Source organism: Methylobacterium sp. Leaf108, assembly GCF_001423265.1.
In the GTDB taxonomy this organism is placed as follows: domain Bacteria; phylum Pseudomonadota; class Alphaproteobacteria; order Rhizobiales; family Beijerinckiaceae; genus Methylobacterium.
Window position 1 is genome coordinate 449,358 of the sequence record NZ_LMND01000001.1, and the last position, 110,819, is coordinate 560,176.

At 70.7% G+C, this 110,819-nt stretch carries 112 protein-coding genes (2 of these 112 cut by a window edge); 55 read left to right on the forward strand and 57 right to left on the reverse strand.

Going from position 1 to position 110,819, the window contains the following annotated elements:
- Both ASF39_RS02090 and ASF39_RS22495 read right to left on the reverse strand, forming a co-directional pair.
- A protein-coding gene (locus tag ASF39_RS02090; RefSeq protein WP_056281119.1) for an ABC transporter ATP-binding protein crosses the window boundary here: on the reverse strand, nt 1-144 show its start. The gene continues 714 nt to the left of window position 1, outside the view; only the first 144 of its 858 coding nucleotides appear in the window; it begins with the start codon at nt 142-144; the stop codon falls past the left edge of the window.
- Nucleotides 145-170: 26 nt separating this feature from the next.
- The gene (locus ASF39_RS22495; RefSeq protein WP_274533812.1) at nt 171-302 is read right to left on the reverse strand and encodes a hypothetical protein; all 132 of its coding nucleotides are present in this window, start codon (nt 300-302) and stop codon (nt 171-173) included.
- A 210-nt stretch (nt 303-512) separates the two neighbouring features.
- On the opposite strand from ASF39_RS22495, the gene ASF39_RS02095 reads away from it, so the two are divergent.
- The 5 genes from ASF39_RS02095 to hslU all read left to right on the forward strand — a co-directional run bounded on the left by ASF39_RS02095 (nt 513) and on the right by hslU (nt 6,053).
- A complete protein-coding gene (locus ASF39_RS02095) occupies nt 513-1,007 on the forward strand; it encodes a Fur family transcriptional regulator (protein ID WP_082494293.1) in 495 nt (164 codons plus the stop codon).
- A 155-nt stretch (nt 1,008-1,162) separates the two neighbouring features.
- Nucleotides 1,163-1,699 (forward strand): ATP-dependent protease subunit HslV, encoded by a 537-nt coding sequence (hslV, locus tag ASF39_RS02100; protein ID WP_055879714.1) that lies wholly within the window; start codon nt 1,163-1,165, stop codon nt 1,697-1,699.
- Between the two features lie 130 nt (nt 1,700-1,829).
- Entirely contained in the window at nt 1,830-3,452 is a 1,623-nt protein-coding gene (locus ASF39_RS02105) for a HAMP domain-containing methyl-accepting chemotaxis protein (protein WP_348271504.1), read from the forward strand.
- Nucleotides 3,453-3,645: 193 nt separating this feature from the next.
- Nucleotides 3,646-4,743 (forward strand): hypothetical protein, encoded by a 1,098-nt coding sequence (locus tag ASF39_RS02110; RefSeq protein WP_056280733.1) that lies wholly within the window; start codon nt 3,646-3,648, stop codon nt 4,741-4,743.
- Nucleotides 4,740-6,053: an ATP-dependent protease ATPase subunit HslU gene (gene hslU, locus ASF39_RS02115; RefSeq protein ID WP_056280736.1), complete on the forward strand. Its 1,314-nt coding sequence runs from the start codon at nt 4,740-4,742 to the stop codon at nt 6,051-6,053. The genes ASF39_RS02110 and hslU overlap by 4 nt, the downstream gene beginning before the upstream one ends.
- A gap of 21 nt (nt 6,054-6,074) precedes the next feature.
- Here the strand turns inward: hslU and ASF39_RS02120 are convergent, their stop codons facing one another.
- From ASF39_RS02120 to ASF39_RS02130, 3 genes are read right to left on the reverse strand one after another with little or no spacing between them, the layout of a single operon-like run.
- On the reverse strand, nt 6,075-7,520 hold the full coding sequence (locus tag ASF39_RS02120) for a pilus assembly protein TadG-related protein (protein WP_056280738.1): 1,446 nt from the start codon (nt 7,518-7,520) through the stop codon (nt 6,075-6,077).
- A complete protein-coding gene (locus tag ASF39_RS02125; RefSeq protein ID WP_244472233.1) occupies nt 7,514-8,164 on the reverse strand; it encodes a TadE family protein in 651 nt (216 codons plus the stop codon). The genes ASF39_RS02120 and ASF39_RS02125 overlap by 7 nt, the downstream gene beginning before the upstream one ends.
- A gap of 50 nt (nt 8,165-8,214) precedes the next feature.
- Nucleotides 8,215-8,757, reverse strand: coding sequence for a TadE/TadG family type IV pilus assembly protein (locus ASF39_RS02130; RefSeq protein ID WP_056280740.1), 543 nt, complete (start codon nt 8,755-8,757; stop codon nt 8,215-8,217).
- A 427-nt stretch (nt 8,758-9,184) separates the two neighbouring features.
- On the opposite strand from ASF39_RS02130, the gene ASF39_RS02135 reads away from it, so the two are divergent.
- A complete protein-coding gene (locus ASF39_RS02135; RefSeq protein ID WP_056280743.1) occupies nt 9,185-10,615 on the forward strand; it encodes an NAD-dependent succinate-semialdehyde dehydrogenase in 1,431 nt (476 codons plus the stop codon).
- Nucleotides 10,616-10,670: 55 nt separating this feature from the next.
- Here the strand turns inward: ASF39_RS02135 and ASF39_RS02140 are convergent, their stop codons facing one another.
- Together ASF39_RS02140 and ASF39_RS02145 are read right to left on the reverse strand one after the other, a co-directional pair.
- Nucleotides 10,671-10,874: a SlyX family protein gene (locus ASF39_RS02140; RefSeq protein WP_082494328.1), complete on the reverse strand. Its 204-nt coding sequence runs from the start codon at nt 10,872-10,874 to the stop codon at nt 10,671-10,673.
- A gap of 20 nt (nt 10,875-10,894) precedes the next feature.
- Entirely contained in the window at nt 10,895-11,647 is a 753-nt protein-coding gene (locus ASF39_RS02145; RefSeq protein ID WP_056280745.1) for a rhodanese-like domain-containing protein, read from the reverse strand.
- A gap of 159 nt (nt 11,648-11,806) precedes the next feature.
- Between ASF39_RS02145 and ASF39_RS02150 the strand changes: the two genes are divergently transcribed.
- Nucleotides 11,807-14,215, forward strand: a complete 2,409-nt coding sequence (locus ASF39_RS02150) for an EAL domain-containing protein (protein WP_348271505.1) — start codon at nt 11,807-11,809, stop codon at nt 14,213-14,215.
- A 69-nt stretch (nt 14,216-14,284) separates the two neighbouring features.
- Here ASF39_RS02150 and ASF39_RS02155 read toward each other — a convergent pair whose 3' ends face one another.
- Entirely contained in the window at nt 14,285-14,995 is a 711-nt protein-coding gene (locus ASF39_RS02155; RefSeq protein ID WP_056280748.1) for a DUF4142 domain-containing protein, read from the reverse strand.
- Between the two features lie 264 nt (nt 14,996-15,259).
- Between ASF39_RS02155 and ASF39_RS02160 the strand changes: the two genes are divergently transcribed.
- Both ASF39_RS02160 and ASF39_RS02165 read left to right on the forward strand, forming a co-directional pair.
- Nucleotides 15,260-16,039, forward strand: coding sequence for an ABC transporter ATP-binding protein (locus tag ASF39_RS02160; RefSeq protein WP_055879747.1), 780 nt, complete (start codon nt 15,260-15,262; stop codon nt 16,037-16,039).
- An 87-nt stretch (nt 16,040-16,126) separates the two neighbouring features.
- On the forward strand, nt 16,127-16,636 hold the full coding sequence (locus ASF39_RS02165; protein WP_056280750.1) for an OsmC family protein: 510 nt from the start codon (nt 16,127-16,129) through the stop codon (nt 16,634-16,636).
- Nucleotides 16,637-16,809: 173 nt separating this feature from the next.
- Here the strand turns inward: ASF39_RS02165 and ASF39_RS02170 are convergent, their stop codons facing one another.
- The 3 genes from ASF39_RS02170 to ASF39_RS02180 all read right to left on the reverse strand — a co-directional run bounded on the left by ASF39_RS02170 (nt 16,810) and on the right by ASF39_RS02180 (nt 19,804).
- Complete coding sequence (locus ASF39_RS02170) at nt 16,810-18,288, reverse strand: hypothetical protein (protein WP_056281125.1); 1,479 nt, start codon at nt 18,286-18,288, stop codon at nt 16,810-16,812.
- Between the two features lie 139 nt (nt 18,289-18,427).
- On the reverse strand, nt 18,428-19,378 hold the full coding sequence (gene gshB / locus ASF39_RS02175; protein ID WP_055879752.1) for a glutathione synthase: 951 nt from the start codon (nt 19,376-19,378) through the stop codon (nt 18,428-18,430).
- 105 nt (nt 19,379-19,483) lie between these two features.
- On the reverse strand, nt 19,484-19,804 hold the full coding sequence (locus ASF39_RS02180; RefSeq protein ID WP_055879755.1) for a hypothetical protein: 321 nt from the start codon (nt 19,802-19,804) through the stop codon (nt 19,484-19,486).
- Nucleotides 19,805-20,362: 558 nt separating this feature from the next.
- Here ASF39_RS02180 and ASF39_RS20900 point away from each other — a divergent pair.
- Entirely contained in the window at nt 20,363-20,602 is a 240-nt protein-coding gene (locus ASF39_RS20900) for a hypothetical protein (RefSeq protein ID WP_156399206.1), read from the forward strand.
- Nucleotides 20,603-20,754: 152 nt separating this feature from the next.
- Nucleotides 20,755-21,528, forward strand: a complete 774-nt coding sequence (locus tag ASF39_RS02185) for a hypothetical protein (RefSeq protein WP_156648302.1) — start codon at nt 20,755-20,757, stop codon at nt 21,526-21,528.
- A 220-nt stretch (nt 21,529-21,748) separates the two neighbouring features.
- On the opposite strand, the gene secB is transcribed toward ASF39_RS02185, so the two are convergent.
- Both secB and ASF39_RS02195 read right to left on the reverse strand, forming a co-directional pair.
- A complete protein-coding gene (gene secB, locus ASF39_RS02190; RefSeq protein ID WP_055879758.1) occupies nt 21,749-22,261 on the reverse strand; it encodes a protein-export chaperone SecB in 513 nt (170 codons plus the stop codon).
- Nucleotides 22,262-22,564: 303 nt separating this feature from the next.
- Nucleotides 22,565-23,500: a ring-cleaving dioxygenase gene (locus ASF39_RS02195; protein ID WP_055879761.1), complete on the reverse strand. Its 936-nt coding sequence runs from the start codon at nt 23,498-23,500 to the stop codon at nt 22,565-22,567.
- Between the two features lie 326 nt (nt 23,501-23,826).
- Here ASF39_RS02195 and ASF39_RS02200 point away from each other — a divergent pair, with 326 nt between their 5' ends.
- On the forward strand, nt 23,827-24,450 hold the full coding sequence (locus ASF39_RS02200; protein WP_056280751.1) for an NAD(P)H-dependent oxidoreductase: 624 nt from the start codon (nt 23,827-23,829) through the stop codon (nt 24,448-24,450).
- 114 nt (nt 24,451-24,564) lie between these two features.
- Here ASF39_RS02200 and ASF39_RS02205 read toward each other — a convergent pair whose 3' ends face one another.
- From ASF39_RS02205 to ileS, 8 genes are all read right to left on the reverse strand, one after another.
- On the reverse strand, nt 24,565-25,155 hold the full coding sequence (locus ASF39_RS02205; RefSeq protein ID WP_056280753.1) for a HupE/UreJ family protein: 591 nt from the start codon (nt 25,153-25,155) through the stop codon (nt 24,565-24,567).
- Nucleotides 25,156-25,256: 101 nt separating this feature from the next.
- A complete protein-coding gene (locus ASF39_RS02210) occupies nt 25,257-26,549 on the reverse strand; it encodes a pitrilysin family protein (RefSeq protein ID WP_056280755.1) in 1,293 nt (430 codons plus the stop codon).
- A gap of 75 nt (nt 26,550-26,624) precedes the next feature.
- The gene (locus tag ASF39_RS02215; protein WP_055879773.1) at nt 26,625-28,001 is read right to left on the reverse strand and encodes a pitrilysin family protein; all 1,377 of its coding nucleotides are present in this window, start codon (nt 27,999-28,001) and stop codon (nt 26,625-26,627) included.
- A 129-nt stretch (nt 28,002-28,130) separates the two neighbouring features.
- Nucleotides 28,131-28,799 carry a hypothetical protein gene (locus ASF39_RS02220; RefSeq protein ID WP_056280757.1) on the reverse strand — a complete coding sequence of 223 codons (669 nt, stop codon included), beginning with the start codon at nt 28,797-28,799 and terminating at the stop codon, nt 28,131-28,133.
- Nucleotides 28,800-28,954: 155 nt separating this feature from the next.
- Complete coding sequence (gene lspA / locus ASF39_RS02225) at nt 28,955-29,446, reverse strand: signal peptidase II (RefSeq protein ID WP_056280759.1); 492 nt, start codon at nt 29,444-29,446, stop codon at nt 28,955-28,957.
- Between the two features lie 81 nt (nt 29,447-29,527).
- Nucleotides 29,528-29,821, reverse strand: coding sequence for a type II toxin-antitoxin system RelE/ParE family toxin (locus ASF39_RS02230; RefSeq protein WP_055879783.1), 294 nt, complete (start codon nt 29,819-29,821; stop codon nt 29,528-29,530).
- Nucleotides 29,818-30,069 carry a type II toxin-antitoxin system ParD family antitoxin gene (locus ASF39_RS02235; protein WP_056280761.1) on the reverse strand — a complete coding sequence of 84 codons (252 nt, stop codon included), beginning with the start codon at nt 30,067-30,069 and terminating at the stop codon, nt 29,818-29,820. Before ASF39_RS02235 ends, ASF39_RS02230 begins: the two co-directional genes overlap by 4 nt.
- A gap of 188 nt (nt 30,070-30,257) precedes the next feature.
- A complete protein-coding gene (gene ileS / locus ASF39_RS02240) occupies nt 30,258-33,218 on the reverse strand; it encodes an isoleucine--tRNA ligase (protein WP_056280763.1) in 2,961 nt (986 codons plus the stop codon).
- 318 nt (nt 33,219-33,536) lie between these two features.
- Here ileS and ASF39_RS02245 point away from each other — a divergent pair, with 318 nt between their 5' ends.
- On the forward strand, nt 33,537-33,806 hold the full coding sequence (locus ASF39_RS02245; protein ID WP_056280765.1) for a hypothetical protein: 270 nt from the start codon (nt 33,537-33,539) through the stop codon (nt 33,804-33,806).
- Nucleotides 33,807-33,831: 25 nt separating this feature from the next.
- Here ASF39_RS02245 and ASF39_RS02250 read toward each other — a convergent pair whose 3' ends face one another.
- The 3 genes from ASF39_RS02250 to ASF39_RS02260 form a co-directional block, all read right to left on the reverse strand.
- The gene (locus ASF39_RS02250) at nt 33,832-34,737 is read right to left on the reverse strand and encodes a DMT family transporter (protein WP_056280767.1); all 906 of its coding nucleotides are present in this window, start codon (nt 34,735-34,737) and stop codon (nt 33,832-33,834) included.
- 215 nt (nt 34,738-34,952) lie between these two features.
- On the reverse strand, nt 34,953-35,471 hold the full coding sequence (locus tag ASF39_RS02255) for a MarR family winged helix-turn-helix transcriptional regulator (RefSeq protein ID WP_244472253.1): 519 nt from the start codon (nt 35,469-35,471) through the stop codon (nt 34,953-34,955).
- Between the two features lie 373 nt (nt 35,472-35,844).
- Nucleotides 35,845-36,849, reverse strand: a complete 1,005-nt coding sequence (locus ASF39_RS02260; RefSeq protein ID WP_055879803.1) for a D-glycerate dehydrogenase — start codon at nt 36,847-36,849, stop codon at nt 35,845-35,847.
- 247 nt (nt 36,850-37,096) lie between these two features.
- Here ASF39_RS02260 and ASF39_RS02265 point away from each other — a divergent pair, with 247 nt between their 5' ends.
- Nucleotides 37,097-37,657, forward strand: a complete 561-nt coding sequence (locus ASF39_RS02265; RefSeq protein ID WP_056280768.1) for an SH3 domain-containing protein — start codon at nt 37,097-37,099, stop codon at nt 37,655-37,657.
- Nucleotides 37,658-37,850: 193 nt separating this feature from the next.
- Here the strand turns inward: ASF39_RS02265 and irr are convergent, their stop codons facing one another.
- Nucleotides 37,851-38,363, reverse strand: a complete 513-nt coding sequence (irr, locus tag ASF39_RS02270; protein WP_055879809.1) for a Fur family transcriptional regulator Irr — start codon at nt 38,361-38,363, stop codon at nt 37,851-37,853.
- A gap of 230 nt (nt 38,364-38,593) precedes the next feature.
- Between irr and fabA the strand changes: the two genes are divergently transcribed.
- The 4 genes from fabA (at nt 38,594) to ASF39_RS02290 (ending at nt 41,826) form a co-directional block, all read left to right on the forward strand.
- Nucleotides 38,594-39,166 (forward strand): 3-hydroxyacyl-[acyl-carrier-protein] dehydratase FabA, encoded by a 573-nt coding sequence (gene fabA, locus ASF39_RS02275; protein ID WP_055879812.1) that lies wholly within the window; start codon nt 38,594-38,596, stop codon nt 39,164-39,166.
- Between the two features lie 132 nt (nt 39,167-39,298).
- Nucleotides 39,299-40,525 (forward strand): beta-ketoacyl-ACP synthase I, encoded by a 1,227-nt coding sequence (gene fabB, locus ASF39_RS02280; RefSeq protein WP_055879815.1) that lies wholly within the window; start codon nt 39,299-39,301, stop codon nt 40,523-40,525.
- A 368-nt stretch (nt 40,526-40,893) separates the two neighbouring features.
- Entirely contained in the window at nt 40,894-41,304 is a 411-nt protein-coding gene (locus ASF39_RS02285; RefSeq protein WP_056280770.1) for a DUF1236 domain-containing protein, read from the forward strand.
- Nucleotides 41,305-41,526: 222 nt separating this feature from the next.
- Nucleotides 41,527-41,826, forward strand: coding sequence for a hypothetical protein (locus tag ASF39_RS02290; RefSeq protein WP_056280773.1), 300 nt, complete (start codon nt 41,527-41,529; stop codon nt 41,824-41,826).
- 47 nt (nt 41,827-41,873) lie between these two features.
- On the opposite strand, the gene mscL is transcribed toward ASF39_RS02290, so the two are convergent.
- The 3 genes from mscL to ASF39_RS02305 form a co-directional block, all read right to left on the reverse strand.
- Nucleotides 41,874-42,302, reverse strand: a complete 429-nt coding sequence (gene mscL, locus ASF39_RS02295; RefSeq protein ID WP_055879824.1) for a large conductance mechanosensitive channel protein MscL — start codon at nt 42,300-42,302, stop codon at nt 41,874-41,876.
- 82 nt (nt 42,303-42,384) lie between these two features.
- Nucleotides 42,385-43,257, reverse strand: a complete 873-nt coding sequence (locus ASF39_RS02300) for a phosphatidylcholine/phosphatidylserine synthase (RefSeq protein WP_055879826.1) — start codon at nt 43,255-43,257, stop codon at nt 42,385-42,387.
- Nucleotides 43,258-43,270: 13 nt separating this feature from the next.
- Nucleotides 43,271-43,981 carry a phosphatidylserine decarboxylase gene (locus ASF39_RS02305; protein WP_055879829.1) on the reverse strand — a complete coding sequence of 237 codons (711 nt, stop codon included), beginning with the start codon at nt 43,979-43,981 and terminating at the stop codon, nt 43,271-43,273.
- 239 nt (nt 43,982-44,220) lie between these two features.
- Here ASF39_RS02305 and ASF39_RS02310 point away from each other — a divergent pair, with 239 nt between their 5' ends.
- Nucleotides 44,221-44,502 (forward strand): type II toxin-antitoxin system RelE/ParE family toxin, encoded by a 282-nt coding sequence (locus tag ASF39_RS02310; protein WP_056280775.1) that lies wholly within the window; start codon nt 44,221-44,223, stop codon nt 44,500-44,502.
- 30 nt (nt 44,503-44,532) lie between these two features.
- Nucleotides 44,533-44,856: a HigA family addiction module antitoxin gene (locus ASF39_RS02315; RefSeq protein ID WP_056280776.1), complete on the forward strand. Its 324-nt coding sequence runs from the start codon at nt 44,533-44,535 to the stop codon at nt 44,854-44,856.
- A gap of 13 nt (nt 44,857-44,869) precedes the next feature.
- Here ASF39_RS02315 and ASF39_RS02320 read toward each other — a convergent pair whose 3' ends face one another.
- Both ASF39_RS02320 and ASF39_RS02325 read right to left on the reverse strand, forming a co-directional pair.
- Entirely contained in the window at nt 44,870-46,801 is a 1,932-nt protein-coding gene (locus tag ASF39_RS02320; RefSeq protein ID WP_082494294.1) for an ABC transporter ATP-binding protein/permease, read from the reverse strand.
- A gap of 147 nt (nt 46,802-46,948) precedes the next feature.
- Nucleotides 46,949-48,766 carry a LysM peptidoglycan-binding domain-containing protein gene (locus ASF39_RS02325; protein ID WP_056280781.1) on the reverse strand — a complete coding sequence of 606 codons (1,818 nt, stop codon included), beginning with the start codon at nt 48,764-48,766 and terminating at the stop codon, nt 46,949-46,951.
- A gap of 234 nt (nt 48,767-49,000) precedes the next feature.
- Here ASF39_RS02325 and ASF39_RS02330 point away from each other — a divergent pair, with 234 nt between their 5' ends.
- Entirely contained in the window at nt 49,001-49,612 is a 612-nt protein-coding gene (locus tag ASF39_RS02330; RefSeq protein WP_055879846.1) for a TIGR00730 family Rossman fold protein, read from the forward strand.
- Between the two features lie 12 nt (nt 49,613-49,624).
- On the opposite strand, the gene ASF39_RS02335 is transcribed toward ASF39_RS02330, so the two are convergent.
- Together ASF39_RS02335 and cysS are read right to left on the reverse strand one after the other, a co-directional pair.
- Complete coding sequence (locus ASF39_RS02335; protein ID WP_056280783.1) at nt 49,625-50,242, reverse strand: hypothetical protein; 618 nt, start codon at nt 50,240-50,242, stop codon at nt 49,625-49,627.
- Nucleotides 50,239-51,621, reverse strand: coding sequence for a cysteine--tRNA ligase (gene cysS / locus ASF39_RS02340; protein WP_055879850.1), 1,383 nt, complete (start codon nt 51,619-51,621; stop codon nt 50,239-50,241). The genes ASF39_RS02335 and cysS overlap by 4 nt, the downstream gene beginning before the upstream one ends.
- A 378-nt stretch (nt 51,622-51,999) precedes the next feature.
- Between cysS and ASF39_RS02345 the strand changes: the two genes are divergently transcribed.
- Nucleotides 52,000-52,326 carry a hypothetical protein gene (locus ASF39_RS02345; RefSeq protein WP_055879854.1) on the forward strand — a complete coding sequence of 109 codons (327 nt, stop codon included), beginning with the start codon at nt 52,000-52,002 and terminating at the stop codon, nt 52,324-52,326.
- 18 nt (nt 52,327-52,344) lie between these two features.
- On the opposite strand, the gene ASF39_RS02350 is transcribed toward ASF39_RS02345, so the two are convergent.
- On the reverse strand, nt 52,345-52,887 hold the full coding sequence (locus tag ASF39_RS02350) for a CreA family protein (protein ID WP_055879856.1): 543 nt from the start codon (nt 52,885-52,887) through the stop codon (nt 52,345-52,347).
- A gap of 162 nt (nt 52,888-53,049) precedes the next feature.
- Here ASF39_RS02350 and ASF39_RS02355 point away from each other — a divergent pair, with 162 nt between their 5' ends.
- From ASF39_RS02355 to ASF39_RS02370, 4 genes are all read left to right on the forward strand, one after another.
- Entirely contained in the window at nt 53,050-54,078 is a 1,029-nt protein-coding gene (locus ASF39_RS02355; protein WP_055879858.1) for a DUF2865 domain-containing protein, read from the forward strand.
- 108 nt (nt 54,079-54,186) lie between these two features.
- On the forward strand, nt 54,187-56,436 hold the full coding sequence (locus ASF39_RS02360) for an OmpA family protein (protein WP_056280786.1): 2,250 nt from the start codon (nt 54,187-54,189) through the stop codon (nt 56,434-56,436).
- A gap of 455 nt (nt 56,437-56,891) precedes the next feature.
- Nucleotides 56,892-57,074, forward strand: a complete 183-nt coding sequence (locus tag ASF39_RS02365) for a hypothetical protein (RefSeq protein ID WP_156648275.1) — start codon at nt 56,892-56,894, stop codon at nt 57,072-57,074.
- A gap of 239 nt (nt 57,075-57,313) precedes the next feature.
- Nucleotides 57,314-57,703, forward strand: a complete 390-nt coding sequence (locus ASF39_RS02370) for a hypothetical protein (RefSeq protein ID WP_056280791.1) — start codon at nt 57,314-57,316, stop codon at nt 57,701-57,703.
- A gap of 7 nt (nt 57,704-57,710) precedes the next feature.
- Here the strand turns inward: ASF39_RS02370 and ASF39_RS02375 are convergent, their stop codons facing one another.
- Both ASF39_RS02375 and ASF39_RS02380 read right to left on the reverse strand, forming a co-directional pair.
- A complete protein-coding gene (locus ASF39_RS02375) occupies nt 57,711-59,189 on the reverse strand; it encodes a protein adenylyltransferase SelO (protein ID WP_056280793.1) in 1,479 nt (492 codons plus the stop codon).
- Nucleotides 59,190-59,430: 241 nt separating this feature from the next.
- Nucleotides 59,431-59,727, reverse strand: coding sequence for a hypothetical protein (locus tag ASF39_RS02380; protein ID WP_244472254.1), 297 nt, complete (start codon nt 59,725-59,727; stop codon nt 59,431-59,433).
- A 204-nt stretch (nt 59,728-59,931) separates the two neighbouring features.
- On the opposite strand from ASF39_RS02380, the gene ASF39_RS02385 reads away from it, so the two are divergent.
- Nucleotides 59,932-61,098 (forward strand): YncE family protein, encoded by a 1,167-nt coding sequence (locus tag ASF39_RS02385; RefSeq protein ID WP_056280796.1) that lies wholly within the window; start codon nt 59,932-59,934, stop codon nt 61,096-61,098.
- Nucleotides 61,099-61,221: 123 nt separating this feature from the next.
- Here the strand turns inward: ASF39_RS02385 and ASF39_RS02390 are convergent, their stop codons facing one another.
- Nucleotides 61,222-62,616, reverse strand: coding sequence for a PLP-dependent aminotransferase family protein (locus tag ASF39_RS02390; RefSeq protein WP_055879883.1), 1,395 nt, complete (start codon nt 62,614-62,616; stop codon nt 61,222-61,224).
- A gap of 115 nt (nt 62,617-62,731) precedes the next feature.
- Here ASF39_RS02390 and ASF39_RS02395 point away from each other — a divergent pair, with 115 nt between their 5' ends.
- The 7 genes from ASF39_RS02395 (at nt 62,732) to ASF39_RS02415 (ending at nt 68,418) form a co-directional block, all read left to right on the forward strand.
- The gene (locus ASF39_RS02395) at nt 62,732-63,019 is read left to right on the forward strand and encodes a DUF1127 domain-containing protein (RefSeq protein WP_056280798.1); all 288 of its coding nucleotides are present in this window, start codon (nt 62,732-62,734) and stop codon (nt 63,017-63,019) included.
- Nucleotides 63,020-63,181: 162 nt separating this feature from the next.
- A complete protein-coding gene (locus tag ASF39_RS20905) occupies nt 63,182-63,511 on the forward strand; it encodes a hypothetical protein (RefSeq protein WP_156648277.1) in 330 nt (109 codons plus the stop codon).
- 179 nt (nt 63,512-63,690) lie between these two features.
- On the forward strand, nt 63,691-63,879 hold the full coding sequence (locus ASF39_RS02400; RefSeq protein ID WP_056280799.1) for a hypothetical protein: 189 nt from the start codon (nt 63,691-63,693) through the stop codon (nt 63,877-63,879).
- 4 nt (nt 63,880-63,883) lie between these two features.
- Entirely contained in the window at nt 63,884-64,030 is a 147-nt protein-coding gene (locus ASF39_RS20910) for a hypothetical protein (RefSeq protein ID WP_156387513.1), read from the forward strand.
- Between the two features lie 183 nt (nt 64,031-64,213).
- Entirely contained in the window at nt 64,214-66,115 is a 1,902-nt protein-coding gene (locus ASF39_RS02405) for a monovalent cation:proton antiporter-2 (CPA2) family protein (RefSeq protein WP_056280801.1), read from the forward strand.
- Nucleotides 66,108-67,541, forward strand: coding sequence for an MATE family efflux transporter (locus ASF39_RS02410; RefSeq protein WP_055879897.1), 1,434 nt, complete (start codon nt 66,108-66,110; stop codon nt 67,539-67,541). The genes ASF39_RS02405 and ASF39_RS02410 overlap by 8 nt, the downstream gene beginning before the upstream one ends.
- 145 nt (nt 67,542-67,686) lie before the next feature.
- A complete protein-coding gene (locus tag ASF39_RS02415) occupies nt 67,687-68,418 on the forward strand; it encodes a DUF937 domain-containing protein (protein ID WP_056280803.1) in 732 nt (243 codons plus the stop codon).
- 65 nt (nt 68,419-68,483) lie between these two features.
- Here ASF39_RS02415 and ASF39_RS02420 read toward each other — a convergent pair whose 3' ends face one another.
- From ASF39_RS02420 to ASF39_RS02430, 3 genes are all read right to left on the reverse strand, one after another.
- Complete coding sequence (locus ASF39_RS02420) at nt 68,484-68,666, reverse strand: Flp family type IVb pilin (RefSeq protein WP_244472234.1); 183 nt, start codon at nt 68,664-68,666, stop codon at nt 68,484-68,486.
- 162 nt (nt 68,667-68,828) lie between these two features.
- Nucleotides 68,829-69,140: a DUF3072 domain-containing protein gene (locus tag ASF39_RS02425; protein ID WP_244472235.1), complete on the reverse strand. Its 312-nt coding sequence runs from the start codon at nt 69,138-69,140 to the stop codon at nt 68,829-68,831.
- Between the two features lie 83 nt (nt 69,141-69,223).
- Nucleotides 69,224-70,111: a branched-chain amino acid aminotransferase gene (locus ASF39_RS02430; RefSeq protein WP_056280805.1), complete on the reverse strand. Its 888-nt coding sequence runs from the start codon at nt 70,109-70,111 to the stop codon at nt 69,224-69,226.
- A gap of 337 nt (nt 70,112-70,448) precedes the next feature.
- Here ASF39_RS02430 and ASF39_RS02435 point away from each other — a divergent pair, with 337 nt between their 5' ends.
- From ASF39_RS02435 to ASF39_RS20915, 8 genes are all read left to right on the forward strand, one after another.
- Complete coding sequence (locus ASF39_RS02435) at nt 70,449-71,024, forward strand: MarR family transcriptional regulator (RefSeq protein WP_056281129.1); 576 nt, start codon at nt 70,449-70,451, stop codon at nt 71,022-71,024.
- Entirely contained in the window at nt 71,024-71,746 is a 723-nt protein-coding gene (locus tag ASF39_RS02440; protein ID WP_056280807.1) for a response regulator, read from the forward strand. Before ASF39_RS02435 ends, ASF39_RS02440 begins: the two co-directional genes overlap by 1 nt.
- A gap of 13 nt (nt 71,747-71,759) precedes the next feature.
- A complete protein-coding gene (locus tag ASF39_RS02445) occupies nt 71,760-73,157 on the forward strand; it encodes an ATP-binding protein (RefSeq protein WP_056280809.1) in 1,398 nt (465 codons plus the stop codon).
- A 243-nt stretch (nt 73,158-73,400) separates the two neighbouring features.
- On the forward strand, nt 73,401-73,592 hold the full coding sequence (locus ASF39_RS02450) for a hypothetical protein (protein ID WP_055879917.1): 192 nt from the start codon (nt 73,401-73,403) through the stop codon (nt 73,590-73,592).
- A gap of 121 nt (nt 73,593-73,713) precedes the next feature.
- Nucleotides 73,714-75,792 carry an ATP-binding protein gene (locus ASF39_RS02455; RefSeq protein ID WP_055879920.1) on the forward strand — a complete coding sequence of 693 codons (2,079 nt, stop codon included), beginning with the start codon at nt 73,714-73,716 and terminating at the stop codon, nt 75,790-75,792.
- A 168-nt stretch (nt 75,793-75,960) separates the two neighbouring features.
- The gene (locus ASF39_RS02460; protein WP_156387514.1) at nt 75,961-76,464 is read left to right on the forward strand and encodes an HAD domain-containing protein; all 504 of its coding nucleotides are present in this window, start codon (nt 75,961-75,963) and stop codon (nt 76,462-76,464) included.
- Between the two features lie 341 nt (nt 76,465-76,805).
- Nucleotides 76,806-77,552, forward strand: coding sequence for a hypothetical protein (locus tag ASF39_RS02465; protein WP_156387515.1), 747 nt, complete (start codon nt 76,806-76,808; stop codon nt 77,550-77,552).
- Nucleotides 77,553-77,693: 141 nt separating this feature from the next.
- The gene (locus tag ASF39_RS20915) at nt 77,694-78,827 is read left to right on the forward strand and encodes a hypothetical protein (protein ID WP_156648279.1); all 1,134 of its coding nucleotides are present in this window, start codon (nt 77,694-77,696) and stop codon (nt 78,825-78,827) included.
- 153 nt (nt 78,828-78,980) lie between these two features.
- Here ASF39_RS20915 and ASF39_RS02475 read toward each other — a convergent pair whose 3' ends face one another.
- Nucleotides 78,981-82,118, reverse strand: coding sequence for an efflux RND transporter permease subunit (locus ASF39_RS02475; protein WP_056280815.1), 3,138 nt, complete (start codon nt 82,116-82,118; stop codon nt 78,981-78,983).
- Between the two features lie 15 nt (nt 82,119-82,133).
- The gene (locus ASF39_RS02480; protein WP_055879932.1) at nt 82,134-83,348 is read right to left on the reverse strand and encodes an efflux RND transporter periplasmic adaptor subunit; all 1,215 of its coding nucleotides are present in this window, start codon (nt 83,346-83,348) and stop codon (nt 82,134-82,136) included.
- Between the two features lie 232 nt (nt 83,349-83,580).
- Between ASF39_RS02480 and ASF39_RS02485 the strand changes: the two genes are divergently transcribed.
- The 3 genes from ASF39_RS02485 to ASF39_RS02495 all read left to right on the forward strand — a co-directional run bounded on the left by ASF39_RS02485 (nt 83,581) and on the right by ASF39_RS02495 (nt 85,612).
- On the forward strand, nt 83,581-83,763 hold the full coding sequence (locus ASF39_RS02485) for a hypothetical protein (protein WP_055879936.1): 183 nt from the start codon (nt 83,581-83,583) through the stop codon (nt 83,761-83,763).
- Between the two features lie 100 nt (nt 83,764-83,863).
- Nucleotides 83,864-85,132 carry an adenosylmethionine--8-amino-7-oxononanoate transaminase gene (locus tag ASF39_RS02490; RefSeq protein ID WP_056280817.1) on the forward strand — a complete coding sequence of 423 codons (1,269 nt, stop codon included), beginning with the start codon at nt 83,864-83,866 and terminating at the stop codon, nt 85,130-85,132.
- Nucleotides 85,133-85,222: 90 nt separating this feature from the next.
- Nucleotides 85,223-85,612 (forward strand): response regulator, encoded by a 390-nt coding sequence (locus ASF39_RS02495; RefSeq protein ID WP_156387516.1) that lies wholly within the window; start codon nt 85,223-85,225, stop codon nt 85,610-85,612.
- Here the strand turns inward: ASF39_RS02495 and ASF39_RS02500 are convergent.
- On the reverse strand, nt 85,590-86,357 hold the full coding sequence (locus tag ASF39_RS02500; RefSeq protein WP_082494299.1) for an HAD family hydrolase: 768 nt from the start codon (nt 86,355-86,357) through the stop codon (nt 85,590-85,592). The genes ASF39_RS02495 and ASF39_RS02500 overlap by 23 nt on opposite strands.
- Nucleotides 86,358-86,455: 98 nt before the next feature.
- On the opposite strand from ASF39_RS02500, the gene ASF39_RS02505 reads away from it, so the two are divergent.
- Together ASF39_RS02505 and ASF39_RS02510 are read left to right on the forward strand one after the other, a co-directional pair.
- Complete coding sequence (locus ASF39_RS02505) at nt 86,456-86,809, forward strand: hypothetical protein (RefSeq protein ID WP_056280819.1); 354 nt, start codon at nt 86,456-86,458, stop codon at nt 86,807-86,809.
- Nucleotides 86,810-86,948: 139 nt separating this feature from the next.
- A complete protein-coding gene (locus tag ASF39_RS02510) occupies nt 86,949-87,506 on the forward strand; it encodes a DUF4337 domain-containing protein (RefSeq protein ID WP_056280821.1) in 558 nt (185 codons plus the stop codon).
- A gap of 41 nt (nt 87,507-87,547) precedes the next feature.
- Here ASF39_RS02510 and ASF39_RS02515 read toward each other — a convergent pair whose 3' ends face one another.
- Nucleotides 87,548-90,985: an acyl-[ACP]--phospholipid O-acyltransferase gene (locus tag ASF39_RS02515; protein ID WP_056281132.1), complete on the reverse strand. Its 3,438-nt coding sequence runs from the start codon at nt 90,983-90,985 to the stop codon at nt 87,548-87,550.
- A 362-nt stretch (nt 90,986-91,347) separates the two neighbouring features.
- Between ASF39_RS02515 and ASF39_RS02520 the strand changes: the two genes are divergently transcribed.
- A complete protein-coding gene (locus ASF39_RS02520) occupies nt 91,348-91,833 on the forward strand; it encodes a TetR-like C-terminal domain-containing protein (protein ID WP_244472255.1) in 486 nt (161 codons plus the stop codon).
- Here the strand turns inward: ASF39_RS02520 and ASF39_RS02525 are convergent.
- Both ASF39_RS02525 and ASF39_RS02530 read right to left on the reverse strand, forming a co-directional pair.
- The gene (locus tag ASF39_RS02525) at nt 91,830-92,777 is read right to left on the reverse strand and encodes an ABC transporter ATP-binding protein (RefSeq protein WP_055879960.1); all 948 of its coding nucleotides are present in this window, start codon (nt 92,775-92,777) and stop codon (nt 91,830-91,832) included. The genes ASF39_RS02520 and ASF39_RS02525 overlap by 4 nt on opposite strands.
- A gap of 31 nt (nt 92,778-92,808) precedes the next feature.
- Nucleotides 92,809-93,105 (reverse strand): hypothetical protein, encoded by a 297-nt coding sequence (locus ASF39_RS02530; RefSeq protein ID WP_055879962.1) that lies wholly within the window; start codon nt 93,103-93,105, stop codon nt 92,809-92,811.
- A gap of 268 nt (nt 93,106-93,373) precedes the next feature.
- Here ASF39_RS02530 and ASF39_RS02535 point away from each other — a divergent pair, with 268 nt between their 5' ends.
- The 4 genes from ASF39_RS02535 (at nt 93,374) to mepA (ending at nt 95,511) form a co-directional block, all read left to right on the forward strand.
- Complete coding sequence (locus tag ASF39_RS02535) at nt 93,374-93,712, forward strand: DUF2293 domain-containing protein (protein ID WP_056280823.1); 339 nt, start codon at nt 93,374-93,376, stop codon at nt 93,710-93,712.
- Nucleotides 93,713-93,802: 90 nt separating this feature from the next.
- Nucleotides 93,803-94,012 carry a TOBE domain-containing protein gene (locus ASF39_RS02540; RefSeq protein ID WP_055879968.1) on the forward strand — a complete coding sequence of 70 codons (210 nt, stop codon included), beginning with the start codon at nt 93,803-93,805 and terminating at the stop codon, nt 94,010-94,012.
- A 5-nt stretch (nt 94,013-94,017) separates the two neighbouring features.
- Complete coding sequence (locus ASF39_RS02545; RefSeq protein WP_056280825.1) at nt 94,018-94,533, forward strand: hypothetical protein; 516 nt, start codon at nt 94,018-94,020, stop codon at nt 94,531-94,533.
- Between the two features lie 48 nt (nt 94,534-94,581).
- The gene (mepA, locus tag ASF39_RS02550) at nt 94,582-95,511 is read left to right on the forward strand and encodes a penicillin-insensitive murein endopeptidase (protein ID WP_056280827.1); all 930 of its coding nucleotides are present in this window, start codon (nt 94,582-94,584) and stop codon (nt 95,509-95,511) included.
- 15 nt (nt 95,512-95,526) lie between these two features.
- On the opposite strand, the gene ASF39_RS02555 is transcribed toward mepA, so the two are convergent.
- From ASF39_RS02555 to ASF39_RS02590, 8 genes are all read right to left on the reverse strand, one after another.
- Nucleotides 95,527-97,032 (reverse strand): hypothetical protein, encoded by a 1,506-nt coding sequence (locus ASF39_RS02555; RefSeq protein WP_156648280.1) that lies wholly within the window; start codon nt 97,030-97,032, stop codon nt 95,527-95,529.
- A gap of 75 nt (nt 97,033-97,107) precedes the next feature.
- Nucleotides 97,108-97,554: a hypothetical protein gene (locus ASF39_RS21815; RefSeq protein WP_056280831.1), complete on the reverse strand. Its 447-nt coding sequence runs from the start codon at nt 97,552-97,554 to the stop codon at nt 97,108-97,110.
- Nucleotides 97,555-97,682: 128 nt separating this feature from the next.
- Nucleotides 97,683-98,186 carry a TIGR00645 family protein gene (locus ASF39_RS02565; RefSeq protein WP_056280833.1) on the reverse strand — a complete coding sequence of 168 codons (504 nt, stop codon included), beginning with the start codon at nt 98,184-98,186 and terminating at the stop codon, nt 97,683-97,685.
- Between the two features lie 90 nt (nt 98,187-98,276).
- Entirely contained in the window at nt 98,277-98,936 is a 660-nt protein-coding gene (gene msrA / locus ASF39_RS02570; RefSeq protein ID WP_055879988.1) for a peptide-methionine (S)-S-oxide reductase MsrA, read from the reverse strand.
- 101 nt (nt 98,937-99,037) lie between these two features.
- Nucleotides 99,038-100,087, reverse strand: a complete 1,050-nt coding sequence (locus ASF39_RS02575) for a sulfate/molybdate ABC transporter ATP-binding protein (RefSeq protein ID WP_056281133.1) — start codon at nt 100,085-100,087, stop codon at nt 99,038-99,040.
- A 4-nt stretch (nt 100,088-100,091) separates the two neighbouring features.
- A complete protein-coding gene (gene cysW / locus ASF39_RS02580; protein ID WP_055879991.1) occupies nt 100,092-100,997 on the reverse strand; it encodes a sulfate ABC transporter permease subunit CysW in 906 nt (301 codons plus the stop codon).
- Nucleotides 100,990-101,847 carry a sulfate ABC transporter permease subunit CysT gene (gene cysT, locus ASF39_RS02585; RefSeq protein ID WP_055879994.1) on the reverse strand — a complete coding sequence of 286 codons (858 nt, stop codon included), beginning with the start codon at nt 101,845-101,847 and terminating at the stop codon, nt 100,990-100,992. Before cysT ends, cysW begins: the two co-directional genes overlap by 8 nt.
- Before the next feature lie 70 nt (nt 101,848-101,917).
- Nucleotides 101,918-102,919, reverse strand: coding sequence for a sulfate ABC transporter substrate-binding protein (locus ASF39_RS02590; RefSeq protein WP_244472256.1), 1,002 nt, complete (start codon nt 102,917-102,919; stop codon nt 101,918-101,920).
- Nucleotides 102,920-103,693: 774 nt separating this feature from the next.
- On the opposite strand from ASF39_RS02590, the gene ASF39_RS02595 reads away from it, so the two are divergent.
- Nucleotides 103,694-103,915: a hypothetical protein gene (locus ASF39_RS02595; RefSeq protein WP_055881177.1), complete on the forward strand. Its 222-nt coding sequence runs from the start codon at nt 103,694-103,696 to the stop codon at nt 103,913-103,915.
- Between the two features lie 127 nt (nt 103,916-104,042).
- On the opposite strand, the gene ASF39_RS02600 is transcribed toward ASF39_RS02595, so the two are convergent.
- The 4 genes from ASF39_RS02600 to ASF39_RS02615 form a co-directional block, all read right to left on the reverse strand.
- Nucleotides 104,043-104,429, reverse strand: coding sequence for a hypothetical protein (locus ASF39_RS02600; RefSeq protein ID WP_056280835.1), 387 nt, complete (start codon nt 104,427-104,429; stop codon nt 104,043-104,045).
- A gap of 134 nt (nt 104,430-104,563) precedes the next feature.
- Complete coding sequence (locus ASF39_RS02605) at nt 104,564-106,930, reverse strand: xanthine dehydrogenase family protein molybdopterin-binding subunit (RefSeq protein ID WP_056280837.1); 2,367 nt, start codon at nt 106,928-106,930, stop codon at nt 104,564-104,566.
- Nucleotides 106,927-107,421, reverse strand: a complete 495-nt coding sequence (locus tag ASF39_RS02610) for a (2Fe-2S)-binding protein (protein WP_055880003.1) — start codon at nt 107,419-107,421, stop codon at nt 106,927-106,929. The genes ASF39_RS02605 and ASF39_RS02610 overlap by 4 nt, the downstream gene beginning before the upstream one ends.
- Before the next feature lie 388 nt (nt 107,422-107,809).
- Entirely contained in the window at nt 107,810-108,409 is a 600-nt protein-coding gene (locus ASF39_RS02615) for a superoxide dismutase (protein ID WP_056280839.1), read from the reverse strand.
- Nucleotides 108,410-108,634: 225 nt separating this feature from the next.
- On the opposite strand from ASF39_RS02615, the gene ASF39_RS02620 reads away from it, so the two are divergent.
- Both ASF39_RS02620 and ASF39_RS02625 read left to right on the forward strand, forming a co-directional pair.
- Entirely contained in the window at nt 108,635-109,633 is a 999-nt protein-coding gene (locus ASF39_RS02620; protein ID WP_056280841.1) for a hypothetical protein, read from the forward strand.
- 834 nt (nt 109,634-110,467) lie between these two features.
- Nucleotides 110,468-110,819: the 5' end (the start) of a chromosome partitioning protein ParA gene (locus tag ASF39_RS02625; protein ID WP_244472236.1), read on the forward strand. The gene runs 1,076 nt beyond the window's last position; only the first 352 of its 1,428 coding nucleotides appear in the window; the start codon lies at nt 110,468-110,470; the stop codon falls past the right edge of the window.

Sequence of the window (110,819 nt, forward strand, 5' to 3'; positions counted from 1 at the left end):
CGACTTGCCGGCCCCGTTGGGGCCGACGAGGGCGAGCAGGGCGCCGCCCGGAACCGTCCCGTCGAGGTGATGCACCGCCGGGTGCCGGTCGTAGCCGAGCGTGACGCCCCGCAGCACGATGTCGCCGGGGGGCGGACGCGACATCGGCGCGCCGCTCGTCACCGTCCGCGTCATTGCCAGGCCCAGACGATCGCGACCCAGAGCAGGCCGCTCAACAGGCCCGCGGCGGAAAACCGCGCGAGGGCGCTGGCCTGGAACAGGGAACGGCGCGGAACGGTCATGCGGTCACGGGTTCGGATCATGAGGTCGGGTCTTGGGGTCGGGTCGCCGGTTTGGGTCTTGGGAGGTCGTTTGCCCGAACGGGAGCGTCGGATTATGGTTCAGGGCTGATACACTGTAACACCCGCCGGGTTCAATCGGCCCGGGGCCGCGCTCCCGGCCGGTCGGGGATGGGGTGCTCTGGCGGGACGGGTCCGAGGACGACGGCGAGAACAGAGGCTAGGGACAACGGGATGCACGACCACGCCACCGGATCATCGGACGGTGCCGGGCATGGCGCCTGCGGCGCGAACGTGGTGGCGCGGGCCGAGCGCCTGTGCCGGGACCGCGACCTGCAGTTCACCCGCCTGCGCCGCGACGTCCTCGAGACCGTCGCCGCCCAGACGCGGCCGATGGGTGCCTACGACATCGCCGAGCGGCTGAGCGCCCAGGGCCGCCGGGTCGCGGCGGTGTCGGTCTACCGCGCCCTCGACTTCCTGGGCGAGCACGGCCTCGTCCACCGGATCGCCAGCCGCAACGCCTTCGTCTCCTGCGGCCACGAGCACGGCGAGTCGGCCAAGCTCGTCTTCCTGATCTGCCGCACCTGCGGAGCCATCGACGAGACCACGGCCCCGGCCGTCGAGACCGCCCTCGACCGCACCCTGGTGCAGGCCGGCTTCAAGCCCTTCGGTCGCATCCTCGAAGTCGAGGGCGAGTGCGGCGCCTGTCAGGAGCGGACCGCGGCCTGAAGCGGCCGCGATCGAGTCCGGAGGCGCTGGGGGCGTGGTGCCCGCGAACTGGACGAACGGCCCGCGCACGCCCACCTACCGCCGATCTCTTCCCGCCAGCCCTTCGATCCGCCACGGAGCGATCCTTGCCCCATTCCGAATCCGGCCCGCCGCAGATGCACGCCACCACCATCCTCATGGTCCGCAAGGGCGGGCGCGTGGTCATCGGCGGCGACGGCCAGGTCAGCCTCGGGCAGACCATCGTCAAGGGCAACGCCCGCAAGGTCCGGCGGCTGGCCAAGGGATCGGTGATCGGGGGATTCGCCGGGGCGACGGCGGACGCCTTCACGCTGTTCGAGCGGCTGGAGGCCAAGCTCGACCAATACCCGGGCCAGCTCACCCGCGCCTGCGTCGAGCTGACCAAGGACTGGCGCACCGACCGCTACCTGCGCCGGCTCGAGGCGATGATGCTGGTGGCCGACAAGGACGTGAGCCTGCTGCTCTCGGGGGCCGGCGACGTCCTCGAGCCGGAGCGCGGCGTCATGGCGATCGGCTCGGGCGGAAACTACGCCCTGGCCGCGGCGCGGGCCCTGGAGGACGGCGAGCACGACGCCGAAGCCATCGTGCGCAGGGCGATGGGTATCGCAGCCGAAATTTGCGTTTACACAAATGAGAATCTCGTGATCGAATCCCTGAGTAGCGAATCCGTTTGAGCGATCTCTGTCTTCGTTAACCCTGTCGCAAAGCCTCTACCTTTATGTCGGTCCATCGAATGGTGCCCGATGGAGAGCGGCGATGCGGATCCGGTCTAAAATCTTGGTGTTCGTCGCTGCTTGCAGCTTGATGACGGTGGTGATCGCCGCGATCAGCTTGTCGACCCTGAGCACCTTCAACACCGCGATCACCGAGGCCAAGCAGGCCTCGCAGCGCGCCCTCAACGCGGCCAACCTCAACCGCCTCGTCACCGGCGTGGTGGTGGAAGCCCGCGGCATCTACGCGGCCAAGGACACCGCCGACGCGAAGAAGTACGCCGAGCGCCTGCTCAAGAACCTCTCGGCCATGAACGCCCTGCTCACCGAATGGGCGCCCACCGTGCCCGACAGCGAGCGCGTCCTGTTCGACCGCGTCGTCACGGGTGCGGCCGACTTCACCGTCCTGCGCAAGGAGACGGCGCGCCTGGGCACCGAGGTCGCACCGGCGGCGGCGGCGGCACAGGGCTTCAACGAACTCAACCGCGCCAACCGGCAGGCCTTCCAGGACAGCATCGACGCCCTGGTCACGAGCGGCCGGGCAACGGTGGACGCGATCGACCGCCAGACCGACGTGCTCTACGACCAGCGCTTCATGCTGCTGGTGGGGATCACGATCGCCGGCGGCCTCGGCAGCCTTCTCATCGGCGGCATCGTCGGCAACCGCATGATCGCCCGGCCCCTCACCCAGGTCTCCCAGGCGATCGGGCGCCTGTCGGCGGGCGACCACGACCTGCCGCCGGTCAAGGCCGGCAAGGACGAGATCGGGGCGATCTGGGCGAGCATGGCGGTCTTTGCGGCGACGATGCGCGAGAGCACCACCCTGCGCGCGCACCAGGACCAGGTCACGGCCTCCGCCCAGGACCGCCGCCGCACCGAGATGTCGTCCCTGGCCGACGGCTTCCAGGGCAGCGTCGGGGAGCTGGTGCGGACGCTGGCCACCGCCGCCACCGAAATGGAACGCACCGCCCAGGCCATGGCCGCCGATGCCGACCAGACCAACCGCCAGTCGAACGCCGTGATGTCGGCGGCCAACGAGACCGCCATGAACGTCCAGTCGGTGGCCGCCGCCACCGAGGAGCTGGCCGCCACCGCCAACGAGATCGGCATGCAGGTCGCCCAGACCTCCGCCGCCGCCGCCGGTGCCGTGGAAAGCGCCAAGCGGACCAACGCCCGCGTCCAGGCCCTGGCCGACAGCGCCTCCCGGATCGGCGACGTGGTCGCCCTCATCTCCAACATCGCCGGCCAGACCAACCTGCTCGCCCTGAACGCCACCATCGAGGCGGCCCGGGCCGGCGAGGCCGGGCGCGGCTTCGCGGTGGTGGCCGCCGAGGTGAAGGAACTCGCCTCGCAGACCGCCAAGGCCACCGACGAGATCGGCACCCAGATCGCCGCCATCCAGGAGGCCACCCGCGAGACCGTGAACGCCATCGCCGAGATCGGCTCCACCATCGGCACCGTCCACGGCATCGCCATCGGCGTCGCCGCGGCGGTGGAGGAGCAGCAGGTCGCCACCCAGGAGATCGCCCGCAGCGTCAGCGACGCGGCCCGCGGCACCCAGGCCGTCACCGAGACGATGAACCAGGTGCAGGAGGCCGCGGTCCAGGCCGGCGCCCGCGCCTCCCAGGTCCTCGACGCGGCCGGAGGCCTCGTGCGGCAGTCGAAGGCGGTGGCCGGCGAGGTCGACCACTTCGTGGGCGGCGTGCGCGCGGCCTGAGAGCGGCCGGTTCGACGGGCCGGATCGAGCGCAGCCTAACGAGCAGAGCCTGGCGAGCAGAGCCTGGCGAGCAGAGCCTGGAAAGCCGGCGCCGTCGGGCTTAAGTCCCGGTGGTGCGACGCCAACCAGCCCCGTTTCCGTTCGTCCCCCACGCCGCCGTCACGGCTCGGCCGTCCCTGCCCGGGGGCGGCCGATGATCGAGACGGCGCTCCTCGACCGGGCGGTGGCCCGCGGAATCATCACCCAAGCCCAGGCGCACGACCTCGCCGGCCTGTCGCGGGAGACCGTCGACGAGCCGGTGCCCTCCGCCGAGGCGGCGCGGGACGACGAGCAGCTGCGGCTCGTCACCGGCTTTGCCGACATCTTCGTCACCATCGGCCTCGTCCTGTTCCTCGGCACCGCCGCCTACATCGGCACCGAGGTCGCCGGGGCGCTGGTCGGCCATGTCCTCGTCGCCGCGATGGCCTGGGGCCTCGCCGAGTTCTTCACCCGCCGCCGGCGGATGGCGCTGCCCAGCATCGTCCTGCTGCTGGCCTTTGCCGGCGCCAGCTTCTCGGCGCTGGCCTTCGCCTTCGGCGACGGGAGCGGGCTCGGCGGCTGGGTTCCGGCCCTCGACCTCTTCGGCTCCGGCGCCGCGAGCCCGGGCGGACTGGCCATCGCCGGGCTCGGGACGCTGGCTCTCTGCGCCCTGCACTACCGGCGCTTCGCCGTCCCCGTCACCATCGCGGCGGGAACGGCCGCCCTCGCCGCCACCCTGCTCGGGCTGGCCTTCGCCGCGGCGCCGGAGGCTGCGGCGCGCCACAGCGACGCGCTGTTCGTCGTCACGGGCCTGGCGGTCTTCGCCCTGGCGATGCGCTACGACCTCGCCGATCCGCACAGGTCCGGCCGCAAGACCGACATCGCGTTCTGGCTGCATCTGCTGGCCGCGCCGCTGATCGTCCATCCGGTGCTCTCGAACCTCGTCACGGTCACGCAAGGGGCGACGAGTTCCACGGCGGCGCTGACGGTCCTCGCCATCGTGCTGGTCCTGGCCCTCGTGGCGCTGATCACCGACCGGCGGGCGATCCTGGTGGCGGCGATGGTCTACACCGCGGTCGCCTTCGGCACCCTGATCCGCGACGCGGGCCTCGCCAGCCGCTCCCTCCCCTTGAGCCTCATGGCGCTGGGCGCCTTCGTGCTCCTCCTGAGCGCGGGCTGGCATCCCTTGCGCGGGCTCGTCCTGCGCCTCCTTCCGCGCGGCCTCTCCGCCCGGCTGCCCCATCCTCTCGCCCACCCTCCCGGAACCCGATGACCACCTTCTCTCCCCGCGAGATCGTCTCCGAACTCGACCGCTACATCGTGGGCCAGCACGACGCCAAGCGGGCCGTCGCCATCGCGCTGCGCAACCGCTGGCGCCGCCAGCAGCTCACCGGGCCGCTGCGCGAGGAGGTCGCCCCGAAGAACATCCTGATGATCGGGCCGACCGGCTGCGGCAAGACCGAGATCGCGCGGCGCCTCGCCCGGCTGGCGGGCGCGCCCTTCCTCAAGATCGAGGCGACCAAGTTCACGGAGGTCGGCTACGTCGGGCGCGACGTCGAGCAGATCGTGCGCGACCTCGTCGAGATCGGCATCGGCCTCAAGCGCGAGGATCGCCGCCGCGGCGTCCAGGCCAAGGCGGAGGCGGCCGCCGAGGCCCGCATCCTCGACGCCCTGGTCGGCCCCACCGCCAGCCAGGCGACGCGCGACAGCTTTCGCAAGAAACTGCGCGCCAGCGAGCTCGACGACAAGGAGGTCGAGATCGAGCTGTCGGGCGGGGCGGGCTCGGGCATGCCGATGTTCGAGATCCCGGGGATGCCCGGCGCCGCCATGGGCGCGGTCAACCTCGGCGACATGCTCGGCAAGGCTTTCGGCGGCGCCAAGGGCAAGACGCGCCGGATGACCGTGCGCGAGGCCTATGCGCCGCTGCTGGCCGAGGAATCCGACAAGCTGGTCGACGCCGAATCCCTGACCCAGGACGCGATCCGCGAGGTCGAGGAGAACGGCATCGTCTTCCTCGACGAGATCGACAAGATCTGCGCCGGCGAGGGCCGTTCCTCGGCCGACGTCTCGCGCGAGGGCGTGCAGCGCGACCTGCTGCCGCTCATCGAGGGGACCACGGTGGCGACCAAGCACGGGCCGGTGAAGACCGACCACATCCTGTTCATCGCCTCGGGCGCCTTCCACGTCTCGAAGCCCTCCGACCTGCTGCCCGAACTGCAGGGCCGGCTCCCGATCCGCGTCGAACTGCAGCCGCTGACGGTGGAGGACTTCAAGCAGATCCTCACCACCACCGAGGCGAGCCTGATCAAGCAGACCGTCGCGCTGATGGCCACCGAGGGCGTCACCCTGGAGTTCTCCGACGACGCCGTCGACGCGCTGGCCCGCGTCGCCGTGGACGTCAACAACTCGGTCGAGAACATCGGCGCCCGCCGGCTGCAGACGGTGCTGGAGCGGGTGATCGACGAGATCTCGTTCACGGCCACCGACCGGTCCGGGGAGACCGTCCCGATCGATGCGGACTACGTGCGCGAGCGCGTCGCGAGCCTGGCCGCCGACACGGACCTCAGCCGCTTCATCCTGTGACGCGGCCGAGGGGCGTCGGCGCTACTGCGTGATGTGGGCGACCTGGACGGCCTGGTCGAACATGGCGTTCAGCGCGGCGGTGATGTCGGCCGGCGTGTTGGCCGTCCGGAAGAAGCCGGGCGAGGCGCAGGCCTTCAACGGCACGTCGAGGGTCGGGCTGAACCCGTTCACGATCCCGTTCTCCCAAGCCACTCCACCGCCGCGATCGACGTAAGCGATCTGGTTGTAGGGAATATGCAGGATCGAGATCGTGGCACCGTCGTCCTTCAACGCCTGGCATTCCTTCGGGTCCATCTTAGACGGCTTGGAGCCGTCCCACCAGGCATCGCCGTGACCAGGGAAAGTGGAAGGCCTGCCGGGGTAAGAATAAGGGCTGCTGCTGTTTTTCTTCACAAAATAGTGCTGATCGTTCTGCATCCCGTCCGTGATCACGAAGATAAATGACTTCGGCACCGACGCGGTCGAGCCGTCGCCGAACTTCGAGACCGTCGTGCGCATCTTCTTGAACGCATCGTCGAAGTGGGTTCCTCCACTTCCCGTCCCGGTGGTCGGATCCCCCGCCGTGAAGAGTTGCGTGGTTCCGGTGTCGAGCAGGTTCGTGAACGCGAGCGGCCATGACGAACCACATTGGGCTGCCGTATTCAGGGAGGAGATGTTGCTCGTCAGCGGCGACAGCGTCGCAAGCTGATTGATGAACGGATAAATCCCGACGCGATATTGATCGGTGACGCTGGAAGTGGCTGCGCGGGCGAGGAGAGAGCAGACCGCCGAGTTCACGGCGTCGGATCGCAGCTGGATCTTGCCGGCCGCCAGGGTCCAACCCTTCCTGTCCGGAAAGTGACAGGCGAACTGGCAGCCCTGCTTGTAGTCGTCGTACATATCGTCGTTCTTGCTGGCCAGGGTCGTCATGCCGGCGGCCGTCGTCGGCAACCCCATCGAGCCGGACACGTCGACCATCAGATAGAAGTCCAGGTAGCTCGACACGTCGGCGGCGGCGGACGTCGTGTTCTGGAGGTTCACGGTCGGGACGTTGAAGATCCGCCCGAAGCTGTTCTGCACGACGGCCGTGTAGGTGACCGTCGATCGGAACGTCTGCCCCGTGCGCGTCAATTGAGGCGTCTGCAGCTGGTACGTGCCGAGCGAGATGTTGCCGGCGTTGACCTTGAAGACACTGGTGGCCTGGGCGATCCCGGCGGCGATCGCCTTGGTCGTCACGCCGGTTTGGGTGGGATTGTTGGCGAGATACGTCTTCGCCGTCACGACCGCGGCCACCGCCGCGGCATCGGCCGCACGATCCAGTTTCGCCTTGTTGCTGGTCGCGACGCCGTAATCGATGCCGAGCCCGACGATGCCGATCACGGGGATCAGGGTGAACGCGAAGATGATTCCGACACTACCCTCGATCCTGCTCCGGATCGACGACGAGCGAGATCTGGCGGATGCGGTCCGACCCGGAAGTTTCAGCATTTCGAACCGATCCCGTCGCTGTTCGTCGTGTCGTAATTGATGAGCGTCGCATAGCGCGGCTGCATGTAGGCCGTGCGAGCGATCTTGATCGCAGGCACGAAGTTCTCGCCGAACGTCGGCTTGAAGGTGAACACGACATCGACCACGACGATGGAGGCGGCCCCGAAGATCGACCGCGGCAGGGTCGTCGCCGAGGGAGGATTCGTGTCGTCGACCGGCGTCTGCTTGGGCGTGCAGGTCCGAAAGCCCCCTCCATGGACACCGGTACTGGTCCAGACCACGGAGGCTTCCCGGCAGGAGCTCGGATCGGCCGACGCCTGGCAGTTTCCCGAGACCGGGGTGAAGCGGATGCTGGCGAAGTTGATGGCGATGTTCTGCCACCACTGGACGCCCTTTTGCTTGGCGTCGGCCATCACGTAGGGAAACGTCACCAGGGCCGCGTCGTAGGCGAAGTGCAGGTCGAGGGCATTGACGGTGGCCTCCGACGCCCCGGCCGGGGGAACGGCCTGGGAGATCATCTCGCCGATGGATCGGGCGAGGAGATCCACCCGCCGCGCCGCGTTGGTGTAGGAGACGACCTGGATCCCCCCCAGCATGATCGCGAAGAGGATCGGCATGATGAGCGCGAACTCGATCGCGGCCATAGCCTTGCGATCGCGGAGGAAGGCTCCGATCGGTATCGCCCGGCCGGCCATCAGTATTTTTCGTTTCTGAAAACGGCGGTCGACACGGCGAGATAGGCGGGCGATCCCTTGTACTGCGTACTTCCGAGCATGGTCGTCATGAAGGACGGCAGCACCCGGATCGGATAGATGACCTGCAGATACTGGTAGTCGCCCTGTACGCCCATGTTGAATGTCCCCGCGCCGGGGGTCAGGTCCGGGATCTTGAGACCGCTCACATCGTCTTTCACGAAGGTGTAGTATCCGCCGGGCCCTCCCGACTTGGGAACGATGTAGAGGTTGACGATCAGGTCGGCGCAATCCATCGCGCTGGGAAGCCGGCCGCAGATGTTGCTGGTCAACGTGCTCTGGGTCATGGACGATGCCTGGGCCGAACCGGTCATGATCGACCGCGACGCCTGCGCCGTGGCGTTGTCGAGTTCCTGGTTGAGGTACAGCCCCGTTCCCACCACCATGACGAAGACGATCGTCAGGAGCAGCATCGGAGCCACGAGCGCGAACTCGACGGCGGTGCTTCCGCGGTTGCAGGCGATCCGTCTTGCGATTCGATCCATCGGTGTCGGCGGCGATCTGGCGTTGGTTGTCGGCCGGGCTCGTGCCTCGCGCGGACCCGCCGAGAGCCGACACCGGAGGGACGCTCGCCGGCAGGCAAGCTTGGACTGCGCAGTCCGATCACTAGCGATCAAACCTTAACTTACGATAAAAAACTCGCCGATATCCCGCGATGCTGTCGAATGAGTCGTGCACCAAGTCATTCCCGCAGGTCGAACAAGGATAGTCTGTCGGGTCCGTGTCAAAAAGCGCCCGTGATCGGACCCATCGTGGTTTCGACGCGATGCCGAAGCCCGCTCCGGCCTTGCCGTGGGCACCGGTGTGCGGCACGGGCGACCACGGGCGACATCCGGCTTGCCGCCCGGCGCCTCGGGGATCACATGGGGCGGGTCGGCGCGCTGGCCGGCGCAGCGAGGGTCACCGCTCATCATGTATCCGGACATCGATCTGCATATCGCGGGCGCCTGGACGCCGGGCTCGGGCGGCCAGACCCTGCCCGTCCTCAACCCGGCCACCGGCGACGCGCTCGGTCGGCTGGCCGTGGCGACGACGGACGACCTCGACAGGGCGCTGGCCGCGGCCGAGCGCGGCTTTGCCGCCTGGCGGACGGTCAGCGCGTTCGACCGCGCCAAGATCATGAGGCGCGCGGCCGAGACCCTGCGCGAGGGCGTCGAGGACATCGCCCGGATCATGACGCTGGAGCAGGGCAAGCCCCTGGCCGAGGCGCGCATCGAGACCCTGGCCGCCGCCGACGTGATCGACTGGTTCGCGGAAGAAGGAAAGCGGGCCTACGGGCGGGTGATCCCCTCGCGCCTGCCGCAGGTGCAGCAGGTGGTGCTGCGCCAGCCCGTGGGCGTGGTGGCGGCCTTCACGCCCTGGAACTTTCCGATCAACCAGGCGGTCCGCAAGATCTCCGCGGCCCTCTGCACCGGCTGTTCCGTCATCCTCAAGGGACCCGAGGACACGCCGGCGAGCTGCGCCGCCCTGGTGCGCGCCTTCCTGGACGCGGGCGTGCCGGGGGACGTGCTGTCCCTGGTGTTCGGCGATCCGGCCGCGATCTCGTCCTACCTGATCCCGCATCCGGTGGTGGCCAAGATTTCGTTCACGGGTTCCACGGCGGTGGGCAAGGAACTGGCCGCCCTGGCCGGCCGCCACATGAAGCGGGTGACGATGGAACTCGGCGGGCACGCCCCGGCCCTGGTGTTCGACGACGCCGACGTCGAGCGCGCGGTGGAGGTGCTGGCCGCCAACAAGTTCCGCAACGCCGGGCAGGTCTGCGTGGCCCCGACGCGCTTCCTCGTCCAGGATCGCGTGTTCGCGGCGTTCCGCGACCGCTTCGTCGAGCGGGCCCGCGGCCTCGTCGTCGGCGACGGCCTGGCGCCCGAGACCACGATGGGACCGCTGATCCACGGCCGGCGCCTGGAGGCGATGGAGGCCCTGTGCGCCGATGCCGTGGCGCTGGGCGCCGGCGTGGCGACGGGGGGTGGCCGCATCGGCAACCGCGGCCATTTCTTCGCCCCCACCGTCCTCACCGAGGTTCCCCGCGAGGCCAGGATCATGAACGAGGAGCCGTTCGGGCCGGTGGCCCTCATCCAGCGGTTCTCCGACGACGAGGAGGCCTTCGCCGAGGCCAACCGTCTCCCCTACGGCCTGGCGGCCTATGCCTACACGCGCTCGGCCGCGCGGGCCGCGCAGGTGGCGGCGCGGGTCGAGAGCGGCATGATCGGCATCAACCACCACGGCATCTCCCTGCCGGAGACGCCGTTCGGCGGCATGAAGGATTCGGGCTACGGCAGCGAGGGCGGGTCCGAAGCCCTCGACGGCTACCTCGCCACGAAGTTCGTGACGCAATCGTCCTGAAGCTACCGGCGAAACCGTGAACCGTCCGCAGCCCGCCCCGGGGGCGCCCTCGACGTCAGTAATGCGGCGGCGGCGGCTCGGGCGCGCTGCCGGAGGCCCGGCTGCCGGCTTCCTCGACCCGCTCGGTGAGGGCGGCGACCTGGCGCGTCAGGCGGTCGATCAGTCGCCACTGCTCCGTGATGGTGCGGTTGAGGTCGTCGAGCATGCGGTCCTGCTCGGTCAGGCGCATCTCCAGGGTGTCGATCCGGGCCGGGTCGATGGCGTTCACCGCGACAGCACTCACCGCAACGTCTCCGGGGCGTGGTCGGGCCGCTCGACGAGGCCGGGCCCCAGGGCGATCCGGTCGTCGAACACGAAGCAGTCGCCCCTCCAGCGGCTGTGCGCATCTGGCACCGTCTCGAGGTAGCGCAGGATGCCGCCGGCCAGGCTGTAGACCTCGCCGAACCCGCGCGCGCGCAGGTAGGCGCCCGCCTTCTCGCAGCGGATGCCGCCGGTGCAGAACATCGCCACCGCCGGATGGCGCGCGGGATCGAGGGCGTCGGCATAGGCGCGAAACCCGGAGAACCGGGTCATGCCGGGGTCGATCGCGCCGGGAAAGCTCCCCAGCGCGACCTCAAACCGGTTGCGGGTATCGATGAGGAGGAGGTCCGGCCGGTCGAGGAGCGCATTCCAATCGCTCGCCGCCACGGGCCGGGCGCCCCCGGCGGCGGGGTCGGTGCGGCCGCCGTCGAAGGCCACGATCTCGCGCTTCACCCGCACCTTGAGCCGGCCGAACGGCGTCGCGCGTGCACCCGACAGCTTGCAGTCCATCTCTTGGAGCCGCCCCCCGAACAGCGGGCCGTGGCGCAGGGCGCCGAGGAAGGCGGCCATGTCGTCGCCCGCGCCGGCCACCGTGCCGTTGATGCCCTCCTGCGCCAGGAGGATCGTGCCCGAGATGCCATGGGCGAGGCAGAGCGCCTCGAGGCCGGGCCGGAGGTCCACGGCATCCGGCAGCGGGACGAACCGATAGAGGGCGGCCACGGCGAGGGTCATCGCGGCATCCCTACCAAACACCTGCGGGCCCACCAAACCGGCGCGCGCGTCGCGGCCGCACGATCCCCGGCGAAACGGACGTCCGGGGCGCCAGGAGCGAATAATGCATACATAAGTTGTTGACGGCCGCCTTTAACGCTTTTTTGGGGTGCCGTTACCATGGTGCGTCCAGTGGTGGTGCGGACGTTCGACATGCTCTCGGTCCTCGGCTGTCTAGCCGACCAACACGATCCTTTGCTGGTCGCCGTCGCCTCCGTGATCTGCGCCCTGTCGGCCGTCACCGTGATCGGACTGCTGCGCCACGCCCAGGCCTCCGACGATCGCGGACGAAGCTTCTGGCTGGCCGTCGCGGCGCTCGCGGGCGGCTCGGGCATCTGGGCGACGCATTTCGTCGCGCTGATGGCCAATGCGTCGGCGCTGTCGAGCACCTACGCCATCGTTCCCACCGCGGCCTCCCTCGTCTTCGCGGTGGCACTCACCTGGGCGGGGCTGACGATCGCCCTGATCTCGGACCTGCGCGGCAGGGCCTGGATCGGCGGAACGATCCTGGGCGCCGGCATCGCGGCCATGCATTTCGCCGGCATGGTCGCCTTCGAGATCGGCGGTCGGTTCTCCTGGTCCGCCGACCTCGTCGCGGTCTCCATCGCCGCCGGCATGGTGTTCAGCAGTCTGTCCCTGTCGCTGGCCCTGCGGCGCGGCGCGGTCACGTTCCAGCTCGCGAGCGCCGGGCTTCTCGTGTGCGCCATCTGCGGCCACCATGTCACCGCGATGACCGCGCTCGCGATCGTACCCGTCGCGGATCTCGCCGGGCCGACGGCCGCGATCCAGCCGGAGTGGATGGCGGCGGCCGTGGCCGTCATCAGCGCCATGGTCCTCGCCATGGCCTGCGCCGCCCTCACCCTCGACATCCGGGACCGGCGCCAGGCCGGCCTCCAGGGCGAGCGCCTGCGCAGCCTCGCCAACGCGGCGGTGGAATCCCTGGTGATCTGCCGGGGCGACGTGATCGTGAGCGCCAACGACAGCTTCGTCGCCATCGCGGGCGTGGACGCCGACCGGCTGGTGGGATCGCACCTGTCGGAGCTTCTGCCGTCCGACGCGATCCACCTCGCCCTCGACCGGTCCGGGGGCACCCCCGTCGAAGCGCGGATGCGCGGTGCCGACGGCCACGACATCCCGGTCGCCCTGGTCGGGCGCGGCCTCGACTACGCCGGCGAACCGCACGTCGCCTTTTCCATCGGCGACCTGCGCGCCCGGCATCGGGCGGAACGCCGGATCGAGTTCCTGGCGCATCACGACGCCCTGACCGGGCTGCCCAACCGCACGCGCTTCCACGCCCGCCTCGACCAGGACATGCGGGTCGCCGATGCGCTGTGCGGACGGCTGGCGGTCCTCTCCCTCGACCTCGACGGCTTCAAGGAGATCAACGACCTCTTCGGCCAGGCCGGCGGCGATGCGGTCCTCCGGCGTGTCGCCACCGTGGTGTCGGGCCTGCTCGACGGTGCGATGACCATGGGTCGCCTCGGGGGCGACGAGTTCGGCATCATCTGTCCCTGCCACCAGGCGGTGGCGGCCGGGCGGCTCGCCGAGCGCATCATGGCGGCGCTGCGCCAGACCAAGTGCACCGGCGCCAACGCCAGCATCGGCATCGCCCTCTTTCCCGACGACGCCACCGGGCGGGAGGACCTGATGAACGCCGCCGCGACGGCGCTGAGCCGCGCCAAGGCGCAGGCGCGCGGCGGCTACCGCTTCTTCGAGGCGCAGATGGGCTCCGAGGTCCGCGAGCGGCGCTCGATCGAGCACGACCTGCGCCACGCCATCGCCCGGGGCGAACTGCGGGTGGTCTACCAGCCCCAGACCGACGTTCAGACCGGCGTCACCACGGGCTTCGAGGCGCTGCTGCGCTGGGTCCATCCCGAGCGCGGGACGGTCTCGCCGGGGATCTTCATCCCCATCGCCGAGGAATGCGCCATCATCCTCGAGATCGGCGACTGGGTCCTGCGCGAGGCCTGCCGCGAGGCGGCGCGCTGGACCAACCCGCTGGGAATCGCCGTCAACGTCTCCGGCGTGCAGATCCATACGCCGGGCTTCGTCGGGAGCGTCCGCGAGATCCTGGCCGAGGCCGGCCTCGATCCGGCCCGCCTGGAGATCGAGATCACCGAGACGGCGCTGATCCGCGATCCGGCCCATGCGCTCTCGGCGCTCCTCGAACTCAAGGCGCTCGGCATCGGCATCGCCATGGACGATTTCGGCACCGGCTATTCGTCGCTGTCGAACCTGCGCAGCTTCCCCTTCGGCAAGATCAAGATCGACCGCTCGTTCATCCACGGGGTCGACCTCAACCGGCAGGCCGCGGCCATCGTCCGGTCGGTGCTCGGCCTCGGGCGCGGGCTCGGCCTGCCGGTGCTGGCCGAGGGCGTCGAGACGGCGGGGGAGTTGCGGTTCCTCCAGGCGGAGAACTGCGATTCCGCGCAGGGCTACCTGATGGGCCGCCCCGGCGAGATCGCGCTGTTCTCGGATGCCACCCACGGCACGCCGGAACGGACGGAGATCCCGGCGAAGGCGGCCTGAGGATTCCGAACGAAAAGGGCCGCCCCGGATGGAGCGGCCCATTTCGCATGGTCGGAGGGTCGGCGGGGTTCAGCCGCCGATGCGGCCGGCGAGCCGGGCCGAATGGCCGTGCTCGTTGGCGATGTAGGGCAATGCCTGACGGGCGAACGCGCGGCCCTGGCTGTCGTCGCCGTTGCGGGCGTAGGCATCGTAGAGGCCGAGCGTCCGGGCGTCCGAGCGCGCCTGCTGGCTCACGTAGGTCCGGTCGAAGTCGCGTCCGCCGCGGGCGGTCTTGAGGCGGTCGATGCGGGCCTGGCCCTCGGCGCCGATGGCGACGCGACGGCCGGGCTCGGCCGGGCTGTTGTCGATGATGCCGACGCCGCCGAGCACGCCGCCGACGATCGTCTGCGCGATGGTCACCGGCGCCAGCACCACGCCGATCGGGTTGTCGAGGCGGGTCTCGAAGGGCTGCACGTCGGACACCACGGTGCCGCCGGCGGTGAGCGAGGTGCCGGCCGGCAGCAGCGCATCGGTGGTGGCCTTGCGCTCCACGAGGACGTTCTTGGCGTAGGCGCGGACGTTCGGGTTGCGCGAGCGCTCGAGGGCGATGCGGCTCGACTCGATGCTCACGGCGTCCGAGCGCAGGGCGGCGCCGCGGAAGGCCTCGGTGTTTCTGGCCTCGGGCGCATCGGCGTCGAACTGCGGCGCCACGCGCACGGACAGCGCATCCTGGGCGAAGGCCGGCGTGGCCAGGGCGGCCACGGACAGGCCGAGGGCGGCGATGAGGCGAAGGTTGGACATGGGGGAGTTGTTCCTCGTGCGCCTTTGCGGCGCTTGGTTGAACGTGTCGTGCTGCATGAACGGTCGGTTAACGGGCCCGTTCCTGCGCTCACGGCATGGCTGGGGTGCGAGCCGCCGCCCGCAACCGCGGTGACCGGCGAGGCTGGCCGCCATTCCCTCTCGCATGCGGACCAGCGCCACGGGGGCTTCTCCCGACCGGCACACCGCCGCCGGTCCATCCCCGCTTCACAAGTCCCGTCTTTCCTGGCACGTCCAAAAACGACCATGCTGATCCTCGATGCCCTCTCCAAAACCTACGCCGACGGGACCCGGGCCCTGTCCGGCATCACGCTCTCGGTGGAGAAGAGCGAGATCGTCGCGCTGATCGGCGGATCGGGCTGCGGCAAGACCACCCTGCTGCGCCTCGTGGCCGGGCTCGACCGGGCCAGCGAGGGCACGATCAGCCTCGACGGCGAGGCCATCGCCGGGCCGCACCCCGGCGTCGGCCTCGTGTTCCAGGAGCCACGCCTGCTGCCCTGGCTCGACGTGGCCGACAACGTCGGCTTCGGTCTTTCCGAGGTCCCCAAGGCCGAGCGCCGCGAGCGGGTCGCCCATGCCCTCGACCGGGTCGGCCTCGCCGAACACGCCGCCCGCTGGCCACGGGAACTCTCGGGCGGACAGCAGCAGCGGGTCGCCATCGCCCGCGCCTTCGTGGCCAATCCGCGGGTGCTGCTCCTCGACGAGCCGTTCTCGGCGCTCGACGCCTTCACCCGCAAGGACCTGCACGGCCACCTCCTCGCCCTGTGGGAGGAGGTGCGCCCCACCGTGCTGATCGTCACCCACGACGTGGCGGAGGCCGTGGCCCTGGCCGACCGGGCGGTGGTGATGCGGCCCAAGCCCGGGCGCCTCGACGACACCATCGCCCTGCCGCTCGCCCGCCCGCGCAACCCGACCTCCACCCGCAGCGAGGCGGCCACCCGCCAGATCCTCACCGCCCTCGACCGCTCCCTGCGCCCGCGCCAGGACAAGGACGACACCCCCAACGACGCCGCGCTGTGGTGGTAGCGTGCCGGCGGTAGCCTCGGGCCGCCGCCCGGGTTAGACGCGGGACCGCTCCTCACGTCCGCATCAGACACGGGAAAACCGACGCCCATGGACGCCACCACGCTCCGCTCGCTCCAGGCCCCGCTCAAGGACCAGTACCGCAGCGCGCCCGATTCCGCCGTCATCACCCTGAAGGCCAGGGGCACCCTCGACGACTCCTCCATCGCCTGCAAGGTCGAGACCGGGCGGGCTCTCGCCATCGCCGGCCTGCACCCGGCCACGGGCGGCTCGGGCGCCGAACTGTGCTCGGGCGACATGCTGCTCGAGGCCCTGGTGGCCTGCGCCGGCGTCACCCTCAAGGCCGTGGCCACCGCCCTCGAAATCGAGCTGCGCGCCGGTACCGTGAGCGCGGAGGGCGACCTCGATTTCCGCGGGACGCTGGGCGTCGACAAGGAGGCGCCGGTGGGCTTCCGGGCGATCCGCCTCGCCTTCGCCCTCGACACCGACGCGCCCCAGGAGAAGCTCGACCAGCTGCTCAAGCTCACCGAGCGCTACTGCGTCGTGTTCCAGACCCTCAACCACAAGCCCGAACTCGCGGTGACCGCCAACCGGGGCTGATGCCGAGGGAGATCGCCGGCCGCCATACGCATCCCCTCCCCCCTTGCGGGGAGGGGTTCGGGGTGGGGGTGGCCGGGCGACCCGCAGCAGAGGCAGGCCTATCCACCCCCGTCCAACCCCGTCCCGTCGAGGAAGAGGGTCGCCTTCCGCGCGCGGGCGGCGAAGCGAACGGCCTAGCGATCCCGCATGTAGACCGCCGCGACGGGGTCGCGGTGCAGCAGGGTCCAGCCGTCGAGGGCGCTCAGATGCCCGGCCTCGGCGCCCTGCGCCCGCACCAGGGCCCAGGTGACGCCGTGGCGTCGCAGCAGGGCGTCGAAGGGGGCATGGTCGGCGCCGTCCACGGCGCGGTGGAGGTCGTTCATGAAACCGCCGAGGAAGATCTGGTCGGCGCGCCCGTCGATGAAGGTCGGGACTCCGGCGCCGATCAGGAAGCCGCCGAAGTCGTAGTCGTTGTAGACCGGCCCGGTGAGGCCCTTCGCGCGCGCCGCCTCCAGGGCGGCCACCGGCGTCATGGTCGGGGCGGGCTGGGGTGCCGCCGTGGCGGCCAGGACGAGGACGACGGCGGCGAGCGCGATCACCGCGCCCCAGGCGCGTCCCGTCGTCGGCGCGAGGGACGTCGCTGCGGTCCTCAGGGCGGAGAACCGCCGCGCGGCCGGCCCGGCCACGAGGAAGGGCGCCACCAGGACGAAGAGATCCATGAACCGGCTGTGCCGGACCATCATGGCGGCGAGGATCAGGACCAGACCGATCCGGAAGGCGTTGGCGCGGGGCTCGGCGGCGAGCACCCACAGCGCGACCGCGCAGGCGCCGAGGGCGGCGAGGCCCGGCCCGTCGAACCGGATCGGCTGCCATTCGGCGATGAAGCGCAGGGATTCGCCCCCGCCTCCGAACAGCGTGAGGTTCACGAGCAGCGGCCGGATGCCATAGGGCGTCGCCAGGGCGGCGGCGGCCGAGGCGGCGAGGAACAGGCCCCAGGCCGCGGCCCGGCCCCGCCAGAGCGCGCGCGGACCGTCGACCACGCCCTCGCAGGCGATGAGGCCGGCCAGGACGAGGCCGATGGGATAGCTGCCGTGGAGGTTGGCCCAGGCCGTCATCGCCAGCGCCAGCCACAGCGGCGGCGCGAGCCCGCGCTCGCGGGCGCCGACGAGACCGATCGTCCAGGCGACGATCACCGGCAGGGTGAAGATGTGCGGCCGTGCCAGCAGGTGGGGCGCCAGCACGACGAAGGCGAGCACGACGCCGACGAGGGCCGCCATCGGCCCGACGCGGGCCCGCAGCCAGCCGTGCATCACGGCGAGCGCCACACCGGTCGACACGATCGCCACCACGGCGACCCCCCACCATCCCGCCCCGCCGTGGGCGCCCGCGAAGATCACCTGCGAGGCCCATTCCTTGGCGATCCAGGGCCGGCCGGCGAAGGTGTGCGAGAACAGGTCGGTCCAGGGCAGGGTGCGGTGGTCGACGATCCAGCGCCCCACCGCCACGTGCCACTGCGAATCGGGATCGTTGAGGAGGGGATCGGCCGCCGCGAGCAGGGTCGCCGCCAGGGCCAGGAACACGACGAGGGACGAGACCGGGACCGCCCGCGACCCCGCCCGCGGCGCCGGCCGGACGGAGGCCGCAGGGTCGGTCATGACTGGTGCGAGGGTCATCGGCGACTCGGTCACGATCCATCGGCCGCCTGCGGCCGCATGGGGATCATGACCACGCTGCGCTTAAGGCGCTCTTACGGCCTCGGGGCGCGAAAGGGCGAACGATCCCGACCGAGAGGTCGTCGCACGCTTGCGCGGATCACGCTCGGGCGGCTCGACGGGCCTCGATCGCGTCCCAGGTGGCGGCGGCGAGATCGGGGCCGCCGAGGCGGCGGATCGCGCGGATGCCGGTGGGCGAGGTGACGTTGATCTCGGTGAGGTGGCCGTCGATGACGTCGATGCCCACCAGGATGAGGCCGCGCCGCTTCAGCTCGGGGCCGATGGCGGCGCAGATCTCGCGCTCGCGCTCGGTGAGCTCGGAGGCGTTGGCCGCCCCGCCGCGCACGAGGTTGGAGCGGATGTCGTTGGCCGCCGGCACCCGGTTGACCGCGCCCATGGCGACGCCGTCCACCAGGATGATGCGCTTGTCGCCCTCGGTGATCCGCGGCAGGAACTTCTGGATCACCCAAGCCTCGCGGAAGGTCACCGCGAACAGGTCGAACATCGAGCCGAAGTTGGCGTCCTCGGGGGCGACGCGGAACACCGCCGCGCCGCCGTGGCCGTGCAGCGGCTTCATCACCACGGTGCCGTGCTCGGCGCGAAACGCCTCGATCTCGGCCTTGTCGCGGCTGATCAGGGTCGGCGGCATCAGGTCGGGATATTGCAGGACGTAGAGCTTTTCGGGCGCGTTGCGGACCTCGACCGGGTCGTTGACCACCAGCGTGCGGGGGTGGATCCGCTCCAGCATGTGGGTGGCGGTGATATAGGCCATGTCGAAGGGCGGGTCCTGGCGCATCAGCACCACGTCGACCTGCGACAGGTCCATGCGCGCGGCGGCGCCGAGCGTCGCATGCGCGCCCTCCACGTCCTGGACGGTGAGGGGCTGCACGCTCGCCGTCACCCGCCCGCCCTGGAGGGAGAGCCGGTCGGGCGTGTAGTACAGGAGGCTGTGCCCGCGGGCCTGCGCTTCGAGCAGGAGGGCGAAGGTGGTGTCCCCCGCGATCCGGATCGCCTGGATCGGGTCCATCTGCACCGCGACGGTCAGGGCCATGGCTCTTGGCAACTCCGGTGCTTTGCCGCTGGTGCGGACCCGCGCTGGTGCGACGGGCCGCCCCCGACGCGACCGCGTCGAGGGTTCGGGGACGATGGCCGACGATCAGTCGTCGGCGCCACGCTTGGAGGACTTGCCGCCGGTGCGGCGGTCGTAGTCGCCGATGGCGTTGCGGCACTCCGGCGAGAGCCGGCTGCGGTTGCGGTCCATGCACTTCTCGGCATCGGAACTGTTGGGATCGACGCCGGCGCAGAGCCGGAAATAGTCGTTGGCGCAACCGAGCTGCAGCCCCTGGTCCTCCCGCTGGGCCAGAGCCGGCGATGCGGTGAGGACGAGGAAGGCGAGGGGTGCCAGCGCCAGGAGCGCGGGACGGCGCCGTCCCGGGATGGAGGCCGGGCTCGAGGATCGTGCGGTAACCACGCGCATTCTGCGGTGTCCTTCGCTTGTGTACATGACGGGTCGAGGGCGGGTGGTCGGGTGCTCGAAGGTCGGGATATCGGGCAGCCGCACCGGGTTAGCAAGCGCCCTCGTTGCGGGCGGGAGCCGGATGCAGGCAGGGCGCGCTCACGGGGCCACACCTGGCGACCGCCGATCCGAAGCTCCCCCGCCCCAAAGCCCCGGCGCACCCGAAGTTCCCGGCTCCGGCATGGAAGAAGCCCCGTTCGCCGGGCGAACGGGGCTCAAGTGCAAGGGAGGAAACGCCCGCCATGGGCGACCAACTGAAATGCAATATACAAGCCAGACGGGCCGACGACGGCCGGAGTCCGCGGGCCGCGGGCGCCTCCTCCCTGTGACCGGGAGGGCGATATCCCCCGGCAATCCGCACGATCTCCCTCGGGCGGCGGCGCCCGAAACGATCCGTTAACCACCCCGTGATGATCTGGCCCCCGCCGCCGACGGTCGGAGGGTCCACCGCGACAACGTCCCTGCACCGGGGCGGCGCAGCGACACGGACGAGGTGAACGATTGACGGGATCGCCAGCGATGAATGCTGACCCTAGGCCAACCCAGGACAGTCCCGAGCGGCCATCGCCGCGCTTCGGGGCGATGATCCTGCCGTTTTCGGTGCGGCCGAGCCGGCGCCTCCGGCGCGAGGACGAGGACACCGCGCCGCGGGGCGACATCCTCCTGTTCACCGGGGTCCGCTACGAGCGGATGGCGCCGGACCTCGGCGCCGCGGACGAGACGCCCGCCGCCGACGAACGGCGACGCCAGCCGTCCTGACCCCGCGGACGGATCGGGTCCGCATCGACGTCCGGGGCGTCGACCCGCCGGACGACGCGTGAATCGCACTCGTGACTTCAAAAGCGGTGCCCGAGGGCGCCACGGGGATCGCCATGCCGCCCGCCCGCTCGCAAGGACGCCGCCGCCGGACGATGGCCGTGATCGTGGCCGTGGCGGCGCCGCCGGCCGTGCTCACGGCCTGTGTCCAGGAAGGCGACTTCGGCCGCCGTGCGCCCAGCGCCTGGAACGGCCTCGTGGACAGCACCGGGTCCCTGGCGGCCGAGATGCGCGGCGAAGCCGCCCCGTTCCCCTACACCGACGACGAGCGCACCCTGCGCGATCGGGCCTGGCGCTACCTGATGCCGGCGGCCGGACGCGATGCCTTCACCGACGTGCTCGCCAACCTGACCCGCAGCCGCGTGCTGCCGCCGAATTGGCGGGCGGACGACGACACGGCCTATCACGAGACGCTGGTGGCCGAATCGTTCCGCTCGCCGGTCTCGCGCTATCGCCGGCTCGGCGAGGATGCCAGCGCCGACGCGCGGCTGATGCCGGCCTTCGCGGCCACCGCCGCGCGGGTGCGGGACGCGGATTCACTGCGCCTGCGCGGGCTCCCCTCGCTGCGCACGCTCAACGATACGGTGGTGCGCGACGCCGCCCTGCGGGTGGCCGAGAACCGCTGCCTCGTCGCCTGGGTGCGGCTGGAGACGGCGGCCCGGGTCACGCGCTATCGCTACGCCCTGTCCCATCTCCTGGTGGAGATCCCCGACGCCGCCGAGGCGGTGTCGGCCGAACGCAGCATCGTCTTCCTCGACGGGCGCCGGTCCCTCCTCGACCCGCTGCTCGCCCGCGACGCCGAGGCGCGGTGCGGACTGCTGACCCCCGAGGGCGCGCCCATGGCGGGGCCGCTGGTGCGCAAGGGCTGATACGGTTTTCGCTCGAATCAAGCGGGACGCGTATCGGCGAGCCCGCGCGGCGCCTGAGCGAAGCCCATGTTCGCGCCACGACGTGATCGACCGGATATGGGATGACGCCACGATCCCCTGGATTTGTCGCGCACGAACGACGACGCCGGAGCGGGCGGCCGTTTCCCGTGAAACAGCTGCCCGCTCCGGCGTGGAGCCGACCTCGACGATGGGCCCGGGATCAGGACGCCAGCGGCGCGCCCTCGGTCTGGCCCTGCGCCTCGAAGGCCTTCTGGCGGTAGAGGCCGACGAAGTCGATCGGGTCGATGTAGAGCGGCGGGAAGCCGCCGTTGCGCACCGATTCGGCAATGATCTGGCGGGCGAAGGGGAAGAGCAGGCGCGGGCACTCGATCATCACGGCCGGGTGGAGCTGGTCCTGCGGGATGTTGCGCATGCGGAACACGCCGGCATAGGTCAGCTCGAACGCGAACAGCACTTCGCCGTTGATCTTGGCGTCGCCCTCGAGGGTCAGTTCGACCTCGAAATCGGCCTCGGCGATCTGCTTGGCGTTGACGTTGACCTGGATGTTGATCTGCGGCCCGCCGCCTTCCTGGGGCTGGAGCGAGCGCGGGGCGTTCGGATTCTCGAAGGAGAGGTCCTTGGCGTATTGCGCCAGCGCGTTGATCGCCGGGGTGAGGTCATCGGCCTGCGCCGTGGCGCCACCGTTGCCGTTCGGTGCCGGAGTGTCGGCCATGGCGTGTCGTCCTCTTTCGGGAAGGGTCTGTTCTGGCACGGCCCGCGAAAAGCCGCCCGTCCGGACGGCCGAACCGGCGACCGTCGTGACATCCGTCTGTCGTGCGAGAGCGCGCTATCACGGCGGGTCGGCCCGAACAAGCAGATGTGCCCGATCCCCCGATCACGCGCCCGTGGAGGGGCAAGGCCCGCACTCGTACCGCCCGCCTTCGCACCGCCCGCACTCGCACCGCCCGTGATCGAGACGGCCCGGCGCTCGGCACGCGAAACGATGCCGCCCGCTCCGGGCCGGTGCGCCGCCACGCTACAGCGGCTTCAGTCCCGCCTCGATCTGCGCCCGGCGCGGCTCCAGGAACGGCGGCAGCGCGAGGCGTTCGCCCAGGGTGTCCAGGGGCTCGTCGGCGGTGAAGCCGGGACCGTCGGTGGCGATCTCGAACAGGACGCCGCCCGGCTCGCGGAAGTACAGGCTGCGGAAGTAATAGCGGTCGATCGGCCCGCTCGAGGGCATCCGCCGCTGCTGGAGGCGGTCCGCCCAGGCGCCATAGTCGGCATCGGGGATGCGGAAGGCGACGTGGTGGACGCCGCCCGCCCCCTGCCGGGCCGGCGCCCGGCCGGGCTCTGACAGGAGATGGAGTTCGGCGGCGGGCCCGCCCTCGCCCATCGCGTAGACCGAGACCTCGCCCTCGGGCAGGTCGTAGGAGCGCTCCCGGCGCATCCCCAGCACCTCGACGAGCACCGCCCCGGTGCGGGCCACGTCGGCCAGGCTCAGGGTTACGGGGCCGAGACCGCGGATCTGGTGCTCGGCCGGCACGGGGCTCCGCGACCAGGGGTGGGCCTCGCCCGCACCGCCGTCGTCGACCAGGGCGAGGCGCTGGCCCTCCGGGTCCTCGAACGCGAGGGTGAGGCGCCCGTCGACCTCCCGCGGCGCGCCGACCGTGCCCCCGTTCCGAGAGAGGCGGTCATGCCACCAGGCGATGGCGCCGGGGCCGGCGACCCGCAGGCCGGTGCGCGCGATGCTGCCGGTCCCCCGCGTCTCCCGGGGGGCGGGCCAGTCGAAGAAGGTCACGTCGCTGCCGGGCGAGGCGAGACCGTCGGCGTAGAACAGGTGGTAGGCGGAGACGTCGTCCTGGTTCACCGTCTTCTTGACGAGCCTCAGGCCCAGCACCCGCGTGTAGAAGGCGTGGTTGGCGCTCGCCTGGGCGGTGATCGCGGTAAGGTGGTGGAGACCGGTGAGTTGCATGGGGTATGTCCGGCGGCGGGCAAGATCGCTGTCGGCTCAAATGGGGCCTCGGCGGGCCGTTGGCAAAGCGCCTCCTGCGCGCGGTTCGTGACGCGTGATACGGCTTCCGCTTAAATCAAGCGGGAAGCGTATCACCAAGCCCGCGCGGCGCCTGAGCGAAGCCCGTTTCCGCATCACGAAGTGATCAACCGGATATGGCATGAAACGTCCGGACGGGGCATCACCCGCTTGGCCGGCCAAGTCCATCGCCATAGGCCAGGTCCATCGCCATAGCATGTCCACCGCCATAGGTTGAGGGGCGACCCTCACCCTCGGAGCCCTGACGGATGCCGCACCTGCTCTACGTCGAATCCTCGCCGCGCAAGGAACGCTCTGCCTCGATCGAGGTGGCGGGGGCCTTCCTCGACGCCTGGCGTGCCCGCCACCCGGACGGCAGCGTCGATACCCTCGACGTCTGGAACACCGATCTGCCCGCGTTCGACGGCGACGCGCTCGACGGCAAATACGCGGCCCTCGCCGGCGAGCCCTCGAGTCCGGCGCAGGACGAGGCATGGCGCACGATCCGCGTGCTCGCCGACCGGTTTCGCGCGGCGGACCTGATCCTGTTCGGCGTGCCGATGTGGAACTACGGCATCCCCTACAGGCTCAAGCACCTGTTCGACCTGGTGTCGCAGAAGGACCTGTTGTTCACCTTCGACGAGCGCGGCCAGAACGGGCTGCTCGACGCCAGGGCCGTGGTGGTCAATGCCCGCGGCGTCGCCATCGGCGCGGATTTCCCGGCCGCGATCTACGACCATCAGGCGACCTACATGGCGACGTGGCTTCGCATGGTCGGGATCACCGACGTCCACCAGATCCTGGTCGAACGGGGCCTGATGGGCGCCGATCTCGATGCGGCCGCCCGCGCCGAGGGACGGGCACAGGCCGCGTCGCTGGCGGCGACGATGTAGGGCGAGGGGCGGGACCGGGGATCGCCCCGCCACCGTCACGCGGGACCAGGAACGCCAGGGCGGGTTCGCGGTTTCACGTGAAAACGCAAGGCCGGCTCCACCCGGTCCGTCCCTTCAGAACGCCCCGGCCAGGAGACCGAGGCCGGCCACGGCAAGCCCGGCGCCCGCGTAGCGCAGGCGGTTCGCGCCGCCGGCGGCGAAGCCGAGACCCAGGCCCGTGGCATGAAGAAGGGCCGTGGCTGCGAGGAAGCCGAGCCCGTAGACGATGCCGCCGGCGGCATCGGGCATCTCGGCGCCGTGGGCATGGCCGTGGAACAGCGCGAAGCCTCCCACCACCGCCATCGCCACCGCGACCGGCAGGGCGGACCGCAGCATCAGAATCGCCCCCAGCACGGCCACCGAGACGGCGATGGCGATCTCCACCATGGGCATGACGAACCCGGCGGCACCCATCGCTCCCCCGAGGGCCATCATCGCCAGGAAGGCCGCCGGCACCAGCACGACGGCACGCCCCCCGATCCGCGCCGCCAGGAGGCCGACGCCGACCATGGCGAGGAGATGGTCGAGCCCCATCAGCGGATGGAGGAACCCCTGCGCCAGGCCGTGAGCCTCGCCCTGCCCGGTGTGCGCCAGGGCCGGGCTCGCGCCGAGGGCGAGGACGATGGCAAGGACGAGGGCGGTCGGCAGGCGCGGGGCGAGGGTCATGCGGCGGTGGCTTCCAGGCTTAGGGGGGCCGGACTGGCGTGCAGGCAGCCCGGCCTCGATCTGTCACGTCCGCCGCCATAGGCAAGGACGCGGCCAGCCGATCAGAAATCCGTCGGGCGGCCGGCGGCGACCACCAGCATCCGGCCGTCGGCCACGGTGCGGGCGGCGGCGCGGCGGATGTCGGCCTGGGTCACGTCGGCCACCAGCGTGTTGCGGCGGGCGATGTAGTCCATGCCGAGCCCCTCGAAGGCGATCTGCACGAGCTGGTGGGCGATCTTGGTGGAGGTGTCGAAGCCGAGCGCATAGGAGCCGGTGAGGTAGTCCTTGGCCTTCTGCAGCTCCTCGTCGGACGGGCCTTCGGCGATGAGGCGGTTGAGCTCCTCGGAGATCACGGTCATCGCCTCGCCAACCCGCTCGTTCTTGGTGGCGGTGTAGCCCCAGGTGATGGCGCTGGCGCGGTGGCTGACGAGCGAGGTGCCCACCGAATAGGCGAGCCCGCGCTTCTCGCGCACCTCCTGGAACAGGCGCGAGGTGAAGGAGCCGCCGCCGAAGATGTGGTTGAAGACGTAGGCCGGGATGAAGTCGGGGTCGCGCCAGGCGACGCCGCCCATGCCGAACCGGATCACCGACTGCGGCACGTCGAGGTCGACCACCACCCGGCGGCCGAGGTCCTGCACCACGGTCTGCGGCACGGCCTCCAGCGGCGCGGTCTCGTCGAGGACGCCGAAGGCGCGGTTGAGGGCATCGGCCAGGCGCGCGGCGTCGATGGCGCCGACGGCGGCCACCTTGATGCCACCGCGCCCGATCAGGTGGCGGTGCATCGCCACGAGGTCGTCACGGGTGATGGCGGCCACGCTCTCGGGCGTGCCCGAGGACGGCCGGGAATAGGGATGGCCGGCAAAGCCCTCGCGGAAGAACCGGCGCGAGGCCATCACGCCCGGATCGTTCTGCTGGTAGCGCAGGCCGGCGAGCGTCTGCCCGCGCACCCGCTCGACGGCGTCGGGGTCGAAGCGGGGCTTGGCCAGGGCGAGCGCCAGGAGGTCGATGGCCTCGTCGGCATGCTTGACCAGCATCTTGAGCGAGCCGCCGATGGAATCGTGCCCGGCGTGGAAGCTGAGTTCGATCGCGCGCGCCGCCAGCCGCTCCTGGAAGGCGTCGGATACGAGGTCGCCCGCCCCCTCGTCGAGGAGGCGGGCCAGCATCTGCGCCACGCCGGCCTTGCCCTCGGGGTCCTGCGCCGCACCGCCCTCGAAGGCGAACGAGAGGGCGATCAGCGGCACCACCGGCGATTCCACGTGCCAGGCCTCGATGCCCGAGGCGGCCGGCACCGGCAGGGCCAGGGTCTGGGACGCGGAACTGCGGGTGTCGGCCAGATCGACCTGGACTGCGTTCATGGGAGCCTCGTTGTTCGGGGGCGGTGGCGCGGCCTCGGCCGCTGCCGGAATGCGATGGTCGCTGATGCTGCGGCCTCAGGCGTCGGGATCGCGGGACTTGGTGAGATGGCCGGTGACCGAGCGGGCCGGGACGAGGTAGCGCTCGGCCGCGGCAGCCAGCCGCTCGCGGGTGACGCCCTCGATGTCGGAGGGCCAGCGGCGGACCTCCTCGATGGTCTCGCCGATGGCCAGCGCCGAGCCGTAGATGCGGGCGAGCGACGACTGGCTGTCGGAGGAATACACCGTCTCGGCCACGAGCCGGGTCTTGGCCCGCTCGATCGCCTCGGCGTCCAGGGCCTCGGCCGGCGCCCGGCGCAGGGTGCGGTCGACGGCGTCCTCGAGCTGCTCCAGGCTGACGCCCTCGGCGGGGATCGCGTAGACCGAGAACCGGGTGTCGTCGATGGCCGAGCCCATGTACCAGGCGCCGGCGTTCACCGCGATGCCCTGCTCCATGACGAGCTTGCGGTAGAGGTATGAGGTCGAGCCGCCGCCCAGCACCTCGGCGAGCAGTTCCAGGGCATGGCACTCGCCGTCGCGGGCCGTGACGCAGGAGGGGGTGAGGTAGAGCCGCTGCAGCGTCGGCTGCTCGACCTTGGGATCGGCCACCGCGACGCGGCGCAGCGCCTTGGGCTCGGGCTCGCGGGCCCGCAGCCGCACCGGCCGGGCGCCCTGGGGGGTGACGCGGCCGTAGGTGGAATCGGCGAGCTTGCGCACGACGTCCGGCGTCACGTCGCCGGCCACCACCAGGATCGCGTTCTCGGGCGTGTAGAACCGCTTGTAGTAGTCGAGGGCGTGGGCGCGGTTCAGCTCCTCGATCTCGTGCATCCAGCCGATGATCGGGATGCCGTAGGGGTGGTGCACGAACAGCGAGGCGGCCATGGCCTCGGAGAGCTGGGCCGAGGGGTCGGTCTCGACCCGCATGCGACGCTCCTCCAGCACCACGTCGCGCTCGGGGCCGACCACGGCATCCTCCAGCACCAGGCCGGTCATGCGGTCGGCCTCGAACTCCATCATGGTGCCGAGGTGGTCGCGGGCGACCCGCTGGAAATAGGCGGTGTAGTCGTAGCTGGTGAAGGCGTTCTCCTGGCCGCCCAGGCCCGAGACGGCCTTCGAGAAGGCGCCGACGGGATGGCGCTCGGTGCCCTTGAACATCAGGTGCTCGAGGAAGTGGGCGATGCCCGACTGTCCGAGCGGATCGTCGGCCGACCCGTTGCGGTACCAGATCATGTGGGTGACGACGGGGGCGCGGTGATCGGGCACCACCACGACGTCGAGCCCGTTGTCCAGGGTGAAGGACGACACCTCCGGCCCGCCGGCTTCGGAGCGGCCGAACGGTGCCGCCTCGACCCGTCCCGCGATGGGATGCGCGGCGGTCGACAGCAGGGCCGACGTATCCTTCCTGAACAGATGCATGGATGATCCTTCGGATGTCGGCGCGTGACGGGCCGACATCGTGGCCGACACCCCTCGGCACCACCCGGAGGGCGCCTCGTCGGGGCAAATTTCGTACCGGCGCCCGGTGGCCGCCGGCCGAAGCGGATGTCAGTAGCGGCTCTGGCCGCGCACGTAGAGGCCCGGGTCCGCTTCCTCGCGTTCGCGGCTCGGGTTGTTGATGGGATCGCCATTGGTCCTGGCGACCTTGGTGGGGGCGCGGCGGTAGTCGGTCGGCGGCTGGGTGAGGACCTCGCGGGTCGGCGCGGCCTCCACCGGCTCGGTCTTCTCACCCCCGGTGAGGCCGAAGGGATTGCTCCAGAACGAATCGCCGCGGCTGCCGTCCTCGGGCTTGCGCTGGCCCTCGGTGGGGATCTGCGCCCCGGCGCGGCGGCCGGCCTGCATCTCGTCGATGGACAGGGTCATGTTGTTGTCGTCCATGCGCCCCTGGGCGCCACGGACGATCGGCTTGCGCGCCTCGACGACGGCCCGCTCGCGCCGGGCCACCTCCGGGTCCTTGGGCCATTGCGGCGTGGCCTCCAAGGCCCGCGGCTGCGGCAGCGACCGGGTGTCGATGGCCTTGGCGCCGAGCTTGGGCGGCATCACCAGCGGCGCGCGCTCGCGGTAGGTGATCGGCGGACGCTCCGCCTCGACGAGGCCGAGGTTGCTGAGGGCGTCGCGCAGGAACTCGCCCTGCTCGGCCCTGGCGGCCCCTGTCAGAACCGAGGCCGCGAAGGCGGCGGCGCCCAATGGGACGAGGACCTTGCGATAGCCGACCATGTCACCCCCACTCCGTTGCCCGAGCCCGGTCGCGTTCTCGCGCATTCCCGGTCCGGCATGCCTCGTGCCTGATCCGGGTTTCGGGCGAAGGTATGGCGCCTTGACCGCACCGCACCAGCCCGGCGCGGACATGCCGCGCCGGTGTGGCCTGCGTGTCACAGCGACCGGGGTTCTCGCGCCGCGGGGGCCGGGCGCACGCTGTCGATGACGAGGCCGGCGACGCCGGCGACGATCGCGGCATCGGCGACGTTGAACACGTACCAGGACCAGTCGCCCGCGTGCAGGTGGACGAAGTCGAACACCGCCCCGTAGGCGGCCCGGTCGATGGCGTTGCCGATCGCCCCGCCGGCGACGAGGCCGAGCGACAGGGCGAGGAGGCGGCTGCCGGCCCGGCGCATCCACACCACCAGGGCCACCGTCGCCACGACCGAGATCGCCACCAGGATCCAGCGGCCGAGCGCGCCCTCCTGCTGGAACAGGCCGTAGGACACGCCCCGGTTCCAGACCACGACGAGGTCGGCATAGGGCCCCAGCCGCCAGGGCTGGGTGAGCACGAGGTCGGTGCCGAAGTAGAGCCCGAGCTTGGTCGCCTGATCGAGGGCCAAGGTGACGAGGAGGGCGACGAGTCCGATGCGGAAGGGGGTCATGGGTGCTCGTCTAAGCAGACCTACGCCCCCGGGCCAACGGCTGTGTCCCACGCTCACGACGGAAAGTCGCGCCGCGCGAGTTCACGATAGCCACCGCTCCCAATCCTGCCGCCCATGCAACACGCGCACGATCAGGATGCCGGTATCCCGGACGGCATAGACAATGACATGGACGCCGTGGGGATGGATGCGGACCGGCGGAGTGATCTCCTGGCGTTCATGGGCGAGGTGCGGGTTCCGCGCCAGCACGTCGAAGGCGTCGAACAGGCCGGCCTGATAGCGTTCGGCCTGCTCGATGCCGAAGGCCCGTTCGCCGTGGCCGTAGATGTGGGCGATGTCGAGGTCCGCGCGGTTCGTCGTCCGCCAGATCGTCACGGCTGACGCGAGGCGGCGGCCATATCCCGGGACAATCGGGCGATATCGTCCCGCGACCGGCCACTTTCGCCGCTCTCTAGGCCTTCGCTCACCAAGGTCTGCAGGTCGGCGATCCCGTCGGCGCGTTCCTGGTCTCGGCGGATCAGGTCGCGGACATAGTCGCTCGCAGTGCTGTAGCGACCCGTGCGGGCGCGGGCTTCCACCCAATCCTTCATCGGGTCCGGCAGGGATACGTTCATCGTCGCCATCGGCAGACCTCCACCAGAACGCTTCCGGCCCTTAGCAAAGATTGTCAACTAGCCCGCAACCGATACCCTGAACAGAGCAAACAGTACCGCCTGCCAAGCCGGCTAACTGAGCCGGTCCCGCGCCCTTGCCTCATCCGGCCCCGGGTGGCGCTTCGGGCGTTCCGGGACGAGATGACCCGGACGACGGGTCACGCCGCCCCTGCCCGTGCCGCATCCCATTCCCGCAGCGCCAGCGCGTCGCGGGGGGTGACGTCGGGATACTCCGGGTCGGTGCCGACCTCGGGGCTGACCCGCCAGGAGCGGGCGCATTTCGTCCCTTCGGCGAGGGCCGGGACCACGGCGACGCCGCGCACATCGTCGAGGCGGAAGGCCTCGGCGGGGCCCTCGCCGGGTTCGATGCGGAGGCCTGAGGTGATGCAGACCTCGGCGGCGTCGATCCCGTCGAGGGCGGCGAGGAGGTCGGGGTCGGCGACGTACACGGTGGGTGCCGCCTCCAGGCTGGCGCCGATGCGTTTTCCCGCCCGCTCGATCTCCAGCGCCCCGGTGACGACCCGGCGCACCTTTCGCACCTTCTGCCAGCGCGCCGCGAGGGCGTCGTCACGCCAGGAGGCGGGTGTCTCCGGCAGCACCTGCAGGTGCACGGACCCGTCGTCGGAGGGATAACGGTCGAGCCAGGCCTCCTCGGCCGTGAACGCCAGCACCGGGGCCAGCCAGATCACCACCCGGCGGAACGTCTCGTCGATCACCTGGAGCGAGGCGAGGCGCGTGCGCGACGAGATCGGGTCGCAGTAGAGCGCGTCCTTGCGAACGTCGAAATAGAAGGCCGAGAGGTCGCCGGTCATGAAGCCGTTCAGAAGCGCCACCACCCGCTTGGTGTCGAAGGCGGCGTAGGCCTCGCGGATCTCGCCGTCGAGCTCGCACAGGCGGTGCAGGATCAGCCGCTCCAGGTCGGGCAGGTCGGCGTGGGCGATTGTCAGGCCCGGCTCGAAATGGGCGAGCGAGCCCAGCATCCAGCGCAAGGAGTTGCGTAGCTTGCGATAGGTCTCGGCGAAGGTCTTCATGATCTCCGGCCCGATCCGGAGGTCGTCGGTGTAGTCGGAGGCCGCCACCCACAGGCGCAGGATGTCGGCGCCGGCATCCTTGATGATGCTCTGGGGCGCCACGACGTTGCCCTTCGACTTCGACATCTTGAAGCCCTTGGGGTCGAGGACGAACCCGTGGGTGAGGACGATGTCGTAGGGCGCGCGCCCCCTGGTACCGGCGGATTCCAGCAGCGAGGACTGGAACCAGCCGCGGTGCTGGTCGGACCCTTCGAGGTACATCACCGTGTCGGCGCCGCCGTCGCGCTTGCGCACCACGCCGGCGAGGCCGGGGAACTGGGCGGGATCGTCGAGCACGAAGGCGTGGGTCGAGCCGGAGTCGAACCAGACGTCGAGGACGTCGGTGACCTTCTCGTAGTCCGCCGGGTCGTGGTCGGGTGCCAGGAAGCGGGCGCCGTCGGCATCGGTGAACCAGGCGTCGGCGCCCTCGGCCGCGAAGGCGTCGGCGATGCGGGCGTTCACCGCTTCGTCGCGCAGCACCTCGCCGGTAGCCCGATTCACGAAGACGGTGATCGGCACGCCCCAGGCGCGCTGGCGCGAGACCACCCAGTCGGGGCGGTTGGCGACCATGCCGGTGATGCGGTTCTTGCCCTGCGGCGGCACCCAGCGGGTGTCGTCGATGCCCTTGAGCGCCACGTCGCGCAGCGTCCGGCCGTCGAGGGAATCCACCGGCCTGTCGAGCGCGATGAACCACTGCGGCGTGTTGCGGAAGATGACCGGCTTCTTCGAGCGCCAGGAGTGGGGATAGCTGTGCTTGAGCCGGCCCGAGGCGACGAGGGTGCCGGCCTCCCTGAGCGCCGCGATCACCGCCTTGTTGGCGTCACCCTTCTCGCCCTTGGGGGTGAGGACGAGTTTTCCCGTGAAACCGGGCGCCTCTTCGGTCAGCGCCCCGTCGGCGTCGACGGTGTAGGGGATGCGGGTCTCGATGCCGCGCGCCGCGAGCGCGCGACCGTTGGCGGTCCAGACCTCGAAGTCCTCGCGGCCGTGGCCCGGCGCGGTGTGGACGAAGCCGGTGCCGGCCTCGTCGGTGACGTGGTCGCCTTCGAGGAGGGGGACGGCGAAGGCGTAGCCGGGGACGTGGGCCGCGAGGGGATGCGCCACCGTGAGCCCCGCCAACGTCGCGGGCAGGACATCGCGGACACGCTCGAACGCCTCGACGCGGGCGGCCTCGAAGACGCCGGCCGCCAGGCTGTCGGCCAGAAGGTAGGTATCGCCGACCTTGGCCCAATTGTCCTCGGCCGCCGCCGTCACCCGGTAGAGGCCGTAGGCGACCTTCTTCGAGTAGGCGACGGCGCGGTTGCCCGGCATGGTCCAGGGCGTCGTGGTCCAGATGACGACGCGGGCAGCCACCAAGTCGTCGGCGCCCCCCTCACGGATCGGAAACGCCGCGAAGATCGTATCGCTGACGTGGTCCTCGTATTCGACCTCGGCTTCCGCCAGCGCGGTCTTCTCCACCACCGACCACATCACCGGCTTCGAGCCGCGGTAGAGCTGACCCGTCGTCGCGAAGGTCATGAGTTCGCGCGCGATGGTGGCCTCGGCGGGATACGTCATGGTGGCGTAGGGGTGGTCCCAGTCGCCGGTGACGCCCAGGCGCTTGAACTCCTCGCGTTGCACGTCGAGCCATTGGCCGGCGAAGGCCCGGCATTCCTGGCGGAACTCGAGGACCGGCACGTCGTCCTTGTTACGGCCCTTGGCGCGGTACCGCTCCTCGATCTTCCACTCGATCGGCAGGCCGTGGCAGTCCCAGCCGGGCACGTAGTTCGCGTCGAACCCGAGCGCACCCTGAGAGCGGACGATGACGTCCTTGAGGATCTTGTTGAGCGCGGTGCCGATGTGGATGTTGCCGTTGGCGTAGGGCGGCCCGTCGTGGAGCACGAACTTCGGGCGGCCGGCGGCGGTCTGGCGGATGCGGCCGTAGAGGCCGGTCTCGGCCCAACGCGCCAGCAGCAGCGGCTCGCGCACCGGCAGCCCGGCCCGCATCGGAAACTCGGTACGCGGCAGGAACAGGGTCTGCGAGTAGTCGCGGGGGGGGCTCGGCTCGGTCATGATCTTCGTCTGGCGCAGTCTGAAGGGCGGCGCGGCATCGGGCCGTCGTCCGCGAAAAAAAGGGCGCGTCACGCTCTCCCGGCATCCGGCGGGCCGCTCGCGCGGGCCCTCAGGCGGGGGCCGGGCTCGTAATTCGGTGAGGGCGGTCAACACCGCACGGATCGCCGGGAGCGCACATCCCTTGTCCTCTAACAGCGGCGGGGACGCGAGGCCAGCACCGGCCGCGCGTGGGACCTTTTGATAGCTCGACCGTTGATTCCTCGCTCCGTCCCGGCGCTCCGGCGCCGGCGTGGACGACCAACAAGCAGAGGATACGCCATGAAATACGCCTTGCTCGGCCTCGGCCTCGCTCTCGCCACCGTCACCTTCGCGGATTCGGTCCAGGCCCAGGGCCTGCCCGGCGGCGTCCGTCGCGGGGCCGCCGAAGGCGACCGGGTCGCAGGCCCCATCGGCGGCATCGTCGGGGGCGCGGTCGGCGGAGCCGTCGGCACCGTCAACGGGGCGCTCGGCATCGATCCGGGCCGTCGCGCCTACCGCACGCGGATGAAGTCGCGCCAGCATCACCACGATCGCCGCCGCCACCGCTGAGCGGCCGCACGCGCCGGCCGGTCGGTCACGCCGGCCGGCGCGTGCGCTCCTGGCTCAGGAGGTAGAGGCCCGAGGCCACCACGATGGCGCCGCCGATCAGCGTCCAGCGGTGGGGCACGTCGCCGAACAGGAGGTAGCCGAGCAGGACCGACCACAGCAGCTGCGTGTAGAGGAACGGGGCCAGCACGTTGGCCGGGGCGCGGGCGTGGGCCAGCACCAGGAGCCAGTGCCCGAGGGTGCCGAACAGCCCGACCCCGACGAGCAGCAGCCACAGACCGGGCGAGGCCGGATCGCTCCAGATCCAGGGCAGCAGCGGCGCCATCACCGCGAGGCCCGCCAGCCCCGAATAGAACATCGTCGTGGCGGTGGAATCGATGGCCGCGAGCTTGCGCGTGGCGATGAGATAGAACGCGTAGCAGAGCATGTTGCCGAGGCTGAGCAGCACCGCCGGCTGGAACGCACCCACGCCCGGCCGCACGATCACCAGCACGCCCACGAAGCCCACCGCGATGGCCGCCAGCCGGCGCGGCGACGACCATTCCCCTAGGAGCGGCCCCGCCAGGAGCGCGACGGCGAGCGGCGCGGCGAACTGGATCGACAGGGTCTCCGCCAGTTGCAGGTGGCGCAGGGCGAAGAAGTTGAGGGCGGTGGAACCGAACAGCAGCAGCGAGCGCACCACCTGCAGCCACAGCCGCCGGGTCCGCACCACGCCCGGCGTGGTCACGGGATTGATGAAGGCCGAGACCATCACGACGCTGACGCCGTAGCGCATGAAGGTGGTGAACAGCGGATCGACGCCGGCCAGCGCCAGGGTCTTGGCCGAGGCGTCGAGGCAGGCGAAGAACGCCACCGTCCCGCACATCAGCACGATGCCGGCGAGCCTGCGACGGCGGACCTCGCCGGGCCCGGGGTGTTCGGAGACTCCTGGCATGGCGATGCGCTGTCCTCCCGGCTCGAACCCGACCGGGCGGGTCTACGCCGAGCCGGGACCGGCAACCACCCGCGACGGTGGCAGGGCGGCGTCGCGGCGGGGGTCTGAGGCGCTTGTCTGCCGGATCGATTCGGCGTGGCCCGTCCCCTCCCCTCTGCGGATAGGGGTTGGGTGGGTGCCCCTGCGTCGCGGCAAGAAGCCCGCTGTCCGCCCCCTCAGGCCGAGGGACCGTCGTCCTCGTCGAGGTCGCCTTCGAGTTCGGCCTCGTGGCCCTCGACGCCCGTCACCTCGGCGAGATTGCCGGCGGCACGGCGCAGGAGCTTGCGCAGGCGGCGGCGTTCCTTGCCCTCGAAGCCGTCGAGGAGTTCGGCTTCGACGTCGTCCCAGATCCGCTCGATCGCCTCGGCCTTGGCCAGCCCCGCCTCGGTGAGGCGCACCCGGACGACGCGGCCGTCGCCGGCCTCGGCCCGGCGCTCGACGAAGCCCAGCGCCGCCAGCCGCGAGATCGTCTTGGAGGCGGTGGGCGGGCGCACCCGCAGGGTCGCGGCGAGGTCGCCCATGGTCATGGTCCCGGCCATGGCCAGGGCCTGCACCACCTGCTCCTGACCGGCGAACAGGTCGAGGGCGGCGAGCCTGTCGCCGATGCGGGACCGGTGCAGCCGCGCCGCCTGCACGAGGGCCCAGCCGACGCTCTTCGAACCGGGAGGGCGCAGGCGCTTGCCCGGCCGGATCATCGGCGCCACCTCGGTCTCGACCGTTCCGGCCGCCGGCCTCTCCTCCGCCGTCGACATCCCGCGTCTCCCATCGGGACCAGGCCTCCGCCGCGGCGTGGGGCACGGCCGAGATGGCCGGGTGGGTCCGTCAGGTCCCGCATGTGCCGCCGGCCCGTGAAGGTGAGATGACACGGGGGCGACGCGGACGCCGCCATCCCGCCCCGAATCGCGCCGGCGCGCTGAAAAGCGACCGTGCATGGCGCCGGCTCACCATCCGGAGCAGACGCCGGGCCGAAGGCGACCGGCCCGCGAGGTCCGCCGCAGGACGGCACGGTGGTCATGGCGTGCCCTCCCCTGCCGCCGGCCCGTCGTTGTCCGGAACGCCGGCACCGGCTCACAGCATGCCGGGCAGGATGCGGTCCGGCGGACGGTGGCCGTCCATGAAGGTCTTGATGTTGATGATGACCTTCTCGCCCATGTCGGAGCGGCCCTCGTGGGTGGCCGAGCCCATGTGCGGCAGGAGCACCACCTTGCCCGAGCGGGCGAGCTTGACGAGGCGCGGGCTCACCGCCGGCTCCTGCTCGAACACGTCGAGGCCCGCCGCCGAGACGTCGCCGGATTCGATGAGGCGCGCCAGCGCGTTCTCGTCGATGATCTCGCCGCGGGCGGTGTTGACGACGATGGCCTCGGGCTTGAGCAGCTTGAGGCGCCGGGCCGAGAGCAGGTGGTAGGTGGCCGGCGTGTGCGGGCAGTTCACCGAGACGATGTCGACCCGCGCCAGCATCTGGTCGAGGGATTCCCAATAGGTCGCCTCGAGGTCGCGCTCGATCGCGGCGGGCACCCGGCGGCGGTTGTGGTAATGGATCGAGAGGCCGAACGCCTTGGCGCGGCGGGCCAGCGCCTGGCCGATCCGGCCCATGCCGACGATCCCCAGGCGTTTACCCGTGATGCGGCGGCCGAGCATCCAGGTCGGCGACCAGCCGGCGTCCCAGGCGTCGTCGGGGATGATGCGCGCCCCCTCCGTCACCCGGCGCGCCACCGCCAGGATCAGCGCCATGGTCATGTCGGCGGTGTCCTCCGTCAGCACCCCGGGGGTGTTGGTGACGGTGATGCCGCGCTCCAGCGCCACGGCCACGTCGATGTGGTCGACGCCGTTGCCGAAGTTGGCGATGAGCCGCAGGTTCGGGCCGGCCTGGGCCAGGAGCGCGGTGTCGATCTCGTCGGTGACGGTGGGCACGAGCACGTCGGCCTCGCGCATGGCGGCGACGAGGGCATCCTGGTCCAGCGGCGTATCGTCGGGGTTGAAGCGGCAGTCGAACAGCTCGCGCATGCGCGCTTCAACGGCTTCCGGCAGTCGCCGCGTGACCACCACGAGCGGCTTGCGCTTCAACGACGGCATGCTTCCTCCCCGCGGACCCGGCCCACCGGCGCCCCGGCCTGTCCGGGCGCGGATGACGGGGCCCCTTACGTTCTGTTAACCACGCGACCGGCAGAAGATCACCACGGACGTCGCGCATCCTCGCGCACAAACCGAGGCCGTCGCGGGCCGCCCTCTCTACCAGAGAGGGGCTCGAACACAATGCGCGGGGCGGTCCCGTGTCCGGCGTCGGCCGGAGACCGCGGGACCACGGCACAGGAGACGAACGATGCGCGCCCTCGCTGTTGTTGTCGCCGCCCTCCTCGGCGCCGCGGCCGCCTCCGGCCCGAAGGGCGCCGCCGCGCAGGGGCAGCCGGACGTGGCCCTGGGGCCGGTGACCAAGCTGCCGCTGCCGCGCTACGCCAGCCTCAAGACCGACCGCGTCAACCTGCGCGAAGGCCCCTCCAAGGACCACCGCACCCTGTGGGTGTTCCAGCGGGCCGGGCTGCCCATCGAGATCGTGGCCGAGTTCGAGACCTGGCGGCGCATCCGCGATTCCGAGGGCACCGAGGGCTGGGTGCTGCACTCGCTGCTCTCGGGCCGGCGGACCTCCATCGTCACCGCCGGCCGCAGCGGCGACAAGGCCGCGGCGATCCCGCTGTTCGCCAAGGCCGACGAAACCTCCGGCGAGGAGGCCCGGCTCCAGGCCGGCGTCATCGGCAGCGTCAAATCCTGCACCGGCAGCTGGTGCCGCGTGATCGTCGCCCTCCCCCAGAAGGGCGGCGACGTCTCCGGCTACATCCGCCAGGACCGGCTGTGGGGCGTGTACCCGAACGAACGGGTGGAGTGATACGGTTTCCGCTCGAATCGAGTGGGAGCCGTCTCACCGAGCCCGCGCGGCGCCTGAGCGAAGCCCATTTCCGCATCACGAAGTGATCACCCGGAAATGATATGAGGCCGGCCGGTGATCGCCCGCCTGTCCCGCTCACGAAAAAGGCCCGGCGAAACCGGGCCCTTTTCGTATCTCATTGGGACGAGGTCGCTCAGGCCCGGCGGGCGGCGACCCGGCGGCGCAGGCGCACGATCACCTCGACGCCGGCGATCTCCATGCCCTCGGGGGCCTCGGGCAGGGAATCGACGGTGATGCCGCAATCGGGCATGTCGAGGACCTGACCCTCCTCCTCGAGGAAGAAGTGGTGGTGCTCGCTCGGGTTGGTGTCGAAATAGGCCTTCGAGCCGTCGAGCGCGAGCTGGCGCAGCAGGCCGGCCTCGGTGAACTGGTGGAGGGTGTTGTAGACCGTGGCCAGCGACACCGGCACCTTGGCGCGCATCGCCTCGTCGTAGAGCATTTCCGCCGTCAGGTGGCGGTCGCCACGCCCGAACAGCAGCCAACCCAGGGAGAGGCGCTGGCGCGTCGGGCGCAGTCCGGCCCGGCGCAACCGGTCGCGCAGGTCCGACAGCGGGCAGCCGCGCCGACCGAGCGCACCGGCCGCCTCACCGGCGGGACCGGTGCCCCGCGCGTTCAGCGCGGCCTGGAGTGACGTCAGATTCGACATGACGGTTACGGAACGCTCGCGGAATGCATCGGAACTCTGATGGGAGGGTTATATGAGAGGCACCGCCGACCCGCAACCCGAAGCCGCCGCGTCGCCGCCGGCCCGCTTTGAAGGCGCCGGGGGCCTGTGCTAACGAGGCCGCGCTGTCGCAGGGGACGGCATGGACGCGGGGCGGCCCGGACCACGGGCCCGTCGCGTCAGCATCACGAGCCGAGGACCGATCCGCTTTCATGTCTTCCGATCACGATCAGACTCCTCCCCGGACTCCTCCCGAGACCCCGACCACGGCCGTATCGGCGCGGGCGTCCAGCTACAGCCACGAGGAGTTGCTGGCCTGCGGGCGCGGCGAGCTGTTCGGCGCGGGCAACGCCCAGCTGCCGCTGCCGCCGATGCTGATGTTCGACCGCATCGTCTCGATCGGGTCCGAGGGCGGCGCCCACGGCAAGGGTCATGTCCTGGCCGAGTTCGACGTCAGGCCCGACCTCTGGTTCTTCGGCTGCCATTTCAAGAACGACCCGGTGATGCCCGGCTGCCTCGGCCTCGACGCCCTGTGGCAGCTCGTGGGCTTCCACCTCGGCTGGCTCGGCGCCCCCGGACGCGGCCGGGCGCTCGGCGTCGGCGAGGTGAAGTTCACCGACCAGGTCCTGCCGAGCGTGAAACAGGTGGTCTACGGCATCGACATCAAGCGCGTGCGCCAGGGCAAGCTCGTGCTCGGCATCGCCGACGGTTGGCTCGAGGCCGACGGGCGGCGCATCTACGAGGCCAAGGACCTGCGCGTGGCCCTGTTCCAGGCGCAGGCCTGAAGCGACATCGACGAGCCCCGATGAACGGGGCCGGTTGAGATCGGGCCCGGCCCGCCTTACCTGACTGTCTCTCGATTGATCGTCCATGGGGAGCGCCTTCGCTCAGGCACCCCGGCGGAGAAGAACCTGCCCATGCGCCGCGTCGTGATCACCGGGATGGGCATCGTCTCGTCCATCGGCAACACCACCGAGGAAGTCCTCGCCTCCCTGCGCGAGGCCAAGTCCGGCATCGGCGCTTCGGCGTCCTATGCCGAACTCGGGTTCCGCAGCCAGGTGGAAGGCCGGCCCAGCCTCGATCCGGAGACCCTCGTCGACCGGCGCGCCATGCGCTTCCACGGCGGCGGCACCGCCTGGAACCACGTCGCCATGGACCAGGCCATCGCCGATTCCGGCCTGGAGGCGGGCGAGATCTCGAACCCGCGCACCGGCATCATCATGGGGTCGGGCGGCCCCTCCACCAAGGCGATCGTGGAATCGGCCGCCATCGCCCGCGAAAAGGGCCCCAAGCGCGTCGGTCCGTTCGCGGTGCCCAAGGCGATGTCGTCCACCGCCTCGGCGACGCTCGCGACCTGGTTCAAGATCAAGGGCGTGAACTATTCGATCGCCTCGGCCTGCGCGACGTCCAACCACTGCATCGGCAACGCCGCCGAGATCATCCAGGCCGGGCGCCAGGACATCATCTTCGCGGGCGGTTGCGAGGACCTCGACTGGACCCTCTCGGTGCTGTTCGACGCCATGGGCGCCATGTCCTCGAAGTACAACGACACCCCGGCGCGGGCCTCGCGCGCCTACGACGCCAACCGCGACGGCTTCGTCATCGCCGGCGGCGCCGGCGTGCTGGTGCTCGAGGAACTGGAGCACGCGCGGGCTCGCGGCGCCAAGATCTACGGCGAGGTCGCGGGCTACGGCGCCACCTCCGACGGCCACGACATGGTCGCCCCCTCCGGCGAGGGCGCGGTGCGCTGCATGCAGCAGGCGATCGAGGGACTGAAGGGCGCGCGGATCGACTACATCAACCCGCACGCCACGGCGACGCCCGTGGGCGACGAGAAGGAGATCGAGGCGATCCGGGAGGTGTTCGGACGAGGCGAGGACTGCCCGCCGATCTCGGCGACCAAGTCCCTCACCGGCCATTCGCTCGGCGCCACCGGCGTGCAGGAGGCGATCTATTCGCTCCTGATGATGAAGCACGGCTTCATCTGCGAGAGCGCGCATATCGACGAGATCGACCCGGCCTTCGCCGACATGCCGATCCTGCGCCAGCGCCGCGACGGCGTCGCGCTCGGCCACGTGCTCTCGAACTCGTTCGGGTTCGGCGGCACCAACGCGACCCTGGTGCTCAAGCACCTGGACGCCTGATAGGGGTCCCGCTCGCATCGAGCGGCAACCAAGTACGGACCCCGCGCGGCACCCCCGGGAAGCCCATCGCCGCATCACTGCCGGATCGACGGGATCAGGTCGGAGACCGGCGGTCCGCGACGTTGCTGGCCGCATGGATGTACCCGGACGCCGGACGGCGGGCTCCTCAACGGCCTTTCGGCCGGAGCGAAGAAGCGCGAAATTTTCCGCTTCGAGAGAATATCTTTATCGTTTCTGTGCCGATCGGCACGCAAAACGAAAAGATCATTTTTTATCGCATCCCTTTGAGACGGTCGCACGTTATTGCGGCAGACCCGCTTACGATACGACGACGGTCGGGCGGGACATCACAACGGGAGTTTCGATCCATGACCATCAAGACCTTGCTGGCCGCCTCCGTCATCGCTCTCAGCCTGCCCATGGCCGCCCAGGCCCAGGGTCTGGTGCGCGGCGCCGAGCGCGGCGCCCAAGAGGGTGCGGATGCCGCCGGACCGGTGGGTGCCATCGTCGGCGGTGCCGTCGGCGCGGCCACCGGCACCGTCGGCGGCATCCTCGGCGTGGACGACCGTCCCCGCTTCCGCCAGTACGTGACCCGCGAGAAGCGCCGTTCGTTCGACTACAACGGTGACGTCCGTGTCGGCACCGTGCTGCCGAACTCCGGCGTGACCTATTACGAGGTCCCGGCCGAGTACAACGCCCGCGGCGCCCGCTACACCGTCATCAACGACCGTCCGGTCCTCGTGGATCGCTCGTCGCGGATCGTCGAAGTCATCGACTAATCGATCGACCCTTTTCGGTTGGATTGAACGGAAAGCCCCCGGCGATCGCTCGCCGGGGGCTTTCTCATGCCCGGCCGACGGCGGAGGTCGGGATCGCGAACCGCAGGCGATGAGGTCCCACGAGTGGACTTGCGACGACTTGGGACTGGCGACGACCTGAGACTTGCAACGACTTGCCATGGATCGCTGTTGAGGGTGACGGAGCGAGGAAAGACCGACACCATGCAGAACGAGATCGACGACCGCGGCCCCTCGGAGTCCGCCTCCAAGGAGGGCGCCCTGCCCGAGCCGGTGCGCGATCATCTCGGGCAGCAGCTGCGTAGCGTCTTCACCACCGGCGACGGCGTGCCGGACTATCTCGGGGACCCTGTGGTGCCGGAAGAGTTCGAGCCGCAGATCAAGCGGCTGGAAGTCCGCCTCAAGACCCACGAAGAGGGCACCGAGGCGGTGGCCCAGGCCCTCGATCAGATCCTCGGCGACCTCGGCGGCACCGGAACGGGCGGGTCGACGTCGCGAACCTGACAGCCCTGAGCCTGTCGGACGTTGGAGCGCTCAGACCTTGGGGGCGTTCAGACCTTGGGGCGCGTCGCCAGGATGTCGCGGATCTCGCCCAGGATCTTCACGTCGGCCGGCACTTCGGCGACCGCCTCCGGCTTGGCCTCCTCCTGCGACTGAAGCTTGTTCATGGCGCGGATGACGAGGAACAGCACGAAGGCGACGATCATGAAGTTGATCGCCACGGTGATGAACTGGCCGTAGCCGATCACCGCGCCCTGCTTCTTGGCATCGGCATAAGCGGCGCCCTTCTGCACGCTCGACGACAGGGCGATATAGTAGTTCGAGAAGTCGAGACCGCCGGTGATCGCACCGATCATCGGCATGAAGACGTCCTGCACCGCCGATGTGACGATGGCGCCGAAGGCCGCGCCGATGATCACGCCGACGGCAAGGTCGACGACGTTGCCGCGCAGTGCGAACTTCTTGAATTCCTCGAGCATGATTGCCGCCCCGTCCCCGTTCGTGTTCCCGAGCACTAGCCAAGCCATGCTCACCGGGCAAGGTGCCGACCGGCGCCAGGCGTCAGGGCGGCGGCAAAGCCTGTGGGGCGTCGGCGGGCGCGGGCGGCGTTTCCGTTGCGGCGGCGGTCGGCGTCTCGCGACGGGCCTCCGCCTTGGCCCGGCGGCGGTACTGGGCCGCGCCGATGGGGATGCCGACGAGATAGGCGACCGCGAGCACGACCATCGCCTCGAACGGGAAGCTGATGAACAACCCGAACCCGGCCGCCACCACCAGGAAGATCGGCAGCACCCAATCGCGCGGCACCCGCTTGCCCATGGTCTTGCCCGAGAAGGTCGGCACCGTGGAGACGACGAGCAGCGCGATGACGAGGACGTAGCCGAGCACAATGGGGGCCGCCCACCGCTCCATGGTGAGCCCGAGGAAGTGCAGGTAGAGCGGCAGCATCGCCGTGAGAGCGCCGGCCGGGGCCGGCACGCCGACGAAGTAGTCCTTCTTCCATTCCGGCCGGGTCGGGTCGTCGAGCATCGCGTTGAAGCGGGCGAGCCGGAGGGCCATGGCGATGGCGAAGATCAGCGCCACGATCCAGCCGACCGAGCGCAGGTGGAACAGCGCGAAGCCGTAGAGGATCAAGGCCGGGGCGCAGCCGAAGTTGACGAAGTCGGCGAGCGAATCGAGCTCGGCCCCGAACCGCGAGGTACCCTTGAGCATCCGCGCCACGCGCCCGTCGATGCCGTCGAGGAAGGCGGCGGCCACGATGGCGATGACGGCGGGCTCGAACTTGCCCTCGAAGGCCAGCCGGATCGCGGTCAACCCGAGGCAGAGCGCCATCAGGGTGATCATGTTGGGCGCGATCATCCGGAACGGCACCGGCTTGAACCGGCGGGGTTTCGGCTCGTCGGCGTCGGGCGCGAAGGGCGGGAACAGGTCGTCCATGGCGGGCTCCCTCTCAGATCCGGCGGAAGGCGCGCTCGGGGCCGCCGCTCAGGTCGGCCAGCACCGTCTCGCCGGCCACCGCCTTCTGGCCGAGGCCGACCAGCACCCGGGTGCCGAGCGGCAGGTAGACGTCGACGCGCGAACCGAACCGGATCAGCCCGAAGCGCTCGCCGACCTGCAGGGTCTCGCCGGCCTGGACGAAGCCGACGATGCGCCGGGCGACGAGGCCGGCGATCTGGACGACGCCGATCCGCAGCGGCGTGCCGCGGTGGGTGGTCTCCATCACGAGGCCGTTGCGCTCGTTGTCGTCGCTGGCCTTGTCGAGCTCGGCATTGAGGAAGAGGCCGGGGGTGTAGTGGATCTGCCCGATCCGGCCCGTCATCGGCACCCGGTTCACGTGGCAGTCGAACACGTTCATGAACACCGAGATGCGGGTCATCTCCACCTGCGGCAGGTCGAGCTCCGGGGGCGGCAGCACCGTGGCGATGAGGTTCACCCGCCCGTCTGCCGGCGACACCACGAGGCCGTCGCCGATGGGGGTGATCCGCTCGGGGTCGCGGAAGAAGTAGCAGACCCACAGGGTGAGGATCAGGAAGATCCAGCCCAGGCTCTGCGCGAAGTACCCGCCGATCACGGTGAGCACGATGCCGATCAGGATGAAGGGATACCCCTCCTTGTGGATCGGCACGAGCGTCTTGCGGATCGTCTCGAGGAGGTCGGTCATGGGGCTGTTTCGGTTGTCCGTGTCTGGCGACGGCCCCGCGGCCGCCCCGTGTGCATGGCGCCCCTCTTAAGGCAACGGGCGCGCTCCGTCATACGGTTTCGGGCAGGCATACGGTTTCGGGCAGGCGCCGGACGGCCGTTGGCAAGCGTCGGATCAACGCAGGCGCCCGCCTGCATCCCCGGCGGGGACGATTGACAAGACTGTATCACTTAGTGATACAGTCTACCAAGGGCGATCCGGTGATCAGAAGCCTCAGGGACACGTGGTCGGAGGCGATTTTTCGGGGGCGATGCCCCAGGGGATTTCCGACCGACCTCTTCAAGGTCGCGAGGCGAAAGCTTCAGGCGATCGACGCGGCCGACGTCATCGGCGACCTGCGTTATCCGCCCGGCAACCGTCTGGAATCCCTGAAAGCCGATCGTGTCGGCCAATGGAGCATCAGGATCGACGATCAGTGGCGCGTCTGCTTTCGAGGGGTGCCAACCGGCCCGGAGGATGTCGAGATCGTCGACTATCATTGATCGACCGCCCGGAAGACTGGAGGCTCCGACATGACCCGAGATGTGGTGGAGATCGTCGCCACCCTGCCGCCGATGCATCCCGGCGAGATGCTGCGGGAGGAATACATGGTTCCGCTCGGTCTCAGCGCCGGGACCGTCGCACGGGCCTGTGGCGTCCCGCGCACCCGCATCGAGCGGATCGCGCGGGAGGAGATCGGCGTCAGCGCCGATACGGCGTTGCGCCTCGGTCGCTACCTCGGCACCAGCGCGCAGTTCTGGATCAACCTTCAGGGACGCTACGACCTCCTCAGGGCGCAGGAGTCGGCAGGGTCCGACGTCGAACGGATCGAGCCTCTGAACCGCGACGCCGCCTGACCGGCCCGGATCCTCACTCGGCCGGCTCGGCCACCCGTGCCGCACCCGCCCGCGCGTCCGACGCCTTGTCCTCCTCGGCCCGTTTGAGAATTTCGCGGGCCTCGTCGGCCTCGCGCTGGCGATTCCACATCGCGGCATAGACGCCGCCCTCGTCGAGGAGCACGTCGTGGCTGCCGCGCTCGACGATGACGCCCTTGTCCAGCACCAGAATCTCGTCCGCGTTCACCACCGTCGAGAGGCGGTGGGCGATGACCAGCGTGGTGCGGCCCTTGGAGATCGTGTCCAGCGCGTCCTGGATCTCGCGCTCGGTGAAGCTGTCCAGCGCCGAGGTCGCCTCGTCGAGGACGAGGATCGGCGGGCCCTTCAGGATGGTGCGGGCGATGGCCACCCGCTGCTTTTCGCCGCCCGAGAGCTTGAGGCCGCGCTCGCCCACCGGGGTGTCGTAGCCCTCCGGCAGGCTCGACACGAAGCGGTCGATCTGGGCGAGGCCGGCGGCGGCGCGCACCGCCGCGTCGCTGGCGTCCCATTGGCCGTAGCGGATGTTGTAGCCGATGGTGTCGTTGAACAGCACCGTGTCCTGCGGCACCATGCCGATGACGGCGCGTAGGGAGGCCTGCTGCACGTCCGCGATGTCCTGGCCGTCGATGGTGATCCGGCCCCCTTGCGGCTCGTAGAACCGGAACAGCAGGCGCGAGAGGGTCGACTTGCCCGCCCCCGAGGGGCCGACGATGGCCACCGTGCGCCCGGCCGGCACCGTGAAGCTGACCCCGCGCAGGATCGGCCGGTCCGCATGATAGGCGAAATGCACGTCCTCGAACCGCACCACGCCGGGGCCGGCCTTGAGCGCGGGCGCATTCGGCCGGTCGGCGATCTCGGGGTTGCGGTGCAGGATCTGGAACATGTCGTCGATGTCGATCAGCGCCTGTTTGATCTCGCGGTAGATCATGCCCATGAAGTTGAGCGGCATCGAGAGCTGGATCAGCATGGTGTTGACCAGCACGAAGCCGCCCAGCGTCGTGCGCCCGGCCATGATGTCGCGGGCAGCCAACCACATCACGATCGTCATGCCGATGGTGAAGATCAGCGCCTGGCCGGCGTTGAGGATGGCCAGCGAGACGTAGGTCTGGGTCGAGGCCTTTTCGTACTTCGCCATCGAGCCGTCGTAGCGCTCCGCCTCGCGCCGTTCCGCGCCGAAGTACTTCACGGTCTCGAAGTTGAGCAGCGAATCCACGGCCTTGGTGTTGGCGTCGGTGTCGGAACTGTTCATCCGGCGGCGGATCTCGATGCGCCACTGCGTCGCCTTCCAGGTGAAGCCGAGGTAGGCCGCCACCATCACGAACACGACGGCCGAATAGGTCCAGTCGAACTCGTAGGCGAGGACGCCGATGACGAGGGCGAACTCGACGACGGTCGGCACCAGCGTCAGCACCATCAGGCGCGACAGCTCCTCGATGCCGCCGCGCCCGCGCTCGAGCACGCGCGTCAGCCCGCCGGTCTTGCGCTCGAGGTGGAAGCGCAGGGAGAGGCGGTGCATGTGCTCGAAGGTCTGGAGTGCCAGGCGCCGCACCGCGTTCATGGCGACCTTGGCGAACAGCCCGTCGCGCACCTGCGTCAGCCCGGCCATCAGCACCCGCGACAGGCCGTAGAGGCCGATCATCACCATCGGCAGCGCGAAGATCCCGGTGGGGACCTCGGCCGGCGGCGTGCCGTCCTTGGCGCCGGCGATCGCCACCAGCGCGTCGGTGGCCCATTTGAAGGTGAAGGGCGTCACCATCGTCACGACCTTGGCGACCATCAGCAGGCCGAAGGCGAGGAAGACGCGGCGCTGGAGGTCGGGCCGGCCGTGCGGCCAGAGATAGGGCCAGAGCCGGCGGTAGGTGGCGACGAGGCCGGGGCGCGCGGACGGCGCGGCTCCGGTCGCCGCGGTCGCGGTATCGGGCTTCATGGGGAACGGGTTTTCCAGGAACGGTGAGGAGACCCGCTGCATATAGGCCGCGTGCGAGGCCGCGACAGGCGCCCGCGCGCAACCCCGCCCGGCGCCGTGGGGGGCTCATGGCTCATCCGGCGAGGTCGTCGAGGCCCCCGCCGCCCCTCACCCCCGCCGCTCCTCCGTCCGGACGGCCGCCGCGCCGTCGGTGGGCAGGACGAAGATCTGGCCGGGGTAGATCAGGTCGGGGTTGCGGATCTGGCTCTGGTTGGCGTCGAAGATCACCGTGTAGCGGGTGCCCTTGCCGTAGACCTTGCGGCTGATCTGCCAGAGGTTGTCGCCCCGCGCGATCCTGGCGGTTCCGATCTCGGGGATGAAGACGGTGCGCTCGGGAGCGCCCGGCCGCGCCGTCGGTCCGGGGGCAGGTATCTGGAGAGCGGGTGCCTGGAGGGCCGGACTCTCGGCGCCCGGCTTCTCGGGCGCGGGCATGCGGGAAGGCGCCGTCACGGCGGGAGCCGGCGCGAGGTCGCTGCGCGCCATCGCGCCCGGTCGCTCCGGCGCACCGGGGGCGGGCGTCTCGGCGCGCGGCGGTTCGGCGGGCCGGAACGGCGGCTGCGCGCCCTCCGGGGGCCGGCGCTCGGCGAGCTTGGAATCCGCGAGCTTGGGATGGTTGACCTTGGGATCGGCGACCTTGGGCTCCACCGATTGGGCGGCGGCTCGCCTGGCGTCGGCACCGCCGGCAGCGGGCGCCGCAGCCTCCGGCAGGGCCGGCACGACGGCGACGGTGTCCCGCTCATGGGCCGGGCCTCCACCGCCCATGGGCCTGGACGCCGCCTTGGGAGGCGCAGCCGCCGGTACCGCGAAGGCCACCTCCGAGCGCGCCTTGACCTTGCCGGAGACCGAGTCGACCTCGTCGATCCGCACCCGGTAGGCGCCCGGCAAGACGCCCCGGCCGATCGCGAAGGCGAGACGGCCGTCGGCGCCGGCGCTGCCCGGCGCCACGAGGGTGTCGTTGAGGTAGAGCCGCACGGTGGCGCCGGGCGAGGCCTGCCCGGTCACGTAGAGCCGGCCGCCCTCCTCCGCGTCGACGCTGACGACCTTGACGGGGGCCGCGGCCGGCCGGGGCGCTTCGGGGGTGGACGCCGCCGCCTTCGGGGCCGAGCCGGCCTCCGGACCGGGCGCTCCCTTAGCCGCGGCGGATTTCGCATCGGCGGACTTCGCATCGGCGGACGTCGCTTCGGCGGACTTCGGCGACTTGGCCGGGGATCGACCCGCCTCCTCCGCTACGGGGGCCGGGGCGGCGGGCGCCGGATCGGGCTGCGACAGCACCACCGTCGGCCGGTCCGGCGCGCTCAGGGCGATCAACGGCTTGGCATCGCGGTTGCCTGACACGACGACGGCGACGCTCTCGCGCGAGCGCCGGACCTGCCCGTCGGCGCCGGTGATGCGCAGGGTGATCTCACTGTTTCCGGACGGCAGCGCAGGCGGGACGATGGCGAACTGGCCGGAGGGATCGATGAGCGCACGGGCAATCGGCTCGCCGTCGCGCATCAGCTCGACGGTGGTGTTGGGCGCACCGCGCCCCGCGATCACGGAGTCGCCGTTCGGCTCCACCCGGATGATGTCGAAGGTCGGCGCCCCCGCTTCGGCGGCCGGCAGGGTCTGCGGCTGTGCCGGGATCTGCTCTCCGGCGGGCCGGGGCTTTCCCGGCTGGTCCTTGCCCGCCTCCCCTGAGCGTTGCGGGGCCGGCGACACACCGGACGCCACATCCCCGGGCTTGACGTCCCCAGGCTTGATAGCTCCGGACTTGCCATCGTCGGGGCCGGGCACGGCCGTATCGGGCAGGCGGGCGACGGCGGCCGGTTCGCCCCCGGTCATGCTCTTCCAGACCTGTCCCGATCCGAACAGGGCCAGCACGAGGGCGAATCCGGCGACCAGGCCTCCACCGGCGAGGACGAGGCTCCGCCGCAACTCCGCCGTCATGGCGCTTCACTCCAAACGCGTTCGGAAACCCGGCGGACAGGCCGACGAATCTCGCTCGGCGGCTGTCGACAAACCACCGATGGACGGCGACATAATAGCGAACATGACTGGAACACCAAACCTTTCGGCGGCCGCGAGCCGCCCGGCGCCCCTCCCCTCGGTAGTCTGGCCCCTGGACGGGCGCCCCGCCGGCCTCGGCGGGGGACCGCCGGACCGCCGGGCCGGAGCATGCGCATGACGCCGGTCGAACCGGCTCCGGTGCGGACGGTCTGCGTCTATTGCGGCTCGGGCTTCGGGGGAGACCCCGCCTTCACGCGAGCCGCAGAAGGCCTCGGCCGCGCCCTGGCGCAGGCCGGCATCGGCCTCGTCTACGGCGGCGGCAACGTCGGCCTGATGGGCACGGTGGCGCGCGCGGTGCTGGCGCACGGCGGCCACGTCACCGGCATCATCCCGGACTTCCTGAAGTCGCGCGAGCGCATGCTCGACGAGATCCAGGAGACCATCGTCGTGTCCGACATGCACACCCGCAAGCGCCTGATGTTCGAGCGCTCGGATGCCTTCGTCGCCTTGCCCGGCGGGATCGGCACCCTCGAGGAACTCGTCGAGCAGATGACCTGGGCCCAGCTCGGCCGCCACGAGAAGCCCATCGTCCTGGTCTCGGTGGCCGACTTCTGGCGGCCGCTCCTCGTCCTCCTCGACCACATGCGCGAGCAGGGCTTCATCCGCGAGGGCCTCGACCTCAACTACCTCGTCGCCGAGGATGCCGAGGCGGCGGTGGCGATGCTGCGCGAGGCGCGGCCCGCGATCTCGCCGGAAGCCGAGACGGCGATCGCCCGGCGGTTCTGATCGGGCGGGCCGCTATCGCTGCGGCGGCAGCGGCCGGGGCAGCATCCGCAGGTCGACCGGCTGGGTCGGATCGATCTCCGCCATCAACGCGGGCTTCAGGTCGTAGCGGTCGGCGATGGATTCCAACGCGAGGACCGCGTCCTGGTTGATGCCCCACCGCGTCGCCGTGGCCACGAAAGCGCGCGTGGTCATGAGCGTCACGGGGAAATCGACATCGAGGAACAGGGTCGCGACCTTGCGGTCCTCGTAGAGGACCACCGCCGAGGCGGCGTCTTCGGGATGCCAGTGGCCGACGAACTCGCGCAAGGCCTGCTCGCCCGAGTCGCGCAACGCGCTCTTGAGCAGGGTCTCGTCCTGTGGCGTCCGGCTCCGGGCGCGCAGCGAAGCCACGCCGATGCCGACCACGGTCTCGACGCGAAGGGCGGCGTCTCCCAGACCGGCGATCCAGGCGGCGATGTCGGCCGCGAACGGTCTGGTCAAATCGCCGACCACCTCGTCCTCGACCCGGTCCACCAGCACGATGCGCCGGTTGAGACCGCGCACGGTGTCGAGGATGCCGGCAGCCGCCAGCCGGATCAGTGGCCCCGCATCGGCGACGATGATCGGTTGGCGATCGGACGGGGCGATCATGTGACCGGCGTCCAGGTGGTGGCGCCGTCCTTGTTGTCCTTGATCGCGACGCCGAGGCCGAGGAGGAGGTCGCGCAGCCGGTCCGATTCCGCCCAGTCCCTGGCCGCCCGTGCCGCTTTGCGTTCCGCGATCAGCCCCTCGACCCGCTCGACGTCGATGCCCGCCGCGAGGATGGCGCCGGCCTCGCGCTGCGAGCGCGTCGCGGCCAGAAGGCCGAACAGGCCGGCCCCCGCCTTGAGGGCGGCCGGGTCGGTGAGGCGGTGGAGTTCGGCGAGCGCCGCGGCCGTGTTGAGGTCGTCCAGCAGCGGTTCCAGCACGGCCGCCGGCACGTCCGGCGCAGGCGCGGCGTCGCCCACGACGCCGTACCAGCGGTCCAGCATCCGGCCCGCCTCCTCCAGCCCGCGAAGGGTCCAGTCGATCGGCTGGCGGTAGTGGGTCTTGAGCATGGCCAGGCGCACCACCTCGCCGGGCCAGTCGTCCAGCACGGCGCGCAGGGTGACGAAGTTGCCGAGCGACTTCGACATCTTCTCCCCCTCGACCTGGAGGAAGCCGTTGTGGAGCCAGACGTTGGCCATCACGTCGGTGGAAAAGCAGCAGCGGGACTGGGCGACCTCGTTCTCGTGGTGGGGGAAGATCAGGTCGATGCCGCCGGCGTGGATGTCGAAGGTCTCGCCGAGATGCTTCCACGACATCGCCGAGCATTCGATGTGCCAGCCCGGACGGCCCGGCGCGCCGATCCCGCAGGGCGAGGGCCAGGACGGCTCGCCCGGTTTGGCCGGCTTCCACAGCACGAAATCGAGGGTGGAGCGCTTGTAGGCGGCGACCTCGACGCGGGCCCCCGCCTCCATCTCGTCCAGGGGCCGCCGGGAGAGCGCGCCGTAGTCATGCATCGCCGGCACGTCGAACAGCACGTGGTCGTCGGCGACGTAGGCGTGGCCCGAGGCGACGAGGCGCTCGACGATGGCCACCATCTCGGCGATGTGGTCGGTGGCCCGCGGCTCGACGAAGCGGGGGCGCTGCCCGTCGACGTTCACGTCCTCCGGCATCAGCACGCCGAGCCGGCGCAGGTCGGCGTGGAAGTCGGCCAGGGTGGCGTCGGTGAGGTCGCGGATCGAGATGCCGCGCGCCGCGGCCCGCGCGTTGATCTTGTCGTCGACGTCGGTGACGTTGCGGACGTAGGTGACCTGGCCCGCCCCGTAGCGGTGGCGCAGCAGCCGGAACAGCAGGTCGAAGACGATGATCGGCCGCGCGTTGCCGATGTGGGCCGCGTCGTAGACCGTGGGGCCGCAGGCGTACATCCGCACGTGCGTCGGATCGATCGGCGAAAAGGCCGTCTTCTCGCGGGTCAGCGTGTTGTAGAGCCGCAACATCGGTTCCATGAAAGCGTGTCTCGTCCCTGCTGCATCCCGGCCGGCCCCGTGCCCCCGCACGGCGATGCCCGGGCGGGATCCCCTTGCCCCGACATCGTTTTCCCGTGAGCGGCCGGGCCCGGTCCGGGGACGGCGGCCGCGCCGGGTTTCCCGCGCTGTTGCGGGAAGGCGACGGCATCGGCGCCGCATTCGGGCTACCGCAAAAGGGTGATCACTTCGAGAGGGAAAGCCGGCCCGGAACGAGGGAGGGGATTAAACGAACGGCCGAAAGCCTTTGTTTACCGGCCCGATCGACAGTTTCGACCATCGTCAATCTCCTGCGCCAATCTCTCGCGCCGACCTTCCCCGCACCGCAACCTCACCCCCCGCTTCGATCAAGGTCTCCCCATGCGTCGTCCGGCCGTGTGCCTCAGCGCCTGCCTCGCCCTCGGGCTGTTCTCGACCCTGGCCTTCGCGCAGCAGGCGCCGGCCAAGGCGACCAAGGTGGAGAAGACCTTCCTGATCCCGGCCGCCGAAGGCTACGGCGTCGGCGACTGCCTGTCGTCGGGGAGCGGCGGCTGCGGTCAGGTGGTGGCCGACGCCTGGTGCGAATCGCAGGGGTTCGCCTCGGCGGGCGCGTTCGGCATCGCCGCGCCGGAGGATTACACCGGCGCGATCGAGGCCCCCGTCAAGCCGGCCGAAGCCCCGCCGATCAAGATCAGCTGCCAGGATTGAGGTCTCGCGGGAACGCGCTCAGCTCTTGAAGACGTCGCCGCACTTGGGCGGCGGCTCGGTGCCCCAGGGCATCAGCGGCACCGTCGAGGTGGAGTTCTTGGGCGAGCCCTGCACCACCTTGTCGGAATAGACCATGTAGATCAGCGTGTTGCGCTTGGCGTCACAGCCGCGCACGATCTGCATCGACTTGAAGATCAGCGAGCGGCGCTCGCTGAACACCACCTCGCCCTGCTTGAGCTCGCCCTTGAAGCTCACCGGCCCGACCTGGCGACAGGAGAGCGAGATGTCCGAGACGTCCTCGGCCAGCCCCAGCGTTCCCTTGATGCCCCCCTTCTCGGGCTGGGTGTAGTGGCAGGCGACCCCGGCCACCGCCGGATCGTCGATGCCGTAGACCACGAGCTTGTCGTTGGGGGTGAGCGGGCGCCACACCGTCGACTTGTCGAAGATGCGGTCGGGGTCGTCGGCCGCCGCCGCCGGCCCCGCGGCCGCCGCCAGCGCCATGCCCGACGCGAGCGCGACGGATACCGCCGTCCGCGCTGTGAGACCACGAAGCCACATCATTGGATCTTTCCCCCGTTAGGAACCGGGGCGGATGTGGGAAGGCTGTCGCCGGTTGGCCAGGGCGGATACAAAAGCCTCGCTTCGGCGGCCGGACGAATCGCCGAACCGATCGTTCGTCGATTCGACGGAACCGCCAAGCTCAACCCCCGTTGCTGTCAGGTCATGCCGCTGATCCCCTCCGCGATCCGCCTCCCCGTCCTGCGTCGCATCGGCCGCATGCTGGCCGGCGCCGCCGCCATGCTCGCGGCCACGGCCTTGCCGGCCGCCGCCGACACCTATTCCTGCCAGCGCTACAAGGCGGAGCTCGCAAACCTCAGCGCGGGGGCCGACACCGCCCGCGCGCTCCAGAACGAGATCGGCCGCCTCAACGCCTATTTTCGGACGTTGAACTGCGAGGGCGGCAAGTTCCTGTTCTTCGATACGCGCCCGCCCCAGTGCGGCGCGGTGGAGCAGCGCATCCGCGCCCTCAACGCCGGCTACGGTGGCGACAACGGCGAAGTGACGGCCGCGCGCCGCCGGCAATTGAACGCCGCCGTCGCGAGCGCCTGTGCCGACCAGAACCGGCCCGCCTCCGTCACCGAGGCCTCCCTCGGCGAGGCGCGGGCCCGGGGCGGCAGCCAGGTGATCTGCGTGCGCAGCTGCGACGGCGCCTATTTCCCGATGACCAACCTGCCCGAGGGCCGTAGCGGCGCCGACGAGCTGTGCCAGGCCCTGTGCCCGGGTGCGGAGGCGGCCGCCTATTCGATGCCCCACGGCGACGACGCCCTGCGCCAGGCCGCTACGATCAAGGGCAGCCGCGCCTACGTCTCGCTGGCCAACGCCTTCAAGTTCCAGAAGAGTTTCACCCCGAACTGCTCGTGCAAGGCCGAGGGGCGCACCTGGGCGCAATCCCTGGTCAAGGCCGAGAGCATGATGGTGCGCCACAAGGGCGACATCTTCGTCACCCCGATGCAGGCCGAGGCGATGTCTCGGCCGAAGGTCCGCCTGACCCTCGTCGGCCGGGCCGACAAGACCGCGGCCTCCCTCGCGGCCGATGCGGCCAGCCGCGGTGCCGCGGTGGTGTCGGACGCGGACCCGGCCCAGGCCGGCACCACCGTCCAGCGGACGGCTTCCGCGCCCGCGGAGCCGCCGCCCATCCGCATCATCGCACCCACCATCATCGCGGCCCCGGCCCGGTTCGGGACCCCTTGAACGAGCGGCCTGCGCGGGGTGCCGCGCAGGTTGCATGACACCGCATCATGGAACGATCTCGCGTGCGTCCCGGTTCGAAGGGGACTTCAACGACGCGAGAGTGACTTCATGCGGCCCATCCGCCTCCTCCTTCTGACCGGCACCGTCCTGCCGGCCCTCGTCCTGTCCGATGTCTCCGCCGCCTATGCCGGCGCGCAGGCCGAGCGGACAATGCTGGCGCAGGCGGGTCCGGGAGAAGGGCCGGGTCGGGAGAGGGGCGAGCCCCGCGGCGGACCGCCGGCCGGCGCCGCACCCCGCGCGGCCCCGCCGGCCGAACGCCCCGAACCCCGCGGCGAGCGACCCCAACCCCGTGCGGCCCAGCCGCCGGCCGAGCGGCCCGAGCCTCGTGGCGAGCGCCCCGAGCGCAGGCCCGAGCCGCGCGAGGCTCCGGCACCCCGCCAGGAGGCTCCCGCGAGACCGGACGCTCCCGCGAGACCGGAGGCTCCTGCCAGGCAGGACGCTCCGGCCCGCCGCGAGGCGCCAGCGAAGGAAGCGCCCGCGAGAGAGGCCCCCCCAAGAGAGGCACCGGCAGCTCGGGAGGCACCGGCCCGTCCCGAGGCGCCCAAGCCCGAGCGGGCGAGCCCGCCGCGTCCGGCATCCGAGCCGGCCGGACGTCCCGATGCCGCCCCCGCCCCCCGTGCCGCCCCGCCCGCCGACGCGCCGCGCGGTGGCCAAGGCCGCCCGCAGCAGGAGCGTGGTGGACAGGACCGTCCCGACCAGCCCGCCGGCCGGGCCCCTGGCCAGGAGCGGGGTCAGGAGCGGGGTCAGGAGCCGGGCCGTCGCGCGCCGGACCAGCCGGACGCCACGCGGCCGCGGACGCCCGATACGCCCCCCGCTCGCCCGGCGACTCCTCCGGGCGCGGACGGACAGACGCCGCCGCGTCCGGCGGCCCCGAACGCCGCGCCCGGCGTACCGGGTCGCCCGGTGACGCCGGGCGGTGCGGAGGCGCCTGCGGGCCAGCGGCCCTCGCCCCCCGGTGCCACTCCGGCTCCCAATGCGGCTCCCGGCGTGCCCGGCCGGCCCGTGACTCCGCCGGCCGCCGACGGGCAGGCGCCCCGCCCGGCTCCGAACGCCGCTCCGGGCGTCCCCGGCCGGCCCGTGACCCCGCCGGGCGCCGAGGGCCCGGCCGCCGGGCAACCGCCGCAGGCACCGAACGCGGCGCCCGGCGTGCCGGGTCGTCCCGTGGCACCGCCGGCGGCCGCCCCCGGCGCCGCCGCGCCCGTCGCTCCGGGAACGCCGGCCGGTGCCGTCGTGCCGGGGCAGGCGCCGCAGGGTGGCGTGCGCCCCGATGGCCGGCCCGGCGCCGGGCTGCCCGGTGACCCGGCCGGCCGTGGCGAGGATCGCCGCGAGCGGTTCAACACGCCCGGCCGCCCCGGCTACGTCCAGGGTGGCTTCCGCAGCGACGACGTCGACGTGCGCAGCTACGACGAGGTCCGGCGCGACCGGCGCGAGTACAGCGAGGACGGCCGCACCTTCATCCGCGAGCCGGGCCGGATCATCGTGCGCGACCGCGACCGCACCTTCATCCGCCACGACGAGAACGAGCGTTTCCGCGACCTCGACCGCCGGGGCTTCCGCAGCGAGCGCCGCGGCGAGGACACCGTGACCTATCTCGACCGTCCGGGTGGAGAGCAGATCGTGACCATCGTCGACGACGACGGCCGCCTGCTGCGGCGCTCACGCCGGTTCCGCGACGGCCGCGAGGTCGTGATCATCGACAACGCCATCGGCGGCCCGCCGCGCCCGATCTACGACGACGTCGTGGACCTGCCCCCGCCCGCCCTGCGCATCCCGCGCGAGCGCTACATCGTCGACTACGAGGGCGCCGACGAACGCACCCTCTACGAGACCCTGTCGGCACCGCCGGTGGAGCCGGTGGGGCGGCGCTATACCCTCGACCAGGTCCGCTACAGCCCGCAGCTGCGCGCCCGCATGCGCAGCGTCGACATCGATACGATCACCTTCGAGAGCGGCTCGTTCACGGTGACCCCGGACCAGGCCGCCCGGCTCTCGACCATGGCGGCTGCGATCAACCAGGCGATCCGCGCCAATCCGCAGGAGGTTTTTCTGATCGAGGGCTACACCGACGCGGTGGGGGCGGACGTCGACAACCTGTCGCTGTCCGACCGGCGCGCTCAATCGGTGGCGACGGTGCTGACCCAGTCCTTCCAGGTGCCGCCGGAGAACCTGACGACCCAGGGCTACGGCGAGCAGAACCTCAAGGTGAACACGCAAGGCCCCTCGCGCGAGAACCGCCGGGTGACCGTGCGCCGGATCACGCCGCTGATCCAGCAGCAGGCGGAAACCCCGCCGCGCTGATCGGGCCGGGGTGTCCGCACCGCGAGGACGAGGTGGAGGGGGTCGCCGGGAGGCGGCCCCTTCGCCGTATCGCGGGTTGCGGACCGGCCACCGCGCGCAAGGCTGCATCCCGGGTCTCGACCTCGGGTGACCGGCGTCGCGTGCCGCGCAGATGCTACTGCCCCGTCATCCCGGGGCGGGGCAGCGGCGCCCGGGATCCACCGTCGCTAGCGGCGGCGGCGGCGGGTTCCCGGTTCGCCTGCGGCGTCCCGGAATGACCGGGCGATGGTCATGATCGACGCGGATCGACGCTTCGGCATGGCGTCCGCCTCGGTTCGGAGACTTGAGGATCGATCGCTCACGATTTGGTTGACGTCGACATTATGTTAATGGCGGCCCGATAGAACAACGTCGCGCGAGCGAGCGCAGATCGGAGCCGATCCGTGCCCCACGCCGTGCTTCCCACAGTCGTATCCGTGGCCGGCTTCATCGGCGTCGAGCCGATCGACGGCGGGGATACCATCGCCGTCCGCTTCAAAGCACCGGATGACGGTGAGATCACGATTCTCGTGCCGCAAAAAGCGATCGCGGACCTTCAAACGGCACTGACCGATCGACCCGAACGCGATCGATTCCGGCAGGGCCGCCTCGACCCGTAGGCGCGCCTGGAGGAACATCAGGCTGAGCGACCGGGAATAGGCCTTGCGCGAGCGCCGATCCGAGGATGACGCGGCGCGACGGCCGGATGCGTGAGGGCCCGGTTCGCCGAAGCCACCCGTTCCGACGCCGCCGTCGCACCGGCCCGGACGGCGAAGCGCGGATGGGAGCCGGGGAGTCGGCCCCGATTTCGTCACGCTCGACTGGCAGGCGCGGCGGTGAAACACCGACCGAGGCGACGATGACCACACCCTTCTCGAGCCGCAGGAACACCCTCGGCCTCCTGGCCCTCTCGGGCAGCCTGCTCGTGGGCTTCGTGGCGCTGCCGCAGCCGGCCGTGGCCCGCAACAATACCGCGGTGGGCGTCGGCACCGGGGCGGTGGCCGGGGCGCTCGTGGCCGGGCCGCTGGGCGCCGTGGTCGGGGGCATCGTCGGCGGCGTGGTCGGATCGAATTCCGAAAGCGCCCGTCCACGGCGCAGCCGCAGGGCCCGCGCCGTGCGGCCCCGCCGCCAGCCGGCGGTGGCGCGCATCGCCCCGAGGGCCGCGCCGGCCGCGCGCCCGGTGGCTCAGGCCGAGCCGCGGCCGGCTTCCACGGTACCGACCTCCACCACCTGGACCAATCCGCGCTGACGCTCGCTCAGGTTCCGCAGAAGGTCTGCAGCACCCGCTCCTCCTCGCGCGGCGGCAGCGCGTAGGCTCCCCGGTCGGGCTGGTCCTCGAAGGGGGTGGCCAGCACCTCCAGGAGAGCGGCGAAGGGGGCGTAGTCGTCCCGCGTCACCGCCGCCACGATCACCGCCTCGATCTGGTGGTTGCGCGGAATGAAGGCCGGGTTGACCGCCCGCATGGCGGCGCGGCGGCCCCGGTCCGGCTCGTTCGAAAGCCGGGTGCGCCAGCGGGCGAGCCAGGCGTGGCAGGGGGCGGGGTCGTCGAACAGGGCCGCCAGCGCGTCGTCGGCGCCAGGATCGGCGCCATGGTCGGCGGCACAATCGGCCAAGCGCCGGAAGGTCAGGGTGAAATCGGCGCGGCCGGCCGCCATCGCCTCCATCAGGTCGCGCACGAGCGCCACGTCGTCGGGCTCCTGGGTCCGCAGGCCGACCTTGGCCCGCAGGCCCGCCTGGAACGTCGCCTGGAAGGCCGGCGCGAACCCTTCGAGGATCGCCTGGGCCTCGGCCACCGCCGCATCGACGTCCTCGTTCAGGAGCGGCAGCATCGCCTCGGCCAGCCGGGTCAGGTTCCACTGCGCGATGCGCGGCTGGTTGGCGAAGGCGTAGCGGCCGTGCTCGTCGATGGCGCTGAAGACCGCGCCGGGGTCGTAGGCGTCCATGAAGGCACAGGGGCCGTAGTCGATGGTCTCGCCCGACACCGCCATGTTGTCGGTGTTCATGACGCCGTGGATGAAGCCCACCAGCATCCAGCGGGCGATGAGACCGGCCTGCCGCGCGACGATGCGCGCCAGCAGCGCCGGATAGGGCCGCTCGGTTCCGGAGAGGTCGGGATCGTGGCGGGCGACGACATGGTCGGCCAGCAGGCGCAGGCCCTCGGTGTCGCCGCGGAAGGCGAAATACTGGAAGGTCCCGACCCGGATGTGGCTGGSGGCGACGCGGGCGAGGATGGCGCCGGGCAGGCGGCCCTCGCGGATCACGGTGTCGCCGGTGAGCGTCGCGGCCAGCGCCCGGGTGGTGGGAATCCCCAAGGCCGCCATGGCCTCGCTGACGAGGTATTCGCGCAGGACCGGGCCGAGGGCGGCGCGGCCGTCGCCACGGCGGGAGAACGGGGTCGGGCCGGCTCCCTTCAGCTGGATGTCGCGGCGACCGTCGCGACCGACGACCTCGCCGAGCAGCACGGCGCGACCGTCGCCGAGCTGCGGCACCGGGTTGCCGAACTGGTGGCCGGCATAGGCCATCGCCGCCGGCTCGGCGCCCTCTGGAACGGCGTTGCCGGCCAGCACCGCCACGCCCTCGGGGCTCGACAGCCACGTGGGATCGATACCCAGGGTCTCGGCCAGGGCGGCGTTCGCCTGGATCAGGCGCGGGGCGGCCACGGGGGTCGGAGGGACACGGGCGACGAAGCGCTCGGGCAGGCGGACGTAGCTGTTGTCGAACGCGATCGTCGCCATGGCAGGCTCACCCTCGTCCACGGAACGGCGGCCCTGTCCCAGCAGAACCGCGCCGGGGCAACGGTTTCGGAACGTCGGCGATCGGGGCCGATCTTGCCGGCATGGCCCGTTCCGCGCGACACGGGTCCAGCGACACGGGGAATCCGCGTGTTCACGGGACCGACTCGTCGGCCCCGCCCGTTGTTCCCCGATGGCCGTCCACATGGGGACGCACGGGCGGGCTCGCCAGCCCGCCCGGGCCCTACTCGCAGACCTCGACGCGGCGATAGGTGAACTCGACGTCGTCGAGCCAGACCTTGCGGCGCTCCATGTGGCAGATCGGCTCGCGGCGCGGGGGCCGCACGTAGATCGGCTCGACGTCCTCGACGTAGACCGGCCGCGGGCGGGCATAGACGGGCGGCGGCGGCGCGGCCTGGGCCCCGCTCATCAGGGCGCCGAGGGCGACGCCGCCCAGCACGCCGGCGGCGGCCCCGCCGATGAGGGCGCCGTTGCGGCCGTCCCGAGCCTGCGCTCCGGCAAGGCCGGCACCGAGGATCAGGCCGGCGGTGAGCAGGATCCGGGCTCCATGCCGGACCGATCCGAGGGAGGTCTTGGCGCGCACGTGTCATCTCCGTGAATAATCCCTCATCGTAGATCGCGGGCTCGTTAACAAATCCTGAACCTCCTCCCGGATTGGCCCCTGCCGCCGGGCGTCCTACCTGTCGTGCCGAGGCCGCTCACGGCCGGGGTCGGGAGTATCGGGATGCGCGTCATCGGGGTCTGTCTGGCCGGCCTGGTAGCGGCGATGCCCGTGGCGGCCGCGGAACCGCCGCAGGCCCTCCTGGTGGGCCTCGACGGCAAGACCTTCTTCACGCCCGAGGGCGGTCGCAACGGCCCGAACGGCCAGGATGCGCTCGCCGTCGTCGACGTCTCGGACGAGGCCAACCCGCGCCTGTCCCACGTCATGCCCCTCGACAACTCGGTCTACGGGCCGCCCACCAACCTGCAGATCACCCCCGACGGGCGCCTCGGGCTGGTGGCGAGTTCCGTCCTGATGCGGCGGGAGGGCGAGGCCTGGTATGCCGAGGCCGACGACCGTCTCCACGTCGTCGACCTCGCCGCGACGCCGCCGCGCCTCGTCGAGACGATCAGGGTGGGGCGCCAGCCCTCGGGGCTCGCCATCGCCCGCACCGGCACCCTGGCGCTGGTGGCCAACCGCGAGGGCCGCAGCGTCACGGCGCTGTCGATCTCGGGCACGAGCGTGCGGGTGGTCGCCACCGTGGACGTCGAGGGCGAGGCCGCCGCGGTGGCGATCGCCCCGGACGGACGGCGCGCCTACGTCGCCAAGAACAAGGCCGGCACGATCGGCGTGCTCGCCCTCGACGGCCCGCGCGTCACCTACGAGGCCGGCCTCGACATGCCGGTGGGGGCCAACACCTACGGCCTCGATGTCAGCCCCGACGGCCGCCTCGTCCTGGCCGGCAACACCGGGACGGAGCCGAGCGACGGCCATGCCGACACGGTCAGCGTCATCCGGGCCGACGCCGCCCGGCCGGTGGTGCGCGACCACATCGGCATCGGCGACACGCCCGAGGCCCTGGCGATCGCGCCGGACGGGCGCCGTGCGGCGGTGGCGGTGGTGCGCGGCGCGGCCGCCCCGCACGCCAGCCCCGCCTTCACGGCCACGGGCGCGGTGGCGCTCCTCGGCATCGGCGAGGATGGAGCGGTGCGACGCCTCGGCGAGGCCCCGGCCGGCGCCGTGACCCAGGGCATCGCGTTCTCGCCCTCGGGGGCCTTCGTCTACGTCGGCAACTATGTCGACCGCACGCTGGGGGTCTACCGGATCGAGGGGGACACCATCGTCGAGACCGGCGTCAGGCTGGCGCTGCCGGGACAGCCGGCCTCCCTCCGGGGCCGGGCGGCGCGCTGAAGGAGGCGATCGTCCGCCTCATACTATTTCCAGGTGATCACTTCGTGATGCGGACATGGGCTTCGCTCAGCCGCCGCGCTGGCTTGGTGATACGGCCCCCGCTTGATTCAAGCGGAAACCGAATCACCCGGCCATCGCATCCTGCAGCACCGTGAAGATGCGCGGGTCGGCGCAATGGGAGACGTTGAAGCGCAGGAAGCGCCCCCCCAGCGGCGACAGGCTGAAGGCGGCGCCCGGTGCCAGCACCACGCCGCGGGCGAGCGCCCGGCGGGCGACGTCGCCGGAATCGATCCCCTCCGGCAGCCGCGTCCACAGGAACAGGCCGCCCGAGGGCTGTGTCCACAGGGTCAGGCCGCAGGCCTCCAGCCGCCGGGCGGCCCGCCCCATCTCGCGGGCAAGCTTGTCGCGCACGTCGGCGACGTGGTGGCGGTAGCTGCCGTCGGTGACGAGGCGGTGCATGAGGTCGGCCGAGAGGTGGCCGTTGCCCAGACTCATCGCGAGCTTGAGGTCGATCAGCGGCTCGATCCAGTCCGGCCGCAGGGCAATGTAGCCGCAGCGGATCGAGGCCGAGAGGGTCTTTGAGAAGCTGCCGACCTGGATCACCCGCTCCAGCCCGTCGAAGCCGGCCAGGCGCGGCGAGGGGTCGGCTTCGAGGTCGCCGAAGATGTCGTCCTCGATGATGAGGGTGTCGTGCGCCTCCGCCAGCCGCAGGATGCGGTGCGCCACCGCCGGGCTGAGGCTCGCCCCGGTCGGGTTCTGGAGGGCGGAATTGGTGAGGTAGAACCGCGGGCGATGGGTGGAGAACAGCGTCTCCAGCGCCGCCACGTCCGGCCCCGCCGGGGTGTAGGGCACGCCCACCACCGCGACCCGGTGGGCGCGCAGGAGCGCATGGAAATTGAAGTAGCAGGGATCGTCCACCACCACGGTGTCGCCGGGCTCGATCAGGAACCGGCACAGCAGGTCCACAGCCTGCGTCGCGGAGTCGACGAGCAGGATCTGGTCGGCCTGTGCCTCGACGCCGCGCTCGGCCAGACGCCGGGCGATCTGGGCACGCAGGGGCGCCAGCCCCATCGGCTGGTCGTAGCAGACGAGCGGACGGTCCGGCCCCCGCGCCAGCTGGCGCAGGCCCCGCCGGATCGCCTCCGTCGGCATCCACGACGACGGCAGCCAGCCCGAGCCGGGCTTGAGCAGGTCCGGCCCCGCCTGCATCGACTGCCGGGTGATCCACAGGGGGTCGACCGCCCGGTCGAGCTGCGGCCCCACCGTCTTGAGGCAGAGCGGCCGGGTCTTGCCGGCGACGTAGAAGCCCGAGCCGCGCCGGGCCACGATGACGCCCTCGGCCCCGAGCCGATCGTAGGCCTCGACCACGGTGGATTTCGACACGCCCATGGTCTCGGCGAACGCCCGCACCGAGGGCAGGCGCGCGCCCGGCGCCAGGTGCCGGCCGGCGATGCGCTCGGTGATGGCGGCGGTGACGAGACCGACGCGGGTGGGTTCGGGAGCGGGCTGCGGCTTCATCTGTACTGCCGTTTCGACCGGACAATTCGTCGAAATCGTACTGGACCGTTCCTGTCGCCGCCAGCCCCGCCGGTCCATTCTCCCCTCATCGCAACGCCGATCAGGAGTGCCCGCCATGACGAGGACCCTACCCACCACCCTGGACAGCCCGCGCGGCCCCTCCGCCCTCGCGGCCGCCCGCCACCTCGCGACCCGCGCCGTCGCCCACATCGCCCGGACCCTCTCGCGCCAGGCCATGAACCGACGGGTGCTGCGCCAGCTCTCGGCGATGTCCGAGCGCGAACTGAAGGACATCGGCCTCGTCAGGCAGGACGTCGCGGACGCGTCCTGCGGCGAGGGCGACGCCTCGGTGCTGCTGGTGGCGCGCCGCGACGAACGCCGGTCGGTGCGACGTGCGCGGTGACGAAGCGACTGGCTTTGGACAGGCCTGACACCCTAGGATGCAGGACCGGCGCGGCGGCTACCGAGAGGCCGCATGTAATGGCTCCTGCAAGCCAAGCCTTTAGCAGCCAATGAGGACGGATCGATGGGACACGTTCGGTCCAGACTTAATGATCGCGAGGTCGTGGCATCAGGCTCGATCATCGGTCGTCGCGGCGACCTCATATCAATCTATCCCTTTGTTGAAATTCCTTCCTACTCGATTGTCTTTAGTCACAGAATTGTCAATGATGGAAAAACCAATTCAACCAGCGTCAACCTAATCGGCGATGACACCGTATTGATAGATCTAGAAATCATCTGGCAATCCGTCAATGCCATCACTGTAATTGATACGCTATTTGCGACCGATGATAAGAGTTTATATTTTCTGAGTTATTATATCAATGTTGTTGGCCAGCCCGATAATTATACATTTGTTTTCAACTATACGATATTATCTAGATCGGCTTGATACCAATGCCGCCCATGCACGAATCGACCCTTCGCTTGGTAACGAAGGATGGCGGGCTAGTCTCTACGATACCTCCGGCATCTTCAGAGTTGAAGGGAGGTGCAGGTGAGCCGCCCCAAAACCCTCCCTCCGGCGACTCGTCGGAACGCAAGCTGGCCGCGAAGGGCCACAATGAAGGGGTGAAGCTGTTCGCCAGCGGTGTGAACACACTGGCAGCGGCGGTCCTGACGACGGCGATCGTCGTACCCCTCATCAAGGATCCGATGACGCTCGTCATCGAGTACCACCCGATTTGGTACATCGTCGGGATCGGCCTACATATTGCCGGACAGGTCGCGCTACGTTTCGGGCTGCGAAGTGAGGAGTGAGGCCATGACGGGCGAACTGGTGTTCCTAGCCCTCCTAATGGCCGGCGGCGGTCTTCTGTATGTCTATCTGTCGGGCAAGGCCTTCGATCGGAAGTATCCGCGCCGGAACGAGGGCACCGCGCCTGCGGAACGGCAGACGTCCGGCCATTAGCATTCAAGTCGCGCTCGTTCTTCGGCCCATGGTTTTTGACCGGAACCGCGCGATGCGGTCGGTGCGACGTGCGCGGTGACACGCGCCGGCCCTCCCGGCGGCGATCGCACCGGATGACGGGCGTGGCGGGGCGGTCCGGCCTGCGCTAAGGAGAGCCCGCCCTCCCCTCACCCCGGATACGCGATGGCTGGCGCCGCCGATCATGCGAGCTTCCTGCCGCCGGTCCTGACCTTCCTGTCGGCGGCGGTGATCGGCGTGCCGATCTTCCGCGCCGTGGGGCAGAGCGCGGTGCTCGGCTACCTCGTGGCCGGGGTGGTGATCGGCCCGGCCGGGCTGTCGCTCATCGCCGAACCGGAGACCGCGGCCAGCGTCGCCGAGATCGGGGTGGTGCTGCTCCTGTTCATCGTCGGGCTCGAACTCGAGATCTCGCGGCTCGTCTCGATGCGGCGCGACATCTTCGGCCTGGGCGCGGCGCAGCTGGTGCTGTGCGCGCTGGCGCTCGGGCTGATCGGCGTGGCGATGGGGCTCGCCCCGGCCGCCGCCCTCATCGTCGGCATCGCCCTGGCCCTGTCGGCGACGGCGGTGGCGCTGCAGCTCCTCGAGGAACGCGGCGACCTCGGCACCCCCTACGGCGGGCGCGCCTTCGCGGTGCTCCTGTTCCAGGACATCTCGGTGGTGGCGATCCTGGCGGTGATGCCGCTGATGGCCTCGACCGGGGGCGGTACCGATCCGGGCTGGCTCGGCGAGGCCCTGGTCTCCTTCGCCAAGGTCGGCGGCGCCATCGGTGCGGTGGTGCTGGTGGGGCGCTACGGCCTCAACCCGTTCTTCGGCCTGCTGGCGGCCAGCGGCGCGCGCGAGGTGATGACGGCCTCCGCCCTCCTGGTGGTGCTGGGCACCGCGCTCCTCATGGAGAAGGTCGGGCTCTCGATGGCCATGGGCGCCTTCCTCGCGGGCGTGCTGCTGGCCGAATCGAACTTCCGCCACCAGCTCGAGGCCGACATCGAGCCCTTCCGCGGCATGCTGCTCGGCCTGTTCTTCATGAGCGTCGGCATGTCGATCGACGGCGGTCTCCTCAAGACCGCCTGGGCGCCGCTGTTCGGCGCCACCGTCCTGGCGATCCTGGTCAAGATCGGGATCGTGGCCGGGCTGTTCCGCCTGTTCGGCTCGTCCTGGCTCGATTCGGTGCGCGGCGCCGCGATCCTGGCCCCGGCCGGCGAGTTCGCCTTCGTGGTGCTTCCCGTGGGCGGCGGGCTCAGCCTCATCGACGGCCAGGCGACCCGCTTTGCCGTGGCCCTGGCGGCGCTGACCATGCTCGTCGGCCCGGTCGCGGCCAAGGCCCTCGACGCCGTACTGGCGCGGCGCCCGAGCGAACCCGAGCCGGTGCCCGACACGGTGGAATCCGCCGAGGCGCGGGTGCTGGTGATCGGGTTCGGCCGGTTCGGCCAGATCCTGACCCAGGTGCTGCTGGCCGAGGGCATCAGCGTCACGGTCATCGACAAGGACGTCGACCAGATCCGCAGCGCCTCGCGCTTCGGCTTCCGGATCTACTACGGCGACGGGACGCGCCTCGACGTGCTGCGCGCGGCCGGCATCGGCAAGGCCGAGCTCGTCTGCATCTGCGTCGACGACCCGCAGGCGACCCTCAAGATCGTCGACATCGTGCACGAGGAATTCACGGCGGTGCGGACCTATGTGAGGGCCTATGACCGCACCCAATCGATCGCCCTCATGAACCGCGACGTGGACTTCCACCTGCGCGAGACGGTGGAATCGGCCCTCAGTTTCGGCCGCTCCACCCTCGAAGGGCTCGGGCTCTCGGCCGAGGCCGCCGCCGCCGTGGCCACCGACGTGAGGAAGCGCGACATCGCCCGCCTCGTCCTGCAGCAGGCCGGGGCGCTCCCCGACGCGAGCTGGATGCGCGGCACCTCCGAGGTCAAGCCCGAGCCGCTGACCGCGCCGCGCCGGCCCTCGCGGGCGCTCAACGCCGAGACCCGCGGCATCATCGCCTCGCAGCGCCAGGAGGCGGCCACCCGCACCCTGGACACCGAGGGCGCCCTCAAGGCGGACGGCGCACAGGATGCGTGAGCCCCGCGCCGCGGCCACCGGAACCACCGCCAACGATCCCGGCCGCTTCCTCAGCGGCTCGATCCTGCGCCACGTGGTGGTGATGAGCGCCACCGGCTCGATCGGGCTGATGGCGATCTTCGTGGTCGACCTCCTGTCGCTCCTCTACGTCTCGCAGCTCGGCGACCCGAAGCTGACGGCGGCGGTGGGGTTCGCCACCATCGTCCAGTTCTTCGGCATCGCCATCACCATCGGGCTGATGATCGCGGCCGGGGCCCTGGTCTCGCGGGCGATCGGTCGGGGCGACGGCGCCCGGGCCCGGCGCTTGGCCGCCTCCGCCACCATCCACGGCATCCTCGCCGCCGCCCTCTTCGTGGCGGTGACGCTGCCGCTGATGCGCCCGGCCCTGACCTTCATCGGCGCGGATGCCGACACCCTGCCGGTGGCCGAGCGCTTCCTCTGGATCGTCCTGCCCTCCACCCTCCTGATGGCGCCGGGGATGATGTTCTCCGGCCTTCTGCGGGCGGTGGGGGCGGCGCGCCAGGCCATGTACGTGACGCTCGGCGGCGGCATCGTCACGGCGATCGTCGACCCGATCCTGATCTTCGGCTGCGGCCTCGGGGTCGACGGGGCGGCCATCGCCACCTGCATCGCCCGCGCGACCTTCGCGCTGATCGGGTTCTGGGGGGTGCGCCGCAACGACCTCGTCGCCCGCCCGACCCTGGCCGACGTGGTCGCCGACGCGCCCGAGATGATGCGCATCGCCCTGCCGGCGGTGCTCGCCAACCTCGCGCCCTCGGTGGCCAGCGCCTTCATTGCCCATGCGGTGGCGCAGTTCGGCGCCCTGGCGGTGGCCGGCAACGTGGTGGTCGACCGCCTGACGCCGGTGGCCTTCGGCGGCCTGTTCGCGATGTCGGGGTCGGTGGGGCCGATCCTCGGACAGAACTGGGGGGCGGGCCGGTTCGACCGCATGCGCGAGGTGCTGGCCAGCGGCGCCCTCGTCACGGCAGTCTACACCGGGGTGGTCTGGGCGCTGCTCGTGGTGCTGCGCGAGCCCCTGCGCGCCCTGTTCGAACTCCAGGGGGTGGCGGCCGAGCTGTTCTTGTTCTTCTGCCTCGTCAGCGGCCCGGTCTGGTTCTTCGTCGGGCTCCTGTTCCTGTCGAACGCCGCCTTCAACAACCTCGGCTTCCCGTTCCTCTCCACCGCCCTCAACTGGGGCCGCTCGACCCTGGGGACGATGCCGCCCGCACTTCTCGGCGGCGCCATGTACGGGCCGGCGGGGGTGATCGCCGGGGTCGGCATCGGCTCGGTCGCCTTCGGCATCGCGGCCGTCGCGCTGGCGTGGCGCACCATCGGAACGCTCCAGGCGCGGGCCCGCGCCGCCGTACCGCCGCCGGAGCCACCCGCGTGCGAACCGGTTCGGGTGGAGGAGATGGTGCGCGGGTGACCGCCGGGCCGGCGATTCTCCGCGCCCTTGGGACCCGCCGGCGCCGAAGGCTGGTATAACGGGGCGCAATGAGACAGACTTCGCCTGCCGCGCCGAATGGCGGGCCCTCGGCCCGTCGCCGAGGAATCGCCAAGGGCCGTGCGTCATGTTCAACCTGTTCGATATCCTCCAGGCACAGGGCGGCCCCGGCCTGCAAGGATTCGGCAACCAATACGGACTGTCGCCCGACCAGACCCGCAAGGCCATGGAAGCCTTGCTGCCGGCCTTCAGCCTCGGCCTCCAGCGCAACGCCGCCGACCCGACCGGCCTCAGCCAGCTGTTCGGCCTCGTTGGAACCGGCGGCCCCGGCCGCGCGCCCCCGCCCTCGCAGGCCGACCTCCTCGTCCAGCAGATCTTCGGGTCGTCGCACCTGAGCCAGGCGGTGGTCCAGCAGGCGGCCATGGCGAGCGGGGTCGCCTCGCCGGTCCTGCGCCAGATGATGCCGATGGTGGCGGGGATGGTGGTGGCCGGCATCGTCCACCTGATGCTCAACCAGCCGCAAGCGACACCCGCCCCGCCGCCGCCCACTCCGCTGCCCAACGGCTTCTCGCCCGGCGCCTATTGGTCCGAGATGATGAAGGTCTGGAGCAGCGCGATGGCCCCGCCCGCCGCCGTGGAGGCCAAGCCCCGCCGTGCCGGGGCGGCGGCCCTGCCACCGCCCGCGTCCAGGGCGGGGACGAAACCCAACGCGGCCGGGAATCCTTCGGCGGTCGCGGGCGAGCCCTACGCGATCCTGCAGCAGATGTTCGATGCCGGCGTCGAGGCCCAGCAGGAGAACGTCAAGGCGATGCAGTCGCTGTTCGACTCGTTCTGGAAGAGCCCTCGCACGAAGGCCTGACGCGAGACGTCACGGATTCCTGGGCGAGAATCTGAGCGTCGCCGGGGTACCGGACCGGCGGCCGGCTATTTGTTGATCATGGCCGTTTCGATCTTCCCGTACATCCCACCCATGTTGCTGGCGTAGCTGTTGATGCCGCCGACCACGGCGAGGAAGATCAGGCCGGCGATCAGCGCATATTCGATCGCCGTGGCGCCACCCTGGGCGGCGCGAAAGCCCCGGGCGGCGCGGAGGATGGTCCGTTTCACGGGAAACACTCCAGGCCGCCCGGCTCCCGGGCGAGTCTCGGCCACAGGCGAAGTCATCGTCTCAGTTTCCCGTGGCGGAGTCAGTGCGTCGTGACCCCTCCTATCACGCCAGGTGTTTCGCTTCGCTTAAGCCATTCCGCGAAACGCAACCTGGAATACCGCTCAGCCTCGTCCGGCTTCCTGGCGCAGGGCGTCGATCCGCTTGGAGGCCTCGGCCTTGTCGAGATCGGGCTCGAACGCCGCAGGCTCGCCGACCTCCTCGGTGAGGGTCTTGAGGTAGGAGGCCTGCGCGCCGGTCATCGGCTCGGAGCCGGTGGTCCACTGGTCGGGGTCCTTGATCCGGTTCGAGGCGTCGCCGCCCTCGGTCTTGGGGTTCGACTGCTTGGGGTCAGCTCGCTCGGAATCCACCTGCCGGGCGTCGTCCTGCTGGGCGGAGGGCTTCGACTTCGTCATGGCACGCTCACCTTCGTTCATGGAATGTTCTCACTCCAACGTCGGTCGGCGGCGCGGGTTCCGAGCAGGGTGGCCGGACGGCGGTGCGTCCGGCCACGGGCGCCTCAGGCCGCCTCGGCCTTAGGCTGAACCTCGGCGGTGTAATCGTCCATCAGGGTCTTGGTCAGGGTCGCGGGCGTGAACCGGTAGGGGCCGATCTCGGCCACCGGCGTCACCTCGGCGGCCGAGCCGGTGATGAAGCATTCGGAGAAGCCCGCCATCTCCTCGGGACGGATGCGCCGCTCCACCACCTCGACGCCGCGGCGGCGGGCGAGTTCGATCACCGTCTGCCGGGTGATGCCGTTGAGGAACCGGTCGGCGAGCGGCGTGTGGATCACCCCGTCGGCCACGAAGAACACGTTGGCGCCGGTGCATTCGGCGACGTTGTCCTCCCAGTCGAGCATCAGCGCGTCGGCGTAGCCCTTGTTCTCGGCCCGGTGCTTGGAGATCGTGCAGATCATGTAGAGGCCTGCCGCCTTGGAGGCGGAAGGGGCGGTGCGCGGGTCGGGCCGGCGGTAGTCGGCGAGATCCAGGCGGATGCCCTTCATCTTGGTCTGCGGATCGAAGTAGCTCGGCCATTCCCAGGCGGCGATGGCGAGGTGGATGGTGTTGGCCTGGGCCGCCACCCCCATCATCTCCGAGCCGCGCCAGGCGACGGGGCGCAGGTAGGCGTCCGACAGGCCGCTGGTGCGCAGCACCAGCTCCTTGGCCTCCACGATCTCGGCGACGGTATGGGGGATCTTGAAGTCGAGGAGTTCGGCCGAACGGATCAGGCGGGCGGCATGCGCCTCGCTCTTGAAGATCGCGCCGCCGTAGGCCCGCTCGCCCTCGAACACCGACGAGCCGTAGTGCAGCCCGTGGCTGAGCACGTGGATCTTGGCCTCCCGCCACGGCACCAGCACGCCGTCGAACCAGATGGTGCCCTCACGCTGGTCGAACGGGATCATGGACATGGCGACGGGTTCCTCGGCAGGGAGAGTTCGGCGCGGCGAGCGCGATCGATGCGCCGGGCCATCCGGGAGATCGGCGGATGCAGGGGCCACGGCGCCGTCCACGACGGGCGATCCGGCAGGCCCCGCACGGTGAAGGGCCGGCACGCCGGAGACGTCAACAGCCGAAGGCCGAACTCACGCCGCAGGCTCGTGACGGCCCGGGGCCGGACGGGTTGACGGGTAGCAATGGGGCTGAGATATGTCAACAAGACTGACGTAAATCGCCGAGGCCGGCCTCGCCTGTCTGAACCCGCACATCCGACATCGGATGTCCGAATGCCTGGAGGGTGCCCCGAACGTGGAACGGCACGCGACGCCAGAGACCGCCGATGCCGCGAGCCCGGCGGAGGACCCGGGGCCGGCGGGCCGGACCGTGCCCGGCGGCAGCGACGACCTGATCGAACTCCTGTTCTTCGCCTATCGCGATTTCGTCGGTGACCCGGACCGCATCCTGGCGCAGTATGGCTTCGGCCGCGCCCACCACCGGGTCCTGCATTTCGTCGACCGCTATCCGGGTCTCACCATCGCCGAACTCCTGGATATCCTGCGCATCACCAAGCAGAGCCTCAACCGGGTGCTGAAGGACTTGATCGGACAGGACTACATCACGCAGAAGACCGGCGCCCACGACAGGCGCCAGCGGCTGCTGTACTGCACCCCCGCCGGGACGGCGCTGGCCGGGGACCTCACCCGGGTCCAGGCGCGGCGGCTGGCCCGCGCCCTGTCCGACCCCGTGGCGGGGGCCGGGACCGACCGGTCGCGGGGGAGCGCGGCCCACGGCGCCGCCGAGGGGTTCCTGCTGGCGATGATCGACCCCGAGGAACGCGCCGCCGTGCGCCGGCTCATGGCCCGGCGCGTGGGAGCCTTCGCCTGATGGGTCACCCCGGCCTCAAGGCCCGCGCCGACCTGCCCGACCACGCCGCCCACATCCTGGTGGTCGACGACGACCGCCGCGTGCGCGAACTGCTCACCCGCTTCCTGTTCGAGCAGGGTTTCCGGGTCACCGCCGCGGAGACCGTGGCGGACGCCCGCGCCAAGTCGCAGAGCCTCGTCTTCGACGCCCTCGTCCTCGACGTGATGATGCCCGGCGAGACCGGATTCGACTACGCCCGCCAGGTCCGCGAGACCTCGCAGGTGCCGATCCTGATGCTCACCGCCCGCTCCAACCCCAACGACCGGGTGATGGGGCTGGAGATCGGCGCCGACGACTACCTGCCCAAGCCCTTCGAGCCGCGCGAGCTGATCCTGCGGCTCAATAACATCCTGCGCCGCGGCGCCAAGGCCGCCCCGGTGCGCGAGGGGGCCGAGGCCGTCACCTTCGGGCCGTTCTCCTACCGCATCGACCGGGGCGAGCTGCGCCGGGCCGACGAGGCCGTGCGCATCACCGAGCGCGAGCGCGAGATCCTCACCGTGCTGGCGCTGGCGGCCGGCGCTAACGTCGAGCGCGAGGCCCTGGCCGGCGGCGGCGGGCTGGCGGCCGAGCGCAGCATCGACGTGCAGATCAACCGCCTGCGCCGCAAGACCGAGGTCGATCCGGCCAATCCCGTGTTCCTCCAGACGGTGCGCGGCGTCGGCTACCGCCTCGCCGTCGACTAGGGGCGCGGGGGCGATGGCCGGGGGCCTGAGGGGCCTTGGGCAGGGCGCGAGCCGGGCCTGGGCGGCGCTGCCGCGGCCGGCCCGCGTGTGGCGGCTGACCTCGCGGGCGATCGGAGACGCCCTGCCCAAGGGGCTCTACGCCCGCTCGCTCATCATCATCATCGCGCCCGTGGTGCTGCTCCAGTCGGTGATCGCCTACACCTTCATGGAGCGGCACTGGCAGCTGGTGACCCGCCGGCTCTCGGCCGCCGTGACCGCGGACGTGGCGGCGCTGATCGACATCTACGAGAGCTACCCCCAGGACAAGGACACCGAGACCCTCTCGCGCATCGCCGCCACCCGGCTCAACCTCGACCTCGACATCCTGAAGGGCGCCAAGCTGCCGGCGCCGGGGCCGCGCCCGTTCTTCTCGATCCTCGACGAGGCCCTGTCGGAGGAGATCAACCGCCAGATCAAGCGGCCCTACTGGATCGACACGGTGGGCCGGTCGAGCCTCATCGAGATCCGGGTGGCGATCGCCGACGGGGTCATGCGCGTCACCGCCCGGCGCAGCATGGCCTACGCCTCGAACTCGCACATCTTCCTGCTGTGGATGACCGGTTCGTCGATGGTCCTGCTCGGGGTCGCGATCCTGTTCCTGCGCAACCAGATCAAGCCGATCCTGCGGCTGGCCGCCGTGGCCGAGAGCTTCGGCAAGGGCCGCGAGATCGAGTTCCGGCCCCGCGGCGCCCGCGAGGTCCGCGCCGCCGGCCATGCCTTCATCGAGATGAAGCGGCGCATCGAGCGGGCGATGGACCAGCGCACGACCATGCTCAACGGGGTGAGCCACGACCTGCGCACCATCATCACCCGCTTCAAGCTCTCGCTGGCCCTCGTCGAGCAGAACGCCGACGTGGAGGACCTGAGCCGAGACGTCGACGAGATGAGCCGCATGCTCGAGGCCTACCTCGCCTTCGCGCGCGGCGATTCCGGCGAGCTCGCCGTGCCCACCGACCTGCGCGCCCTGCTCGAGGACCTGCGCTCGGACATCGAGCGCCTCGGCGCCCACGTCGAGGCGGTGGACATCGACGGGCCGATGAGCGTGACCCTGCGGCCGGACGCGATCCGGCGCTGCCTGTTCAACCTCGCGGCCAACGCCGCGCGCTACGGCGACACCGTCGCCATCGTGGCGCGGCGCGACCTGCGCAACGTGCTCGTCTCCATCGACGACGACGGGCCGGGCATTCCGGCCGAGCAGCGCGAGGAGGTGTTCAAGCCGTTCGTGCGCCTCGACGACGCCCGGCAGGACGCCGGCGGCTCGGGCCTCGGCCTCTCCATCGCCCGCGACATCGCCAGGGCGCACGGGGGCGACGTCACCCTCCACGACGGCCCGCTCGGGGGGCTGCGCGCCACGGTACGGCTGCCGGCGTGACGCGTTGCCGGTGGCTCCGGTCCTCGGCCGAGGACGGCGGCGTTCGAGCCGACCGCCGCGAACATCCGTCGCCCGGAGCGGCTGCGGCTCCGGCGCCGCGAAAACTTCGCGCCGGGGTGTCCCCAGCCGGGCCGGGGGGTGCTACAAGCGGCCGACAGGAGGGTCCGCGACCATCGGCGGGCCCGTCAGACGCGAGCGCGCATTCCCATGACCCCGCCCACGAACTCGCCCACGAATTCGCCCATGAACCCGCTGGTCCCCATCTTCATCCTGCTGTCGCTGCCGATCGCCGCCATCGGCCTCGTGCTCTACACCGACGCGGGCATCGAGCCGACCCTGTTCTACGCCAGCGTGAAGACCTTCGTGGTCCTCTTCGTCATCGGCGGCCTGCTTTCCTACGGCGCCAGCCGCCTCTCGGGCGGCTCCGAGGGCTGAGGCCCGCCCCCGCAACCGGGAGGCCCGACACCCGTCGACCCCGGGGGCGGACCTCCGCACACGGAGCCGGGAGGCCGGCGCCCGTCGGGACAGGCCACCGCTCCGAAAGGCCGAACCCACGTTGACCGCCCCTCCCCGTGCGCCCGACTTCCGCCTCGCCCTCTACGAGCTGAGCGACAGCCTGGGCGACCTCGACGACACGGCGGCGATCTCCTACGCCGCCGGCGCGGTCCTGGGGCGCTGGCTGTCGGTGAGCCGGGCCGGTTACGGCACCATCGACCGGGTCGACGAGACCATCACGATCGAGCGCGACTGGAACGCGCCCGGGATCGTGACGATCGCGGGGACGCTGCACTTTCGCGACTACGGCTCGTACATCGACGACCTCAAGCGCGGCGAGACCGTGGTCTGTGCCGACGCCTTCGGCGACCCTCGCACCCGTGACCGCGCCGACGCGCTGGCCGGGATCAGCGCCCGGTCCTTCATCAACATGCCGGTGACCGAGGGCGGCGGCTTCGTGGCGCTGCTCTACGTCAACCACGAGAACGCCCGCGACTGGAGCGCGGACGAGCTCGATTTCATGCGCGAGGTCGCCGCGCGGACCCGCACCGCCATCGAGCGCCGCCGCGCCGAGCGCGAGCTACGCGCCCTGGCCGCCTCCCTGGAGAGCCAGGTCGCCGAGCGCACGGCCGAGCGCGACAGGGTCTGGCGCAACTCCCGCGACCTCCTGGTCGTCATCGGGGCGGACGGGGTCTTCCGCGCGGTCAACCCGGCCTGGACCGCGATCCTCGGCCACGCGGCCGAGGAGGTGGTGGGGCATAGCTTCCTCCAGTTCATCTGGCCCGAGGACGCCGCCCTCACCCTCGACGGGCTGGTGACCGCCGTGGGCCGCAGCGACCTCACCAGCTTCGAGAACCGTTACCGCCACAAGGACGGCACCCCGCGCTGGATCTCCTGGCACACCTCCACCGAGGGCGATGTCGTCTACGCCTACGGCCGCCACGTCACCGCCGAGAAGGAGCAGGCCCAGACCCTGCGCCTGACCCAGGAGGCCCTGCGCCAGGCGCAGAAGATGGAGGCGGTGGGCCAGCTCACCGGTGGCCTCGCCCACGACTTCAACAACCTGCTCGCGGGCATCACCGGCAGCCTCGAACTGGTGGAAAAGCGCCTCGGCCAGGGCCGACTCGACGCGATTCCCCGCTACATCGACGCCGCGCAGGGGGCGGCCAAGCGGGCCGCGGCCCTGACCCAGCGCCTGCTCGCCTTCTCGCGCCGGCAGACCCTCGACCCGAAGGTGATCAACCTCAACCGCCTGGTGGCGGACATGGAGGACCTCGTCCGCCGCACGGTCGGGCCCCAGGTCACCCTGGAGGTGGTGGGCGCGGGCGGCCTCTGGCTCGTGATGGTCGATCCCAACCAGTTCGAGAACGCGCTGCTCAACCTGTGCATCAACGCCCGCGACGCCATGCCCGGCGGCGGGCGATTGACGGTGGAGACCGCCAACAAGTGGCTCGACGACCGCGCCGCGGCCGAGCGCGAGCTGCCCCCCGGGCAATACGTCTCGCTGTGCGTCACCGACACCGGCACCGGCATGACCCGCGACGTGATCGAGCGGGCCTTCGACCCGTTCTTCACGACCAAGCCCCTGGGCCAGGGCACCGGGCTCGGCCTCTCGATGATCTACGGTTTCGTCCGCCAGTCGGGCGGGCAGGTCCGGATCTATTCGGAGGTGGGCGACGGGACGACGATGTGCCTCTACCTGCCGCGCCACCTCGGCGAGGGCGAGGACACCCCGAGCAGCCCCGGATCGGGGACCGACGGCCTCGTCGGCCACGGCGAGGTGGTGCTGGTGGTGGACGACGACCCCACCGTGCGCATGCTCGTGGTCGACGTGCTGATGGACGGCGGCTACGCGGTGATGGAGGCGGCCGACGGCCCCGCCGGCCTGCGCCTGCTCCAGGGCGAGGCCCGCATCGACCTCCTGATCACCGACGTCGGCCTGCCCGGCGGCCTCAACGGCCGCCAGGTCGCGGACGCCGCCCGCGCCCTGCGCCCGGGCCTGAAGGTGCTGTTCATCACCGGCTACGCCGACAACGCCGTGGTCGGCAACGGCCACCTCGACCCCGGCATGCAGGTGGTGACCAAACCCTTCACCATCGACGCCCTGCGCGACAAGATCCGGGAGATGATCGAGGAGTAGAGGCGCGGGTGCGGACGGCGGCCCCCGGCCTCGGGCACGTTCGCGCGGGCGCCCGCCTTCGCGGCAGCGGCCGGGGCGGGACGGCAATCGACGCTGGACGGCAGCGGGGTTGCGCGCTAGCCGTGCGCCGGCGGATGCAGGGTCGCTTCGCGGGACGGGATGGATTCCTTGAGCGAACGGAGCGGGACGGAATCCGCCACGGTCTACCTCGACGTGGACGGCGTGGTGACGACGGCCGGCTATCAACGGACGGCGGGCAAGGACAACCTCGATCCGGCCCAGGTCGCCCTCGTCGCCGCCCTGGTGCGGGAGTTCGACGCCAGGGTGGTCGTGTCGTCGACGTGGCGCGTGGCCGACTGCCGCCCGACGCTGGTCGAAGCCGGCCTGCCGGCGGACTGCTTTCATCCCGACTGGCGGACGGCCATCCTGCCGGCGAGCCGGGACGCCCGGACCGGCGACATGCTCCCGGCCGAGCGGGCCGGGCGCGGCGACGAAATCGCCGACCACGTGACCCGGAACCGCATCACGCATTATCTCGTCCTCGACGACGTCGAGGTCGGGCCCCTCCATGCGGGCCGGCACGTCCGGCCCGATGCGGAGTTCGGGCTGTCCGATGCGGATGATGTCCTGGCCCGTCGCATCCTGAGCGAAAGGCCGCGCCGCGACGGCTGATGCGGTTTGCCGCTTGCATCAAGCGTGGACCGTATCACCGAGCCCGCGCGGCGCTCGAGCGAAGCCCATGTCCGCATCACGACGTGATCAACCGGAAATGGGATGATGCGTCGAATCGGCTCACGCGGATCATCCGCTGCTTTACGGTTTCGCAGCCATTGAACTTTTCCCGGCTACGGGTCATTCCATGACAGTGGGATGACGAATTCGTCGTGCCGCTCCCGACATCGACAGGGTCGCTTTTCGACCCGCGCCGGACCCGCCCGTCCGGCACCTCCATGCGCCGCCCCCGTGCGGCTCGTGCGGGCGCGTCGCGTCGGATCGTCGACCGGCAGGAAGGAGTGGTTGCGATGTTCGGACTCAAAGATCGGATCGATCCGTCGCGCCCTTCGCTTGCCGCCCTCGGAATCGTCGAACGGTCGGCCGCCAGGGGCCATGGCGCCCTCGTCGCCACCGGCTGGGCCGAGATCGGGTTCGGGTACCACGGCACCGTCCACGCGCATCCGGACCATCCGGACGTGGTCGTGCGCTTCGCCCGCAAGGCCGATGGGTTCGGCGACTACGCCGCCCTCCTTCGCAGGGGCTTTGCGGGGTCCGACGGGCCGCACGCTCCGCGCGTGCACGATCTGCACGTCAGCCGCTGCGGCGCCTTGATGACCGTCGGCTCGCGCCTGACCAATCCGCCGGCGCAGGTCTGGTGGCTGGCCTACGCCCACGCCGTCATCGCGGACCACCCCGGCGTCGCGATGGACGAGGGTGTGCGCGAGCGCTTCAAGGTGGAATGGCCCGCGCACGAACCCCGGATCGATCACGCGAGCTTCGATGGGATTCGGGAAACCTTCCGGGACGCATGGCCCGGATACGAAGCCTTTGTCGCCACCCTGCGGGCGGCGTCGCCCCGTGGCCTCGACCCGAACGTCGGGAACGTCCTCGTCGGATGCGACGGCAGTCCCGTGGTCAACGATCCGCTCTGCGACGACGGGTTCGGCCTGTGGCGCTCGCCCGTTTCGCGCCTGCTGACACGGTACGCGGATACAGCGCGTCGTCTGGCGACAGAAGCACTGGGTCGGGCACCCGCCACCGCCTAGTGGTAGAAATCTGACGTTTGGTACCCGTGGCGAACGTCCGGGTCGGGTGGAAAGCGGGCTTCGGCCCGGCATCTTGCGCCGACCGACTTTCCCGGCTGAGCGGAAGTTGGAGCACGTCGCGCATCGAGCTATTCTGGCTGCATGACTGGACACGATGACAAGCAGCCCACGGCGGATGATCTGGCAAAACGGCGCGTGCCCTGCTTCATCGGCTATTTGCATCCCTTTCGCATCGTCGAGACTGACACGCTCGAGCCTTGGGTGTGCACAATCGAACAGGTCAATGGTCGCTCCTGGAACTATGCCGCCTTGCACGAGATGGCAGGCGGTCTCAATGTAGGTCTTGCCCCGCCATACCACTTAGTCGTTTCACGAGATGGCGCGCTCGCACTCCCGCCAGTTCTTGAACTCAGATCAGACCAAGCAGCAGTCGAATACCTAAATCGTTGTTTAGCGGCTCTTTTGCTAGGCGGTATCTATTGCGAAGCAATTACTCCCGATGGCCTAGACATTGGCTCCATAATCGACTGGCGGTACATCCGTAGTGGTCGCTCCGGAACCTCTGCACCGAACAGATTTCATAGGCAGATCCGGTACGGGCACGCTCCTGCGCTTGAAGCTATTGCGCTGTTTCAACCCCGCACCGTTACATTCGCATCCCTAGCACGCGCCATGCAGATTGGCCTTAGCGTCCTAGACCGCCTGCCTACTGTGCGGGGCGATTACTTCCTAAGGGGGGTCACCGGCATCGCCCGGAGGGATTGGGGAGCGGCGCTTGCCAACACATGGATTGTGACTGAACAAATAATTTCGGAGCTGTGGCGGCAGCGTGTTGTTGAGCCGACCGTCCGAGAGGACAACAGCCGGGCTCGACGCAACCAACTAAACGACACGCGGACTTGGACAGCCTCGGCTCGAATAGAAATGCTTTTTCAGAAAGGGGTCATCTCGCGGGAGATAGTGGCATCGCTGTCCAAAGCTCGTAAAGCCCGCAACGATCTTTCGCACGAAGGAACACATCCAACGCAGTTGGACGCGCTGAGCGCGTATGAAGGCGTGTGCGGTTTGCTGACGGTCGCATTGAATGGGGAGCGACCTCCGCTCTTCAATCTCGACTTAGCCGACCATGCTCTGTCCGACCCTTTTGCCCCGCCCAAGCGCCTGACTTTCGAGCCCACGCATTGGATGCAAATCCCCAAATTGCCCGGTGAATTTCAGCTGGAGCAGGCGGAGGCGACCTTCCGAAGGTCCGAGATCGGCCAAGCCGAGAATTGACTGTCGCTGTGCTGTCGAGGTCCGCTTCGGGTCGGGAGCGGACCCAGGGCATGGGCTCCATCCGTCAGATTTGGACCACTCGGTTGGGCGGTTCCCTTTCGAACCGACACGGCCATCCGCTCGATCGGAGCAACGGGCGCATCCCCCCGCCCCCTACTCCGCCGCCACCCGTGGTGAGATGCGGCCGTCGTTGGCGGGCGGGCCCGGGAGGGCGAAGGGCTCGCCGGCCTCGGGTTCGTCCTTGGTCCCGATGAAGCGCGAGAACAGGCGCACGATCAGGCGGGAAAGGTCGTCCACCAGCACGAAGATCGCGGGCACGAAGATCAGAGAAAGGCCCGTCGAGACGATGAGGCCGCCGATCACCGCGATGGCCATCGGGGCGCGGAACTCGCCGCCGATGCCCAATGCCATCGCCGAGGGCACCATGCCGGCGGCCATGGCGATGGTGGTCATCACGATGGGGCGGGCGCGCTTGCGGCCGGCGTCGATGATGGCGGTGGCGCGGTCGACCCCGGCCGCCATCTCCTCGATGGCGAAATCCACCAGCATGATCGCGTTCTTGGTCACCACGCCCATCAGCATCAGGATGCCGATGACCACGGGCATCGAGATCGGCTTGCTGAAGATCAGGAGGCCGAGGATGGCGCCGCCGATGGAGAGCGGCAGCGAGAACAGGATGGTGAGCGGCTGCAGGAAGTTGCCGAACAGCAGCACCAGCACCCCGAACACCATCATCAGGCCGGCGCCCATGGCCAGGGCGAAGCCTTCGAACACCTCGCCCATCACCTCGGCGTCGCCGGTCTGGCGCAGGGTGACGCCCGGCGGCAGGTTCTTGGCGGTGGGCAGCGCCATCACCGCCTCGATGAGGGAGCCGAGCGCGTCCGAGCCCTGCATGTCCGCCTCCAGTGCCACGCGGATGGCGCGGTCGTAGCGGTCGATGGCGGTGGGCCCCTGGCCGAGGCTGATGTCGGCGACGCTCGCCAGCGGCACCGCCGCGCCGGCCTTGACCGGCACCTTCATGGTCGCGATCTCGGAAAGGTCGCCGCGCAGCCGTTCGGGCAGCTGCACCCGGATCGGCACCTGGCGGTCGCCGGCGTTGAACTTGGCGAGATTCGCGCCGATGTCGCCGATGGTGCCCACCCGCACCGTCTCGGCGATGAGGTCGGTGGAGACGCCCAGATCCGCCGCGACGCCGGCCTTGGGCCGGATGCGGACCTCGGTGCGGTCGAGGGGGGCTGTGGACATCACGTTGACGAGGTGGGGCACCCCCGCCGCCTCGCGCTGCAGCTGGGCGGCGGTGTCGGCCACCACCAGCCGGTCGGGGCCGGCCACCACCAGGGTGAGGTCGCGCTGGCCGCTCTCGCGCAGCGCCCAGAACCGGATGTCGGGCGTCTCCCTCAGGAGGGCGCCGATCACCACGTCCATCTGCTTCTGGGTGCGGGCGCGGGCGTTCTTCGGGGTCAGGTTGATGGTGAAGGTGGCGAGCCGCACCTCCTTCTTGCCGGGCAGCTGGCGGCCGCCGTCCACGAACACGCTGCGCACCTCCGGCAGGCCGCGGATGCGCTCGACGAGCCCGTCGGTGACGCGGGTGGTGTCGGCCAGGCGCGCGCCGGGGGGAAGCTCCACCACGAAGATGGTGCGCGCCGCGTCCTCCGCCGGCAGGAAGCCGGCCGGCAAGAGGGTGGTCGACCAGATCGAGACGGCAAAGCAGCCGAGCCCCACCACCAGCGTCACGAACTTGTGGCGCACCGACCACGCGACGATGCGGGTGTAGCCGCGCATCACGAAGCCCTCGCGGGTGTCCTCCGGCCCGTGGTCGCGCAGGAAATAGGCGGCCAGCAGCGGCGTGATCAGGCGCGCCACCAGCAGCGACATGAACACCGCGGCCGCGATGGTGAGGCCGAACTGCTTGAAGTACTGCCCGGCGATGCCGCTCATGAAGGAGACGGGGGCGAAGATCGCGATGATGGTCGCCGTGATGGCGATGACGGCCAGCCCGATCTCGTCGGCGGCCTCCAGCGAGGCGCGGTAGGCCGATTTGCCCATGCGCATGTGGCGCACGATGTTCTCGATCTCGACGATGGCGTCGTCGACGAGGATGCCGGTGACGAGGGTGATGGCCAGCAGGCTGACGGCGTTGAGCGAGAAGCCGAGCGTGCTCATGACCCAGAAGGTCGGCAGCACCGAGAGCGGCAGCGCGATCGAGGCGATGAGCGTGGCGCGCCAGTCGCGCAGGAACACGAACACCACGACGACGGCGAGCAGCGCCCCCTCGATGAGGCTCAGCATCGCCGAGTGGTAGTTGCCGACCGTGTTGGTCACCACCGTGTCGATGAGGTCGAAGCGCACGCCCGGGTTCTTCTCGGCTAGCTCCGCGATCTTCCGGGCCACCGATTCGGCCACCTGCGCGTCGCTGGCGCCGGTGGCGCGCGAGATCGCGAAGGCCACCACCGGCTCGCCGTTGAAGCGGGCGAAGGTGCGCGGCTCCTCCGAGCCGTCGACCAGGGTGGCGAGTTCGTCGAGCCGGACCTTGCGGTTGCCCGGCACCACGATGGAGGTCTCGGCCAGGGTCGCCAGGCTCGCGGCCCCGCCGAGGGTGCGGATCGACTGCTCGAGGCCGCCGACCTCGCCGCGCCCGCCGGCCATGTCGGCGGAGGTGAGGCGGACCTGCCGGTTGACGTCGGCCGCGGTGATGCCCAGCGCCAGCAGCCGGTCGGGCTTGAGGATGACACGGATCTCGCGGGCGACGCCGCCGAGGCGCTCGACGCCGCCCACCCCCTTCACGCCCTGGATCTGGCGGGCGACGACGTCGTCGATGAGCCAGGACAGGTCCTCGGGCGTCATCGCCGGCGCCGAGGCGCCGTAGACCATGATCGGCAGGCCGGCGATGTCGACGCGGCTGACGATGGGCTCGTCGATGGTGCGCGGCAGGGTGACCCGGACCTTGGCGATGGCGTCCTTGACGTCGTTCACCGCCCGGTCGGTGTTGGTCTCCAGCCGGAACTCGATGGTGGTGGTCGAGGTGCCCTCGGCGATGGCCGAGGTGATGTGCTTGACGCCCCTCACGCCGGCGACCGCGTCCTCCACCACCTTGGTGACCTGGGTCTGCAGCTCGGAGGGGGCGGCACCGGCCTGCGTCACCAGGATCGAGACGATCGGGATGTCGATGTTGGGAAAGCGCGTGATCGGCAGGCTGCGGAAGCTGACGATGCCGAGCACCACCAGGACCAGGAACAGGACGATCGAGGGGATGGGCTTGCGGATCGCCCAGGCGGAGACGTTGAGGCGCATGGCGTCAGATCCCGCTCACTTGGCCGCCGTGTCGGCAGAAGGCTTGGCCGCCGCGTCGGCGGCCACCGCCGCCCGGACCATCCGGATGCGGTCGCCGTCGCGCAGGAAACTGCTGGCGCGCACCACCACCGCCTCGTCGGCCTCCACGCCCGAGCGCACTTCGAGCAGGCCCTTGGCCGAGAGGCCGGGGACGATCTTGCGCGCCTCGACGCGGCCGTCCACGGCCACCAGCACGCCGGCGCCGCCGTCGGCCCGGTAGAGCACCGCCGAGAGCGGCACCGTCACGCCCTCGCGCCGGCTGACCTCGACCCGGCCGCGGGCGAAGGCGCCGATGCGCAGGCCCGGATCGGGATCGAGGCTGATGCGGACCTTGCCGAGCCGGGTGGCGCGGTCGATCTCGGGGTCGATGCGGCGGACCCGGCCGCCGAGGGTGCGGCCCTCGTCGAGGTCGAGGCGGGCGGGGTCGCCGACCTCGAGCCGGGGCATCGCGGTCTCGGGCACCTCGCCTTCGAGCTCGATCTCGCCCCGGGCGATCAGGCGGAACAGCGGCTCGCCCACGGCGGTGGCGGTGGCACCGACCCGGGCGGTGCGGCGGTTGACGATGCCGGCTTCGGGTGCGCGGATTTCGGTGCGGGCCCGCCTGAGGGCGATCTCGCTGGCCTGGGCCCTGGCGGAGGCGAGCTCGGCTTCCGCCAGTTGCAGGCCGCCGCGGGCGGAGGCGAGGCGCCCCTCGCCGGATTCGGCGGCCGAGACGCGCTGCTCCAGGGTGACGGCGGTGGCGTTGCCGGTCTTCACGAGCGACCGCGCACGCTCCAGGGACAGGTTGGCCTCGGTCTGCGCGGCCTGCGACTGCACGATCTGGCTGCGGGCCTGGACGATGGAGGCCTCGGCCTTGGCGATGGCGGCGCGGTTGGCCGCCTCCTGCGTCTCGACCATCTCGCGCGAGAGCCGGGCCAGCACCTGGCCCTTCTCGACGCGCGCGCCCTCCTCGACCAGCAGTTCGGTGATGCGGAAGCCCTCGACCTCCGGCGCCACCAGGATCTCGTCGCGGGCCACCAGGGTGCCGGTGACCACGGCCTCCTCCACCAGTTCGCGCCGGGCGGCGGGCGCCACCGTCACGGCGGGCGCCAGGGCCGCGGCGTCCGGCACCGTGGAGGGCTCGGCCGCAGCGAGGCCCGCCGATCCGAGGACCGACGCGGCGAGGGCGAGGACGAGGCGGGTGGCGTGCATCGGTTGTCGGGGCCCGGCAGACGTGTGGACTCGGGGACGGACGCGTCGCGCCGCTGCCCCCCGAGCACCCAGCGGTGCCCGGCAAGGCCGGCGTTTTCAAGGCCCCGAGGTTTCCGGACCGTTGCGCCGTCGTCGCATGGCGGCCCGGACGGCGGTATCGTCACGGACTGCAACCGGGGGCCGCGTCCGGCGTTGACCGTCCAGATATCCACCGGGTGAAGGCGGAGCGGACATGACCATCTACCAGATCAAGCAGACCACCAGCGGTGCCGTGCTCTGGACCGGCCAGGCGAGCGACGCCGATTCGGCCCTCGACGCGATGGCCCGCGAGGCCGGCTACACCCACTTCAGCGCCCTGCCCGATCAGATCCGCGCGAGCGGCGTGGTCGCCACCGAGCTGACCCAGCTTCGTTGACGCGGGGGCTTCGGCCTCCGTCGACCATCCTCCCCGGGACCGCAGCCCACACGGCTGCGGTCCCTTGACGTGCCTGGGGCGGGCGCCCATTCCGGCCGCCATGGCCCGTCCCTCCACCGCCCTGTGGCGGCCCTACACGCAGATGCAGACCGCGGCGGCGCCGCTCGAGGCGGTGCGCACCCACGGGTCGCGGATCGTTCTCGCCGATGGGCGCGAACTCGTGGACGGCATCGCCTCGTGGTGGACGGCGGTCCACGGCTACAACCAGCCCCACATCCGCGCCGCCGTGGCCGACCAGCTCGCAGCCATGCCGCACGTGATGTTCGGCGGGCTCAGCCATGCCCCGGCCGAGCGCTTGGCCGCGCGCCTCGCCGCCCTGCTGCCGGGCGACCTCGACCACGTCTTCTTCACCGATTCGGGGTCCGTCGCCGTCGAGGTCGCCCTCAAGATGGCCGTCCAGATGTGGACCAACCGCGGGGTGGCCGGGCGGACGCGCTTCCTCGCCTTCCGGGGCGGCTACCATGGCGACACCATGGGGGCGATGTCGGTGTGCGACCCCGTCGACGGCATGCACCGCGCCTTCGGCGACGCGGTGCCGGCCCAGGTCTTCTGCGACCTGCCGCGGTCGGAGGCCGAAGTGGAGGCCCTCGACCGGACGCTGGCAGCCAACCGCGAGACCCTGGCCGGGGTGATCGTCGAACCCCTGGTGCAGGGGGCCGGCGGCATGCGGATGCACGCCCCGGAGGTGCTGGCGACCATCGCCCGCCTCGCCCGGCGCCACGGGCTGCCCCTCATCTGCGACGAGATCTTCACCGGGTTCGGCCGCACCGGCACCCTGTTCGCCTGCGAGCAGGCGGGCGTGGTGCCCGACATCCTGTGCCTGTCGAAGGCGCTCACCGGGGGCACCATGGCGCTGGCCGCCACCGTGGCGCGCACGGAGGTGTTCGAGGCGTTCCTGTCCGACGATCCCGCCCACGCGCTGATGCACGGCCCGACCTTCATGGCCAACCCGCTGGCATGTGCGGCGGCCAACGCCAGCCTCGACCTGTTCGAGACGCAGCCGCGCCTCGAACAGGCCGGTGCCATCGCCCTGCGCCTCGCCGAGGGGCTGGCGCCCCTGTCCGGCCTGCCCGGCGTCGTCGACGTGCGCGTGCTGGGCGCCATCGGCGTGGTGCAGTTCGCGACTCCTCCGGATCTGGCCGACCTCAAGGCCCGCTTCGTCGCGCAGGGCGTCTGGGTCCGGCCGTTCGGCGACATCGTGTACCTGACCCCCTCGCTCGCCATTCCCATGGCCGACCTCGACCGTCTCGTGGCGGCGGTGACGCGCGTGGTGCGGGACGTCGTCGGCGAGGGAGGGCTGCAACCCTGACCGGCCTCGGTCGTTGGGTCACTGACACGCCGCGCGGTGCGCCCTCGCACGCCGCCGGCGCCGATACCCTTCGCAAAGAGGACGGCTATCGTGGTGGAACAGACGACAGGCCCGGCCGGCGACCGCCCGGTGATCCTCCTGGTGGAGGACGAGGCGCTGACGATCATGGATCTCGCCGACGTCCTGGAGGATGGCGGCTACGACACGGTGCAATGCGCCTCCGCCGAGCGGGCGCTCGGCATCCTGCAGGCGAGGCCAGACATTCGCGGCCTCGTCACCGACGTCGAATTGTCGGGCAAGGTCAACGGGTTCGATCTCGCCACCGCCGTCTCGGAGGCGCGGCCGCACCTGCCGATCGTGATCGTCTCGGGGCGGGCCGCACCGGACCCCGAGCGGATGCCGGACGGCGCCCACTTCATTGCCCGTCCGTGCACGGGCGAGGACATCCTGCACCAGATCAGGCGACTGATGCCGTGCTGAGGGCGCCGGCCCGCGTCACGATCCCGTCCAGGTCGCGGTGGTCGCCGTAGATCGGGACGGCGCCGGCCGCCGCGAGGTCGGCGCCGGAGCGGTCGTGGCTCCAGTGGCCGCCGCCCGTGAAGCCGGCCACCCGCATACCCGCCGCCCGTGCCGCGATCACGCCCGGCACGCTGTCCTCGATCACCAGGCAGGCGGCCGGGGCCACGCCCATGGTCGCGGCGGCGTGCAGGAACAGGTCGGGGGCCGGCTTGCCCCGCGCCACCATGGTCGAGGAAAAGATCCGTCCCTCGAACAGGGGCAGCAGGCCGGTGAGGCCGAGGGAATGGCGCAGCCGCACCGGATCGCTGCTCGATGCGACGCAGAACGGCAGGGACAGCGAGGAGACCGCACCCGCGATTCCGGGCATCGGCGTCAGCCGCGCGTCGAACGCCGCCAGGATGTCCGCCTTGAGCCGAGGGAGGAACCCCTCCGGCGCGGCGATGCCGGTATCCTGGGTGACCGCGGCCATGATCGAGGCCATCGACATGCCGGCGAACCGCGCCCGCACGGTGTCCACGTCGATGGCGACACCGATGCGGTTGAGACCGGCCGTGAGGCAGGCGAGACTGATCGGCTCGCTGTCGATGAGCACGCCGTCGCAGTCGAAGACGATCAGGGCGAGGGGGGCATGACTGTCGGGAGCTTGGCCCTCGAGAGCATGGCGGTCGCCTGTCGTCGGTGTCGCTGGTGGTCCACTGTCCCGCATGCCGCCCCTGTGGCATGGCTTGCGCGCACCCCGCAACCGCAGCCCGATGCTGCGCTCCTCATCCCGTCACGGCCGAACCGGCAGGGTCTTCAGCCGCCATGCTCCGCTTTCTCCTCCGCGCCCTCGGCCTCGTCATCCTGGCCGCGGGCTTCGTCTGCCTCGTCTATGACGGCGCCCGTTCGGTGGCCAACAACGGGTTGCGCGTCACGACCCTCGGCGAACTGCCTCTGACCACCCTGGCCACGCCGCTGGCCAACCTCAAGACCGCGATCGAGGGCATCGCGCCCTGGCTGTGGCAGGCGATCCTGCTGCCGCTCGGCGTCGCCCCCGCGGCACTGATCGGGCTGGTGCTGGGCGTGATCCTGCTCTGGATCGGCCAGCCCCTGCGCGAACCCGCCCGCTCCTACGGCCCCATCCCCGCCGGGCGCCGCGGCGGGCCTGCGGGACCGTAACCCGCGGGGCCGTGCCCGCGCGACCGTGCCCGGTTGAGCGCGAGCCGGCTCGCCGTCGCGCACGACGTAGACGAGAAACGGTTGCGCTCGGGCCTCCGATCGGTTGTCTCTCCGCCGCGAACGAATCACGGGAGGAACCATGTCGGGTCACGGGGCCGTAGACGGCGCGAACAAGAAGATCGCGTTGCTGATTTCGGTGCTGGCGCTGTTCCTGGCGCTGGCGGAGACGCTGGCCAAGGGCGCGCAGACCGAGGCGCTCAGCGCCAACGTCGAGGCCGCCAACCAGTGGTCCTTCTTCCAGGCGCGGACCATCCGCGGCACCATCCTGCGCAGCGCCGACGAGACCCTGGTGCTCACCGCGCCCGGGGGCGCCGAGGCGGAGGCGGTCAAGGCGAAGCGGGCGGAATGGGCCAAGACCCTGGCGCGCTGGGAGTCGGACCCCGCCTCCGGCGACGGCCGCAAGGAACTGCAGGAGAAGGCACGCGCCTCGGAAGCGCGGCGCGACCTCGCCCTGCACCGCTACCACCAGTACGAGATCGGCTCGGCCGCGTTCCAGATCGGGATCGTGCTGGCTTCGGCCCAGGTCATCACCGGCATCGCGGCGCTCGGCTTCCTCGGCGGCGGCCTCGGGGTGATGGGCCTCGCGCTCCTGGGCTTCGGCCTCTACGCGCCGCACGCCCTGCCGTTCTTCCACTGACCGCGCGAGAGGGGACCGCCTCGGCCCCCTCTTACCCCCCCTCACGCCGCCGCGGTGGCCTGGCCCTCGGCGCGCTCGCGGGCGAGCCGGGTGACGGTCACCTGGTCGACCTTGCCGGTGCCGAGCATCGGCACCTTTTCGACGACCACCACCTCGGCGGGAATCGCGATCTCGGTGGCGCCCTTGCCCTTGGCGAAGGCCTGGTAGTCGGCCCGCGTCGCGCCCCTCGCCTCGGTGAACAGGATCAGCCGCTCGCCCTTGCGCGCGTCGGGCACCGCGGCCACCGCGCTCGGGGCCTGGGGCCAGAGTTCGGCGGCGAGCAACTCGATGGCGGCGAGCGACACCATCTCGCCGGCGATCTTGGCGAAGCGCTTGGCCCGGCCCTTGATGGTGACGAAGCCGGCCGCGTCGATGGTGACGATATCGCCGGTGTCGTGCCACCCGTCCGCCGGCGGCTCCAGCACGCCCGGCTTCTCGGCGCGCAGGTAGCCGAGCATGACGTTGGGGCCGCGCACGAACAGGCGCCCGCCCTCCTCGATTCCCGGCACCGTCTCGAGCCTGGATTCCATGCCCGGCATGATCCGCCCGACGCTGCCGAACTTGTTGAACATCGGCGTGTTGAGCGCCAGCACCGGGCCGGTCTCGGTGACGCCGTAGCCTTCGAGGATCCGCAGGCCGAATTTTTCCGCGTAGGTGCGCCGGGTCGATTCCTTCACCGGCTCGGCCCCGGCCAGGATGTAGCGCAGGGAGCGCAGGTCGTAGGCATGCGCCGCCCGGGCGTAGCCGGTGAGGAAGGTGTCGGTGCCGAACAGGATGGTGCTGTTCGAGCCGTAGATGAGCTCGGGCACGATCCGGTAGTGCAGCGGCGAGGGGTAGAGGTAGACCGGCACGCCCGAGACCAGGGGCAGCACCAGCCCCACCGTCAGCCCGAAGGCGTGGAAGACGGGGAGCACGTTGAAGACCTTGTCGGTGCGGCCGAAATCGATACGCGCGGCGGCCTGGGCGGTGTTGGCGAGCATGTTGCGGTTGGCCAGCACCACGCCCTTGGGCGTGCCCTCCGAGCCCGAGGTGAACAGGATCGCGGCCGGGTCGTCGCCCTTTCGCGCCACCAGGGGCTTTCGCTTGGCCAGGATCCCATTGGCGAGCAGGCCACGCAGCTTGTCCGTGGTGGAGATCGTGGCGCGCACGTCCTCGAGGTAGACGAGCTTCACCGCACCCTGGATCGCCTCGACCAGCCCCCCAAGGCGGGCCTTCTCGATGAAGCCGCGCGAGGTCAGGATGGTGGTGACCTGCGCCGCCTTGCAGGCAGACAGGATGTTGGCGGGCCCGGCCGAGAAGTTGATCATCGCCGGCACCCGGCCCGCCGAGGCCAGGGCGAAGAAGGTCACCGCCGCGCCGTTGGCGTTGGGCAGCATCAGGCCGATGGGACGGCCCTCCGGCGCCAGCGGCATCAGTTTGCGGCCCAGCACCGTGGCCCCCATCACGAGGCGGGAGTAGGAGAGCTTGCCGGTGATCGGGTCCTCCACCGCGGTGCGGCCCCAGCCGTAGTCCTCGCCCGCCGCGATCAGCGCTTCCATCAGGCCGCGGTCGATCGGCGTGGTGTCGAACACGAGGTTCGACATGATGCCGTAGAGGGCGGCCCCCGCCGCCTGCCGGCGGTTCTTGCCCTTGAGGGCGGGATCGACCTCGAGGCGCACCGGCGGCATCACGGTGACGACGATCTTGGGCCACCAGCGCCCGCGCACCTGGTCCCGCGACAGGCGGGAGAAGATGGTCTTCTCCGGTCCCTCGATGCGCACCGGCACCACCATGGCGCCGGACTTGTCGGCGATGAGCCCGGCCCCGTCGTAGACCTTCATCAGGCTCCCCGTCACCGTGAGCCGGCCCTCGGGGAAGATGATCAGCGTCTCGCCGTTCTTGACGGCGTTGATGAGGGTGCGCGTGCCCATGGGCTTGGTCGGATCGAGCGGCATCGCCTTGGTGATCCGCAGGAACGGCTTCACCCACCAGCGCTGCGCGATGCCGTGGTCGATGGCGAACACCGGCTCCTGGTCGAGGAGCGACAGGGCCAGCGGCGCATCGAGGAACGAGACGTGGTTGAGGGCGATGATCGCGTTGGGGCCGGCGGCCTCCACGTTCTCGAGGCCGCGCACCTCGAGGCGGTAGAAGGCGCGGAACAGGATCGAGAGGAAATCGCGAAACGCGCTGGTGGGCATCACCGTCAGGATCACCGCGCCGGCCACGAGGTTGAGCACGGAGATCAGCGCGAACAGGGCGGCCATCGACCAGCCCGCGCCCTGCAGGGCGGCCAGCGCCAGGGTGCCGCCCACCATGAAGGCGGCGGTGAGCACGTTGACGGCGCCGATGACGCGGGCGCGCTTGTCCTTGTCGGTCCAGGCCTGGACCGCGGCGAAGGAGGGTACGATGTAGAGGCCGCCGGCGATGGCCAGGCCCACGAGGTCGATGGTGACGCGCAGGCCGGTGCCCGTGGCGAGGAAGGCCTGCGCGCCGACGAGTTCGCCGCCGCCCGGGGGGAGGTGCGACAGCGTCCAGGCGAGGTCGAGGCCGAACAGGCCCATCAGCACGGCGCCGATCGGGGTCGGCAGCAGCACGATGCGCCCGCTCGCCAGCCAGGAGGCGAGGCCCGAGCCCAGCGCGATGCCCACCGAGAACATGGCCAGCAGCAGCGTCACCACCGTCTCGGAGCCGTGCAAGCTGTTCTTGACCATGACGGGCAGGAGCGAGAGCACCACCGCGCCCACCAGCCAGAACCAGCTCACGATGAGCGAGCCGCGCCACAGCCGGGTGTCCGACCACAGATCGCGCAGGAGGTCGCGGGTCGAGCGGGCGATGTTGGGGTCGATCACGAGATCGGGCGCGCCTTCGCCGGTGCGCGGGATGCCGCGGGCGCAGAGCCAGCACAGGATCGCGAAGGCCATGATCATCACGCCGAAGGCGGCGGGCTCGCCGCCCATGGCGGTGGCCAGCCCGGCGACGATGGTGCCCAGCAAGATCGCGAGGAAGGTCGCGCCCTCGATGAGCGCGTTGCCGGCCGGCAGTTCGGCCCGCTTCAGGTGATCGGGCAGGATGCCGTACTTGATGGGTCCGAACAGGGCGGCGATGGCGCCGAACAGCCCGAGGGCCACGAACAGGACCGGGACCGAATGGAGGTAGAAGCCGAGCACCGCGGCGCCCGCGGCGAAGATCTCGGCGAACTTCAGGCGCTTGGCGACCACCGCCTTGTCGTAGCGGTCGGCGAGCTGGCCGCCGAGGCCCGACAGGATGAAGAACGGGCCGATGAAGACGGCGCTGGCCAGGGTGACGAGCATGCCGGGGGACGCGCCGTCGCCGCCCTGGCTGACCTTGAACAGGATCAGGAACGCCAGGGCGTTCTTGAGGAAGTTGTCGTTGAAGGCGGAGAAGAACTGGCACCAGAACAGCGGCGCGAAACGGCGCGCGGTCATCAACGAGCGGAACATGGCATTCTCCTCCGGCGGGAGCATGACTGCCCGCCACATAACGAAGCGTCAAATTCGGGCCTGCGCGGCTCATTTCGGGTGAGCCCGGCCGCCATCGCTTTGAACGACGTGCAAATCATGGCGTTGTTTTATACGCCGTGCAATCTTGATCCGGGGGCGCCGGGCCCCTAAGCCGCCGGCTCCGTGCGGCGCCGCACGGCCGGGCGGGAGGGACGAGCGCGGTGACCGAGCCAACCCGAAGCAGAACGACGGCGCGGCGCGGCACCGGCCCGCGCGGCGAGCACAGCCGCGAGGAATTCTCGGCCCTCGTCACCAAGGCAGCAGAGGGGCTGGTACGGACCGAGGGCCTGCGCGGCCTCGGGATGCGGCGGCTGGCCGCCGTGATCGGCTACGCCCCGAACTCGATCTACAACGCGGTCGGCGACCTCGACACGGTGGTGATGCGGGTGAACGCCCGCACCCTGGCGCGCCTGCACGCGGCCCTCGTCGCCTCGGTGGACGCCGGAGCGACGCCCCGCGCCAACGCCCTCGCGCTGGCCGACACCTACCTCGCCTTCGTGGCCGCCGACCCGCAGGTATGGAGCCTCGTGTTCGAGCATACCCTCGCCCCGGATTCGGCGTTCCCGGAGTGGTATGCGGCGGCCCTGGCCCAGGCCACCGACCTCGTCGACCGGGTCCTGGCCCCGATGATCCCCGATGCGACGGAACGGCGCCAGGCGGTGGCGACCCTGTGGGCGGGGCTGCACGGGCTGGCCTCGCTCTCGACCTCGCGCAAGCTCGCGGTGCTGACCCCGGAGCCGCCCCGCGACCTGGCACGGCTGCTGGTGGGGCGGTTCCTGGGTCCCTAAACGCCCGGGCCCGGCACCCGCGCCGCGGCCCGGATCGCTTCGATGTCGAGCCGGGCCGGCGCGTCCAGACCGGTGACCGCGAGGCGGGATGCGCCGGTGGCGAACAGCAGCGCCAGGGCCTCCTTCAGCGAGGCCTCCCCCGCGATGGCCGGGGCGCCGGGGGCGTCGCCGGGACTCGCGCAGGCGGCCACCGTGACGAGGGCGAGGCGGCGCAGCACCCGGTCCTCGCCGAGGAAGGCGGCGACGCCCGCGTCGGCGGGGGCGGCCAGCAGCGTCAGGGGCGCATCGGCCTGGGCGATCCGGCCCTCGCGCATCACCACGACCCGGTCGGCGAGCCGCATGGCCTCGTCGAGGTCGTGGGTGACCAGGATCACGGTCTTGCGCAAGCGACGCAGGATGGCGCCGATCTCCCCCTGCAGGCGGTCGCGGGCGGCCGGATCGACCGCACCGAAGGGCTCGTCCATCAGGAGCACCGGCGGGTCGGCGGCCAGCGCCCGCGCCACGCCGACCCGCTGGCGCTGGCCGCCGGAGAGGGCGTCGGGCCGACGCCGGCGGTACTGCCCGGGATCGAGGCCCACGAGGTCGAGCATGGCGTCGACCCGCGCCTCGACGCGGGCGCGCGGCCAGCCCAGCAGGACGGGCACGGTGGCGACGTTCTGCGCGACGCTGCGATGGGGAAACAGCCCGACCCCTTGCAGCACGTAGCCGATGGAGCGGCGCAGGACGACCGGATCGACCTCGGCCACGTCGCGCCCCGCCACCCGGATGCGACCGGCATCGGGTTCGACCAGCCGGTTGACCATGCGCAGGGTGGTCGACTTGCCGCAGCCGGACGGGCCGATCAGGGCGCAGGTCGTCCCCTCGGGCACGGTGAGGTCGATGCCGTCCACGGCCGGGCGCTCGGCGCCGGGATAGCGCTTCGAGACGGCCTCCAGGCGGATCACGGGGGCGGACCCGACCGGACGGCGGCCCGGGTCAGCAGCCCTTGCAGATCGAGCCCATGGTGGTGCGCATCTTGGCGTCCCAGGCCTTGTCGCGGGCGGCGGCCTCGCGCTGGGCCTTGAGCATGGCGGCCTCGGTCCCGGCCTTGGAGAACGGGGCGCCCTTGGCGGCGGTCCGCTCGGCGGCGCCCGGCGGCTTGGTGACGCCGGTGGCGGTGACGGCGCGCTGCCCGCCCGCGGGCCGGGCGGCGGGATCCTGCGCCATCGCCCCGGACGCGGCCGAGCCGGCAACCAGGACGATCAGGGCGAGGAGGGCGGCGGCTTTGGCCATGGCGGTGTCCTGGAAGGGGGGAGGCAAGGCGGTGGCGAGAGCGCGCCACCGGCCCACGCCACCGGCCGGCGGCGGGAGCCGGCGCAGTGTGGCAGAGATGATGAAAGGATCCGCCCAGCGATACCCACCACCCGGCCGGCGGACAACCGCCGGCGGGCGACCCTTTGCATCCTCCGCCGTTAGCCGACACAGATGGAAAGATTGTGGCCGGGCCGGATCGCCCGGGCCCGCAAGGCCGACCGAGCGTGGCCGATGGAGGACGCCGCCGATGCATCGACCCGACGGCCCGACGCGGCGCGGGGCCGTGGCCGCCGCCCTCGCACGCCTCGCCCCGCGCCTGCCGGCGTTCGAGGCGGGGGCGGTGCTCGACCGGGTGCTGGCGAGCCCAGGCTTGCGCCGGGGCCGTCCGGAGGCGTCGGCCTGGCTCGGCCTCGTCGCCTATGCCCGCCACGTCTGCACCGACTACGACGACCTCCTCGACGAGGGCTACGACCGCGACAGCGCCCGCCACTTCGTGCGCGACGACATCAATGCCGCCCTGGCCGGCTGGGGTGTCGCGCGGCGGGTCAGCGGCGAGGAGACGGAGGGCGGCGACGACCCGGCATGACCCGGTCGGGAGCCGCGACGCGGTCGCGCGAAGGCCGGGGGAGGTGTATGAGATCGGGCCGACATCAATCCCGGGATCGAGGTCTCCCTCATGCAGATCAGCGCACGCAACGTCATCAAGGGCACCGTGGTGTCGGTGGAGACCGGGGCCACGACCGCCCACGTCAAGATCGAGATCGCTCCCGGCCAGGTCGTCACCGCCGCCATCACCAACGACGCCGTGGCGAGCCTGAAGCTGGCGGTGGGCAAGCCCGCCTATGCCGTGGTCAAGGCCTCCGACGTCATGGTCGCGGTGGATTGAGGCCGATGCGCACCCGGCTCCTCGCCTGCCTCGCCGCCGTCCTCGCCGGGGTCGCCGCGTCCGCGGCGCGGGCGGGCGAGACCGAGGCCTGCGCCTCCTTCGACTGGCCGCTCCAGCGCGAGCTCGCGTGGTTCTCCGCGCCGGACCTGCCGCGCCTGGCCTCCGGTGCCATCCTGCCGCCGGAAATGCCGGGGGCGGTGCTCGCCCTGTCGGCCGAGGCCCAGGCGCGCCTGCCGCTCACGCCCTCGCGCGAACCCAAGCCCGAGACGCGCGGCGGCGTCCTCGAGATTCCCGCCCCGCTGATGCCGGGGATCTACCAGGTCACCCTCTCGGAAAAAGCCTGGATCGACGTGAGCCAGGACGGGACCACGACCCGCCCGCCGCTCGCCAGCACCCGCCGGCAGGGATGTCCCGGGATCGCCAAGAGCGTGCGCTTCCAGCTCGGCACCCGGCCGGTGACGATCGTGGTGAGCGGCGCCGAGGCCGACAGCATCCGGATCGCGGTGGCGCCGGCCGAGTGAGGCCGATGCCCTCGACGCAGCGGGCCAGGATGGACTAGCGTCCGGCCCATGATCCGATCCCCCGCCTTCGCCGCGTTCCTCGCCCTCGCCGCCCTCGTCCCGTCCCCGGCCGCACTGGCCCAGGACCGCGGCACCCTCGACGCCAAGCCGCTGCCGCCGCTGGCCAATCCCGACGATCCCTCGACCCCCGCCAAGGCCCTGTTCGGGCGCGCCACCAGCCCGGCCCCGGGGCCGGAGGCGGCCTACGGTTCCTATGCCAGGGGCTGCTTTGCCGGGGGCGAGGCGCTGGCGGTGGACGGCCCGACCTGGCAGGTGATGCGCCTGTCGCGCAACCGGATGTGGGGCACCCCCCACCTCGTGGCGTTCATGGAGCGCCTGGCCGCCAAGGTGCCGCGGGTCGGCTGGCCGGGGCTGCTCGTGGGCGACATGTCGCAGCCCCGCGGCGGCCCGATGCTGACCGGCCACGCCTCGCACCAGCTCGGCCTCGATGCCGACGTGTGGCTGACGCCGATGCCCGACCGCCGCCTGAGCCGGTCCGAGCGCGAGGAGATGTCGGCCACCAACGTGGTGCGGCCCGACCGCCTCGACATCGATCCCGGCGTGTGGACGCCCGAGCACCTCAAGCTGATCCGGCTCACGGCGCAGCAACCCGAGGTGGCGCGCCTGTTCGTCAACCCGGCGATCAAGAAGGCCCTGTGCCGCGAGGCCGACGGCAACCGCGGCTGGCTCTCCAAGGTGCGCCCGATGTACGGGCACAACTACCATTACCACATCCGCCTCGCCTGCCCGGCGGGGGCGGCGCAATGCGAGGACCAGGCCTCGCCGCCCGGCAGCGACGGTTGCGGCGAGGAGCTCGCCTATTGGTTCAGCGACGCGGTGCTCAACCCGCCCAAATCCACCAAGCCCGGCAGGCCCAAGCCGCCGATGACCATGGCCGCGCTGCCGCCGTCCTGCCGGACCGTGCTCAAGGCCCGCTGAGGGACCGGGCGGGCCTCAGCGGCCGGCCGGTGCCCGCGGTGGCACGATGCGATAGGCCACGATCGACCGGCCGTGGCCGATGGCGGTGAGGGCGCCGGGCAATGGGTTCTCGCGCACCGGACCGATGACGTAGAGGGCGTCGAACGTCGTCAGCCATTCGTTCATGGCGGCCGGCAGGCCGGAGTAGCGCGCGCCCTGGCCGATGGCGGCGAGCGTGTCGATCGAGGGCAAGGCCAGGCCTGCGTCGAGGGAGGCGAATTCCGGCCGGGGCAGGATCGGCTGCTTGCCCTTGGCGGCGAACAGGACCGTGACGAAGGCATCCACATCGCGCACCGCCAGCACCGCCAGATGCCGTACGGGCTGGCCGTCCGGGTCGGCGCCGGAGGACCTGTCCGGCGTCGCGCTATGGGCCACAAGGATGCGGGGATGGGGCGGCAGCTGCGCGAAGGTGGCCAGGACGGCCTGCGCCTCGGCGTCGTGGCTGCGCTGGACCGGGACCACGGCGAGGATTCCCGCCAGCGCCAGGGCGGCGAGGACCGCCACCAGGGAGACACGCGGCGCCCGCGCCGGCAGCCGCCATTGCAGGAAGGCCGGCAGGATCATCGCCGCCGCCGGCAGCAGCCGGGTGTCGGCCATCACCGAATCGAGCAGGCGGTACGGCATCGCGACGTAGAGGAGCGCAAACCCGACGGCGAGCCAGCGTCCGGTGGCATCGAAACGCAGCTTTCCCTCGCGGGCGAGGACGTAGCCCGCCATCGTCAGGACGCCCACGGTCACCAGGGACACCGGCATGCTGTAGCTGTTGACGATGAGGATCTGGAACAGCTTGTCGCGCCACAGCCAGACCACGCCGGTTTCGTCCGAGGCGCCGTCGCCCGCCAGCAGCAGCCCCGCCACCACCGGCATCGGCGCGGCCAGGACCGCGAACGTGCCGAGGTTCCGGGCGGTCGGCCCCCCGGTCCGGAGGTCGCGCAGGGCGACGACGCCGAGGGCGAAGCCGTAGATGCCGAGCGCCACGAGATGGCCCACCGAGAGGGCGGCCACCAGCACGACATGGAGCCCGAGGCGGAGGAGCCAGCCGCGACGGGCCAGGGCGAGCCAGGCGGCGATCCCCCACAGGGCGAGCCCGAGGGCGAACACGAAGTTGAGGAAACCGTAGGCGAAGGGCTCGCTGTTCATCCAGACGAGGGCCACGAGTCCGGAGATGCCGAAGCGGCGGGCCCATACCCATTCGATCGCGGCCGCCCCCGTCGCCACCAGGACGAGGCCCGCGACGAGGAAGGCCTTGGTGGCTGCCTCGACCCCGATCCAGCGGCCCAGCGGCGGCACGATCAGGTCCATCGCCAGGTTCGGGTAGAAGCCCCAGTCGCTACCGTAGAAGGGGTTGGCGTCCGGCCCGTCGAGGCGGGCGAGCACCCACATCCGGGCGAGGTGGTTGGCGTAGTCGACCTGCGCCGGCAGGGCCGAGGCGATGGGCAGCACGAGGCTCGCGGCGAGAAGGCTCGCGAACAGCGCCGCCATCGCGCTGTCCGCCGCGGTCCATGCCGAGGGCGCCCCCGTCGACGGGCTGAGCGAGGAGGCCATCGGCGCTCGAGATCAGAAGGAGGAGACGCGGCTGTTGCGCCGGGTGCCGATCGCCTTGTAGCCGGAATCCGGCCCGGCCTGCGTGTTCGCCTCCTCGACCCGGGCCGGCTCGGGCAGCTTGCCGACGCGCTCGATCCGCACCCCGGCGTAGTGACCCCGGCGCCAGGCGAGCTTGACGAGGCAGACGAAGTTGCGCCCCACCACCTTGAGCATGAAGGTGTCGGGCAGCACGCAGGAGGCGGGGACGCCCAGGCGCGCGCCGGATTTCGAGATGTCCTTGACGTTGCAGGGCAGCTCGGTTCCATCGAGCAGCCGGATCAGCGCGATCCAGTTGGTCTCGCTGCGGGCCTCGCGCCGCTCGATGAAGGTCGAGGACATCGCAGCATGGCCCTGGATGTCCTGGTCCAGGAGTGCGCGCCCTTCGGCGTCTTCGACGATGCTGTGCTGATGCGATGTCACGCAGCCCTCTGAAAACCGCTCGCCGAACCCTTTCGAGACCCTGCACCGGAGCCGTTAAATATTACTCACGTTCATGCGGCCCGCCGGCCTGCCGCCGGATCACCCATCCGTGATCGGGACCGGGCGCCCTACTTGTCGTGGTGACCGGCGGCGATGCGGTCGGTGAGTGCCATGAGGATGCCGGAGACCACGAACACCATGTGGATGCCCACGAGCCACGCCAGTTCGCGGTCGCTGGTGTTCTTGAGGTCCATGAAGGACTTCAGGAGCTGGATCGCCGAGATCGCGACGATCGACGACAGGAGTTTCAGCTTCAGGCCGGTGAAGTCGATCGTCCCCATCCACTCGGGCCAGTCCCGATGGTCGGAATGGTCGATCTTGGACACGAAGTTCTCGTAGCCCGAGAACATCACGATGATCAGCAGCGAGGCCGTGAAGGAGAGGTCGACGAGGGTCAGCACGCCGAGGATGATCTGCGCCTCGTTCGCCTCGGGCGCATGCAGGACGAAATGGATGAGCTCCTGGATCAGCTTGTACAGGAGCACCATGATGCCGATGGCCAGCGCCCCGTAGAAGGGCGCCAGCAGCCAGCGGCTGGCGAACAGCGCCCGCTCGAAAACCCGCTCGATCATTCCCATTCCACCCCGCCTCGACCGGCTGCGCATGTCGCATGCGTGAACCGGGCCAGCAAGGCCGAGCTTGGGTCTCGGCGCGGGCGATCGTCAGGCGGAGACGCCGGTCCCGATCGGGCAGGCGACGCCGGTGCCGCCGACGCCGCAATAGCCGGCCGGGTTCTTGGCGAGGTACTGCTGGTGGTAGCCCTCGGCGAAGTAGAACGTGTCCAGCGGTACGATCTCGGTGGTGATCGGCGGGAACCCGCGCTCGGAGAGGGCGGCGCCATAGGCATCGCGCACGGCTTTGGCCGTGGCCGCCTGCGCGTCGGTGAGGGTGTAGATGCCGGAGCGGTACTGGGTGCCGACGTCGTTGCCCTGGCGCATCCCCTGGGTCGGGTCGTGGCTCTCGAAGAAGGTCCTGAGCACCGCCTCGAGGGGCAGCGTCGCGGGGTCGAACACCACGAGGACGACCTCGTTGTGCCCGGTCTGGCCCGAGCAGACCTCCTCGTAGGTGGGGTTGGGCGTGTAGCCGCCGGCATAGCCCACCGCCGTCACGATCACGCCGTGGGGCAGCGTCCAGAACTTGCGCTCGGTGCCCCAGAAGCAGCCGAGCCCGAGCACGATCCGCTCGGCGCCCTCCGGGTAGGGCCCCTTCAAGGGTTGGCCGTTCACGAAATGCCGCTCCGTGGTCGGGATCGGGTCGGGGCGGCCGGGCAGCGCCTCGGCGGGGCCGGGCATCACCGGCCGCTTGCGGAACATCTGGAGCATCGCGGGATCGCCTCGTCGCAACGGGTTCGGACCCTCACGATATGGGGCGGGGCGCGCCGGTTGCGTAGGGAGCGCGACGACGCCCCCCATGTCCGCGCGCCTCAATCCGCGAAGACGTACCCCCCGAGGATGCGCAGGCCCACCGGCAGCCCGGCGGCGAGGCGGGCGGTGTCGGAGGCCTCCACCACCACGGTCTTGCCCTCGCCCTCCCGGTCGACCTCGATGCGCTGGCGTCCTTGCGTGCGATAGGAGGAACGCACGGTGCCGTGGAGATGGGCCTCGTGGGCCTCCGCGAACTGGAGCTGCCAGGGCCGGGCGTAGAGCTTGACCGGGCCGACGAGGCCGGGACGGGCCACCACGGGGGTGGCGCGCCCCTGGACGAAGACCTGCCCGTCGCGCGCCAGGGCCTCGACCTCGATGGTGTCGCCGAGGAACTTGAGCACGGTGGCCGAGACCGGGTTCTCCTGGACCTCGTCGGGGGTGCCGACCTGTTCGAGGCGGCCCTTGTCGAGCACCGCGACCCGGTCGGAGAGTTCCAGCGCCTCGTCCTGGTCGTGGGTGACGAAGATCGTGGTCTGGCCGGTGCGGTCGTGGATCTCGCGCAGCCAGCGGCGCAGATCCTTCCTCACCTGGGCGTCCAGCGCGCCGAAGGGCTCGTCGAGGAGCAGGACGCGAGGCTCGACGGCGAGCGCGCGGGCGAGCGCGATGCGCTGGCGCTGGCCGCCCGAGAGCTGGCTCGGGTAGCGGTCGGCGAAGCCCGACAGCTTGATGAGGTCGAGGAGGTCGCCGACGCGGGCCTTGATCTCGGCCTTGGCCGGGCGCTCGCTGCGCCTGCGGGCATTGAGGCCGTAGGCGATGTTCTCGGCCACGCTCATGTGCTTGAACAGGGCGTAGTGCTGGAACACGAACCCCACCGCGCGCTGCTGCACCGGCAGCTGCGTGGCGTCGTCGCCGCCGAAGATGATGCGGCCGCGATCGGGGAAGTCGAGCCCGGCGATGATGCGCAGGAGCGTGGTCTTGCCCGAGCCCGAGGGGCCGAGCAGCGCCAGCAGCTCGCCCGCCCGCACGTCGAGGGAGAAATCGTGCAGCACGGCCGCCGTGTCGAAGGTCTTCGACAGCGCCTCGACGCGGATCGCGGTGGAGCCGCCCACGCCGTCAGTGACGCCGTGCGCCCGCCGCGATGTCGGCACTGTAGCGCCATTCGAGGACGGATTTGATGACGAGGGTGACAAGAGCGAGACCGGCAAGGAGGGAGGCGACGGCGAAAGCGGCAACGAAGTTGTACTCATTGTAGAGGATCTCCACGTGGAGCGGCAGCGTGTTGGTGAGCCCGCGGATGTGGCCCGAGACCACCGAGACCGCGCCGAATTCGCCCATCGCGCGGGCGTTGCAGAGGAGCACGCTGTAGAGCAGCCCCCAGCGGATGTTGGGCAGCGTCACCGTCCGGAAGGCGTGCCAGCCCGACGCCCCGAGGGTGAGCGCGGCCTCCTCCTCGGCGGTGCCCTGCTCCTGCATCAGCGGGATCAGCTGGCGGGCGACGAAGGGGAAGGTGACGAAGATCGTCGCCAGCACGATGCCGGGGATGGCGAAGATGATCTGCACGTCGCGTTCGATCAGCCAGGGTCCGATCAGCCCCTGCGCCCCGAACACGAGCACGTAGATCAGCCCCGAGACCACCGGCGAGACCGAGAACGGCAGATCGATGAGGGTGACGAGCAGGTTCTTGCCCTTGAACTCGAACTTGGCGATGGCCCAGGCCGCGGCCACGCCGAACACGAGGTTGAACGGCACCGCGATCGCCGCCGCGATCAGGGTCAGCCGGATCGCCGAGTGGGCGTCGGCTTCGGTGAAGGCGGCGAGATAGGCCGCCCATCCCTTGGCGAACGCCTGGACGAACACCGTCACCAGCGGCAACACCAGGAACAGGGCGAGGAAGCCGATCGCGACCGCGATCAGGAGCCACCGCACGAATCCGCCCTCGGTGACGACGCTGGCGGTGCGCGGCGCCGGCTGCGACGTCGGTCGTGACGGTCCCGGGGCCCGTACGGCGAGGCTAGACATAACCGAACCTCCTGCGGCTCCAGGCCTGGATCAGGTTGATGGCGAGCAGCGTCACGAACGAGATGCCGAGCATGATCGTGGCGATGGCGCAGGCGCCGCCGTAGTCGAATTCCGAGAGCTTGATGACGATCAGGAGCGGCGCGATCTCGGAGACGTAGGGCAGGTTGCCGGCGATGAAGATGATCGAGCCGTACTCGCCGACGCCCCGCGCGAAGGCGAGGGCGAAGCCCGTGAGCACGGCCGGGATCAGGGGCGGCAGCACCACCTTCACCAGTGTGTGCCAGCGGCCGGCCCCGAGGGTGGCGGAGGCCTCCTCGATCTCCTTGTCGATCTCTACGATGAGCGGCTGCACCGTGCGCACCGCGAAGGGCAGCCCGATGAAGACCATGGCGATGAAGATGCCGAGCGGCGTGTAGGCCGCCTCGATCCCGAGCTTGGCGAGTTGCGCGCCGACCAACCCGTTGGGAGCGTAGAGGGCGGCGAGTGCGATGCCCGCCACCGCCGTGGGCAGGGCGAAGGGCAGGTCGACGACCGCGTCCACGATCCGCCGGCCGGGAAAGTCGTAGCGGGTCAGCACCCAGGCGACGATGAAGCCGAACACCGAGGCGACCAGCGCCGCCAGAAGCGAGATGCCGAAGCTGACCCGCAGCGCCGAGGCCACGCGCGAATCGGTGGCGACCTCCCAGATGCCCGCGAACCCGAGCTGCGAGGCGCGCAGCACCAGGGCGGCCAGGGGCAGGAGCACGATCAGGCTCAGCACCGTCAGCGTGTAGCCGAAGGTGAGCCCGAAGCCGGGGATCACGCTCGGCTGGCGGAAGCGGCGTCGGGGGCGGAGCGGCGGTTCGGCCATGGCGTGGTCCTGGAGATGGTCTCGAATCTCGGGTCTGGCGCCCCTCCCCTCGCGGGGAGGGACCGCACCTTCAGCGCCCGGCCTTGCTCAGCTGGTCGAACAGACCGCCGTTGTCGAAGTTCTTCTTCTGGATGTCGTCCCAGTTGCCCTGGAGATCCTCGATCCTGAAGAGCTTGACCTCGGGCAGCAGGGCGAGATCCTCGGGCTTTGCCGCCTCGCGCCGGCTCGGGCGGTAGTGGTGCTTGGCGAACAGCGCCTGGGCCGTGTCTGAGTACAGGAACTGCAGATAGGCCTCCGCGGCCTTGCGGGTTCCCTTCTTGTCGACGTTGGCCTCCACCAGCGCCACCGGCGGCTCGGCGTAGATCGAGACCGGGGGCACCACGACGTCGAACTTGTCGCGGCCGAACTCGTCGAACACGAGGTAGGCCTCGTTCTCCCAGGTCGGCAGCACGTCGCCGAGGCCGCGCTGGGCGAAGGTGACGGTGGAGCCGCGCGCACCGGTGTCGAGCACCGGCACCTGGCCGTAGAGCTGGCCGACGAAGGCGTTGGCCTTGTCGGCGTTCTTGCCTTCCTTCTCGTAGGCGTAGCCCCAGGCGGCGAGGAAGTTCCAGCGCCCGCCCGCGGACGTCTTGGGGTTGGGGGTGATGACCTTCACGTCGGGCTTCACGAGGTCGCCCCAGTCCTTCACGCCCTTCGGGTTGCCCTTGCGCACCAGGAACACCACCGTGGAGGTGTAGGGCAGCGCCTGGTTGGGGAGCTTCTCGCGCCAGTCCGCCGACACCTTCTTCGAGATGCGCGCGATGGCGTCGATGTCCGAGGGGATGCCCAGCGTCACCACGTCGGCGGGGATGCCGTCGATGACCGTGCGGGCCTGCGAACCCGAGCCGCCGTGCGAGGCGCGCACCGTGATGGTCTCGCCGGTCTTGGCCTTCCACTCGGCGGCGAAGGCGGCGTTGATGTCCTTGTAGAGCTCGCGCGTCGGATCGTACGACACGTTGAGGAGTTCGGTCTGCGCCCAGGCCGCCGTCGGCGGGGCCACCGCCAGGCAGGCGGCGACCGCGAGCCCGCGCAGGGGACGGCTGCGGCGGGCGCGGCGGCGCCCGGTCTGGCTGGCGTCGATGGCGGTCACGTCGTCACTCCGGATCGTGGTTCGGTGGCATCGTCCCCGCTCCCGGGGATTCCGTCGCTCCGATATCGTTCTTTTTAAAGAACGAAGTCAAGCACCGGCGCCCGGCGCCGGACCCGAGATATGGCAATTCCGACGCCCTCCGTCACCACGAGGCGTACCTCCCGGCCCATTATGGAAGAACGTCACACGGCCGAGGCTCTGCGGAGAAGAAAAATCCGGCCGTCACGAGTTCTTTAGAAAGAACATCCTTTTGCCTCGTGTGCCCGCCGGGAGCCGGGGGACAGGCGCGTGGCGGAATGCCGGCCCGGCCCGGATCCTCGCGCGGCGACCGCCGACCCTGGACCGCCCGTGGCCGGCTCCGGTTCTCGCGAGCGTCCGCTTTCCCGGCACTGTCGCGAGGGGCCGAAGTACGGCGAAACCCGCCGCATGACGGCCCGCGCCAGGCGTCCGGTCGGGAGACGGACCGGAGTCGACTGTCAAGGAATTTGGCGGGCCGGAAGCGTCAAAAAAAATCCCGGAGACCGAGCGGGAAAGGAAGCCCTAACCGCACAACGGCTTGGCTTGTCCCGCTGGCCGATCGCCTCCTCGGCGGCGTTCGAAACGCTGTCCTAGGTGATGGACGCACCCGCAGAGGCAGGGTTACTAAACCGTCAAGGCCGACGAATCGGAAGGATGCCTCGCGAGCATCGCCAGCAGAGCAAGGGCAAAATTCGCCAGATGCAGAATATTACACTGACCCAGCGCGAAAGAGATACGGTTCTTGCAGCATTGCGCTACTATCAGTACTATAGATTGCAGGGTCATCCTTTCGACCCGCGTCACGATCACTTGATCGATGCCATCGCATGCCATACCGGCGATAGCCTAGACCTTGCGGAAGTCGACGATCTCTGCGCGGGCCTGCGCGGCAACAACCATGCCCTGGGTGCCGCCGCCTGAGGGCACGAACGGCCGTTCCCGCGGGCGAGGACATGCCTCGCCGCGCTTGCGGAACTGCCATGGCCGGTCACGCGACACGGCCGCCGGCCACGACGGTCGACGGCCGGACGACGATCGACGCGGGCGGCTACGGGTTCGCGGGGCGGGGTGCGGCGGCGAGGTGGCCGCGGGCACGGCCGACGGCGGCTTCGCAGGCTCCGGTGTCGGCCTTGGCATCCGCGGTGCGCGCTTCGTCCAGGGCGACCCTGGCCTGCATGGCGCGGTCTCCGCCCTCTCCCGCACTGGCGCTCACGGCCGGCGGAGCCGCCATCGGCGCGGAGCCGGCCTCGCCCTCGCGGCCCTGACCTTCCCTGGCGCCGGCGGCGGCCTTTCCGCTGGTGGAGGCGGAGATCGCCGCACCGGCCTGGTTCTTCACCTGGCTTTCGAGGGACGCGATGGCGTCGCCGCAGGGTGAGGCATAGGCGGGTGCCGCCAGGGTGAGCACCGCGGCGGCGAGACAGAGGCGTCGTATCATGTCGGACGTGTCCTTCGAGAGCGCGGGGCGCGGATGAGGGGGGGCCACGCGGGGCGGCGCATCCTCATCCAACCCGCCGGACCCACCGAAGGTCCGCCCTCCCCGGTCGCAGGGACCGGAGAGGGCGCGATTCGTCAGGCGCTGGCCTGGTTGCGGATCGGCAGCTGGCGGATGCGCCGGCCGGTGGCGGCGAACACCGCGTTGGCGATGGCCGGGGCCACCGGCGGCACGCCGGGTTCGCCGACGCCGCCCAGCGGCTTGGCGTAGTCGTTCGAGGGCAGGAGGTGGACGTGCAGTTCCTTCGGGGCGGCGTCGATCCGGGTGATCTCGTAGCCGTCGAAGTTGTTCTGCTGGGCCCGGCCGTCCTTGAAGGTGATCTCGGACGAGAGTGCGAGCCCCATGCCCATCACCACGGCGCCCTCCATCTGCGAGCGCACTCGCTCCGGATTGACCTGCGGCCCGCAATCGACCGCGATGTCGATGCGCTTGACCGAGACCACGCCCTTGGCGTCGACCTCCACCTCGGCCGCCACGGCCGTGTAGGTGACGAAGCTGTAGTGGCCGGCGATGCCGAGCCCACGGCCGCTCGCGAGCTTGCGGCCCCAGCCGGCGCCCTTGGCCGCCGTCTCGATGACCCGGCGCAGGCGCCCCGTCTCGATCGGATAGCGGACCGGATCCTCGCCGTAGTTCCAGACGTCGCCGAGCGTGGTCGGGTCGATGCTGCGATCGGGCCCGATGAGGTCGAGGAGGTAGTCCTTCGGGTCGCGGCCCGCCGCATGGGCGAGTTCGGCCACGAAGGACTGGATCGCGAAGGCGTGCGGGATGTTCGAGACCGAGCGGAACCAGCCGATGCGCACGTGCGCGTCGGCCTCCGGGTTCTCCAGGCGGACGTTGGGGATCGCGAAGGGGGTGTTGGTCAGCCCCATGCCGAGCTCGAACGGCAGCTGGTTCTTAGCGCCCGGCGCGAAGATCGAGCCGATGGTGGGGGCGGCCGAACGGTGCAGCCAGGCCACCGGCATGCCCTTGGCGTCGAGGCCGGCCTCCAGGCGCTCCACCGAGATGGTGTGGTAGTAGCCGTGGTGGAGGTCGTCCTCCCGGGTCCAGATCAGCTTGACCGGGGCGCCGTCGACCTCGCGGCTGCACAGCGCCGCCTCGAGCACGTAGTCGGGCTTCGACTTGCGGCCGAAGCCGCCGCCGAGCAGGGTCACGTTCACGCGCACCTTGTCGGCGGCGAGCCCGAGAGTCTTGGCGAGGCGGTCGTGGGTCGCCTGCGGCGCCTGGGTGTTGGCCCAGGCCTCGCAGAACCCGTCCTTGATCCGCACGGTGGCGGCGGGCGGCTCCATCGGCGCCTGGACGAGGTGGGGCACGAAATACTCGGCCTCGACCTTCTGCTTGGCCTTCGCCATCGCGCCGTCGACGTCGCCGGTGTTGCGCACGACCTTGCCGGGGGCGCGGGCCGCCTTCTCCAGCTCGCCCCGGAAGGCGACGGAATCGTAGGTGGCGTTGGGGCCGTCGTCCCAGGTGATCTTGAGGGCCTCGCGGGCCTTCATGGCCGCCCAGGTGTTCTTGGCCACCACCGCGACGCCGCCGATGGGCTGGAACTCGGACGGGATCGCCGGGGCCGGGATCGTGAAGATCTTCACGACGCCCGGCACCTTCTTGGCCTCGCTGTCGTCGAGGCTCGCGACCTTGCCCCCGAACACCGGCGGCCGCGCGATCAGCCCGTACAGCATCCCCTCGAGGCGGGTGTCGATGCCGTAGATCGCCGTGCCGGTGGTGATGTCACGGTTGTCGATGAGATGGACCTGGCCGCGGCCGGATTCGGCACGGCCATCGGTCTTGCCGATGTAGCGGAACGCCTTGGCATCCTTGAGGACCACGCCCTCGCGGGCCGGCACCGGCAGTTCGGCCGCGGCGGCCGCGAGTTCGCCGTAGCCGGCCGTGCGCTTCGACTTGGCGTGCGTGACGACGTGGTTCTCGGCCTTCACCTCGGCCACCGGCACGCCCCATTGCTTGGCGGCGGCCTGGACCAGCATCAGCCGGGCCGCCGCGCCGGCATGGCGCAGGTGCGGGAAGAAGTGGCGCAGGGACCGGGACCCGTCGGTGTCCTGGTTGCCGAAGCGGGCCTCGTCGCCCCAGGCCTGAGCGACCTTGACCTTCGACCACTCGGCGTCGAGCTCGTCGGCGACCACCATGGCCACCGAGGTGCGCACGCCCTGGCCCATCTCCGAGCGATGGCAGGTGACCGTGACGGTGCCGTCGGTGGCGATGGCCACGAACACCTTGGGGTCGTCCTGCCAGCCGTGCGGCATGGCGTCGGCGCCGAACTTCTTGGGCCCATCGGCCTTGTCCTGCGCCAGGGCCGGCTCACGCCAGGACAGGGCCAGGACCAGGGCGCCCATGCCGCCGAGCATGGCGCGGCGGCTGACGTTGGCCAGCGCCGAGGGGGTTTCGGGGGAGGTGGTGGCCGCTGCGGCCATCGCGCGTGCGTCGTGGATCACAGGCGATCTCCCTTGGTGGCGGGCTTCGAGGTTCCGGGTTTGGAGGTGCCCGCGGCCTGATGGATGGCGGCGCGGATGCGCGGATAGGTACCGCAGCGGCACAGGTTGCCGGCCATGGCCTCGTCGATCTGCGCGTCGGTGGGCTTGGGCGTCTCGGTGAGAAGGGAGGCCGCCTGCATCATCTGCCCGCACTGGCAGTAACCGCATTGCGACACGTCGAGATCGCGCCAGGCGACCTGGACCGGGTGGTTACCGTCCCGCGACAGACCTTCGATGGTGACGACGGCCTGGCCTTCGGCCGCCGACATCGGCGTGACGCAGCCCCGCACGGCGCTGCCGCCGAGGTGGACGGTACAGGCGCCGCACAAGGCCTGGCCACAACCGAACTTGGTGCCGGTCAACCCGGCTTCGTCGCGAAGATACCACAGCAGCGGCATGTCGGGGTCGCCGTCGAAGCTGCGTTCAGCTCCGTTCACGGTGAGTTTGATCATCGATCTCGTCCTGTCAGGGGCGCGTCGCGCAAAGGTCGAGGAGCGGGCCGCGCGGAGGGGGCCATCCGGCCGACGGACACGATCCATTGCCGGCGGTCGGGACTTCGGGGTCTCGCGGGTGCGGGCTCTGTTGGGTCCGCGCCCGCCGCTCTTCGGTATCGCTATAAACTACAAGAGGGCTTCGCTGCAGCGCAACAGAAGCGGATCGGACCCGCCGGGCGCCGGACGCGGGGCGTGCCGTTGCGCACGCCGGGGTCGGCTCGCCCGCGGGTCTGGCGGAACATTCACCGAGGGTCGCCGCGGACCCGGGGTCCGCGGCTCGTCAGCAGGGCCGATGCACCGGCCCGGATGCGGGGCCGGTGCCCACGGGGCCGACGCCGTGGTCCGCTCAGGCGGTGGCTTCGCCGTGGAGCTTCTCGACGTATTCCCAGTTCACGAGGTTCTCGAGAAACGCCTTGAGGTAGTCGGGGCGGCGGTTGCGGTAGTCGATGTAGTAGGAGTGCTCCCACACGTCGACGCCGAGGATCGGCTTGGCGCCGTGCACCAGCGGGTTCTCGCCGTTGGGGGTCTTGAGGATGGCGAGCTTGCCGTCCTTGACCGCGAGCCAGGCCCAGCCGGAGCCGAACTGCGAGACGCCGGCCTGGATGAAGTCGACCTTGAACTTCTCGAAGCCGCCGAGGTCCTCGTCGATCTTCTGCGCGATGGTGCCGGGAGGGGCACCGCCGCCGTTGGGCTTCATCCAGTTCCAGAAATGCAGATGGTTGAAGTGCTGGCCGGCGTTGTTGAACAGCGGCTGGTTGGTGCCGTAGGCGGCGACCACGATCTCCTCGACGGTCTTCCCGGCGAGATCGGTACCTTCGAGCAGCTTGTTGCCGGTTTCGACATAGGCCTTGTGGTGCTTGTCGTGGTGAAACTCGAGGGTTTCCTTCGACATGTAGGGGGCGAGCGCGTCGTAGGCGTAGGGCAGGTCGGGAAGGGTGAAGGTCATCGGCTCTCTCCGGATCTCGGGGCTCGGGGCTCGGACCCCGGCGCAAAGGCTGCGCCGCGATGGGCCACCGGCCCGGCGGTAGGTAGGTCCCCGCCTCGCCGAGGGCAACGCCGCAACGGCAAAACCGGTCCCGCACGGGCCCCGTTTCGCAACCGGTTTTGCAAAAGGACACCATGCCTTTACGATGCGCCACCTGTCACGCGTACCCCGACCCCCGAGACCTCCATGATCATTGCGCTGTTCGCGCTGTCCATCGCCATGATCGTCGGCGGCATCGCCTCGGTGGTTCAGGGATTCCCCTTCGTCAGGCTGGAGAGCGGACTGGCGATGACCATCGCCGGGGCGACCACGGCCTCGGCCGGCGGCGTGCTCCTGGGCCTCGCCGTCCTCGCCCGTCAGGTCCGGGCCCTGGCCCGCTCCCTCGCCTCGCCATCCTGGCAAGCCTCCCCATCCTGGCAAGCCCCCCCATCCTTGCAGGCCGCGCCGTCCCATCGGGAGGTGGACTTGGCCGAGACGGTCTCCCTGCCGCCCGACCCGGCGATCGATGCACCCCACCGCGACCGGGGCCGGCTCGATCCGACCGGCCTCGATGAGGGCTCCGAAGGCAAGGCTTCCGAAGGCAAGGCTTCCGAAGGCGAGACGTCCAGAGATAAGTCTTTCGACGGTAAGGCTTCCGCGAGCCGCCGGCCCCTCGTCGCCGGCACGTCCGTCCTCGCGGCCGGAGCCGCCGCGGCGGCGATGCCGAGCGCATCTCCTGCGGCACGTCCCGAGCCGACCTTCGAGGAGTCGCTCGGCGCGACTCCGCCGGACGCGCCCGTCCCCCCCCCTGCTCCCACGCCCGCATCGGACGGCCATCCCGACGAGGCCGTCCAAGGCGAGCGGACCGAGCCGCACGACCTCGCGCCCGCTCCGGCTCCCGAGCCCGCCGCACACGAGTCGGCGCCGCCGACCCCCGCCGACGCCGAGCCGTTCGCGCCCGCCGAAGCCCCGGACCTCAGGCCCGCCATCATCGACCCGGCGCCAGCCGAACCCGTCGCGCAGGCTGCCGCCCCCACCCTCGAGGTGGTGGGGACCTATGTCTCGGGGGGGAACACCTACGTGATGTTCTCGGATGGCTCGATCGAGGCGGAGACCCCGCGCGGCCGCTTCACCTTCGAATCCCTCGACGAACTCAAGGCCTTCGTGGAAGCGGGCGGCGAAACCGACGGCCGTGGCACGCCCTAGCCACGACCGCGCGGCGCAGCCCGATCAGGACAGGGACCACGCAGGGGGCCGGCCGAGCGTGAACCCTAGCGGTCAGCACCTCTCTCGAACGGACCGCGCGCGCCGGCCGACCATCCCGGGGTGGCCGGATAGACCGCGTGCCGTCTTTCTCGTCGCGACGCCGCGAAGGCATGCGCATGTCACCGGCCTGCCGTGACCCCTGGCAGGAAACCCGATTTCAATAGAGATCGGCCTGCAAACGTCTTTCCCGAAAACACGCTTCGGTTGCCGGAAAAATGCGTTGTTTGGGAGAGTCATAATTCTGAATATTTTCCTTTCGAAACCAGGCCGATGACGACACGCTTTCGACCGGATAGTCTTTGTCGATGGTGATCGAGCTCAATCTCTGACGATGAACGTTATTGCCGACGATGCCACATCGATATAATTTAGTTTATTACGAATCATCACTTGATGATCTCTACAGCATGATGTGAAATATTGACATTCGGCATGGCTATAAACCATTATGATATCTATCATTTTAAATATAAAATGATAATTTTTATCTTGTAAATCTGCAGCCATGATTTTTTGTCGGCGGCGATCCCATTGTCCTCGCAAAAAAATCTGCGACTCATAACCTATGAATGCAGACTCGCCTCGACCGGAATGTATGGTAAAAACTTTACTCGCTGGCGTTTCGCGCTGGAGCACAGGGTAGGGGTTGTAGCGACAATGGGCTGGACGCCATTCCGCCGCGTGACGTCGACATCATCGCTGCGGCACGACCAGGACGACGCGCGTCGGGATGCGGAGCAGCCTCCGATGGCATCGCCGGGTCTCCCGAGGGCCGTGGTCCCCGAGTTCATCCATCATCCTCTGCCCGAGAATAAGCCGGACGTCGCCGGTCGGACCCGAACATTGGATGCGATCGGTCAGCGCGACGAGGTCGTTCGCCAGCGTATCGACTCCATGACGAACCGGCTCGAAGACCTGCGGACACTGCAGGACGACTTCGCCCTGATATTGGACCCCCTGTCCAACATCAGCGCCGAACTCTTGAAGGCGAGCGTTCAGGTCGAGGACTTGAAGCAGAAGCTTTCGCAAGAGGTGAAGAACTCGGGGACCCTGAGGGAACTGGTCGCCAATTTGACGACCGACATCTCCCGCGTCAGCCGTGAGCTCGCCGAGTCGCAAGTCCACG

Excerpts from the sequence above, each read along its gene's own strand:
- mscL (WP_055879824.1), bottom strand. The coding sequence starts at position 42,302 with ATGCTCGAGGAATTCAAGAAGTTCGCACTGCGCGGCAACGTCGTCGAC.
- ASF39_RS02515 (WP_056281132.1), bottom strand. The coding sequence starts at position 90,985 with ATGTTCCGCTCGTTGATGACCGCGCGCCGTTTCGCGCCGCTGTTCTGG.
- ASF39_RS02290 (WP_056280773.1), top strand. The coding sequence starts at position 41,527 with ATGCAGAACGAGATCGACGACCGCGGCCCCTCGGAGTCCGCCTCCAAG.
- ASF39_RS02615 (WP_056280839.1), bottom strand. The coding sequence starts at position 108,409 with ATGACCTTCACCCTTCCCGACCTGCCCTACGCCTACGACGCGCTCGCC.
- ASF39_RS02370 (WP_056280791.1), top strand. The coding sequence starts at position 57,314 with ATGACCACACCCTTCTCGAGCCGCAGGAACACCCTCGGCCTCCTGGCC.
- ASF39_RS02095 (WP_082494293.1), top strand. The coding sequence starts at position 513 with ATGCACGACCACGCCACCGGATCATCGGACGGTGCCGGGCATGGCGCC.
- ASF39_RS02410 (WP_055879897.1), top strand. The coding sequence starts at position 66,108 with ATGCGTGAGCCCCGCGCCGCGGCCACCGGAACCACCGCCAACGATCCC.
- lspA (WP_056280759.1), bottom strand. The coding sequence starts at position 29,446 with ATGACCCCCTTCCGCATCGGACTCGTCGCCCTCCTCGTCACCTTGGCC.
- ASF39_RS02205 (WP_056280753.1), bottom strand. The coding sequence starts at position 25,155 with ATGACCCTCGCCCCGCGCCTGCCGACCGCCCTCGTCCTTGCCATCGTC.
- ASF39_RS02535 (WP_056280823.1), top strand. The coding sequence starts at position 93,374 with ATGCATCGACCCGACGGCCCGACGCGGCGCGGGGCCGTGGCCGCCGCC.
- ASF39_RS02610 (WP_055880003.1), bottom strand. The coding sequence starts at position 107,421 with ATGATCAAACTCACCGTGAACGGAGCTGAACGCAGCTTCGACGGCGAC.
- gshB (WP_055879752.1), bottom strand. The coding sequence starts at position 19,378 with ATGGCCCTGACCGTCGCGGTGCAGATGGACCCGATCCAGGCGATCCGG.
- ASF39_RS02405 (WP_056280801.1), top strand. The coding sequence starts at position 64,214 with ATGGCTGGCGCCGCCGATCATGCGAGCTTCCTGCCGCCGGTCCTGACC.
- ASF39_RS02440 (WP_056280807.1), top strand. The coding sequence starts at position 71,024 with ATGGGTCACCCCGGCCTCAAGGCCCGCGCCGACCTGCCCGACCACGCC.
- ASF39_RS02320 (WP_082494294.1), bottom strand. The coding sequence starts at position 46,801 with ATGAAGCCCGATACCGCGACCGCGGCGACCGGAGCCGCGCCGTCCGCG.
- ASF39_RS02385 (WP_056280796.1), top strand. The coding sequence starts at position 59,932 with ATGCGCGTCATCGGGGTCTGTCTGGCCGGCCTGGTAGCGGCGATGCCC.
- ASF39_RS20900 (WP_156399206.1), top strand. The coding sequence starts at position 20,363 with ATGAATGCTGACCCTAGGCCAACCCAGGACAGTCCCGAGCGGCCATCG.
- ASF39_RS02490 (WP_056280817.1), top strand. The coding sequence starts at position 83,864 with ATGGCCCGTCCCTCCACCGCCCTGTGGCGGCCCTACACGCAGATGCAG.
- ASF39_RS02620 (WP_056280841.1), top strand. The coding sequence starts at position 108,635 with ATGATCATTGCGCTGTTCGCGCTGTCCATCGCCATGATCGTCGGCGGC.
- ASF39_RS02425 (WP_244472235.1), bottom strand. The coding sequence starts at position 69,140 with ATGAACGAAGGTGAGCGTGCCATGACGAAGTCGAAGCCCTCCGCCCAG.
- ASF39_RS02130 (WP_056280740.1), bottom strand. The coding sequence starts at position 8,757 with ATGGATCGAATCGCAAGACGGATCGCCTGCAACCGCGGAAGCACCGCC.
- ASF39_RS02285 (WP_056280770.1), top strand. The coding sequence starts at position 40,894 with ATGACCATCAAGACCTTGCTGGCCGCCTCCGTCATCGCTCTCAGCCTG.
- ASF39_RS02395 (WP_056280798.1), top strand. The coding sequence starts at position 62,732 with ATGACGAGGACCCTACCCACCACCCTGGACAGCCCGCGCGGCCCCTCC.
- ASF39_RS02120 (WP_056280738.1), bottom strand. The coding sequence starts at position 7,520 with ATGCTGAAACTTCCGGGTCGGACCGCATCCGCCAGATCTCGCTCGTCG.
- ASF39_RS02195 (WP_055879761.1), bottom strand. The coding sequence starts at position 23,500 with ATGCAACTCACCGGTCTCCACCACCTTACCGCGATCACCGCCCAGGCG.
- ASF39_RS02360 (WP_056280786.1), top strand. The coding sequence starts at position 54,187 with ATGCGGCCCATCCGCCTCCTCCTTCTGACCGGCACCGTCCTGCCGGCC.
- ASF39_RS02160 (WP_055879747.1), top strand. The coding sequence starts at position 15,260 with ATGCTGATCCTCGATGCCCTCTCCAAAACCTACGCCGACGGGACCCGG.
- ASF39_RS02480 (WP_055879932.1), bottom strand. The coding sequence starts at position 83,348 with ATGCACGCCACCCGCCTCGTCCTCGCCCTCGCCGCGTCGGTCCTCGGA.
- ASF39_RS02215 (WP_055879773.1), bottom strand. The coding sequence starts at position 28,001 with ATGCATCTGTTCAGGAAGGATACGTCGGCCCTGCTGTCGACCGCCGCG.
- ASF39_RS02150 (WP_348271505.1), top strand. The coding sequence starts at position 11,807 with ATGGTGCGTCCAGTGGTGGTGCGGACGTTCGACATGCTCTCGGTCCTC.
- ileS (WP_056280763.1), bottom strand. The coding sequence starts at position 33,218 with ATGACCGAGCCGAGCCCCCCCCGCGACTACTCGCAGACCCTGTTCCTG.
- ASF39_RS02475 (WP_056280815.1), bottom strand. The coding sequence starts at position 82,118 with ATGCGCCTCAACGTCTCCGCCTGGGCGATCCGCAAGCCCATCCCCTCG.
- secB (WP_055879758.1), bottom strand. The coding sequence starts at position 22,261 with ATGGCCGACACTCCGGCACCGAACGGCAACGGTGGCGCCACGGCGCAG.
- ASF39_RS02315 (WP_056280776.1), top strand. The coding sequence starts at position 44,533 with ATGACCCGAGATGTGGTGGAGATCGTCGCCACCCTGCCGCCGATGCAT.
- ASF39_RS22495 (WP_274533812.1), bottom strand. The coding sequence starts at position 302 with ATGATCCGAACCCGTGACCGCATGACCGTTCCGCGCCGTTCCCTGTTC.
- ASF39_RS02505 (WP_056280819.1), top strand. The coding sequence starts at position 86,456 with ATGCTCCGCTTTCTCCTCCGCGCCCTCGGCCTCGTCATCCTGGCCGCG.
- ASF39_RS02185 (WP_156648302.1), top strand. The coding sequence starts at position 20,755 with ATGGCCGTGATCGTGGCCGTGGCGGCGCCGCCGGCCGTGCTCACGGCC.
- ASF39_RS02260 (WP_055879803.1), bottom strand. The coding sequence starts at position 36,849 with ATGCCGTCGTTGAAGCGCAAGCCGCTCGTGGTGGTCACGCGGCGACTG.
- ASF39_RS02210 (WP_056280755.1), bottom strand. The coding sequence starts at position 26,549 with ATGAACGCAGTCCAGGTCGATCTGGCCGACACCCGCAGTTCCGCGTCC.
- mepA (WP_056280827.1), top strand. The coding sequence starts at position 94,582 with ATGATCCGATCCCCCGCCTTCGCCGCGTTCCTCGCCCTCGCCGCCCTC.
- ASF39_RS02345 (WP_055879854.1), top strand. The coding sequence starts at position 52,000 with ATGCGTCGTCCGGCCGTGTGCCTCAGCGCCTGCCTCGCCCTCGGGCTG.
- hslV (WP_055879714.1), top strand. The coding sequence starts at position 1,163 with ATGCACGCCACCACCATCCTCATGGTCCGCAAGGGCGGGCGCGTGGTC.
- ASF39_RS02530 (WP_055879962.1), bottom strand. The coding sequence starts at position 93,105 with ATGGCCAAAGCCGCCGCCCTCCTCGCCCTGATCGTCCTGGTTGCCGGC.
- ASF39_RS02510 (WP_056280821.1), top strand. The coding sequence starts at position 86,949 with ATGTCGGGTCACGGGGCCGTAGACGGCGCGAACAAGAAGATCGCGTTG.
- irr (WP_055879809.1), bottom strand. The coding sequence starts at position 38,363 with ATGTCGAATCTGACGTCACTCCAGGCCGCGCTGAACGCGCGGGGCACC.
- ASF39_RS02300 (WP_055879826.1), bottom strand. The coding sequence starts at position 43,257 with ATGGACGACCTGTTCCCGCCCTTCGCGCCCGACGCCGACGAGCCGAAA.
- hslU (WP_056280736.1), top strand. The coding sequence starts at position 4,740 with ATGACCACCTTCTCTCCCCGCGAGATCGTCTCCGAACTCGACCGCTAC.
- ASF39_RS02500 (WP_082494299.1), bottom strand. The coding sequence starts at position 86,357 with ATGCGGGACAGTGGACCACCAGCGACACCGACGACAGGCGACCGCCAT.
- ASF39_RS02265 (WP_056280768.1), top strand. The coding sequence starts at position 37,097 with ATGCGCGCCCTCGCTGTTGTTGTCGCCGCCCTCCTCGGCGCCGCGGCC.
- ASF39_RS20910 (WP_156387513.1), top strand. The coding sequence starts at position 63,884 with ATGACGGGCGAACTGGTGTTCCTAGCCCTCCTAATGGCCGGCGGCGGT.
- cysW (WP_055879991.1), bottom strand. The coding sequence starts at position 100,997 with ATGTCTAGCCTCGCCGTACGGGCCCCGGGACCGTCACGACCGACGTCG.
- ASF39_RS02325 (WP_056280781.1), bottom strand. The coding sequence starts at position 48,766 with ATGACGGCGGAGTTGCGGCGGAGCCTCGTCCTCGCCGGTGGAGGCCTG.
- ASF39_RS02555 (WP_156648280.1), bottom strand. The coding sequence starts at position 97,032 with ATGGCGGCGCTGTTCGCGAGCCTTCTCGCCGCGAGCCTCGTGCTGCCC.
- fabB (WP_055879815.1), top strand. The coding sequence starts at position 39,299 with ATGCGCCGCGTCGTGATCACCGGGATGGGCATCGTCTCGTCCATCGGC.
- ASF39_RS02415 (WP_056280803.1), top strand. The coding sequence starts at position 67,687 with ATGTTCAACCTGTTCGATATCCTCCAGGCACAGGGCGGCCCCGGCCTG.
- ASF39_RS02255 (WP_244472253.1), bottom strand. The coding sequence starts at position 35,471 with ATGATCCGGCCGGGCAAGCGCCTGCGCCCTCCCGGTTCGAAGAGCGTC.
- ASF39_RS02145 (WP_056280745.1), bottom strand. The coding sequence starts at position 11,647 with ATGACCCTCGCCGTGGCCGCCCTCTATCGGTTCGTCCCGCTGCCGGAT.
- ASF39_RS02335 (WP_056280783.1), bottom strand. The coding sequence starts at position 50,242 with ATGATCGCCCCGTCCGATCGCCAACCGATCATCGTCGCCGATGCGGGG.
- ASF39_RS02155 (WP_056280748.1), bottom strand. The coding sequence starts at position 14,995 with ATGTCCAACCTTCGCCTCATCGCCGCCCTCGGCCTGTCCGTGGCCGCC.
- ASF39_RS02430 (WP_056280805.1), bottom strand. The coding sequence starts at position 70,111 with ATGTCCATGATCCCGTTCGACCAGCGTGAGGGCACCATCTGGTTCGAC.
- ASF39_RS02600 (WP_056280835.1), bottom strand. The coding sequence starts at position 104,429 with ATGATACGACGCCTCTGTCTCGCCGCCGCGGTGCTCACCCTGGCGGCA.
- ASF39_RS02125 (WP_244472233.1), bottom strand. The coding sequence starts at position 8,164 with ATGGCCGCGATCGAGTTCGCGCTCATCATGCCGATCCTCTTCGCGATC.
- ASF39_RS02220 (WP_056280757.1), bottom strand. The coding sequence starts at position 28,799 with ATGGTCGGCTATCGCAAGGTCCTCGTCCCATTGGGCGCCGCCGCCTTC.
- ASF39_RS02390 (WP_055879883.1), bottom strand. The coding sequence starts at position 62,616 with ATGAAGCCGCAGCCCGCTCCCGAACCCACCCGCGTCGGTCTCGTCACC.
- ASF39_RS02200 (WP_056280751.1), top strand. The coding sequence starts at position 23,827 with ATGCCGCACCTGCTCTACGTCGAATCCTCGCCGCGCAAGGAACGCTCT.
- ASF39_RS02180 (WP_055879755.1), bottom strand. The coding sequence starts at position 19,804 with ATGCGCGTGGTTACCGCACGATCCTCGAGCCCGGCCTCCATCCCGGGA.
- ASF39_RS02135 (WP_056280743.1), top strand. The coding sequence starts at position 9,185 with ATGTATCCGGACATCGATCTGCATATCGCGGGCGCCTGGACGCCGGGC.
- ASF39_RS02355 (WP_055879858.1), top strand. The coding sequence starts at position 53,050 with ATGCCGCTGATCCCCTCCGCGATCCGCCTCCCCGTCCTGCGTCGCATC.
- ASF39_RS02445 (WP_056280809.1), top strand. The coding sequence starts at position 71,760 with ATGGCCGGGGGCCTGAGGGGCCTTGGGCAGGGCGCGAGCCGGGCCTGG.
- ASF39_RS02520 (WP_244472255.1), top strand. The coding sequence starts at position 91,348 with ATGCGGCGGCTGGCCGCCGTGATCGGCTACGCCCCGAACTCGATCTAC.
- ASF39_RS02105 (WP_348271504.1), top strand. The coding sequence starts at position 1,830 with ATGACGGTGGTGATCGCCGCGATCAGCTTGTCGACCCTGAGCACCTTC.
- ASF39_RS02565 (WP_056280833.1), bottom strand. The coding sequence starts at position 98,186 with ATGATCGAGCGGGTTTTCGAGCGGGCGCTGTTCGCCAGCCGCTGGCTG.
- ASF39_RS02595 (WP_055881177.1), top strand. The coding sequence starts at position 103,694 with ATGCAGAATATTACACTGACCCAGCGCGAAAGAGATACGGTTCTTGCA.
- ASF39_RS02450 (WP_055879917.1), top strand. The coding sequence starts at position 73,401 with ATGAACCCGCTGGTCCCCATCTTCATCCTGCTGTCGCTGCCGATCGCC.
- cysS (WP_055879850.1), bottom strand. The coding sequence starts at position 51,621 with ATGGAACCGATGTTGCGGCTCTACAACACGCTGACCCGCGAGAAGACG.
- msrA (WP_055879988.1), bottom strand. The coding sequence starts at position 98,936 with ATGCTCCAGATGTTCCGCAAGCGGCCGGTGATGCCCGGCCCCGCCGAG.
- ASF39_RS02540 (WP_055879968.1), top strand. The coding sequence starts at position 93,803 with ATGCAGATCAGCGCACGCAACGTCATCAAGGGCACCGTGGTGTCGGTG.
- ASF39_RS02245 (WP_056280765.1), top strand. The coding sequence starts at position 33,537 with ATGAAATACGCCTTGCTCGGCCTCGGCCTCGCTCTCGCCACCGTCACC.
- ASF39_RS02165 (WP_056280750.1), top strand. The coding sequence starts at position 16,127 with ATGGACGCCACCACGCTCCGCTCGCTCCAGGCCCCGCTCAAGGACCAG.
- ASF39_RS02330 (WP_055879846.1), top strand. The coding sequence starts at position 49,001 with ATGACGCCGGTCGAACCGGCTCCGGTGCGGACGGTCTGCGTCTATTGC.
- ASF39_RS02250 (WP_056280767.1), bottom strand. The coding sequence starts at position 34,737 with ATGCCAGGAGTCTCCGAACACCCCGGGCCCGGCGAGGTCCGCCGTCGC.
- ASF39_RS02170 (WP_056281125.1), bottom strand. The coding sequence starts at position 18,288 with ATGACCCTCGCACCAGTCATGACCGACCCTGCGGCCTCCGTCCGGCCG.
- ASF39_RS20915 (WP_156648279.1), top strand. The coding sequence starts at position 77,694 with ATGACTGGACACGATGACAAGCAGCCCACGGCGGATGATCTGGCAAAA.
- ASF39_RS02350 (WP_055879856.1), bottom strand. The coding sequence starts at position 52,887 with ATGATGTGGCTTCGTGGTCTCACAGCGCGGACGGCGGTATCCGTCGCG.
- fabA (WP_055879812.1), top strand. The coding sequence starts at position 38,594 with ATGTCTTCCGATCACGATCAGACTCCTCCCCGGACTCCTCCCGAGACC.
- ASF39_RS02110 (WP_056280733.1), top strand. The coding sequence starts at position 3,646 with ATGATCGAGACGGCGCTCCTCGACCGGGCGGTGGCCCGCGGAATCATC.
- ASF39_RS02305 (WP_055879829.1), bottom strand. The coding sequence starts at position 43,981 with ATGACCGACCTCCTCGAGACGATCCGCAAGACGCTCGTGCCGATCCAC.
- cysT (WP_055879994.1), bottom strand. The coding sequence starts at position 101,847 with ATGGCCGAACCGCCGCTCCGCCCCCGACGCCGCTTCCGCCAGCCGAGC.
- ASF39_RS02545 (WP_056280825.1), top strand. The coding sequence starts at position 94,018 with ATGCGCACCCGGCTCCTCGCCTGCCTCGCCGCCGTCCTCGCCGGGGTC.
- ASF39_RS02485 (WP_055879936.1), top strand. The coding sequence starts at position 83,581 with ATGACCATCTACCAGATCAAGCAGACCACCAGCGGTGCCGTGCTCTGG.
- ASF39_RS02235 (WP_056280761.1), bottom strand. The coding sequence starts at position 30,069 with ATGGCGACGATGAACGTATCCCTGCCGGACCCGATGAAGGATTGGGTG.